The organism is Aeromonas sp. 19NY04SH05-1, assembly GCF_040581895.1.
Classification (GTDB): domain Bacteria; phylum Pseudomonadota; class Gammaproteobacteria; order Enterobacterales; family Aeromonadaceae; genus Aeromonas; species Aeromonas enteropelogenes.
In genome coordinates, this window is sequence record NZ_CP095328.1 from 3,765,001 (window position 1) to 3,877,531 (window position 112,531).

The 112,531-nt window shown below is 59.7% G+C and carries 105 protein-coding genes and 5 pseudogenes; 46 read left to right on the top strand and 64 right to left on the bottom strand.

What is annotated here, in order from left to right; translation table 11 throughout:
* Window positions 1-200 precede the first annotated feature (200 nt).
* The 3 genes from MRK42_RS17215 to MRK42_RS17225 all read right to left on the bottom strand — a co-directional run bounded on the left by MRK42_RS17215 (window position 201) and on the right by MRK42_RS17225 (window position 2,239).
* Window positions 201-1,247, bottom strand: coding sequence for a nitronate monooxygenase (locus MRK42_RS17215; protein ID WP_354688366.1), 1,047 nt, complete (start codon window positions 1,245-1,247; stop codon window positions 201-203).
* A complete protein-coding gene (locus MRK42_RS17220) occupies window positions 1,244-1,531 on the bottom strand; it encodes a hypothetical protein (protein WP_061476321.1) in 288 nt (95 codons plus the stop codon). Before MRK42_RS17220 ends, MRK42_RS17215 begins: the two co-directional genes overlap by 4 nt.
* Before the next feature lie 66 nt (window positions 1,532-1,597).
* Complete coding sequence (locus MRK42_RS17225; RefSeq protein WP_223378963.1) at window positions 1,598-2,239, bottom strand: ribonuclease; 642 nt, start codon at window positions 2,237-2,239, stop codon at window positions 1,598-1,600.
* A gap of 229 nt (window positions 2,240-2,468) precedes the next feature.
* Here MRK42_RS17225 and MRK42_RS17230 point away from each other — a divergent pair, with 229 nt between their 5' ends.
* A complete protein-coding gene (locus MRK42_RS17230; protein WP_026457421.1) occupies window positions 2,469-3,029 on the top strand; it encodes a carbonate dehydratase in 561 nt (186 codons plus the stop codon).
* A gap of 63 nt (window positions 3,030-3,092) precedes the next feature.
* Here MRK42_RS17230 and MRK42_RS17235 read toward each other — a convergent pair whose 3' ends face one another.
* Window positions 3,093-4,004, bottom strand: a complete 912-nt coding sequence (locus MRK42_RS17235; protein WP_225634135.1) for an S-adenosyl-l-methionine hydroxide adenosyltransferase family protein — start codon at window positions 4,002-4,004, stop codon at window positions 3,093-3,095.
* A gap of 198 nt (window positions 4,005-4,202) precedes the next feature.
* Here MRK42_RS17235 and MRK42_RS17240 point away from each other — a divergent pair, with 198 nt between their 5' ends.
* The 3 genes from MRK42_RS17240 (at window position 4,203) to MRK42_RS17250 (ending at window position 7,611) form a co-directional block, all read left to right on the top strand.
* Window positions 4,203-4,667 (top strand): hypothetical protein, encoded by a 465-nt coding sequence (locus MRK42_RS17240; protein WP_354688367.1) that lies wholly within the window; start codon window positions 4,203-4,205, stop codon window positions 4,665-4,667.
* Between the two features lie 141 nt (window positions 4,668-4,808).
* Window positions 4,809-6,314, top strand: a complete 1,506-nt coding sequence (locus MRK42_RS17245) for a GGDEF domain-containing protein (RefSeq protein ID WP_354688368.1) — start codon at window positions 4,809-4,811, stop codon at window positions 6,312-6,314.
* 49 nt (window positions 6,315-6,363) lie between these two features.
* Window positions 6,364-7,611 (top strand): DEAD/DEAH box helicase, encoded by a 1,248-nt coding sequence (locus MRK42_RS17250; RefSeq protein WP_354688369.1) that lies wholly within the window; start codon window positions 6,364-6,366, stop codon window positions 7,609-7,611.
* Between the two features lie 337 nt (window positions 7,612-7,948).
* Here MRK42_RS17250 and MRK42_RS17255 read toward each other — a convergent pair whose 3' ends face one another.
* Window positions 7,949-8,896, bottom strand: coding sequence for an alpha-amylase family glycosyl hydrolase (locus MRK42_RS17255; protein ID WP_354688370.1), 948 nt, complete (start codon window positions 8,894-8,896; stop codon window positions 7,949-7,951).
* A 313-nt stretch (window positions 8,897-9,209) separates the two neighbouring features.
* Between MRK42_RS17255 and MRK42_RS17260 the strand changes: the two genes are divergently transcribed.
* Window positions 9,210-9,764 carry a hypothetical protein gene (locus MRK42_RS17260; protein ID WP_354688371.1) on the top strand — a complete coding sequence of 185 codons (555 nt, stop codon included), beginning with the start codon at window positions 9,210-9,212 and terminating at the stop codon, window positions 9,762-9,764.
* Window positions 9,765-9,811: 47 nt separating this feature from the next.
* Here MRK42_RS17260 and MRK42_RS17265 read toward each other — a convergent pair whose 3' ends face one another.
* Window positions 9,812-10,792, bottom strand: a complete 981-nt coding sequence (locus MRK42_RS17265) for an IS5-like element IS5 family transposase (RefSeq protein WP_279458731.1) — start codon at window positions 10,790-10,792, stop codon at window positions 9,812-9,814.
* Between the two features lie 26 nt (window positions 10,793-10,818).
* Here MRK42_RS17265 and MRK42_RS17270 point away from each other — a divergent pair, with 26 nt between their 5' ends.
* The gene (locus tag MRK42_RS17270) at window positions 10,819-11,367 is read left to right on the top strand and encodes a hypothetical protein (RefSeq protein WP_354688372.1); all 549 of its coding nucleotides are present in this window, start codon (window positions 10,819-10,821) and stop codon (window positions 11,365-11,367) included.
* A gap of 47 nt (window positions 11,368-11,414) precedes the next feature.
* Here MRK42_RS17270 and MRK42_RS17275 read toward each other — a convergent pair whose 3' ends face one another.
* Window positions 11,415-12,395, bottom strand: a complete 981-nt coding sequence (locus MRK42_RS17275) for an IS5-like element IS5 family transposase (protein ID WP_279458731.1) — start codon at window positions 12,393-12,395, stop codon at window positions 11,415-11,417.
* 26 nt (window positions 12,396-12,421) lie between these two features.
* Between MRK42_RS17275 and MRK42_RS17280 the strand changes: the two genes are divergently transcribed.
* Window positions 12,422-13,312: an AIPR family protein gene (locus tag MRK42_RS17280; protein WP_354688373.1), complete on the top strand. Its 891-nt coding sequence runs from the start codon at window positions 12,422-12,424 to the stop codon at window positions 13,310-13,312.
* Between the two features lie 129 nt (window positions 13,313-13,441).
* Here MRK42_RS17280 and MRK42_RS17285 read toward each other — a convergent pair whose 3' ends face one another.
* Window positions 13,442-15,145: an amidase gene (locus MRK42_RS17285; protein ID WP_354688374.1), complete on the bottom strand. Its 1,704-nt coding sequence runs from the start codon at window positions 15,143-15,145 to the stop codon at window positions 13,442-13,444.
* A gap of 255 nt (window positions 15,146-15,400) precedes the next feature.
* Window positions 15,401-16,498, bottom strand: coding sequence for an agmatine deiminase (aguA, locus tag MRK42_RS17290; RefSeq protein WP_223378974.1), 1,098 nt, complete (start codon window positions 16,496-16,498; stop codon window positions 15,401-15,403).
* Window positions 16,499-16,641: 143 nt separating this feature from the next.
* On the opposite strand from aguA, the gene MRK42_RS17295 reads away from it, so the two are divergent.
* Window positions 16,642-17,595 carry a LysR family transcriptional regulator gene (locus MRK42_RS17295; protein WP_223380485.1) on the top strand — a complete coding sequence of 318 codons (954 nt, stop codon included), beginning with the start codon at window positions 16,642-16,644 and terminating at the stop codon, window positions 17,593-17,595.
* A gap of 56 nt (window positions 17,596-17,651) precedes the next feature.
* Here the strand turns inward: MRK42_RS17295 and MRK42_RS17300 are convergent, their stop codons facing one another.
* The gene (locus tag MRK42_RS17300; RefSeq protein WP_354688375.1) at window positions 17,652-18,218 is read right to left on the bottom strand and encodes a TetR/AcrR family transcriptional regulator; all 567 of its coding nucleotides are present in this window, start codon (window positions 18,216-18,218) and stop codon (window positions 17,652-17,654) included.
* A 199-nt stretch (window positions 18,219-18,417) separates the two neighbouring features.
* On the opposite strand from MRK42_RS17300, the gene MRK42_RS17305 reads away from it, so the two are divergent.
* Entirely contained in the window at window positions 18,418-19,455 is a 1,038-nt protein-coding gene (locus tag MRK42_RS17305; protein ID WP_354688376.1) for an alkene reductase, read from the top strand.
* Window positions 19,456-19,531: 76 nt separating this feature from the next.
* Here MRK42_RS17305 and rpoS read toward each other — a convergent pair whose 3' ends face one another.
* The 19 genes from rpoS to MRK42_RS17400 form a co-directional block, all read right to left on the bottom strand.
* Complete coding sequence (gene rpoS, locus MRK42_RS17310) at window positions 19,532-20,515, bottom strand: RNA polymerase sigma factor RpoS (protein ID WP_026456793.1); 984 nt, start codon at window positions 20,513-20,515, stop codon at window positions 19,532-19,534.
* Between the two features lie 45 nt (window positions 20,516-20,560).
* Window positions 20,561-21,595 (bottom strand): LysM peptidoglycan-binding domain-containing protein, encoded by a 1,035-nt coding sequence (locus MRK42_RS17315; RefSeq protein WP_354688377.1) that lies wholly within the window; start codon window positions 21,593-21,595, stop codon window positions 20,561-20,563.
* Window positions 21,596-21,604: 9 nt separating this feature from the next.
* Complete coding sequence (locus MRK42_RS17320; RefSeq protein ID WP_026456795.1) at window positions 21,605-22,186, bottom strand: YqaA family protein; 582 nt, start codon at window positions 22,184-22,186, stop codon at window positions 21,605-21,607.
* Window positions 22,183-22,800: a protein-L-isoaspartate(D-aspartate) O-methyltransferase gene (locus MRK42_RS17325; protein ID WP_026456796.1), complete on the bottom strand. Its 618-nt coding sequence runs from the start codon at window positions 22,798-22,800 to the stop codon at window positions 22,183-22,185. Before MRK42_RS17325 ends, MRK42_RS17320 begins: the two co-directional genes overlap by 4 nt.
* A gap of 4 nt (window positions 22,801-22,804) precedes the next feature.
* Window positions 22,805-23,551, bottom strand: coding sequence for a 5'/3'-nucleotidase SurE (gene surE / locus MRK42_RS17330; RefSeq protein ID WP_042026881.1), 747 nt, complete (start codon window positions 23,549-23,551; stop codon window positions 22,805-22,807).
* The gene (gene truD / locus MRK42_RS17335; protein WP_223378980.1) at window positions 23,532-24,590 is read right to left on the bottom strand and encodes a tRNA pseudouridine(13) synthase TruD; all 1,059 of its coding nucleotides are present in this window, start codon (window positions 24,588-24,590) and stop codon (window positions 23,532-23,534) included. Before truD ends, surE begins: the two co-directional genes overlap by 20 nt.
* Window positions 24,590-25,066: a 2-C-methyl-D-erythritol 2,4-cyclodiphosphate synthase gene (gene ispF / locus MRK42_RS17340; RefSeq protein WP_124239531.1), complete on the bottom strand. Its 477-nt coding sequence runs from the start codon at window positions 25,064-25,066 to the stop codon at window positions 24,590-24,592. The genes truD and ispF overlap by 1 nt, the downstream gene beginning before the upstream one ends.
* Before the next feature lie 40 nt (window positions 25,067-25,106).
* Window positions 25,107-25,799, bottom strand: coding sequence for a 2-C-methyl-D-erythritol 4-phosphate cytidylyltransferase (gene ispD, locus MRK42_RS17345; RefSeq protein WP_354688378.1), 693 nt, complete (start codon window positions 25,797-25,799; stop codon window positions 25,107-25,109).
* Window positions 25,792-26,109: a cell division protein FtsB gene (gene ftsB / locus MRK42_RS17350; protein WP_026458807.1), complete on the bottom strand. Its 318-nt coding sequence runs from the start codon at window positions 26,107-26,109 to the stop codon at window positions 25,792-25,794. Before ftsB ends, ispD begins: the two co-directional genes overlap by 8 nt.
* 204 nt (window positions 26,110-26,313) lie before the next feature.
* Window positions 26,314-27,831 (bottom strand): sodium/proline symporter PutP, encoded by a 1,518-nt coding sequence (putP, locus tag MRK42_RS17355; RefSeq protein WP_061476357.1) that lies wholly within the window; start codon window positions 27,829-27,831, stop codon window positions 26,314-26,316.
* Between the two features lie 357 nt (window positions 27,832-28,188).
* The gene (locus tag MRK42_RS17360; protein ID WP_354688379.1) at window positions 28,189-29,115 is read right to left on the bottom strand and encodes a L,D-transpeptidase family protein; all 927 of its coding nucleotides are present in this window, start codon (window positions 29,113-29,115) and stop codon (window positions 28,189-28,191) included.
* A gap of 149 nt (window positions 29,116-29,264) precedes the next feature.
* Window positions 29,265-30,542, bottom strand: coding sequence for a mechanosensitive ion channel domain-containing protein (locus MRK42_RS17365; protein WP_354688380.1), 1,278 nt, complete (start codon window positions 30,540-30,542; stop codon window positions 29,265-29,267).
* Between the two features lie 147 nt (window positions 30,543-30,689).
* The gene (locus tag MRK42_RS17370; protein ID WP_354688381.1) at window positions 30,690-31,889 is read right to left on the bottom strand and encodes an acetate kinase; all 1,200 of its coding nucleotides are present in this window, start codon (window positions 31,887-31,889) and stop codon (window positions 30,690-30,692) included.
* A 200-nt stretch (window positions 31,890-32,089) separates the two neighbouring features.
* Complete coding sequence (locus MRK42_RS17375) at window positions 32,090-32,560, bottom strand: YhcH/YjgK/YiaL family protein (protein ID WP_026456056.1); 471 nt, start codon at window positions 32,558-32,560, stop codon at window positions 32,090-32,092.
* A 304-nt stretch (window positions 32,561-32,864) separates the two neighbouring features.
* Window positions 32,865-33,971, bottom strand: coding sequence for a 1-acyl-sn-glycerol-3-phosphate acyltransferase (locus tag MRK42_RS17380; protein WP_026456055.1), 1,107 nt, complete (start codon window positions 33,969-33,971; stop codon window positions 32,865-32,867).
* A gap of 160 nt (window positions 33,972-34,131) precedes the next feature.
* The gene (gene cueO / locus MRK42_RS17385; protein WP_354688382.1) at window positions 34,132-35,739 is read right to left on the bottom strand and encodes a multicopper oxidase CueO; all 1,608 of its coding nucleotides are present in this window, start codon (window positions 35,737-35,739) and stop codon (window positions 34,132-34,134) included.
* 126 nt (window positions 35,740-35,865) lie between these two features.
* Window positions 35,866-36,558, bottom strand: a complete 693-nt coding sequence (locus MRK42_RS17390) for an aspartate/glutamate racemase family protein (protein ID WP_354688383.1) — start codon at window positions 36,556-36,558, stop codon at window positions 35,866-35,868.
* 103 nt (window positions 36,559-36,661) lie between these two features.
* Window positions 36,662-37,252 (bottom strand): LysE family translocator, encoded by a 591-nt coding sequence (locus tag MRK42_RS17395; protein WP_042026897.1) that lies wholly within the window; start codon window positions 37,250-37,252, stop codon window positions 36,662-36,664.
* 141 nt (window positions 37,253-37,393) lie between these two features.
* Window positions 37,394-37,990, bottom strand: a complete 597-nt coding sequence (locus tag MRK42_RS17400; RefSeq protein ID WP_354688384.1) for a LysE family translocator — start codon at window positions 37,988-37,990, stop codon at window positions 37,394-37,396.
* 118 nt (window positions 37,991-38,108) lie between these two features.
* Here MRK42_RS17400 and MRK42_RS17405 point away from each other — a divergent pair, with 118 nt between their 5' ends.
* Together MRK42_RS17405 and MRK42_RS17410 are read left to right on the top strand one after the other, a co-directional pair.
* The gene (locus MRK42_RS17405; RefSeq protein WP_354688385.1) at window positions 38,109-39,485 is read left to right on the top strand and encodes a PLP-dependent aminotransferase family protein; all 1,377 of its coding nucleotides are present in this window, start codon (window positions 38,109-38,111) and stop codon (window positions 39,483-39,485) included.
* Window positions 39,486-39,534: 49 nt separating this feature from the next.
* Window positions 39,535-39,999, top strand: coding sequence for a hypothetical protein (locus tag MRK42_RS17410; protein ID WP_354688386.1), 465 nt, complete (start codon window positions 39,535-39,537; stop codon window positions 39,997-39,999).
* 76 nt (window positions 40,000-40,075) lie between these two features.
* On the opposite strand, the gene MRK42_RS17415 is transcribed toward MRK42_RS17410, so the two are convergent.
* Complete coding sequence (locus MRK42_RS17415; protein WP_354688387.1) at window positions 40,076-40,492, bottom strand: CBS domain-containing protein; 417 nt, start codon at window positions 40,490-40,492, stop codon at window positions 40,076-40,078.
* A 154-nt stretch (window positions 40,493-40,646) separates the two neighbouring features.
* Here MRK42_RS17415 and MRK42_RS17420 point away from each other — a divergent pair, with 154 nt between their 5' ends.
* Genes MRK42_RS17420 through rlmJ form a run of 3 tightly spaced genes read left to right on the top strand, consistent with a single transcriptional unit; the run spans window position 40,647 to window position 43,859 of the window.
* Entirely contained in the window at window positions 40,647-42,557 is a 1,911-nt protein-coding gene (locus MRK42_RS17420; RefSeq protein ID WP_354688388.1) for an ABC transporter ATP-binding protein, read from the top strand.
* Complete coding sequence (locus MRK42_RS17425) at window positions 42,550-43,011, top strand: DUF2390 domain-containing protein (protein WP_216993757.1); 462 nt, start codon at window positions 42,550-42,552, stop codon at window positions 43,009-43,011. Before MRK42_RS17420 ends, MRK42_RS17425 begins: the two co-directional genes overlap by 8 nt.
* Window positions 43,005-43,859, top strand: a complete 855-nt coding sequence (gene rlmJ, locus MRK42_RS17430) for a 23S rRNA (adenine(2030)-N(6))-methyltransferase RlmJ (protein ID WP_201943126.1) — start codon at window positions 43,005-43,007, stop codon at window positions 43,857-43,859. The genes MRK42_RS17425 and rlmJ overlap by 7 nt, the downstream gene beginning before the upstream one ends.
* Window positions 43,860-43,953: 94 nt before the next feature.
* Here the strand turns inward: rlmJ and MRK42_RS17435 are convergent, their stop codons facing one another.
* Window positions 43,954-44,160: a hypothetical protein gene (locus tag MRK42_RS17435; protein ID WP_354689058.1), complete on the bottom strand. Its 207-nt coding sequence runs from the start codon at window positions 44,158-44,160 to the stop codon at window positions 43,954-43,956.
* Between the two features lie 182 nt (window positions 44,161-44,342).
* Between MRK42_RS17435 and MRK42_RS17440 the strand changes: the two genes are divergently transcribed.
* Window positions 44,343-44,705, top strand: coding sequence for a DUF2061 domain-containing protein (locus MRK42_RS17440; RefSeq protein WP_026456048.1), 363 nt, complete (start codon window positions 44,343-44,345; stop codon window positions 44,703-44,705).
* Window positions 44,706-44,822: 117 nt separating this feature from the next.
* A complete protein-coding gene (locus MRK42_RS17445; protein WP_354688389.1) occupies window positions 44,823-45,434 on the top strand; it encodes an MliC family protein in 612 nt (203 codons plus the stop codon).
* Between the two features lie 55 nt (window positions 45,435-45,489).
* Here the strand turns inward: MRK42_RS17445 and MRK42_RS17450 are convergent, their stop codons facing one another.
* The gene (locus tag MRK42_RS17450; protein WP_354688390.1) at window positions 45,490-46,668 is read right to left on the bottom strand and encodes an aspartyl protease family protein; all 1,179 of its coding nucleotides are present in this window, start codon (window positions 46,666-46,668) and stop codon (window positions 45,490-45,492) included.
* A 639-nt stretch (window positions 46,669-47,307) separates the two neighbouring features.
* Between MRK42_RS17450 and MRK42_RS17455 the strand changes: the two genes are divergently transcribed.
* From MRK42_RS17455 to MRK42_RS17465, 3 genes are all read left to right on the top strand, one after another.
* Window positions 47,308-48,306 (top strand): hypothetical protein, encoded by a 999-nt coding sequence (locus MRK42_RS17455; protein WP_354688391.1) that lies wholly within the window; start codon window positions 47,308-47,310, stop codon window positions 48,304-48,306.
* 118 nt (window positions 48,307-48,424) lie between these two features.
* Window positions 48,425-48,982, top strand: coding sequence for a cysteine hydrolase (locus MRK42_RS17460; RefSeq protein WP_354688392.1), 558 nt, complete (start codon window positions 48,425-48,427; stop codon window positions 48,980-48,982).
* A gap of 152 nt (window positions 48,983-49,134) precedes the next feature.
* A complete protein-coding gene (locus MRK42_RS17465; RefSeq protein ID WP_354688393.1) occupies window positions 49,135-49,779 on the top strand; it encodes an HAD hydrolase-like protein in 645 nt (214 codons plus the stop codon).
* A 121-nt stretch (window positions 49,780-49,900) separates the two neighbouring features.
* On the opposite strand, the pseudogene MRK42_RS17470 reads toward MRK42_RS17465, so the two are convergent.
* The 7 genes and pseudogenes from MRK42_RS17470 to aadB all read right to left on the bottom strand — a co-directional run.
* Window positions 49,901-50,665, bottom strand: a pseudogene (locus MRK42_RS17470) (IS5 family transposase); the annotation flags it as partial.
* A gap of 82 nt (window positions 50,666-50,747) precedes the next feature.
* Window positions 50,748-51,503 (bottom strand): IS21-like element ISAs29 family helper ATPase IstB, encoded by a 756-nt coding sequence (istB, locus tag MRK42_RS17475; RefSeq protein ID WP_000194037.1) that lies wholly within the window; start codon window positions 51,501-51,503, stop codon window positions 50,748-50,750.
* Window positions 51,504-51,517: 14 nt separating this feature from the next.
* Window positions 51,518-53,059 (bottom strand): IS21-like element ISAs29 family transposase, encoded by a 1,542-nt coding sequence (istA, locus tag MRK42_RS17480; RefSeq protein ID WP_111809685.1) that lies wholly within the window; start codon window positions 53,057-53,059, stop codon window positions 51,518-51,520.
* Between the two features lie 221 nt (window positions 53,060-53,280).
* A pseudogene (locus tag MRK42_RS17485) lies at window positions 53,281-53,961 on the bottom strand (IS91-like element ISCR1 family transposase); the annotation flags it as partial.
* 404 nt (window positions 53,962-54,365) lie between these two features.
* On the bottom strand, window positions 54,366-55,205 hold the full coding sequence (sul1, locus tag MRK42_RS17490) for a sulfonamide-resistant dihydropteroate synthase Sul1 (protein ID WP_000259031.1): 840 nt from the start codon (window positions 55,203-55,205) through the stop codon (window positions 54,366-54,368).
* Window positions 55,199-55,546: a quaternary ammonium compound efflux SMR transporter QacE delta 1 gene (locus MRK42_RS17495; RefSeq protein WP_000679427.1), complete on the bottom strand. Its 348-nt coding sequence runs from the start codon at window positions 55,544-55,546 to the stop codon at window positions 55,199-55,201. The genes sul1 (MRK42_RS17490) and MRK42_RS17495 overlap by 7 nt, the downstream gene beginning before the upstream one ends.
* 156 nt (window positions 55,547-55,702) lie before the next feature.
* Window positions 55,703-56,236, bottom strand: a complete 534-nt coding sequence (gene aadB, locus MRK42_RS17500; RefSeq protein ID WP_000381802.1) for an aminoglycoside nucleotidyltransferase ANT(2'')-Ia — start codon at window positions 56,234-56,236, stop codon at window positions 55,703-55,705.
* A 145-nt stretch (window positions 56,237-56,381) separates the two neighbouring features.
* On the opposite strand from aadB, the gene intI1 reads away from it, so the two are divergent.
* The 4 genes from intI1 (at window position 56,382) to MRK42_RS17520 (ending at window position 62,307) form a co-directional block, all read left to right on the top strand.
* Window positions 56,382-57,395: a class 1 integron integrase IntI1 gene (intI1, locus tag MRK42_RS17505; RefSeq protein ID WP_000845039.1), complete on the top strand. Its 1,014-nt coding sequence runs from the start codon at window positions 56,382-56,384 to the stop codon at window positions 57,393-57,395.
* Between the two features lie 296 nt (window positions 57,396-57,691).
* Window positions 57,692-58,249, top strand: coding sequence for a recombinase family protein (locus tag MRK42_RS17510; RefSeq protein ID WP_001162012.1), 558 nt, complete (start codon window positions 57,692-57,694; stop codon window positions 58,247-58,249).
* 2 nt (window positions 58,250-58,251) lie between these two features.
* Window positions 58,252-61,224 (top strand): Tn3 family transposase, encoded by a 2,973-nt coding sequence (locus tag MRK42_RS17515; RefSeq protein ID WP_001138073.1) that lies wholly within the window; start codon window positions 58,252-58,254, stop codon window positions 61,222-61,224.
* A 78-nt stretch (window positions 61,225-61,302) separates the two neighbouring features.
* On the top strand, window positions 61,303-62,307 hold the full coding sequence (locus MRK42_RS17520; protein ID WP_000427619.1) for an IS110-like element IS5075 family transposase: 1,005 nt from the start codon (window positions 61,303-61,305) through the stop codon (window positions 62,305-62,307).
* Between the two features lie 181 nt (window positions 62,308-62,488).
* Here the strand turns inward: MRK42_RS17520 and MRK42_RS17525 are convergent, their stop codons facing one another.
* The 3 genes and pseudogenes from MRK42_RS17525 to MRK42_RS17535 all read right to left on the bottom strand — a co-directional run.
* Window positions 62,489-62,761 carry a hypothetical protein gene (locus MRK42_RS17525; RefSeq protein WP_004883563.1) on the bottom strand — a complete coding sequence of 91 codons (273 nt, stop codon included), beginning with the start codon at window positions 62,759-62,761 and terminating at the stop codon, window positions 62,489-62,491.
* A gap of 127 nt (window positions 62,762-62,888) precedes the next feature.
* The gene (gene sul1, locus MRK42_RS17530; protein ID WP_000259031.1) at window positions 62,889-63,728 is read right to left on the bottom strand and encodes a sulfonamide-resistant dihydropteroate synthase Sul1; all 840 of its coding nucleotides are present in this window, start codon (window positions 63,726-63,728) and stop codon (window positions 62,889-62,891) included.
* Window positions 63,722-63,928, bottom strand: a pseudogene (locus tag MRK42_RS17535) (SMR family transporter); the annotation flags it as partial. The pseudogene MRK42_RS17535 and the gene sul1 (MRK42_RS17530), both read right to left, overlap by 7 nt.
* Before the next feature lie 298 nt (window positions 63,929-64,226).
* Between MRK42_RS17535 and MRK42_RS17540 the strand changes: the two are divergent.
* Genes MRK42_RS17540 through MRK42_RS17550 form a run of 3 tightly spaced genes read left to right on the top strand, consistent with a single transcriptional unit; the run spans window position 64,227 to window position 66,051 of the window.
* The gene (locus tag MRK42_RS17540) at window positions 64,227-65,039 is read left to right on the top strand and encodes a subclass B1 metallo-beta-lactamase NDM-1 (protein WP_004201164.1); all 813 of its coding nucleotides are present in this window, start codon (window positions 64,227-64,229) and stop codon (window positions 65,037-65,039) included.
* 3 nt (window positions 65,040-65,042) lie between these two features.
* Window positions 65,043-65,408 (top strand): bleomycin binding protein Ble-MBL, encoded by a 366-nt coding sequence (gene ble / locus MRK42_RS17545; protein WP_004201167.1) that lies wholly within the window; start codon window positions 65,043-65,045, stop codon window positions 65,406-65,408.
* Window positions 65,409-65,412: 4 nt separating this feature from the next.
* Window positions 65,413-66,051 carry a phosphoribosylanthranilate isomerase gene (locus tag MRK42_RS17550; protein ID WP_004201168.1) on the top strand — a complete coding sequence of 213 codons (639 nt, stop codon included), beginning with the start codon at window positions 65,413-65,415 and terminating at the stop codon, window positions 66,049-66,051.
* Window positions 66,052-66,061: 10 nt separating this feature from the next.
* Here the strand turns inward: MRK42_RS17550 and MRK42_RS17555 are convergent, their stop codons facing one another.
* Window positions 66,062-67,093, bottom strand: a complete 1,032-nt coding sequence (locus MRK42_RS17555; RefSeq protein WP_004201169.1) for a protein-disulfide reductase DsbD domain-containing protein — start codon at window positions 67,091-67,093, stop codon at window positions 66,062-66,064.
* 4 nt (window positions 67,094-67,097) lie between these two features.
* Complete coding sequence (cutA, locus tag MRK42_RS17560; protein ID WP_004201171.1) at window positions 67,098-67,427, bottom strand: divalent-cation tolerance protein CutA; 330 nt, start codon at window positions 67,425-67,427, stop codon at window positions 67,098-67,100.
* Between the two features lie 193 nt (window positions 67,428-67,620).
* Between cutA and groES the strand changes: the two genes are divergently transcribed.
* Both groES and groEL read left to right on the top strand, forming a co-directional pair.
* On the top strand, window positions 67,621-67,911 hold the full coding sequence (gene groES, locus MRK42_RS17565; RefSeq protein WP_004201172.1) for a co-chaperone GroES: 291 nt from the start codon (window positions 67,621-67,623) through the stop codon (window positions 67,909-67,911).
* Between the two features lie 55 nt (window positions 67,912-67,966).
* A pseudogene (gene groEL / locus MRK42_RS17570) lies at window positions 67,967-68,872 on the top strand (chaperonin GroEL); the annotation flags it as partial.
* Between the two features lie 232 nt (window positions 68,873-69,104).
* Here groEL and MRK42_RS17575 read toward each other — a convergent pair.
* From MRK42_RS17575 to rlmD, 9 genes and pseudogenes are all read right to left on the bottom strand, one after another.
* A pseudogene (locus MRK42_RS17575) lies at window positions 69,105-69,971 on the bottom strand (IS91-like element ISCR1 family transposase); the annotation flags it as partial.
* Between the two features lie 79 nt (window positions 69,972-70,050).
* The gene (istB, locus tag MRK42_RS17580) at window positions 70,051-70,806 is read right to left on the bottom strand and encodes an IS21-like element ISAs29 family helper ATPase IstB (protein ID WP_000194037.1); all 756 of its coding nucleotides are present in this window, start codon (window positions 70,804-70,806) and stop codon (window positions 70,051-70,053) included.
* Between the two features lie 14 nt (window positions 70,807-70,820).
* Window positions 70,821-72,362 (bottom strand): IS21-like element ISAs29 family transposase, encoded by a 1,542-nt coding sequence (gene istA / locus MRK42_RS17585; protein WP_111809685.1) that lies wholly within the window; start codon window positions 72,360-72,362, stop codon window positions 70,821-70,823.
* A gap of 418 nt (window positions 72,363-72,780) precedes the next feature.
* The gene (locus MRK42_RS17590) at window positions 72,781-74,454 is read right to left on the bottom strand and encodes a methyl-accepting chemotaxis protein (RefSeq protein WP_354688394.1); all 1,674 of its coding nucleotides are present in this window, start codon (window positions 74,452-74,454) and stop codon (window positions 72,781-72,783) included.
* 345 nt (window positions 74,455-74,799) lie between these two features.
* A complete protein-coding gene (gene eno / locus MRK42_RS17595) occupies window positions 74,800-76,101 on the bottom strand; it encodes a phosphopyruvate hydratase (protein WP_042026918.1) in 1,302 nt (433 codons plus the stop codon).
* Window positions 76,102-76,190: 89 nt separating this feature from the next.
* Window positions 76,191-77,828 (bottom strand): glutamine hydrolyzing CTP synthase, encoded by a 1,638-nt coding sequence (pyrG, locus tag MRK42_RS17600; RefSeq protein WP_026458419.1) that lies wholly within the window; start codon window positions 77,826-77,828, stop codon window positions 76,191-76,193.
* Between the two features lie 141 nt (window positions 77,829-77,969).
* Window positions 77,970-78,767 (bottom strand): nucleoside triphosphate pyrophosphohydrolase, encoded by a 798-nt coding sequence (gene mazG, locus MRK42_RS17605; protein WP_042071257.1) that lies wholly within the window; start codon window positions 78,765-78,767, stop codon window positions 77,970-77,972.
* A 177-nt stretch (window positions 78,768-78,944) separates the two neighbouring features.
* Window positions 78,945-81,158 (bottom strand): GTP diphosphokinase, encoded by a 2,214-nt coding sequence (gene relA / locus MRK42_RS17610; protein ID WP_042026921.1) that lies wholly within the window; start codon window positions 81,156-81,158, stop codon window positions 78,945-78,947.
* Between the two features lie 270 nt (window positions 81,159-81,428).
* Complete coding sequence (gene rlmD, locus MRK42_RS17615; protein WP_354688395.1) at window positions 81,429-82,751, bottom strand: 23S rRNA (uracil(1939)-C(5))-methyltransferase RlmD; 1,323 nt, start codon at window positions 82,749-82,751, stop codon at window positions 81,429-81,431.
* Between the two features lie 153 nt (window positions 82,752-82,904).
* Between rlmD and barA the strand changes: the two genes are divergently transcribed.
* From barA to galE, 7 genes are all read left to right on the top strand, one after another.
* The gene (gene barA / locus MRK42_RS17620) at window positions 82,905-85,613 is read left to right on the top strand and encodes a two-component sensor histidine kinase BarA (RefSeq protein ID WP_354688396.1); all 2,709 of its coding nucleotides are present in this window, start codon (window positions 82,905-82,907) and stop codon (window positions 85,611-85,613) included.
* An 87-nt stretch (window positions 85,614-85,700) separates the two neighbouring features.
* A complete protein-coding gene (locus MRK42_RS17625) occupies window positions 85,701-86,180 on the top strand; it encodes a DUF1456 family protein (protein ID WP_026456175.1) in 480 nt (159 codons plus the stop codon).
* Window positions 86,181-86,196: 16 nt separating this feature from the next.
* Entirely contained in the window at window positions 86,197-87,054 is an 858-nt protein-coding gene (locus MRK42_RS17630) for an N-acetylmuramoyl-L-alanine amidase (protein ID WP_354688397.1), read from the top strand.
* A 126-nt stretch (window positions 87,055-87,180) separates the two neighbouring features.
* Window positions 87,181-87,648, top strand: coding sequence for a Dps family protein (locus MRK42_RS17635; RefSeq protein WP_026456176.1), 468 nt, complete (start codon window positions 87,181-87,183; stop codon window positions 87,646-87,648).
* 207 nt (window positions 87,649-87,855) lie between these two features.
* The gene (gene hcp, locus MRK42_RS17640; RefSeq protein WP_354689059.1) at window positions 87,856-89,505 is read left to right on the top strand and encodes a hydroxylamine reductase; all 1,650 of its coding nucleotides are present in this window, start codon (window positions 87,856-87,858) and stop codon (window positions 89,503-89,505) included.
* A 101-nt stretch (window positions 89,506-89,606) separates the two neighbouring features.
* Window positions 89,607-90,602: a hybrid-cluster NAD(P)-dependent oxidoreductase gene (locus tag MRK42_RS17645; RefSeq protein ID WP_354688398.1), complete on the top strand. Its 996-nt coding sequence runs from the start codon at window positions 89,607-89,609 to the stop codon at window positions 90,600-90,602.
* Between the two features lie 83 nt (window positions 90,603-90,685).
* Window positions 90,686-91,699 carry a UDP-glucose 4-epimerase GalE gene (gene galE, locus MRK42_RS17650; protein WP_354688399.1) on the top strand — a complete coding sequence of 338 codons (1,014 nt, stop codon included), beginning with the start codon at window positions 90,686-90,688 and terminating at the stop codon, window positions 91,697-91,699.
* Window positions 91,700-91,766: 67 nt separating this feature from the next.
* Here the strand turns inward: galE and MRK42_RS17655 are convergent, their stop codons facing one another.
* Window positions 91,767-92,468, bottom strand: a complete 702-nt coding sequence (locus tag MRK42_RS17655; RefSeq protein WP_354688400.1) for a phosphatase PAP2 family protein — start codon at window positions 92,466-92,468, stop codon at window positions 91,767-91,769.
* 200 nt (window positions 92,469-92,668) lie between these two features.
* On the opposite strand from MRK42_RS17655, the gene mpl reads away from it, so the two are divergent.
* On the top strand, window positions 92,669-94,051 hold the full coding sequence (gene mpl / locus MRK42_RS17660; RefSeq protein WP_354688401.1) for a UDP-N-acetylmuramate:L-alanyl-gamma-D-glutamyl-meso-diaminopimelate ligase: 1,383 nt from the start codon (window positions 92,669-92,671) through the stop codon (window positions 94,049-94,051).
* Window positions 94,048-94,659, top strand: coding sequence for a flavin prenyltransferase UbiX (locus MRK42_RS17665; RefSeq protein WP_354688402.1), 612 nt, complete (start codon window positions 94,048-94,050; stop codon window positions 94,657-94,659). Before mpl ends, MRK42_RS17665 begins: the two co-directional genes overlap by 4 nt.
* 72 nt (window positions 94,660-94,731) lie before the next feature.
* On the opposite strand, the gene MRK42_RS17670 is transcribed toward MRK42_RS17665, so the two are convergent.
* Window positions 94,732-95,346, bottom strand: a complete 615-nt coding sequence (locus tag MRK42_RS17670) for a TetR/AcrR family transcriptional regulator (RefSeq protein WP_026456182.1) — start codon at window positions 95,344-95,346, stop codon at window positions 94,732-94,734.
* Window positions 95,347-95,547: 201 nt separating this feature from the next.
* Here MRK42_RS17670 and hpt point away from each other — a divergent pair, with 201 nt between their 5' ends.
* From hpt to MRK42_RS17695, 5 genes are all read left to right on the top strand, one after another.
* Complete coding sequence (hpt, locus tag MRK42_RS17675) at window positions 95,548-96,078, top strand: hypoxanthine phosphoribosyltransferase (protein WP_026456183.1); 531 nt, start codon at window positions 95,548-95,550, stop codon at window positions 96,076-96,078.
* Between the two features lie 113 nt (window positions 96,079-96,191).
* Window positions 96,192-97,109, top strand: a complete 918-nt coding sequence (locus MRK42_RS17680) for an ABC transporter ATP-binding protein (RefSeq protein ID WP_354688403.1) — start codon at window positions 96,192-96,194, stop codon at window positions 97,107-97,109.
* Window positions 97,106-97,879 carry an ABC transporter permease gene (locus tag MRK42_RS17685; RefSeq protein WP_026457884.1) on the top strand — a complete coding sequence of 258 codons (774 nt, stop codon included), beginning with the start codon at window positions 97,106-97,108 and terminating at the stop codon, window positions 97,877-97,879. The genes MRK42_RS17680 and MRK42_RS17685 overlap by 4 nt, the downstream gene beginning before the upstream one ends.
* A 178-nt stretch (window positions 97,880-98,057) precedes the next feature.
* Complete coding sequence (locus tag MRK42_RS17690; protein WP_354688404.1) at window positions 98,058-98,477, top strand: MauE/DoxX family redox-associated membrane protein; 420 nt, start codon at window positions 98,058-98,060, stop codon at window positions 98,475-98,477.
* Window positions 98,478-98,481: 4 nt separating this feature from the next.
* A complete protein-coding gene (locus tag MRK42_RS17695) occupies window positions 98,482-99,009 on the top strand; it encodes a rhodanese-like domain-containing protein (RefSeq protein ID WP_354688405.1) in 528 nt (175 codons plus the stop codon).
* A gap of 75 nt (window positions 99,010-99,084) precedes the next feature.
* Here the strand turns inward: MRK42_RS17695 and panC are convergent, their stop codons facing one another.
* The 8 genes from panC to thpR form a co-directional block, all read right to left on the bottom strand.
* Complete coding sequence (gene panC, locus MRK42_RS17700; protein ID WP_354688406.1) at window positions 99,085-99,939, bottom strand: pantoate--beta-alanine ligase; 855 nt, start codon at window positions 99,937-99,939, stop codon at window positions 99,085-99,087.
* 103 nt (window positions 99,940-100,042) lie between these two features.
* On the bottom strand, window positions 100,043-100,837 hold the full coding sequence (gene panB / locus MRK42_RS17705; protein ID WP_354688407.1) for a 3-methyl-2-oxobutanoate hydroxymethyltransferase: 795 nt from the start codon (window positions 100,835-100,837) through the stop codon (window positions 100,043-100,045).
* Window positions 100,834-101,343 carry a 2-amino-4-hydroxy-6-hydroxymethyldihydropteridine diphosphokinase gene (gene folK / locus MRK42_RS17710; RefSeq protein WP_354689060.1) on the bottom strand — a complete coding sequence of 170 codons (510 nt, stop codon included), beginning with the start codon at window positions 101,341-101,343 and terminating at the stop codon, window positions 100,834-100,836. The genes panB and folK overlap by 4 nt, the downstream gene beginning before the upstream one ends.
* 11 nt (window positions 101,344-101,354) lie before the next feature.
* On the bottom strand, window positions 101,355-102,824 hold the full coding sequence (pcnB, locus tag MRK42_RS17715) for a polynucleotide adenylyltransferase PcnB (protein ID WP_354688408.1): 1,470 nt from the start codon (window positions 102,822-102,824) through the stop codon (window positions 101,355-101,357).
* A gap of 81 nt (window positions 102,825-102,905) precedes the next feature.
* Complete coding sequence (gluQRS, locus tag MRK42_RS17720) at window positions 102,906-103,826, bottom strand: tRNA glutamyl-Q(34) synthetase GluQRS (protein ID WP_354688409.1); 921 nt, start codon at window positions 103,824-103,826, stop codon at window positions 102,906-102,908.
* A gap of 109 nt (window positions 103,827-103,935) precedes the next feature.
* Window positions 103,936-104,385: an RNA polymerase-binding protein DksA gene (gene dksA / locus MRK42_RS17725; RefSeq protein ID WP_005335644.1), complete on the bottom strand. Its 450-nt coding sequence runs from the start codon at window positions 104,383-104,385 to the stop codon at window positions 103,936-103,938.
* Window positions 104,386-104,504: 119 nt separating this feature from the next.
* Window positions 104,505-105,248 (bottom strand): DNA/RNA nuclease SfsA, encoded by a 744-nt coding sequence (gene sfsA, locus MRK42_RS17730; protein ID WP_354688410.1) that lies wholly within the window; start codon window positions 105,246-105,248, stop codon window positions 104,505-104,507.
* A 4-nt stretch (window positions 105,249-105,252) separates the two neighbouring features.
* Entirely contained in the window at window positions 105,253-105,786 is a 534-nt protein-coding gene (gene thpR, locus MRK42_RS17735) for an RNA 2',3'-cyclic phosphodiesterase (protein ID WP_354689061.1), read from the bottom strand.
* 178 nt (window positions 105,787-105,964) lie between these two features.
* Here thpR and hrpB point away from each other — a divergent pair, with 178 nt between their 5' ends.
* The 4 genes from hrpB to ppa all read left to right on the top strand — a co-directional run bounded on the left by hrpB (window position 105,965) and on the right by ppa (window position 112,096).
* On the top strand, window positions 105,965-108,418 hold the full coding sequence (gene hrpB / locus MRK42_RS17740) for an ATP-dependent helicase HrpB (RefSeq protein ID WP_338611200.1): 2,454 nt from the start codon (window positions 105,965-105,967) through the stop codon (window positions 108,416-108,418).
* 156 nt (window positions 108,419-108,574) lie between these two features.
* Window positions 108,575-110,896 carry a penicillin-binding protein 1B gene (gene mrcB, locus MRK42_RS17745; RefSeq protein WP_338611201.1) on the top strand — a complete coding sequence of 774 codons (2,322 nt, stop codon included), beginning with the start codon at window positions 108,575-108,577 and terminating at the stop codon, window positions 110,894-110,896.
* Window positions 110,897-110,959: 63 nt separating this feature from the next.
* A complete protein-coding gene (locus MRK42_RS17750) occupies window positions 110,960-111,361 on the top strand; it encodes a VOC family protein (protein WP_338611202.1) in 402 nt (133 codons plus the stop codon).
* Between the two features lie 204 nt (window positions 111,362-111,565).
* Complete coding sequence (ppa, locus tag MRK42_RS17755; protein WP_042071210.1) at window positions 111,566-112,096, top strand: inorganic diphosphatase; 531 nt, start codon at window positions 111,566-111,568, stop codon at window positions 112,094-112,096.
* A 25-nt stretch (window positions 112,097-112,121) separates the two neighbouring features.
* On the opposite strand, the gene MRK42_RS17760 is transcribed toward ppa, so the two are convergent.
* On the bottom strand, window positions 112,122-112,469 hold the full coding sequence (locus MRK42_RS17760) for a hypothetical protein (RefSeq protein WP_124240052.1): 348 nt from the start codon (window positions 112,467-112,469) through the stop codon (window positions 112,122-112,124).
* Between the last annotated feature and the right edge of the window lie 62 nt (window positions 112,470-112,531).

Here is a 112,531-nt window from a genome sequence, read left to right on the forward strand (position 1 = left end):
TAGAGAGATTGATCACATTGGCAAGGGTCTCAATGCAATAAAATTGCAAAAAAGCGCACTTTTTTAGTTATTCATATCAACACACAGGATTTATACAAATTTATCCACAGCCAACCTACTTTTAGATTAAATATGCAGCAGCGCAGCACTCCCCAGGCCCGTCCACCCAGCTCATCGGCAGAACTCCGAATATAGAAGGCTTATGTCAATCCGGCTTCCTGCACCCAACGGGCGATCAGTTCCCCGGCCGGTAGCTCACGACACCCCGACACATTCTGCCCAGCCCACAGTGGCGAGAAGCCGCGGTCTCCCGCTTTTTCTGCCGCCGCACGCAGCGGCGCCAGGGCGCCACCTGCATGAGGGAAATCGGGCGCCAAGTCTGACAGGGGCCCTAGTTCTTGCATCAGGCGATTGACGATGCCTCTGGCCGGACGGCCGCTGAACAGATTGGTCAGGGCGGTATGATGGCTGTCGGGAGAATGTAGCGCCGCCCGATGCAGCGCCGAGGTGGTGGCCTCCTGGCTGCACAAAAATGCCGTACCCATCTGCACCGCGCTCGCCCCCAGCGCCAGCGCCGCCTGAATGCCTCTACCATCCACGATCCCTCCTGCGGCAATCACCGGCAGATCGACAGCTTCTACTATCTGCGGCAACAGGGTGAAGGTGCCCTGCTGCAAGTCGAGATCGTCGGAGAGGAAATGGCCACGGTGGCCGCCAGCCTCCAGCCCCTGGGCGATGATGGCATCGGCGCCATGGCGGGCCAACCACTGCGCCTCGGCCACTGTGGTGGCGCTGGCCAGTACGCACGCCCCCATGGCTTTCACCTGGGCCAGCAGTTCGGGCTCGGGCAGACCGAAGTGAAAACTGACGACCGCCGGTTTGAACTCTGCAAGCAGGGCTGCATGTTCGGCATTGAAGGGAGCCCGGCTTGGAGCTGCGACTGCCTCCTCTGCACTGATGCCCAATTCGGCGTAGTAAGGTGCCAGAGCCTGCTGCCAGCGCAGCATCTGCTGCGGGTCAGGGTCAGCTTGCCGATGGCAGAAGAAATTGACGTTGAAGGGAGCGTCAGTTGCGGCGCGGATGGCCGTCAGTGCTTTATATAGCTGTTCGGCATTGAGCATGGCGGCTGGCAGAGAGCCCAGCGCGCCGGCATGGCAGGCGGCGATGACCAGGCGGTGATCCTGCACACCCGCCATGGGTGCCTGAATGATGGGGTAACGCAGCCCGAGTTCGACAAACCGGTTCATGGGCGAGCCTCCTCGTTGGCCTGGAGAGGAGTGTCGGCGCTCTGGCGACGAGCCAGCGCAATGGCGCCCTCAATGGCCGCGCGAGCTTGCGGGCTGTTCTGCCAACAGGTCGAGCCCAGCATGCCGGCCACCAGCGTGACGATATGGCCACTATCGGCCTTCGCGAGTTCACTCAAACTGTGATAGCCCAGCTGTTCGAGCCGGCCAATCACGGTAGGCCCGACTCCCTTTACGCTGAGCAGCAGGCCACGTTCCTGCGCCGAAAACTGTTTCATCTCGCCCATGGTTCAGATTCCTTTCCGAAGGTGGTGTGTGCACATCAGGCCCGCGAGGAGCCTGATGTGGGGGTATCAACGAACGCTGCGCAGCAGGAAGTCCGGCTGGCCACAGGAGCGGCGCTCCCGTGTTTGCATCTCGTCCGAGCAGGGAACCGCCTCCGTCCCTTCCTTATTGATGCAGACATAGATCTCCCGCAGGAAACGCCCCCCGTCGGCGCAGGCGATCGTGATGGTGTCCGGCGCCAGCCAGTCGTTGGCCGTGGCCAGATCCGCCTTGAGCTGGAAGCTGCTCTTGCGCAGCGGCACCTCGGGGGACTGATAGGCGGCCGGGATGTTCACCCGCTGGCGCAGATCGCTGGCCAGCTGATGGAACTGCTGCTGGGTGAGACCGGAGCAGGTGCCGTGCTTATCCCACTCATGGCGATAGAGAAAACGGCTGGGATAGATCCCGGGGAAGGCCTCCTCCATCCCGGGATAGAGCTGCTCGCTGGTGCAGTTGCTCGGGTAGCCCCGCTGATATTGCGGCCAGAGCCCGTGCAGCACGAATCCCAGCTGGCGGGAGCACTGCTCCCGATCGGCCGGTTTTACGACGCAATGCTGCGGCGACCAGGAGAGCGCCATGGCGTAATAGTCAAATTCCCCCGCCTCCCCTTTGGCCTGAACGGCAGCGGAAAACAGCAGGCCTCCCATCAGCAACCCAATCATCTTCTTCATTTTGGTGTTATTCCTCGCAGCCACTTGCGCTTGGGGATGCTCCAAATGTCACCCCTGTTGACCCATGCTCCCATATTAAAGCGGCAGGCAACAGCCACCCCGGGCCGGAACGTGACAAGGGTCAGACCAGTGAGGGGTTTCCCAAGGCGATATCGAGGCGTAAGCTGGCCAACCGGTAGACTCCCCGTCCACCAGCTGACAATCCTTCATGGCAACCACAGGATGTAACATGATCCGCAAGAATCCCTCCGGCCACCTGCCGGTCATCGACGAATCTGCCTATATCGACAAGACCGCCATCATCTGCGGCAAGGTGATCATCAAAGAGAATGTGTTCGTCGGCCCCTATGCGGTGATCCGTGCCGACGAGGTGGATGAGAGCGGCGACATGGAGCCCATCATCATCGGCGCCAACTCCAATATTCAGGACGGGGTGGTGATCCACTCCAAATCCGGTGCCGCCGTCACCATAGGCGAATACAGCTCCATCGCCCATCGCTCCATCGTGCATGGCCCCTGCGAGGTGGGTAACCGGGTCTTCATCGGTTTCAATACCGTGCTGTTCAACTGCCATATCGGTGACGGCGCCGTGGTACGTCACAACTCGGTCATTGATGGCTGCGATCTGCCGCCGGAGTTTTATGTCCCCTCCACCACCCGGATCAACCAGCAGAGCGATCTGACCCACATCCCCCGGGTGTCGGTCGATGCCGCCGAATTCTCGGAAGACGTGGCCCACACCAACATCGATCTGGTCAAAGGCTACAAGGCGCTCTCCAACGAGTTCTGAGGCAGGCCAATCCTGCGATGACAAACGGGCGCCGCAGCGCCCGTTGCTATTTATGGTTCGTGCTTATGGTGAACACTTCTTCAGACTGATATGCCAGTTGGACCCGGACTCCACCTGATATTTGGTGGCAAAGCTATCCATGTTGAGGGCCACAGAGACCTGCAACAGGCTGTTGAGGTAAACCAGCGGCTGTCCTTCCGGCACATCGCCAAAGCTGCTGACGTAAGGGGCCTTGCCATCATATTTGACGACATCCCCTTGGCTAATCGCGATGCAGGCGGTGTCTCCCTTGTCGATCCCGGCTTTGGTCAGCAGGGCGTCGTCGATATTGGTCCAGACGTTGCCATATTGCACATCCAGAATGGGGATGGTGCCCTTGAGCGTGCCATCCTTCTCGGCCACCGCCGCTTGATAGGGGATAGTCACTACCTCGGCGGGCAGTTTGGGCCCCACCTGCTCGTAACTGATGGTGCCGGAGGCAAGCCGGGCCCCGGTATAGGCGTAAACATCTCGGCCGTGGAAGGTGTAAGACTTTTCGGACCCCTTGAGACGATTGTGCTTCTCATCGATCTGGCGCACCTGATCGATGCCGAAGTGCTCGGCCACCAGAGTCAGGGTGCCGTTGTCCGGCGAGACGATATAGTGGCCACTCTTGGTCTTGAGCACGACTGACTTGCGATCCGTGCCCACGCCGGGATCCACCACGCTGACAAAAACGGTACCCTTCGGCCAATATTGCAGGGTCTGATAGAGGCGGTAGGAGGCTTCCCAGATGTTGTAAGCCGGGATCTCGTGGGTCAGGTCATAGAGCGGCAGGGTGCGATCCACCCCGAAGGCCACCCCCTTCATGGCCGACACGGCGCCATCCTTGAGACCGAAATCGGTCTGAAACACCAGCGCCTCGTTGGCGGCGGCGACACCGCTGGCCAACATAAAGGCGAGAGCAAGGGCGCGAGGTGCGGTACGAATGTCCATATTGAATCTCCTGAATCTGGTGGAAACGAAGAAAATGGCGACACCATTTGGCCAACCAGACTGTCACCATCGGGATCGTTTGCAAGGAAAAAGCCGTAAAGTGAGTCCTGGCTCGCAGAAAAATTGCTCATCAAACGGCCAGTCGATACCCTCAAGCGACTGACCCCCCCCACATTGTTCATTGCAGAAGGCGTTGCTATGCCCCTATCCACACCCCGCACTGACAGCCTGCTACTGGAGATCGGTGAAAAGAGCAGCCTGGTCCGGCTTGATCTGTGGGACGCCACCCTTGCCCCAATTTCGCTGGCCTTTGGCATTCGCGCCATCCAGCCCGGGCCCTTCAGACATGCCCCGCCCACCCCGCTCGAACTGGAGCGCGCCATCATGGTGGTGGAGGATGAGCTGATGCGCATCGCCCTCCGGATCCCGTCCGGGGTGCCGCTGGCGGTACGCAGCCAGCCTTCACTGACGCCAGTGCTGGGGGCGCACCAACTGAGCCGGGAGCACATCGAGCTGATCTTCGGCCAGTTGGCCGCCATGGCGGAAGGGGATCCCCTCGTTGCCAGCCAGCTGCCACAGGATAGCGATTTTGCTGCAACGCTGCTGATCATCCGGGAGTGGCTGCATCATCTGGCCAGCGACAGCGTCATCCTCATCGAATAACCGATCGCTTCAGCCTGGGGCAAGGATTGACAGTGGATTCTAGCGGGGTGCCGGTGGCATATACTCCAGCCACACGGACTTCATTTCCGATCAGTGCTGTACTTGACTCATCACACTCATTCCCGAGGAGAAGCCCCGGCCATGATCCGGAACCAGGTTCGCTTTCATCATCCCAAACCCGCACTGCTGGGAGTGATCCTGCTTATCCTGACCGGCCTTGGCTGCGTGTTCTACTACACCTATCTGAACATCCGCCACGACATGGACCTCATCACGGCCAAGCAAGACAACGTGTTCGAGGTTTTCTACCAGCGGGCCAAGATCCTCAAGGTGGAAAACATCACCCACTATCTCGAACAGCACCACGCTCTGGAGCAAGGGAACCCCAAGAGTGAAGAGGGCACCAACTACCTCTATGGCTACGATATCGAGAGCAAGGCCCGCTTTGCCGATATCCCGCTGCAATATCCGGCCGCCAATATTCTCAACACCTTCCGCTATGCCCTTTCCTATCCGGAGGTCATCAATATCTACACCATCTGGAATGACTACCGGCTGCTCGGCATGGTGGCCAATGATGATGTGCTGCCGACCAAACTGACGCCCATTGGGTCCAATATGAGGGCGTTTGCGCCCTGGCATCACTATTTTGGCTGCACCGACTTCATCACCAAGCACACGTTGTGCAGCAAGGACGAGGCGTTCGTCTCGGATATCGAGGTTGACAGTTTCACCCTGCGCAACACCATAGTGATGTTCTTCCCCTTCGTGCTGGAGCAGAAGAGAAGCGATGCCAAATATGGGTTGCTCGGGATCGACATCGCCATCGACAAAGCCTTCGAGGATGTGTTGCGCCCGTTCAACGAACTCAACCCGACACGCACCGCGATCTCCTTTGATGCTGCCAAGCCCTGCCCCGCCAGACATATCTGCCTGAGCCAGCCCTTTATGCGCACCAAGGCCGGGACCATTCTCTACCTCAAATGGGCATATTCCTGGCTCGACTTCATCAAGGTGACGCTGCACAGTGCCGCCTTCAAGGTCTATCTGATCCTGTTGCTGCTGATCATGGTCATCGGCAAGCAGCTCTACCAGCGCGTGCGTACCCTGGCCTATACCGATCAGCTGACCCGCTTGCCAAGGCGCGATGTGCTTAACCCGGCACGGTTGCACGAGCACGACTACCTGATGCTGCTGGATATCGATAACTTCAAGTCAATCAATGACATCTATGGCCACAACGCGGGCGATCAAGCGCTGGCCGCCTTCGCCCGCCATCTGAAGGACAATACCCGCAAGATAGATACCGCCATCCGCTGGGGAGGCGAAGAGTTTATCGTGCTGTTCAAGGGGATGGGGGATGACGACATGATGCGCCACTCGGCGGCCCGCTTGCTGGCCAAGCCACTGGCGATCCCTGCCTTGCCGACCTCCATCACCTTCTCGGCCGGCATCATCCGCATTCGCGACTATCTGACGGTCTCGGAGGCCGTACACCTGGCCGACGAGCTGCTCTATCACGTCAAACAGCACGGCAAGCACAATATCGCCTGGTATGAGGGACAGGAGATCCGCCTGATCCGTGAGCCCTCTGCCCAGCCAGCTTCTGCCGATGAGGCGGCTCTGCTACCATCGCGGCCATTGTAATTGGCTTGATCGTGGCCGCTGGCCGCGATAACCCCTATCTGGTGCCCTTATGTCTATTGCTTCTTTTGCCGAACTGGCTCTCTCCCCCCAACTGCTTCAGACCCTGAACGAGCTGGGCTATGCCGCCCCAACCCCTATTCAGGCTCGGGCGATCCCCGCCATTCTGGCGGGACGGGATCTGCTGGCCGGCGCCCAGACCGGTACCGGCAAAACCGCCGCCTTTGTGCTGCCGCTGATTGAACAGCTACAAAAGATGTCGACCGACAAGACGCGCCCGGTGCGTGCCCTGGTGCTGGTGCCGACCCGCGAGTTGGCGGTGCAGGTGCAAGAGAGCGTCGCGCGCTATGCCAAGGGCACAGAGCTCACCAGCACTCTCGTCTACGGCGGAGTCAGCATCGCCGCCCAGGTGGAGGCACTCAAATCGGGCGTGGATATCCTGATCGCCACCCCGGGGCGCTTGCTCGATCACCTGCGCCATAGGGCTGTGAGCCTGGAAGCGGTGGCCCATCTGGTGTTTGACGAGGCCGACAGGATGCTCGACATGGGCTTTATGGACGAAATCAAGGCGCTGTTGAAATTCCTGCCAAAGGATCGCCAGACCCTGCTCTTCTCGGCCACCTGCGATGACAACCTGTTTGCCTTGAGCAAGGTATTGCTGCGCGACCCCGAACTGATTGAAGTGGCATCGCGCAACACCACGGCGGCCGAGGTGGAGCAACGTGTCTATGCGGTGGACAGCGAGCGCAAGGTGGAACTGATCGAACACCTTATCAAGGTGAAGGAGTGGGCGCCGGCGCTGATCTTCAGTCGCACCCGCCAGGGGGCCGACAAGCTGGCCCAGCAGCTTGGCAAGGGGGGCATCAATGCGCTGGCCTTTCACGGGGACTTGTCGCAAAGCGCACGGGAGAAGGTATTGATCGAGTTTCGTGCCGGCACCCTGCAGGCCCTGGTGGCCACCGACGTGGCAGCGCGCGGGCTCGATATCAGCGATCTCAACTATGTGATTAACATGGAGTTTCCCTTTGTGGCCGAGGACTACGTGCACCGCATCGGTCGCACCGGTCGCGCCGGCAACAAGGGACTCGCCATCACACTGTTCAGCCCGGAGGACACGCCACTGCTGGAAAAAGTCGAGGCGGTGCTCGACACCCGTCTGCCCCAGCAGTGGTTCCCGGGCTTTGAGCCGGATCTCACCCGCGAGGCACCGAGCAAGGCGCGCAGCAGCAAAGGGGCCCAGAAGCAGAAGGCCAGACGCCAGGCTCTGGGGGACAATAAAGGCAGCAAAGGACGACGCTAACACCCCGCCTCCATAAAAAAGAACGCCCAATCGGGCGTTTTTGTTACTGGCGCTTTGGCCTCTTGTTCGGGACACCCACTTTTCCGACTATTTGGGACTATTTGGGGACACCCTCCTTTTTACCTCGTCGGCCCCCCCCCCTTTTTTGGGACACCCCTTTTCTACCTATCTCTGTAGTGAAGACCGAGCCAATCGGCTGGTGGTGTGGTTTCAGCAGGATACAGCCGGAATCGTCACCATTTCAGGGCTAGAAATGGAAGGTGCCGACAGAAGAGCCAGATAACGGCCAGCCAATGACGCAGGTGTCACGGGCATACCTAGTGGGTTTGGAGTGAAATCAGTGAGTGGGTTGATGACATCGTCGCTGCCCACAGTGGTGGGCGTAGCGTTCTCGGGCCACACCGTGGCCGATGGCCCGGATGCCGCTTCGTTTGAACAATGTCACCTGCTTGAGCCAGTCGTCACCGTCGAGTTGTAGCCGCTGCAAGATGGGGGAAAGCGCTTCGGGTATATTACCCCGCTTGTCACCCCGGATGGCACGACCGGTCCAGTCGACCAGGATCAGATAGTCGGTGAAGGTGTAGGGGAGTGACCTGGGTTCACCCTTCTGAGCAAACGGGAGCAGCAGGGGCGGCAATTCGGTGGTTTGAGCACGGCCGAGGCGCTGGCTGATGCTGGTGTAGTCACTCTTCTCCGGTGTCTCAGCCAACTTGGCGCGAATAGGATTGAGCTCCACATAGGTCATGCAGGCGAGCAGCGCCGACTCCGTCAGCAAGGCCTGACTCTTGAAGCGCCCCTCCCAGAAGTGCCCCTTGCAGCCATCTTCTTGATTGGCTTGGCGAGCCAACCCCTCGTTGAGCAGACGCACAAACCAGCTGATGGAATAGAGCCGCCCGCGCCACTCCTCTATTAGCCCTTGCACCACAGCCAGCTCCGGCTCAATCAGGACATCCCCCTGATACCAGCGGCGGACCAACAATGGCCACTGAAACAAACCGGCCCATCGCTCGGCCACCTCCCGCTCGCTCCAGCCCTGCGCCTGCTCTGCATCCACTTTCAGCACCAGATGATAGTGGTTGCTCATCACGGCATAGGCGCAGATGCCGATGGCAAAGAGCCGAGACAGCTGACCCAGCCTGTCGACCACCCACTGGCGACGATGCTCGTAGCTCTGGCCAGAGTGGGCATCTTCCCCACACAGGAAAGCCCGCCGCACGCAGCGGCTCACCACGTGGTAGTAGGGCGTATCCTGCAGACTGATTTGACGTGAACAGGCGATGGTCATGGCAAGTCCCCTCTGCGCTTTCGGTTAAGCCAAGCAGAGCCTCACGCGGCTGTCAAAGAGGTGGGTGTCCCAGAATCTTCGGCAGTGAGGCTTCAAGCCAAGCAGACCGCGACGCCCCTGTCAAAAAGATGGGTGTCCCAGAATCGCCCCGTCCCAGAATCGCCCCAGTGTCCCAGAATCACCCCTAATTGATCTGCGTCTAATTTATTGCCAATTAACCTTTCTCACAGCAGACAAATAAGTATGATATCCATTTGATTACTACGCGGCGATTATAATTTTACATTTATTTGCCAATAAATAAGGATTGAACATGAGCACGGCAAGCATTAATGATTTTAAACTTCTAAATATAAAATGCAGTAAGTATTATGAACTTTTTAAAAAATCAAATAATTTATTTTCCGAACCGCCTACTGATAAGTTGAAAGAAAGATTTGGTTTTTATCTCTATATGCTAGAGAACTTATGCAATGACAAAGATATAGATAAATTAAGTGACTATATAACAGATACTGAATATAACTATTTCCTAACTGGTGAACGAATTGATGATTATGGTGTAGATGCCATATACATAGATGAAGAAAATAAGGAAATCTTACTTCTAAACTTTAAGTTTAGAGAAAAATTCAATGCCGACAAAATGCAAAGTCAGAATGATGCATTTATATCCACAAAATTAGTGAATTGCATTCTTACTGAAAGTTCTGAAGGGCTAGAAGGAAAGACAAAAGACTTTGTTAAAACAATCATATCACATCTTAAGGAAAGTGCGAATAAGCAGGTCATTTCTTCCCAAGCTGGCTCGCTGATTAAAATTTCGCGGATCCGGGCCGATTGTTCTCCCGTAAACACCTCGAATTAGCCTATTTAGGCCGTTTTTTTCGCCATTCCTGGCGTTATTTCCGGTTTTTAGTGAGATCTCTCCCACTGACGTATCATCTGGTCCACCCGAAACAGGTTGGCCAGGGTGAATAACATCGCCAGTTGGTTATCGTTTTTCTGTAGCCCCTTGTATCTGGCTTTCACGAAGCCGAACTGCCGCTTGATGATGCGAAACGGGTGCTCCACTTTGGCCCGGATGCGGGCTTTCATGTATTCGATGTTGATGGCCGTTTTGTTCTTGCGTGGATGCTGTTTCAAGGTTCTTACCTTGCCGGGGCGCTCGGCGATCAGCCAGTCCACATCCACCTCGGCCAGCTCCTCGCGCTGTGGCGCCCCTTGGTAGCCGGCATCGGCTGAGACAAATTGCTCCTCTCCATGCAGCAGATTACCCAGCTGATTGAGGTCATGCTCGTTGGCCGCGGTGGTGACTAGGCTGTGGGTCAGGCCACTCTTGGCATCGACACCAATGTGGGCCTTCATGCCAAAGTGCCACTGATTGCCTTTCTTGGTCTGATGCATCTCCGGATCGCGTTGCTGCTCTTTGTTCTTGGTCGAGCTGGGTGCCTCAATGATGGTGGCATCGACCAAGGTGCCTTGAGTCATCATGACGCCTGCTTCGGCCAGCCAGCGATTGATGGTCTTGAACAATTGGCGGGCCAGTTGATGCTGCTCCAGCAGGTGGCGGAAATTCATGATGGTGGTGCGGTCCGGCAAGGCGCTATCCAGGGATAACCGGGCAAACAGACGCATGGAGGCGATTTCGTACAGAGCATCTTCCATCGCGCCATCGCTCAGGTTGTACCAATGCTGCATGCAGTGAATGCGTAGCATGGTTTCCAGCGGATAAGGTCGCCGGCCATTACCAGCCTTGGGGTAAAACGGCTCGATGACTTCCACCATGTTTTGCCATGGCAGAATCTGCTCCATGCGGGACAAGAAAATCTCTTTTCTGGTCTGACGGCGCTTACTGCTGAATTCACTGTCGGCGAAGGTGAGTTGATGACTCATGATGGCCCTCGGAAATGCGGCTCCGGATGAACATTATGATCTCATATCACAGACTTGTTCGCACCTTCCTTAATGGTAAAGAGGTGTGGAAGCTTTCATTGTATATGATAAGTAATGAAGCAGTGCCGATTGATGTAAATGAAATGTCGATAAAGCAGCTGATAGATTTCTATGACATGGAGGTGATTTCTTTATGCCTTCCAGATATCAAAAATATGATGTCTATAAGACCAGCACCTATTTCTGCAGAAATGATTATTGATCAGGATGCACTGATGTCATATTCAGAAAGTTCAATATCTACGTCTAAATCATACATCGTAAGAATGTGTGCCTCTGACATTATTAGAATTACATCAAAGAATTCGGATCTAAGACTTAACTACAATTTAGAAGATCTAAATCTACTCGCAAGAGAAAAATTGGAATACGGAGTTCTCTTTGATAACGTCCGAGGATTTGTCCAACGGTCTAAGGAAAGTGCGAATAAGCAGGTCATTTCTTCCCAAGCTGGCTCGCTGATTAAAATTTCGCGGATCCGGGCCGATTGTTCTCCCGTAAACACCTCGAATTAGCCTATTTAGGCCGTTTTTTTCGCCATTCCTGGCGTTATTTCCGGTTTTTAGTGAGATCTCTCCCACTGACGTATCATCTGGTCCACCCGAAACAGGTTGGCCAGGGTGAATAACATCGCCAGTTGGTTATCGTTTTTCTGTAGCCCCTTGTATCTGGCTTTCACGAAGCCGAACTGCCGCTTGATGATGCGAAACGGGTGCTCCACTTTGGCCCGGATGCGGGCTTTCATGTATTCGATGTTGATGGCCGTTTTGTTCTTGCGTGGATGCTGTTTCAAGGTTCTTACCTTGCCGGGGCGCTCGGCGATCAGCCAGTCCACATCCACCTCGGCCAGCTCCTCGCGCTGTGGCGCCCCTTGGTAGCCGGCATCGGCTGAGACAAATTGCTCCTCTCCATGCAGCAGATTACCCAGCTGATTGAGGTCATGCTCGTTGGCCGCGGTGGTGACTAGGCTGTGGGTCAGGCCACTCTTGGCATCGACACCAATGTGGGCCTTCATGCCAAAGTGCCACTGATTGCCTTTCTTGGTCTGATGCATCTCCGGATCGCGTTGCTGCTCTTTGTTCTTGGTCGAGCTGGGTGCCTCAATGATGGTGGCATCGACCAAGGTGCCTTGAGTCATCATGACGCCTGCTTCGGCCAGCCAGCGATTGATGGTCTTGAACAATTGGCGGGCCAGTTGATGCTGCTCCAGCAGGTGGCGGAAATTCATGATGGTGGTGCGGTCCGGCAAGGCGCTATCCAGGGATAACCGGGCAAACAGACGCATGGAGGCGATTTCGTACAGAGCATCTTCCATCGCGCCATCGCTCAGGTTGTACCAATGCTGCATGCAGTGAATGCGTAGCATGGTTTCCAGCGGATAAGGTCGCCGGCCATTACCAGCCTTGGGGTAAAACGGCTCGATGACTTCCACCATGTTTTGCCATGGCAGAATCTGCTCCATGCGGGACAAGAAAATCTCTTTTCTGGTCTGACGGCGCTTACTGCTGAATTCACTGTCGGCGAAGGTGAGTTGATGACTCATGATGGCCCTCGGAAATGCGGCTCCGGATGAACATTATGATCTCATATCACAGACTTGTTCGCACCTTCCCTAAATATAATGCAGCAATAGCAAAAACACTTAAAGATGAGCCTTCCAAGTTCTTTATGTACAACAATGGAATGACCATAGTTGCTAGAACCATAAAGGCAGAAGAAGTAAATGGTAGGAAAAAGGTTCGAATAAACATAGATGATTTCCAAGTATTGAATGGAGGGCAAACATTAAGAACCCTTCATAACTTTAATGCTTTGGATGAAAGAAATATTACTGATTACCTTTCTCGAAGTGAGGTTTTAGTCAGAATTTTCAATGCTTCAGATAGCGAAGCAGTCAATAAAATTGCAGAATACACAAATAGCCAAAACTCAATATCAAACATAGACCTTAAATCACTTAGTACGCTACAAATACAAATAGAGCAACTGCTTGAGGCTCATGACATAATTTATTCTAGAAAAAATGGCGATACTGGTATGGACAACAATAAAAACTACCAGTACAAAATCAGCATGGAGTTGTTTGGACAAATTCTATTTGCAATTCAAGGACACCCAGACAAATCGTCCAACCAAAAGCAACATATTTTCGGAAAGTATTATGATGATGTATTCTCCGAGGAGAAATTTAACATATCAGAAGCACCAAATATAATCAGAAACTATTTCGCTGTAAAAGCAGAGTATAATTCAGCCAATAACAGCATACAGAAAATTGAACAAAAAGTTTTTTATGTAATGTACATGAAGGCAAGTCGGCCAGATATGCAATATTCAGACTGTATCAGATTATTAGAAGATGCACTGCTTAGTTTTGAGACTGACAATACCATGACAGACTCAAGAAAATTGATTCATGCCAGATTTAAAGAGCATTTGAACTCTCAATTAGATATCTGATAATAATGCTCTGTAACGTTTACCTGAGCAGATGCTTTTGGTAAATCGTGGATGAAAAGACCACCCGCATAACGGGTGGTCTTTTCATTATCTTCGGATAAACCAGAGAGATTTAACTCACAACAGCAATCAAACCAGCGGCGGCGTGCGTGGCGGCACCATACGCTTGCTGCCGGTGGACTCGAAGGCCGAGGCGAAGCGCAGCAGGTTGTTGTCGTCATAGGCGCGACCGGCGAAGGTCAGGCCCACCGGCATACCGATATCGGCCATCACCCCCATGGGGACAGTGACGGTCGGCACGCCGAGATGGCGAATGGCGAGGTTGCCGTTGGCCACCCAGATGCCGTTGCTCCAGGCGATATCGGCGGAGGCCGGATTCACATCCGCATCAGCCGGGGCGACGTCGGCGACGGTGGGGAACAGCACGGCGTCGAGCTTGAGCCCGTCCATCCAGTCCTCCAAGTCCAGCTTGCGGGTCTTCTCCAGCCCACGCAGGCCGTCCGGCACCGAAGCAATCTCGTCAAAGCGCTTGATGCCGCGCTTGGCCATGTTGACGTACTCGTCCATGCCAGCGGCGAGATCCCCTTCGCGGTTCGGCAGGGTGCCCGGATCATGGGGGAAGATCTGGGGGCCATCGACATCCTCAAGCTTGTTCAACTTGGGGTCGCCGTTGGCGCGCAGGAAGTCGTCGAACGCCCAGCCGGAGAGCTCCCACAGTTCGTCGTTGAGGAACTCAGGGCTCACGATGCCGCGATTGAACACGGTCGGTGCGCCGGGTCTGTCCCCTTCGCAGTTGGAGACCAGCGGGAAGTCCACTTCGATGACTTCGGCGCCCGCGGCTTCCAGCGCCTTGCGCGCATCTTCCCAGAGGGCAATCACGGCCTCGCGGGTATGGATGCGCTGACCGGTCGGGCCGCCGATACCGGGGTTTTCGCTGGTGCCAGCCAGTTCATCCTTGTTGATAAACATACGCGGCACGCCGAGGCGCTTGCCCTTGAGGGCATCGGGCTGGGCGGCCAGCTCCAGATAGGAAGCCGGACGCACCTCGGACGCCTTGGGGATCTTAACCCAGGGCTGCAAACGCCACAGATCGCCGCGAGTATCACTATCGTCGGCGACCACTACGTCGAGCACTTCCAAGAGATCGGCCATGGTGCGGGCGTAGGGCACCACCACATCCATGGTCGGGGTCAGCGGCCAGTTGCCACGCACCGAGATAACGCCACGGGACGGGGTGTAGGCACACAGGCCGTTGTTGGAGGCGGGGCCACGGCCGCTCGACCAGGTCTCTTCAGCCAGCCCAAAGGCGGCGAAACTGGCTGCGGTGGCGGTGCCGGCCCCGTTGGAGGAGCCGGAGGCAAAAGGCGCTGTCAGGTAGTCGGCGTTGTAGGGGCTCTCGGCACGACCATAGACGCCGCGCTGCATGCCGCCATTGGCCATCGGCGGCATATTGGTTTTGCCAAGGCAGATGGCACCGGCGGCGCGCAGCCGCTCTATGGTAAAGGCATCGCGCTGGGCCACCAGATCCTTGAAGGCCGGGCTGCCGGAGGCGGCAGTGAGCCCCTTGACCAGATAGCTGTCTTTGGCGGTGTAGGGGATGCCGTCGAGCGGCCCCAGGGTTTCGCCACGGGCGCGGCGCTCATCAGACGCTTGCGCCTCTTTCAACGCATCGGGATTGGGCACCACGAGGGCGTTGAGTTTGGTTGCGGTCTCGGGGCCGTTGTAGGCCTCGATCCGGGCCAGATAGGCCTTGACCAGTTCGACCGCTGTGGTGCGGCCTGCTTCGAGCGCACCGCGCAGCTCGGCAATGGAAACCTCGGTCACTTCGATCATGGGGATCTCCTGTAAAGGGTGACGGTTTGTCATGATGATCGCCGCATCAGCACCTGCGACCATCACGTCATCAAGAGATAAAACCCCACGGCATGGGGTTTTGAATACTAACTAGAACCGGTTTACGACCCGTCGCGAGAGGCCGTCAGCAAGGTGAAGAGCAGCGCAGGAACCGGAGCGTATAAACATACGTGAGGCTTCCGAGCAGCACATGAGCCTTGATCACGGTCTCGCAGCAGGATCGTCATCCGGTTCTTATTTGCCGGAGGGGATCTGCTGGGTGATGCAGTGAATATTGCCACCGCCCAGCAGGATCTCGCGGGCCGGCACGCCAACCACTTTATGCTGCGGGAAAATTTCTTCCAGGATGCGCTGGGCCTCGCCGTCGGTGGCTGCGTCGAGCAGCGGGTAGACGATGCGATCGTTGGTGATAAGGAAGTTCACGTAGGAGCCGGCCAGACGGCCTTCGGCCTCGCGCGGTACACCGGTGCCGCTCTCGACACCGGCGGATTCTTCCTCAGTGCAGAACAGCGGGCCCGGCTGGGGCAGCTTCCATACTTTGAGCTTGCGCCCCTTGGCGTCGACGGCGGCCTCAAGCACCTTGAGGGCGGCCACGGAGCGGGCGTACTGGGGATCGGTCTGGTCGTCGGTCCAGTGCAAGGCCACTTCACCCGGGCGAACGAAGCAGCACATGTTGTCGATATGGCCGTCGGTCTCGTCCATGTAGACGCCCTCGTCCAGCCAGATAAAGCTGGTGACGCCGAGATAATCGCGAAGGTGTGCTTCGATCTGCTCCTTGGTGAGATCCGGATTGCGGTTTTCGTTGAGCAGGCACTCGGCGGTGGTCATGCAGGTGCCTTCGCCGTCGACGTGGATGGAGCCCCCTTCCAGAATGAGCGGCGCGTCGTAACGATCCATGCCGTGCTGTTCCAGCATCCGGGCCGCCACTTTTTCGTCCTGATCCCAGGGGTAGTAGAGACCGCCCTTGTGGCCGCCCCAGGCGTTGAAGCCCCAGTCCACGCCGCGGCACTCACCGGCCGCATTGGTGACTATGGTGGGACCTGTGTCGCGGGCCCAGCAGTCATCGCTGTTCATCTCGACCAAAGTGACGTGGGCGGGCATGACGACGCGCGCCTGCTCCATAAACTGGGCAGGGACACCCATAAAGACCGGGGTGGCTTGCCCGATGGCGTCGGCAACCTTGGCGAAGGTGGCTTGGGCGAAGCGGCCGGCGACGCGCCAGTTGTCCGGGCGAAACGGCCAAATCATCCAGACAGCTTGCTGATGCGCCCACTCGGCGGGCATGGTGAAGCCGTCGGCGGCCGGAGTGGAGTTGATGGTCTTGATGCTCATCGCAAGGCTCCTTGCATGGATTGAGGCCCCCTATTTGCACGGGAACCTGGGAAAAATAAGAGTGGGTCGCAGTGTAAAAAGTTGTACGCTCATCCATCAAATGAATAGGATGGATTGTCCCATAAACACTGCAAATAATCTTGATGAAACTGCACCAGCTCGACCTCAATCTGCTGCTCGCCTTTGACGCCCTGATGACACAGGGCAGCGTCACCCGCGCCGCCGAAACGCTCTTTATCAGCCAACCCGCCATGAGCCACGCCCTCGGTCGGCTGCGCACCTTTTTCGGCGATCCGTTACTGGTGCGAACCCCGCAGGGCATGCTGCCCACGCCGCGCGCCCAGCGGCTGCATCTGGGGGTACAGCAGGCGCTGCGGCTGCTGGAGCAACAGCTCAGTGAAGAAGAGGAGTTCGAGCCACTCCAATCCAAGCGGCGCTTTGTGCTTTGCACCACGGATTATGTGGAGTGCGTGCTGATCCCACCCCTTATCCAGCGCCTCAAGGTGCTGGCGCCCGGGGTTACCATCGAGATCCGCATCCTGCGCGACACCTTGCCCGAAGCCGAGTTGGCGAGCGGCGAGATAGACCTGGTGCTAGGGTTTGACGAATACATGCAGGTGCCAGGGTATCTCGGCAAGGAGACCTGGCTCACCGAGCCCCTGGCCGGTCTGGTGCGCGCCGATCTATCCATCCCCAAATCGGCCCCCGCAGGAACAGAGGATGACCCCTCCAGCTGGGAAGAGCGCATCACCCTGCAGCAGCTGATCGCAATGCCCCACGTATTCCACTCGCCGCTCGGCACCTCGGAGGCGAGCCTGGATCGCCACCTCAAGAGCTTGGGCTTTAGTCGCACCATCTCGGTCAACAGCCAGAGCTATATGTCCGCCGCCGCCATCGTCAGCCAGAGCGATCACCTGCTGGTGCTGCCGAGCATGGTGGCCGAACTGCTCGCCAGCCACTGGCCACTGAAAAGCCTGCCGCTGCCACAAGACGTGCCGGACTACCACCTCAACTGCGTCTGGCACCCCGTGCATGCGCAGCAACCAGCGCTGGTGTGGCTAAAAGAGTTGATGAAGGAGTTGGTGAGTCCGGAGTAACAGCCTCCTAAACAACAATGGCTCCCTGGGGAGCCATTGTTTTTTGCTGCGTCTCATCACGCTCGCAGGGCGTTGATCAGCTGGGTGACGACCCCGTCGAGCAGGGGGCGATCCGGGCGGCACTGGGCAAAGGTGACCAGGCCCTGAATATTGATCAGCAAGAAGGCGGTCAGGGTCGGGATATCCCGTTCGGCCGCCAGCTCGCCGAGAGCCTGGGCTTGTTTCAGCTGCGCCGCCAGATCCTGCTCCATTTCGCCATAGATGACCTTCACTCGCTGGATCAGCTCCTCGTCCTGCTCACTCAGCTCCATCATGGTACGGGTCACCAGGCAGGTACCGCAGAGGGCCTCGCTCACCACCCGCTCGAGATAGGCGGCCAGCCCCGCCAGGGGGCTGGGGTTGTCGAGCAGCGCACGGCGCTGGGCACGTTTGCCTTCCACGTAGTGATCCACCGCCGCCAGCAGCAGACCGCGTTTGTTGCCAAAGGCGCCGTAGATGCTGCCCGGGTGCAGACTGGTAGCGGCCACCAGCTCCTGCATGGTGGTCTTGGCATATCCCTTGGCACGAAATGCCTCCATGGCGTTTCGCAACACCTCGTCCCGATCAAACTCGGCAATACGCATGGATCCTCCCCTGGGAAATGGTTCACCGGCAAGGGTGCTGACACCTGCCGATTCAAGAGTGCTTGGCAAAGGGCGGCAAGTTTACCCCAGCAGCAGGGCAAGGCCAACCATGTTGAACAAGCATTCAAAAAAGCTTGCGCCCGCCCGCAAAAACGAATTGAATGCACATTCAAGAATAACTCGCTCAGGACAATCTATCATGAACACCCTGTTTCAGCCGTATCGTCTCAACGACACCCTCACCCTCGCCAATCGCTTCATGATGGCGCCCCTGACTCGCTGCATGGCGGGCCCCGGCCTGGTACCGACCGAACAGATGGCGGCCTACTACGCCCGGCGCGCCGATATCGGCCTCATCATCTCGGAAGCCGTCATCATTCGCCCGGACGGTCAGGGCTATCCCAACACCCCGGGTCTTTTCAGCGAGGCCCAGATCGAGGGCTGGAAGAAGGTGACCGGCGCCGTGCATGCCAAGGGTGGCAAGATCTTCGCCCAGCTGTGGCATGTGGGTCGCCTCTCCCATCCCTTCTTCCACCACGGCGAAGTGCTGGCTCCCTCTGCCGTAGCGCACGAGGGCACTGTGCCCCGCATGCGCGAGCTGACCTATCAGGTGCCACGCGCCCTGACCGAGGCCGAAATCGCCCAGCTGGTGCAGGATTACGCGACTGCCGGAGCCAACGCCATCGAGGCGGGCTTCGACGGGGTCGAGATCCACGGTGCCAACGGCTACCTCATCGACCAGTTCCTGCACCACTCCACCAACCTGCGCAGCGACAACTACGGTGGCAACCCGGCCAACATGAGCCGCTTCGCGCTGGAGGTAGTGGATGCCATCAGCGCGCGCATCGGTGGTGAGCGGGTTGGCCTGCGCCTCTCCCCGGGGGCCTATGTTCACCTGGCGGGCAGCCCGGAAAATCGCGCCGTGTTCGACCATCTGCTGGCCGAGCTGAACCAGCGCACGCTGGCTTATATCCACCTCGGGATCTTCGATGACAGCCTGACCTTCGACTATCTGGACGGCCGCGCTTCCGACTACCTGCGCAGCCACTATCAGGGCAATCTGGTGGGAGTTGGCAACTACAGCGCCGAGACGGCAGCTCAAGCCATCAAGGCCGAGCGCTTCGATCTGGTGGCCATCGGCCGACCGCTGATCGCCAACCCGGACTATCTCGACAAGGTGAAGAATGGCGAGGCGCTGGTGCCCTATGCCGAGACCATGCTGGCGGAACTGGTGTAACGGGCAAGCCACTGCAAAGTGCAGATAACAGCGAGGGGAGCCATGGCTCCCCTCGTGTCATTGCTATTGCCGACGGTTAGTTGGTGCGAAACAGCGCCTCGATGGAGAGCCCCTGACTCAGCAGGATCTCCCGCAGACGGCGCAACCCCTCCACCTGGATCTGGCGCACCCGCTCGCGGGTCAGGCCAATCTCGGCCCCCACGTCTTCCAGGGTGGCGGGCTCGTAACCGAGCAGGCCGAAACGGCGGGCCAGCACCTCGCGCTGCTTGGGATTCAGCTCCTCCAGCCAGTGCACTATGCTGGCGCGCATGTCGTCATCCTGGGATTCCAGCTCGGGCCCCATGCCTCTCTCATCGGAAAGCACATCCAGCAGCGCCTTGTCGCGATCGCCGCCGATGGGGGTATCCACCGAGGTGATCTTCTCGTTGAGCTTGAGCATGCGGTTTACGTCATCCACCGAACGATCCAGCGCCTGGGCGATGTCCTCGGCGGTCGGCTCGTGGTCGAGACGGTGGGAGAGCTCGCGCGCGGTACGCAGGTAGACGTTCAGCTCCTTGACCACATGGATAGGCAGACGGATGGTGCGGGTCTGGTTCATGATGGCCCGCTCTATGGTCTGGCGGATCCACCAGGTGGCATAGGTGGAGAAACGGAAGCCGCGCTCGGGATCGAACTTCTCGACGGCGCGGATGAGACCGAGGTTGCCCTCTTCGATGAGATCCAGCAGCACCAGGCCGCGGTTGTTGTAGCGACGGGCAATCTTGACGACCAGACGCAGGTTGGACTCGATCATGCGCTTGCGGGCGGCTTTGTCACCCCGCAAGGCACGACGGGCGTAATAGACTTCCTCTTCGGCGGTGAGGAGGGGGGAGAAGCCAATCTCCCCCAGATAGAGCTGGGTGGCGTCCATCACCTTGTTCAGTTCCGGTGCCAGCAACTCATCGGAGATAGTCTCTTCCGCCTCGGCGGCTACCTCCTGCAACTCCTCTACCTCTTGAGACTCGGATTCGGCGTCAAACTCTAATTCTGCATCCTGCATTACCAGTTGTTCTTGGCTCATGGTGTGTCTCCCTGACGTTACCAGAGTAAGACAGACTCTCTGGGATTAACGCTTTGGCAAATAGCTCATCGGATTGATCGACTTGCCTCTGTACCGGATCTCGAAATGCAATCGCACATCCGGCGCGTCCGTGCTGCCCATATTGGCAATCACTGTTCCTCCCTTGACGCTATCTCCTTCCCGTACCTTCAACTCGTCGTTGTGGGCATAGGCGGAAAGATAGTCATCATCATGCTTGAGGATGATCAGCTTGCCATAACCCCTCAGTGCACTACCGGCATACACCACCTTGCCGCCGCTGGCGGCGTAGACGGGTTGCCCCTTCTGGCCGGCGATGTCGATCCCCTTGTTGCCCTGTTCGGCAACGGAGAAGCCTTCAACAATCCGGCCTTTGGCGGGCCAGTGCCACGCCAGTCGTGACTGGGAGCTGGTTGTTTTTTGTTCTTTTTCCTGAGCGTATGCTTTCGGTGGCGCCTCGGCAACGGATTTCTGAGAAACGAACGGCGTGGTCTGACCAGCACTACCACTCGCCCCTGCCGGACGCTGGGTCACAGGTTTGGTGGCCGCCACCATCTGGGGAGCCGTATTGGCGGCTGATTGCACGGTGAGCACCTGGCCCGGTTGCAGCGCATAGGGGGCGCTCAGATTGTTGCGCTGGGCCAGCTCCTGGGGCGTGGTACCGAACTGGCGACCAATGCTGCTCAGGGTATCGCCACGGCGTACCTGATAGGTGCTGGTGCTGCGGCTGGCCATGGCGCCGGAGCTGGACGCATCGAGGCGCAGCTGCTGGCCCGGATAGATGTTGTAGGGAGGACTGATGCCGTTGAGGCTGGCCAGCGACGGCACATCATTGCCCGAATTGAAGGCGATGGAGTAGAGGGTATCTCCCCGCTTTACCACATAGCTGCTGCCCGTGATGGGCGTGCGGTTCGGAGTCCCCGCCTGGCGAACCGGGATGGTCGAGACAAAGGGGTCGCCCCCCACACCATCCACCGGAGCCGCATTTTTACTGGAGGAGCAGGCAAGCAGTAGCCATGAGAGCATGACCACACTGCTTCCTTGCCAAATACGCGAACGCATAATGGATCCTTAACGACTAAACCAGAAATAGGCCACGACGGCCAGACCGATACAGAGCCAACCGAGCACATCCACATAGTGCATCAGCTTGCGTTCCATCTTCTCCCCGCCCCAGCGCATCAGGCCCGCAACCAGGAAGAAGCGCATACCACGCCCGATCAGCGAGGTGATGATGAAGGGCACCAGAGCCATTTGCAACAGTCCGGCGGTCACGGTGAATACCTTGTAAGGGATGGGCGTGAAACTGGCAATAAAAATGACCCAGATGCCCCACTGTTCGAACCACTGGCGAGCGATGGCGATCTTGCCTTCGTAACCGACGGAGGCCACCAGCGGCTGGACCACGGGATCCCACAGGGCATAACCCAGGGCATAGCCAAACAGGGCGCCCAGTACGGAGAAGAGGGTCGCCAGGGTGGCGAAATGCCACGCCTTGTGCGGCTTGGCCAGCGCCATGGGGGCCAGCATCACATCCACCGGGATGGGCCAGAACACCGACTCGATAAAGGCGGTGACGGAGAGATACCAGGGGGCGTATTTGTGGCGCGCCCACTGCATCACCATCACGTACAAACGGGAAAACAGCTTCACTCAACATCTCCATCTATCAAGGGAACAAAGCGCACCGGCTCCAGGATCCGGCTGGTCAGCTGGGAACCGGCGCGCTCAATCAGTTGCAGGGTTTGCTGCTTGTCGCCCACCGGCAACACCAGACGCCCCCCTTCGGCCAGCTGGTCGGTGAGGGCCGCGGGGATCTCGCTCGCCGCGGCGGTGACCAGAATGGCATCAAACGGCCCTTTGCTGGGCCAACCCAGCCAGCCGTTGCCGTGCTTGGCCGAGACATTGTGCAGATCGAGCTGGCGCAGACGGCGCCTGGCCTGGAACTGCAGCGACTTGATCCGCTCGACCGTGTAAACATGCTCCACCAGATGGGCGAGGATCGCCGTCTGGTACCCTGAGCCAGTGCCAATCTCCAGCACGTGGGCCGGATTGTTCTGCATCAGCAGCTCGGTCATCCGCGCCACCATGTAAGGTTGCGAGATGGTCTGGCCGTGGCCGATGGGCAGGGCGGTATTATCCCAGGCCTTGTGCGCCATGGCCTCGTCCACGAACAGCTGGCGCGGCACTTTCGCGATCGCCGCCAACACGCGAAAATCGCGAATATCCTGTGCAATGAGTTGATTTAAAAGGCGCTGAACTATCACACCCTCATCCCTGCATATCTAGCCATGCACCCAGCCCAGCCAGACTGTCGTAGGCAGTCATGTCGATGGTCAAGGGAGTAATCGAGACATAACCCTGTTCGATGGCGGCAAAGTCGGTGCCATCGCCCGCATCCTGCTGGCTGCCGGGGGGGCCAATCCAGTAGATGGGCTGGCCACGGGGATCCTCGGTGCAAATCACCGACTCCGCCCGGTGGCGATTGCCAAGGCGGGTCACCCTGATCCCCTTGATCTGGTCGAGGGGCAGATCCGGCACATTGACATTGAGGATCTGATCGGCAGGCAACGGATACTTCATCAACCCCTTCACCAGCAGGGCCGCATAGTGGGCTGCCGTGGCGAAATGGGTCTTGCCCACCAGAGAGATGGCGATGGAGGGATACCCCAGGTGGCGCCCCTCGGTGGCGGCCGCCACCGTCCCCGAGTAGATGACATCATCCCCCAGGTTGGCACCGTGGTTGATCCCCGCCACCACCATGTCGGGCTCCGGGCGGACCAGCTCGTTGACAGCCAGATGGACGCAGTCGGTCGGCGTCCCCTTCACCGCATGAAACCCGGTCTCGCCGATGCGGGTGACCCGCAGTGGCACTTCCAGGGTCAGGGAGTGGCTGGCGCCACTGCGGTTGCGATCCGGCGCCACCACAATGACCTCGCCACAGGCGCCCAGCGCCTCGCTGAGGACACGAATGCCCTCGGCATGCACACCATCGTCATTACTGACCAGAATTCGCATCGGTCTGCTTCCTGAAACCATGATCGGCCTCTTCGGCCTGCATTAATTCCCGCACCACGCTGGTGGCAAAGGCGCCCGCCGGCAGGAAGAACGACAAGGTCAGCGCATCGCCTTCCAGCTGCCAGCTCATCTGTTCCGGCTTGAGCAGCAGCGGGCGCCTGTCCTGATCCAGCCCGGCCTTCTCCAGCCCCTCGCACCAGTCGCTGTAAGGCGCCAGCACTCCCTGCTCGAACTCGGCTGCCGCTCCCTGGCTCGCCAGCCGGCCACGACCCCACATGGGGGCGGTCAGCTGCACGTCACCGGCGGCGAGGCGCGCTGCCAGCTCGGGGGTCACGCTCTCTTCGCTGAAGATGGAATGGCTGCCCCTTAGCATCACGCAGTCACCGGCCAGCAGCTGATGTGCCAGCCCCTGCTCAATGCGGGCGCTGACGATGGCGTTGAACAGCATGCTGCGGGCGGCGGAGAGGTAGAGGGAGCGCTTGTTGCGATCCTTGATCCGCTTGCCGGCAAACATCGCCTTGGCCGCTTCCAGGTTGTTGCCTTCCCGGCCAAAACGCTGCTCGCCGTAATAGTTCGGCACCCCCTGGGCGGCAATGGCCTGCAGGCGGGACTCCAGCCCGTCGGCCTGGGTCAGACCGGTCAGGCGCAGGGTGAAGTGGTTGCCCTTGAGGTAGCCCACCCGCAGTTTGCGGTTGTGGCGTTTGGCCTCCAGGATCTGGATGCTGTCGCTCTCGATGACCGACAAGTCCGGCTCGGCCTTGCCCGGCAGGTGGATGCCGAACCACTGCTCGGTCACCGCGTGGCGATCCTTCAGACCTGCCCAGGTCACCGCATTGCGCGCGACCCCGGCGGCATCGGCCAGCAGCCCCGCCACCCAGGCGGTGTTCTCGCCGGTTTTGCGCACCCGCACGAAGATGTGCTCCCCTTCCCCGCAAGGCTCGAACCCGAGATCCTCGATCACCACGAAATCGCTGGCCTCGGCCTTGAGGATGCCGTGGGCGGTGGGAGTTCCGTGCAGATAGTTAAGCTGTTCCAACATTATTGTTTCACCAGTAAGACGACGGCTTCGGTGGCGATCCCTTCCTTGCGCCCCGTGAATCCCAGTTGTTCGGTGGTGGTCGCCTTGACGTTCACCCGGTTCAAATCACATTGCAGATCGGCAGCCAGCACGGCGCACATGGCATCGATGTGGGGAGCCATCTTGGGGGCCTGGGCGATGATGGTCACGTCCAGGTTGCCGATGGCATAACCCGCCCGCTGCACCCGGGCAAAGACGTCCCGCAGCAGGATGCGGCTGTCGATCCCCTTGAATTGCGCGGCGGTATCGGGGAAATGGCGACCGATGTCACCGGCGCCGATGGCGCCGAGCAGGGCATCGCTCACCGCGTGCAGCACCACATCCCCATCGGAGTGGGCCAGCAGACCCTGTTCATACGGCACCGCGACCCCGCCCAGCATGCAGGGGCCTTCCCCGCCAAATTTGTGTACATCAAAACCATGTCCAATCCGGATCATATGCGCTCCTTGTTTGGGCCTATTTATTCGAATTCGCGGGCTATGCCTGCTGGCTTAAAAACAGCCCGGCCAGGGAGAGATCCTCCGGCCGGGTCACCTTGATATTGTCGGCGCGCCCTTCCACCATGCGCACCGGGAAACCGGCCCGCTCCATGGCGGAGGCCTCGTCGGTAATGGTGGCCCCCAGCATCAGCCCCTCTTCCAGCGCCCGCTTGAGGGTGCGGGTGGGGAACATCTGCGGAGTGAGGGCGTGCCACAGCTGTTCACGCTCGACGGTGGCGATGATGTTGCCCGCGGCATCCGAGCGCTTCATGGTATCGCGCACCCGGCTGCCGAGGATGGCCCCGCCGCAGCCCATGGCGGTGGCGATCAGGGCATCGAGATCCCCGTGGGTCAGGCAGGGACGGGCGGCATCGTGCACCAGCACCCACTCACCGTCTGCCACCTGGAGGGCATTGAGAACAGAAAAGGCGCGTTCGGCGCCTCCTTCGACCCGAATGACACGGGGATCGGCGGCGACGGGCAGGCTCTCGAACCAGGGGTCATGGGGCGCCAGCGCCACTATCACCCGCTCGATGGCAGGATGTGAGAGCAGGCGCGCCAGGGTGTGTTCCAGAATAGTCTGCCCCGCCAGCTGCAGGTACTGCTTCGGGCAGTCGGCCCCCATCCGGCTGCCAATCCCGGCGGCTGGCACGATCGCCGTCAGACCGAAGGCGCGGCTTGCATCAGTCATGGTAGGGCTCATCGTCCGGTACTGTCTCTTTGTCTTTCTCTTTGGGGATGATCCGGTAGAAGGTCTCCCCCTGTTTGATATAACCCAGATCGTTGCGCGACAGCTCCTCGATGGCCTCAAGGCCCGAGGTGAGATCATCTATTTCGCGGTAAATGAGGTCGTTACGATCCTTGAGGGCCTGGTTGTCCCGCTCTTGTTGCGAGATCGCATCCGACAGGTTCTGGTAATCGGACAGCCCGTTCTTCCCCAGCCAGAGGTCATATTGCAGGCCCCCCAGCAGGAGGAGCAGGATCAGGGTGAATAGGCGCATGCTCTAGGTCTCCTTCAGGGGGCCTAGTGTCCCATATTCGGTGGCAAGACAAAAGAAAGCCAGCACCCGGGAACCCGGGTTAGCGCATAAAAAAAGTCCGAAGATGAACCAGATAACAACAAGCCCCGCCAAACCGGGACAAGGGTACCGAAGCGGTACTCCCTGACCGGGGCGGGGCCGAGGGGCGTCAGACTGCCTCGAAGATTAGTTGACCGCGACCGGGGCTCCTTCGCTGGCAGCCGGGGTGTTGAACTCCTCTTCCGCCTCGTTGAAGCGCTCCAGCATGGCCTTGGAGGGTGCTTCGCCAAGCAGGCTGCCAATCACGATGGCAATGCTGGCGAAGACGAAGCCCGGGATGATCTCATACAGACCCAGCCAACCGTACTGCTTCCAGACGATGACGGTAACCGCACCGACCAGCATGCCGGCCAGGGCGCCGTTGCGGGTCATGCGCGGCCACAGCACGGAGAAGAGTACCACGGGGCCGAAGGCGGCACCGAAGCCTGCCCAGGCGTAGCTCACCAGCCCCAGCACCCGGTTCTCCGGGTTCATGGCAACCGCAATGGCCACCAGGGCAATAGCCAGCACCATCAGGCGGCCGACCCACACCAGTTCGCGCTGGGAGGCGTTCTTGCGCAAGAACGGCTTGTAGAGATCCTCGGTGATGGCGCTGGAGCAGACCAGCAGCTGGCAGCTCAAGGTACTCATCACCGCCGCCAGGATGGCGGAGAGCAGCACACCGGCGATCCAGGGGTTGAACAGGATCTTGGAGAGTTCGATGAAGACCCGCTCCGGGTTGCCGGTAACGCCGGCGGCCACTTCCGGGAAGCGGCCGAAGTAGGCCAGACCGAAGAAGCCGATGGCCACGGCGCCGGCCAGGCAGAAGATCATCCAGGTCATGCTGATGCGACGGGCGCTGGCCATGGAGTGGTGGGAGTCCGCCGCCATGAAGCGCGCCAGGATGTGCGGCTGACCGAAGTAGCCCAGACCCCAGGCCATCAGGGAGACGATGGCGATCACGTCCAGGTTCTTGAACATGTCGAGGTTGCTGGCGCTCTTGGCCGCCACTTCCACCATGGCGCTGTCGATGCCGCCCACGGCGATGATGACGAACACAGGGGTGAGGATCAGGGCGAAGATCATCAGGGTCGCCTGCACCGTATCGGTCCAGCTCACCGCGAGGAAACCGCCGAAGAAGGTATAGGTGATGGTGGCTGCGGCACCGACCCAGAGGGCGGTGTTGTAATCCATGCCGAAGGTGCTCTCGAACAGGCGGGCACCGGCCACTACGCCGGAGGCGCAGTAGATGGTGAAGAACAGCAGGATCACCAGGGCCGAGAGGATGCGCAGCACCTTGCTGTGATCCTCGAAGCGGTAGGTGAAGTAATCCGGCAGGGTCAGGGCGTTGCGGTTCTTCTCGGTGTGGACCCGCAGGCGGCCGGCCACCCAGCGCCAGTTGAGATAAGCGCCGATGACCAGACCGATGGCGATCCAGCTCTCTGAGATGCCGCTGATGAAGACTGCGCCTGGCAGGCCCATCAGGAGCCAGCCGCTCATGTCGGAAGCACCGGCGGAGAGGGCGGTGACCCAGCTCCCCATGCGGCGGCCGCCGAGGATGTAGTCGTCGAAATTGCGGGTGGCGCGATAGGCGATAAAACCGATCAGCACCATCCCGAGGATGTACACCAGGAAGGTGATTAACATGGGTGTGCTAGCTGTCATTCAAAACTCCGTTTCATGTAGCGTGACGGCCCGCTCTACCGACGGGCTCTTTCCTTAAAAACCGCCATAGCTTAATCAGCAGATCCCGTGAGCTCAATCATTTTTAACAAACACAAAACACAATAAAAACCTTTGTGCATCAACATATCCTCCAGGACAAGGGGATAAGTCACTATTTTATATTGCGGCAGTGGCCTCGCAGCCCCCACTCCAGACACGCCTCCATCTGGCTGGCATATCGGTGCACCGACCGGACTCACGACGCCGTATGTCACAGGGCATGAGGCAACAAAAAGGGCGAACAGCATGCTGCTCGCCCTTTTCATCATCTTATCGCCCGTTGGCGCTCGGCTACCTTCAGCGATTGATGGCAATCGGCATGCCGCTGCGCTGCTCCAGCGCCTGCTTGACCCGCTGGGAGTCGCTGTCGGCGTGGGCGATGAAGCGGGTCACCGCCGGGGTGATCGGCAGCGGCGCCGGCAGGCTGGAGTTGAACTCGGCTTCGCTACGGGAGAGCGGCTGGTGCACCTCGAGATAGCGGCGACCATCCGGCTCTTTGGCGGCCTTGATCGGCTGGTTAACGAACTGCACCCGGGTACCGACCGGTACCTGTTTGAACAGGTATTCGATGTCATCATTGCGCAGGCGCACGCAGCCGTGGCTCACCCGCAGGCCGATGCCAAACTGGGCGTTGGTGCCGTGGATGGCGTACATCTTGCCGATGTAGAGGGCATAGAGGCCCATGGGGTTGTCGGGACCGGCCGGCCAGACTGCAGGCAGGGTCTCGCCACGGGCGGCATATTCGGCGTGCATCTTGGCCGTTGGGGTCCAGGTCGGGCGCTCCTTCTTGCGCTGCACGCTGGTCACCCAGTCCTCCGGAGTATCGGTGCCCAGCTGGCCGATGCCGATGGGCAGCACCTCCACCACCTTCTTGCCCTTGGGATAGTAATAGAGGCGCATCTCGGCCACGTTGATGACCACCCCTTCGCGCGGTGCATCCGGCAGGATCAACTGCTGCGGGATCACCAGCTTCTCGCCGGTCTGCACCAGCAGGGGATCCGCCTTGGGGTTGGCCTCAAGCATGTTGGTCAGCCCGAGCTGGAATTTGGCGGCGACCGCCTCCAGCGGCTGGCCGTTTTCCTCAGCCGGCACCACGTATTCCAAATTTTCCCCCACCAGGCGGCTGTTGGCGGCAGGCAGGGCATATTCAACGGCAAACACAGGCGCGGCGGTCAGCAGCAGGCCGTAGTAGAGGGTTGCCACACGATTGCGAAAGAACTTCATAACTTTCCCATGATGATGACTTGATGGAGGTCTTCGGGCTGGCCCCAAGGCGCAATATGCCTGGGGGCCGAAGAGAAGGCCGCCATTCTTCTCCTCTGCCCGGCAAATTTCAACCGACAAGTCGTGACGGGTCAGTGATTAATATTCGCTCAGGCCGCTTGCCCGGTTTTCTGGCCGGCCGGCACAACCCCGCTTTGCCAGGCGCGCATATCGTAACCTGTGGGAGACTGGTGCAACCGCAGATGAAACTGCTCGATGATGGCAAAGATGTGGTCGAAAATATCGGCCTGGATCCCTTCGTATTCACCCCAGGCCGTGGTCGCGGTGAAGCAGTAGATCTCCAGTGGCAAGCCATCTGACGTAGGGGCCAGTTGGCGCACCATCAGGGTCATATCATTGCGAATGCCGGGATGGGCCTTGAGATAGGCATCCAGGTAGGCGCGCAGGGTACCCAGGTTGGTGAGATGGCGGCCGTTGATGGGGCAGTTGATCGCCTCCCTGAGCTGCTGGTTGTAGCTGCTCAGCTCCTGCTCCTTGCGGCTCAGATAGGGGGCCAGCAGTTGGGCCTGCTTGAGCTGCAGTTGCTCGTCTGCAGTCAGGAAACGCACGCTGGTCATGTCGATGTTGACGCTGCGCTTGATGCGGCGACCACCGGATTCGGTCATCCCCTGCCAGTTCTTGAACGAGTCGGAGATGAGGGCATAGGTGGGAATGGTGGTGATGGTCTTGTCCCAGTTCGACACCTTGACCGTGGTGAGGCCGATGTCGGTCACCTCGCCATCGGCACCGTATTTATCCATCTGCAACCAGTCCCCCACGCTCAGCATGCGGTTGGCCGAGAGCTGGATCCCCGCCACCAGGCCGAGGATGGGGTCCTTGAACACCAGCATCAGCACCGCTGTCATGGCACCCAGGCCGCTGAACAGGAAGAGGGGGGATTTGCCGAGCAGCAGGGCGATCATCAGGATGCCAACCAGCACGCTCCCCACCAGCTTGGTGCCCTGGAAGATGCCGCGCAGGGGCAGATCCCGTCCCAGGCTGGTGTTGCGACTCACCGCCAGCACGCAGTCGAGCAGGGCGAAGAAGGCGAGTAGCAGGAACAGCAAGATCCAGAGCTGGGCCACCACTTCGATCAGCGCCAGGCTGTCGGAGCCGCCGGGCAGCCAGATCTCCGCCTGGGCGAGCAGCACGCCCCCTTGCAGCACAAAGGCGAGCCGGTTGAAGAGCCGCTGCTGCAGCTGGGGCGGCAGCCACACCTGTTTGGCCTTGCCGAGGACCCCGACCAGCCGCACCAGCAGGAAGCGGTGCAGCATCATGTGCAGCAACAACGAGGTGATCAGGATGAAGCCGAGCGCGATCACCAGCGCCATCATGCTGGTCACCTCCACGCCAAGACCGGACAGCCAGCTAAAAAACGCTTCTTTCATTCTTCTCTCCCAAACCTTGCAGCGGTTCGCTGCAACTGCAACCACCATGGCGGTCAGGGTACCTATCCCCTCCCCCATGTCAAATCGGCCACCACCAGAAACAACAACGCCCGGCACAGGCCGGGCGTTGAGACAACACGAAAAGCGTTAGCCAACCAGGCCGAGGGCATCGCGGGCGATGACCAGCTCTTCGTTGGTGGGGATCACCATGGCCAGACGGCTCTCTTTGGTGGTGATGCGACCCTCGCCACCCAGCACGGCGGCGTTGTTGGCTTCCTGGTCCACCTTGAAGCCGAACAGGGCCAGGCGATCCAGCACCATCTCGCGCACCATGGCGGCGTTCTCACCGATACCGCCGGTGAACACCAGGGCGTCCAGACGACCATCCATGGCGGCGGCATAGGCGCCGACATACTTGGCCACGCGATAGGTGAAGACATCCAGCGCACGCTTGGCACCGGCGTCGGTCGCATAGTTGGAGGTCACATAGCGGCAGTCGCTGCTCGCCTCGGTCAGACCCAGCAGGCCGGACTCGCGGGTCAGCACCTTGTTGATCTCGTCCACGCTGTAACCGAGCTGATCGTGCATGAAGAAGACGACCGCCGGGTCGATGTCACCGCTGCGGGTACCCATCGCCAACCCTTCCAGCGGGGTCAGCCCCATGGAGGTATCGACGGATTCGCCGTTCTTGATGGCGCAGATGGAAGCACCATTGCCCAGATGGCAGTTGATGATGTTCAGCTCTTCGAGCGGCTTGCCCAGCTCCTTGGCAGCTTCTTCCGCAATGAAGCGGTGGGAGGTGCCGTGGGCACCGTAGCGACGGATGCCGTGCTCGCGATAGAGCTTGTGGGGCAGCGCATAGAGGTAGGCCTCTTGCGGCAGTGTCTGGTGGAAGGCGGTGTCGAACACGGCCACGTTCTTCTCGGCCAGAGCCGGGAATACCTTCAGCGCGGCACGGATGCCGATGAGGTGCGCCGGGTTGTGCAGCGGCGCGAACGGGATGGCCGCCTCGATGCCGGCAATCACGCTGTCATCGATGCGCACGGAGCGGGAGAACTGCTCGCCGCCATGTACGATGCGATGGCCAATGGCAACCAGTTGCCCGGCAAGAGTGGGATCCTGCGGCAGGATGTGGCCCACGATGTGGTCGAGGGCCTCCTGGTGAGCGGCACCCGCTCCCAGCATGGCTTCGCCCTTGACCCCGTGGAGTTTCCATTTGATACGTGCATCATCCAGATTGAAGCATTCGGCCAGGCCGGACAGCATGTCCTCACCTGTTTCGGCGTCCATTACGGCAAATTTCAGGGAAGAGCTACCGCAGTTAAGGATCAGTACCAACTTGCTCATTTTCTACATCTTCCTGTGCTTCGGCTTTATGCCGACAGTGTCGTGTCATCCAAAAGAGGATGGGATTCCCCTGCCGGGGGCTTATGGTCGCAGGAGGGTGCGTCCAATTTTTCAATTCGGGTCGTGCATGGCACTGATTGCAAACGGTGCGCAGCACTCAAGTTCAGGCAGCGTGCAACGCACGCCTTGATTCGAGAACGTCAGATGTTGACCAGCAGATCCCTGTGTACCTTGACCACCAGCTTCTTCACCCGGGCGGGTTGCTTGAAGGTACAGAGCGGGCGATGCAGCTCGCCCGGCCAGAAGATGGCGAAATCCCCCGGTTGCAGCGCCAGATAGCTGGTCTGCTCGTCGTCGACGAACCAGAGGTCGGGATGGGGATGGTCGGCGCCCTCGCTCACATAGTCGTGGGGGCCCACACCGATCCACTCTTCACCGCGCAGCAGCAGCTGGATATCGAGGTACTGCTCATGAAATTCGCCGCGGCGATCCGGGGCCGGCTCGGTCAGATCCTCGCTCACCAGACAGAACAGCGTGAGGCCGTCTATCTCCTGCTTGCCGACGGGAGCATCGCGCCAGTGGGCGACGCTTTTCACCACGTCAGCCATGATGCGGGCGAGCGGTGCTGGCAGCGGGGTGCGGTGCAGAGTGTTCAGGCTACCGGTGATCATGGCGCGTCTTTCCTGTTAGGTGTATCTGCGCGGCATCTTTGCCCGCCAATGAAAAAGGACCTGTGTCAGGTCCTTCGATAATGCCGTCTGCGATCCGTGCAAACTGGTTTAGAGCTTTTGCTCGTTGTCTCTCTATGGGTGCACTGTTACACACTCGTCCTGTGCTTGCCAAGGCCATGGCACCCAATTGCGCAGTGATCGTACCAGCTGAAACCATATTATTCACCACCCTTTTACCATCGGCTTTGACCAGACGCAAAAACGGGAGCATCAGCTCCCGTTTTTTTCAGGTAATCGGTTTCGTTCAAACCTTGCCGGCGTTTTCCACCGGTTTGGCATACATGGCTCGCCAGATAGCCTTGTGCTCTTCGGGCACCTCGGATTGGCGACTCAGGAAGGCAGCCTGTTCGATGGTGTTGGCGTGGCCGGCCACATCTGCCGCCAGATAGTTGCTGGGGAAGAGCTGATAGTTGCCCCAGATCGCCTTGTCGATCAGCGCGGCCAACTCGTCCGGATCGCTGAACCCCTCGGTGATGGGAGCGCCGAAGGAGACATGTACCCGCCCCTTCATGCCGACGATGCCGGCAACGATACTCTCGATATCCTCGAATTCGCCCTTCTCGTAGCTGCCGTTGACCGACTTCTCGTAAAGCTCGCGCGCCTTGGCCTTGTCGGTAGGATCCAGCTCGTAGCTGATGCTCACCGGCACGATATTGAGGCTGCGCATGTAGTCGGCGAATTCGATTTTCTGCTTCTTGCCATCCACGTAGAACATCTTGAGGATGGCCGGATCCGTCTTGTCATCCCCATCCTTGGCACGCCCTTCCTTCTGGGCGATCCAGATGGAGTGCCCCTCGTGCACCGACTGGCCGATGTAGGCCGACAGCTCGCCGAGGGCCTTCATCATCTCCCGCGGCCCCTTGGCAGAGCGCTTGACGATAAAGCTCTTGTTGAGCTTCATCAGCTCGGTGGCGCAGGGTTTGCGCAGCAGGTTGTCACCGATGGCGATGCGCACCGTATCGAAACCATGGGTATAGAGACCCCAGTTGACGAACGCCGGATCCATGGCGATGTCCCTGTGGTTGGAGACAAACAGATAGCCCTGCTCTTTCTTCAGATGCTCGAGCCCGGAGAAGGTCACCCCCTTGGTGGAGGTGGCGATCATGCGGGACATGTACTGGGTCACCCCCATCTGCACCTGATGTACCGTGGTCACCTTGGACCACTTGTAGCGCAATACCTGGCGGATCAGCGGGCGAATGGCCCAGCCCAGCCAGCTCATCAGGGAGCCAAAACGATACTTGGCGATGGCACCGACGAACTCATCATCCTGGATCAGCCGTTCGATGGCGGCGGGCACTTCCTCATCACGGTAAGGGCGAATGTCCGCGAATCTATCTACTTCAGTCACAATGTCAGCCTTGCATGCTAGAGGGGCACGGCCAACCCGAGTTGGCCGGGAAAAAATCAGGGCGCAATTTTACACACTTTTATGGCGAGGGGTATGAGGTGGACGTAGATAGTGAGATCTGACCAGTAAAATGAACGGATGGCCCGCAGGCCATCCGGGATCAGGCCTCCACGGTGAAGGAGAGCATCATGCCGGTGTCCTCGTGCTCCAGCAGATGGCAGTGCGCCATATAGGCACGCTCCTTCGGGGCCGGATGGTCGAAGCGCACCAGCACCTCGCTGCGATTTCCCTCTACTCGCACCATGTCCTTCCAGCCGGCACGATGGGGCGCCACCGCCTGGCCGTTCTCCCGCAGGATCCGGAAACGGGTGCCGTGAATGTGGAAGGGGTGCAGCATCATGTCCCCCTCTCCCGAGATGCTCCAGCGCTCGGTCCGGCCCTGCTTGACCGCAAACATCGGCTGGTCCATGACAAATGCCTGACCGTTGATCCGGTTGCCCGTATGCAGATCCAGCGGCTTGGGCGCCTCTTTCATATCGGCCATACCGTCGTGCTGCATCTTGACCATCTCGCCGTGATCCATGCCCTCCATCTTCATGGCGCTCTGTTTGCCGGCATCGCCGTGCGCCATGCTCATGCCCGCCATGGCGCCGTGACCATAGCGCTCCATCAGCGCCTGCATCCCCAGGCGATCCAGTTCGGGATCCATCGACAGGGTCAGGGTGCGGCTCGTCATCCCCTCCAATGCGGGCAAGGCGGGCAGATGGGCCAGACTGTCCGGCAGCCGCCCCTTGCCCTCGATGAGGGAGGGCTGGATCCGCAGCAGCGGCAGCGCGGCATCGAACGGGGCGAGCGTCATCCCCATCTGGCGTACCGGCAGGCTGACCAGATCGAACGCCTTGCCATTGCGGGCATCCACCATCACCTCGAAGCGCTCCCCCGGCAGCAGCTCGAGCTTCTCAAGCACGACCGGCTCCGCCAACAGGCCGCCATCGCTGCCAATCACATAGAGGGATCGCCCGTCGCTGGTCGCCACCTTGAGGGAGCGGGCGTTACATCCGTTGAGCAGCCGCAGTCGCAACCAGCCCCTGGGGGCGGCATGGCTCGGGAACTCGGCGCCATTGGTCAGCATCAGATCGCCAAACCAGCCGACCGCCGCACTCATCACATCCAGCCGGTAATCCACCTGATCCTGACCATCGAGCCGCTTGTCCTGCAGCACGACCGGAATGTCATCCAGGCCCCAGCGGCTGGGCAGAGGCAAGCGCTGGCTCTCCTCATCGTCGAGGATGAAGAGTCCGGCCAGCCCCATCGCCACCTGATGGCCAGTCCGGCCGTGGGTATGGGGGTGATACCAGCAGGTGGCCGCCGGCTGTTCGATGCGAAATGCCGCCTGCCACTGCTTGCCGGCGGCAATGGTGGCCTGGGGGCCGCCATCGGCGCTGCCCGGCACCTCCAAGCCATGCCAGTGGATTGTGGTGGTCTCGGAGAGCTGGTTGTTGACCTGCATCGTCAGCGACTGCCCCTGCCGCGCCCGCAGCGTTGGCCCCAGCAGATTGCCGTTGTAGCCCCAGGTGCGGGTCGCCTGGCGCCGCCACTGCATCTGGCCCGGCTGGGCATTGAGCCGGATCACCCCCTGCTTGTCCGGCGCAAGCAGGGCAGGGATCGGCAGGGCGGGACGTTCGGACGCCAATACCTGGTTCCACCAGGGCAAGGCACTGGCCACACCGAGTGCGGTAGAGAGTTTCAGAAAATCGCGACGCTGCATGGATCAATCCTCCTGGTCTGAGACAGACTCTCAGCCTAGATGAGCGCCCAATGGCAAGGTCAAGGGCTGATACACAGACGTGTCTTATTATCCCGGCTCGCCAGCTTGCCACCCGGACGCTTTGCTTTAGCCCAGTGCCAGCGTAACCGCCGCCTCGGCATGGATGGCTGTGGTGTCGTAGAGCGGCACCGCGGCTTTCGTCTCCCCCACCAGCAGGGCAATCTCGGTACAGCCGAGAATAACGGCCTCGGCCCCGGCAGCCGCCAGCCCCTCGATGATGGCCAGATACTCGGCCCGCGACGGCTCGAGGATCTGGCCCTGGCAGAGCTCGTCATAGATGATCCGGTGCACCCGCTCCCGCTGCACCTCTGGAGGAACCAGCACCTCCAGCCCGAAACGCGTCTGCAGCCGCCCCTTGTAGAAATCCTGCTCCATAGTGAAACGGGTACCGAGCAGCCCGACCTTTTTCACCCCATCCGCCAGCAGCCGGTGGGCGGTAGCATCGGCGATATGGAGCAGCGGAATGTCGATGGCCGCCTCAATCTCGGGAGCCACCTTGTGCATGGTGTTGGTGCCGATCAGCAGAAAATCGGCGCCCCCGGCCTGCACGTTGCGAGCAGCTTCCGCCAGCAGACGGGCGGTGGCGGGCCAGTCACCGGCGTGTTGCAGCCGCTCTATCTCGGCAAAATCGACGCTGCTTAGCAGCACTCTCGCCGAGTGCAGACCACCGAGGCGCGCCTTTACCCCCCGGTTGAGCGCCTGATAGTAGCTGACGGTGGACTCCCAGCTCATGCCCCCCAGCAGACCGATACATTTCATGGGAACTCCTTATGCAACTCGTTCACAGCGCAGCACGGCGGCCGCCATCGCGATAAAAAAGGCCCCGAAGGGCCAACAAGACAGACGGTAAAGGCCAGCAGGCCTAGATCCAGATCATCAGCACGCAGGCCGCCGTGGCGAGCCCCATGCCGAGGTTGAAACGACGCCAGCCATGGGCGGTGCGGATAAGGCGGCGCACCTGGGCACCGAACAGCACCCAAAAAGCCCCGGTGTAGAGGCCGGTAATAAAGAAGATGGCCAGCACCCAGAGGGCGGACGGCCAGTAGCCCTCCCCCGCCAGGGTGAAGCCGCTGATGGCGGAGAGCGCCATCATCCACGCCTTGGGATTGAGCAACTGCAGCATGGCCCCCTGATGGGCCGGGATCAGCGGCCGGTTGCCCTCCGCCGGGCCACTGGCGGTCGCCACCTTCCAGGCCAGCCAGAGCAGGTAGGCCGAGCCGATGAGCTTGAGGCCGTCGTGCAGCAGCGGCACCTTTTCAAACATGACCCCAAGGCCGAGCGCCGTGGCCAGGATCATCAGATTGATCCCCCCCACCACCCCCACCAGCAGGGGCAGGGTGCGGCGAAACCCCTGGGCGGCGCCGGCGCTGGTGAGCAGCATATTGTTGGGGCCCGGCGTGCCGCAGGTAACCAGGGCAAATCCCGCCAGGGGCAGTAACCAGTTCAGATCCATCTCAACCTCTTGGTGGTACAACACATCCGTTATGGAGCAAGCCTCCTAATATGCAGAGCCGGCCCAGCGGCGACAAGGGCATCAACGCACTTATTTGCATTTTTATGCGTGCCTGGCACAGAGCTCCAAGGCGCCAGAGAGTCAATACCAGAGCATCACCACGCAGAGCGCCGTCAGCAGGCCGAGGGAGCCATTGAGGCGATGCCAGCCCCGTTCCGTGCTGATCCAGTTGCTCAGCTGATGGCCGAACAGCACCCAGACAAAGCAGACTGGAAACCCCACCAGCGGGAAGATCAGCATGATCCCCCACAGACTCGGCCAGTAGCTGGCGTCGGGCAGGCTGAACAGGCTGATAGCAGAGATCCCCATCATCCACGCCTTGGGATTGAGAAACTGAAAGCCCAGCCCCTCCAGCAGGGTCAGGGGGCGGGAGCGCCTGGCCGGATCACCGGGAGCGCCGGCCACCGCGATGCGCCAGGCCAGCCACAGCAGATAGAGGCTGCCGAAGATCTGCAGCCCCACCCGCAGCGGCGGCCAGCTCTCGAACAGGGGATAGAGCCCCAGCGCCAGCACCAGTTGCAGCACGGGTTGCCCCACCGCGACCCCGGTAAGGTGTGGCAGGGTGCGACGCACCCCGAAATTGGCGCCGGACGCCGTCAGCATCAGGTTGTTGGGGCCCGGTGTGCCGCAGGTGAGCAGGGCAAACCCGAACAGGGTGACATACCATTCCATTGTCATCTTTGTACTCCTGAATTGCGGCATATTGTATCGATACAATATGCCATTCCTGATTGTTTATAGGTTGAATTTCACGCTATATTGCCGATACATTTCGATCAATGGATTTATTGTCACCATGACAATCTGGACCCCGGACATCACAACCTTCGACGGCCCCCTCTACCTCAAGCTGGTCAAGGCCATCGAGCGCGACATAGCCAACGGCACCTTGCCGGCGCAGACCCGCCTGCCCACCCACAGGGCGTTGGCGGACAGACTGGGGGTGACGGTTGGCACCATCACCCGCGCCTATGGCGAGGCGGAGCGGCGCGGCCTGCTGGCCGCCCGGGTGGGGCACGGGACCTGGGTCAAGGGGGACAATGAGGATCCGGCCAACGCCTGGGTGATCCGCAAGGAGGAGGGGCATCGCATCGAGCTGTGGCAGAACCTGCCGGTGCAACTGGATCGGGCCGCCATCATCCGCCCCATGCTGGAAGAGCTGGCCGGCGGGGAGCTCAACGCCCTGCTCGGCTACGACAAGGAGGCGGGCCAGCCCGGCCAACGCCAGTTGTTTATCGACTGGCTGGCGGAACAGGGCGTAGCGGGGAGCGAGGATCGCCTGCTGTTCAGCCACGGCGCCCAGCACGGTATCACGCTGGCGCTGCTGGCCACCGGCTGCGTGGGGGAGACCCTGTTCTGTGAAGGGCTCAGCTATCCCGGCATGCTGGGCAACGCCCGCCAGCTGAAGAACCAGGTGGTGGGGCTGGCGATGGACGAGGAGGGGCTGATCCCCGCCGCGCTGGAGGCGGCCTGCCGTACCCGCCATGCCAAGCTGCTCTACCTCACCCCGACCCTGCAGAATCCCACCACCGCCACCATGAGCCTGGCCCGGCGCGAGGCCATCGTCGCCATCGCCCGCCGCCACGATCTGCTGATCGTCGAGGATGACGTCAATGGCCTGCTGCCCCAGACACCGGTGACGCCGCTGGTCAACCTGGCGCCGGAGCGGGTCATCTACCTCGGCAGCCTGGCCAAGATCGCCTGTGGCGGCCTGCGAGTCGGCTTCGCGCTGGTGCCAAGTGCCCTGCGCAGCGCCTTCGCCCAGACGATGCGATTGTCGAGCTGGATGGTAAGCCCGCTGCTCATCGAGCTGGCCTGCAAGCTGGTGAGCCAGCGCCAGATCATGCCATTGGTCGAACAGCAGCGGCAGATCCTGGCACGGCGCGGCGAGCTGCTGCGTCACCTGTTGCCGGGCGCCTGCTGGCAGGCGGGATCCATGCACGCCTGGTTGCCGCTGCCCGAGCCCTGGCGCAGCCATGAGTTCGCCGAGGCTGCCAACGCCCTGGATGTCGGGGTGGCGAGCGGGGAGCACTTCGCCGCCGGCCAGTTTGCCGCCCCGCAAGGGGTGCGCCTGAGCCTCAGCCAACCGGCCACCGACGCTCGCGTCGCCGAGGGGCTGGATCGGCTGGCGCAATTGCTGCGGGGCACACCGCCCACCAATCCCCTGCTATAGTGGGCCAGCGTCCATCACCCGGCCCATCCATGCGCTCAAAGGAGAGTCCATGCACCCGTTTCGCACCCCGCTCTTGCTTATCACCCTGCTGCTGGGAGGCTGCGCCTCACCCGCCCATCAACAACTGGGGGCGGCGCTGGACGGGCTGGAGGGGGAGCTGAACCGGCTGGAAGAGGAGCTGGCGGCCATGAACGGCCTCCATTACCAGAAGGCGATCGATGCCCCCCTGAGCCTGCGCCGCTACCTGAACGCCCCCCGCCCCACGGCCGAGGGGTTGATCCCGATCCGCAGCCAGTTACAGGATGGCCCCCTCCTTCACTACGACTACCGCTTGCCTGTGGGCATGACGAGCCTGCCGCTGGACAACCCCTGCCTGCGCTACGAATTCGAGCTGCGCCATTTGGGCAGACTGGGCAAGCTGGCGCTGCACTGGCAGGATGCCCAGGGTCAGCAGAGCAGCCTCATTCGCCAGGATGAGTGCCCCTTCTCTCCCAAGGGGCCCGGTCTGCTCTGAGGCCCACCGGCCAGTCCACCAAACCCAAAAACAAAAAGAGCTGCCGAGGCAGCTCTTTGTGGATCATGGCCCAAATTTAGCCGAGGCCATCATGGTCGAGGACGGTTTTCAAGAAATCCTTCCAGCTGATGATGCCCACCAGAGCGCCGTTTTCCAGCACCGGCAGGCAGGAGACGTTCTTCTCCAGCATCAGCTTGATGCCGTCCCGCAGCGGCAGGTTGGGGGCGACGGTGACCAGCTGGCGGCTCATGATCTGGTGAGCACGGCGGTTGAGGGTCTCGGTGTCGCGGCTCATCTCGGCCTCGGAGTCGAGATAGGGGCTGATGGCGCGAAACAGATCCCGGTCCGAGATGACGCCGACCAGCTCCTCCTCCTCCAGCACCAGCAGATGGCGAAAGTGAGCCTGCTCGAAGATATCCTTGATGACCCCGAGCCTGTCATCCATGGAGACGGTGGCGACCCGGGTCGTCATGATGTCCCTGATATGCAGCATGCTAGCCTCCACCATCCTGATTGATAGTTCTGTTATGACATGTTTTTGCGGCGCCAGCCAGTAGCAGGCCTGCTCCCAAAGTGCAAACCGGCGCCATTTCACGTAAGATCCGCGCCAGTTTTCTCCTCCATTTTTGAGCAAGCAGATCCCACCCATGATAGTTGCCAGTCAAATCGAACTGATCCGCGGCGGCCGCAAGCTGCTGGACAACGCGTCCGCCACCATACACCCGGGCCACAAGGTGGGCCTGGTGGGCAAGAACGGCTGTGGCAAGTCCACCTTTTTTGCACTGGTACGGGGGGAGCTGGCCATCGACAGCGGCACTTTCAGCCTGCCCGCCGGCTGGCAAATTGCCGGGGTCGCCCAAGAGACCCCGGCGCTGGAGTGCTCGGCCCTCGATTATGTGATCGACGGTGACAGGGAGTTTCGCGCACTGGAAGCCGAGCTCGCCCAGGCCGAGCAGGATGACAACGGCCTGCTGGTGGCCGAGCTGCACAGCAAGCTCGACACCATAGGCGCCTACAGCATCCGCGCTCGCGCAGCCGAATTGCTGCACGGTCTCGGCTTTGGCGACGAGCAGCTTGCCTCGCCGGTACGCAGTTTCTCCGGTGGTTGGCGCATGCGTCTCAACCTCGCCCAGGCATTGCTGTGCCGCTCCGATCTGTTGCTGCTGGATGAACCGACCAACCACCTGGATTTGGACGCCGTCATCTGGCTGGAGAAGTGGCTCAAGGGTTATCAGGGCACGCTCGTCTTGATTTCTCACGACCGCGACTTCCTCGACTCGGTGGTGGGCCGCATCATCCATATCGAGAACGGCAAGCTCAACGAATACACAGGCGGCTACTCCGACTTCGAACTGCAGCGCGCCGAACACCTGGCCCAGCAGCAGTCCATGTACGAGAAGCAGCAGCGGGAGATGGCCCACATGCAATCCTATGTGGACCGCTTCCGCTACAAGGCCTCCAAGGCCCGTCAGGCTCAGAGCCGCCTCAAGGCCATGGAGCGGATGGAGAAGATCCTGCCCGCCCACGCCGACTCCGAATTCAGCTTCGAGTTTCGCGAACCCTCGGCTCTGCCGACCCCGCTGATTGCCATGGAAAACCTCAGCGCCGGCTACGGCGACAAGGTGATCCTGGAGAAGATCAAGCTCAACCTGGTACCGGGTTCGCGTATTGGCCTCTTGGGTCGCAACGGCGCCGGCAAGTCCACCTTTATCAAGATGCTGGCCGGCTCCAACCCGCCGCTTTCGGGCAAGCTGGAAGTGAGCGCCGGGGTGAGCATCGGCTACTTCGCCCAGCATCAGCTGGAGACCCTGCGCCTGGACGACAGCCCCCTCGATCACCTGGTGCGCCTCGCCCCGGACAAGACCGAGCAGGAGCTTCGCAACTATCTGGGCAGCTTCGGCTTTCACGGCGACAAGGCGCTCGACAAGGTAGCCCCCTTCTCCGGTGGCGAGAAGGCGCGGCTGGTGCTGGCCCTCATCACCTGGCAAAAGCCCAACCTCTTGCTGCTGGATGAACCGACCAACCACCTGGATCTGGAGATGCGCCACGCCCTGACCATGGCGCTGCAAGGATTCGAGGGGGCCATGGTAGTGGTCTCTCACGACCGTCACCTGCTGCGCACCACCACGGATGACTTCTATCTGGTGCACGGTGGCCGGGTCGAGCCGTTCGACGGCGATCTCGACGACTACCACAAGTGGCTCGGCGAGCAGGAGAAAGAGGCCAACGCCAAGCCGACTGATGCCCCCGCAGCCGCCAACTCGGCGGTGGCGCGCAAGGATCAGAAGCGCCGCGAGGCGGAGTTCCGCCAGCAGACCAGGCCGCTGCGCCAGAAGCTGGAGAAGCTCGAAACCAGCATGGAGAAGCTGCAGGGGAAACTCGCCGAGATCGAGACCCAGCTGGCCGATCCGGCCATCTATGAAGAGAGCGCCAAGGGCAAGCTTTCCGAGCTGCTCAAGTCCCAGGGCCCCATCAAGGAGGAGCTGGAAAACGTCGAGCTGGAGTGGATGAGCCTCTCCGAGGAGCTGGAAACCATGGAGCAAGCCTTCCTTGCGTAATCTGTCACTGGTGGCGACCGACGCGGTCGCCGAACACGAACTGCCGAGCCCGCTCGATTTCTGGCACTGGAGCGGCGAGGTCTATGGTGCACGCAGCCAGGACTGGCTCCAGGTGCAGGAGCTGGGGGGCTGCGTCAATCTGGCGCTCTTGCTGCATCGGCTCGATCAATGCGGGATCCCGGTCGATCTCACCGATCTGCAACCTGCCCTGGTGCAGACCGAGGCGGTGCTGACCCCCTGGCGCGCCCTGCGCAAAAGCGCCAAAGCGCGAGTCGGCGAGCAGGAGTATCAGGCCATGCTGGCCCACGAGCTGGAGCTGGAGCGGCTGCAGCAGGGGGTGCTGCTGCAGACCCTGCGCGAGCTGTCCCTCTACCGGGGCAAGAGCCACAATCTGTTGAACTATCTATCGTTACTGGGTGCCCAGCAGGGCCCCCTCAGAGATCTAATATGCTGAGCTATCGCCACGCCTTTCACGCCGGCAACCATGCCGACGTGCTGAAACACGCCGTCCAGGCCCTGATCATCGAGTCCCTCAAGAAGAAGGAAAAACCCTTCATCGTGCTGGATACCCATGCCGGCGGCGGTCTCTACGACCTGCGCGGCGACTGGTCCCAGAAGAAGGCGGAATATGCCGATGGCATCGGTCGGTTGTGGAACGAGCGGGCCCAGTGGCCGGCCATGGCCCCCTATCTGGACGTCATCGCCGACATGAATATCGATGGCCAGTTGCACTACTACCCGGGCTCCCCCGAGCTGTCGCGCCGCCTCACCCGCGAGCAGGACAAGCTGGCGCTGATGGAGCTGCACAACAACGAGGTAGAAGATCTGCGCGCCAACATGGGGTACGACCCGCGCGTTGCCGTCCACCACCGCGACGGCTTCGAGGGGCTGGTCGCCCTGCTGCCCCCTACCCCGCGCCGCGGCCTGGTGCTGATCGACCCGCCCTATGAGCTCAAAGAAGACTACTTCGCCGTGGTCGATACCCTGAAAAAGGCGCACAAACGCTGGGCCACCGGCATCTACGCCCTCTGGTATCCCATCCTGGGGCAGGAGGCGGACAAGTCCCGCGACATGCTGCGCGCCATCAAGCGGGAGAACTTCGGTAACGTCCTGGTGGCCGAGCTGGAAGTGGCCGGCCAAACCAGCGATTGGGGCATGAATGGATCAGGGATGCTGATCATCAGCCCTCCCTGGATGCTGGACGAGCAGATTGAAGCCTTCTTGAAACCCTTGTGCGCCAAGCTGGCCCAGGGCGCCGGCGCCCAGTACAAGGTGGAGTGGCTCAACAAGGTGGAAGAGTAACCGCCTGAAAAACAGGAAAACCGACAAGGGCCTGCCATTGCAGGCCCTTTTTATTGGCAGGATCGGCGGGCAGCTCGGGTGCCATGGCTGGCAATCAGGGGCCGGTGAGTCTGTCCAGATGCAAGACCAGCAATAGCAGGGCCAGCAGACCCAAGGGAGGAAACAGGGAGAGCAGGGCACAGAGAGTGGCGATCAGGGCGGGACGCTCGCTTCTGCGACGGGCCAGCCAATAGGCCAGCACACCCACGACGATCATCAGCAACAGTATGCCCTGTCCCAGCAGGGTGGCGTTGATATTCATATGCATGAAAGCTCCTTTTTCATGGCAAAACATCACTTTAGCGCGGCAACAGTTCAAGGCAAGCCCCAGTCTGGCAACAAGACATTTGATAGGCATTCCCTATCCAACCATTAGATGAGAATAGTTTTCATTTAATGGCATTCCGGGTGATACTGCCAATATCACCAGAGGGAGCCGCCATCATGAAAAAGACCATCAGCTTTGCCGCCCTGCACTTCACCGTTGCCTTTACCCTGGCCTATCTGCTGACCGGCGAGCTGCTGACCGCCAGCCTGATCGCCCTCATCGAACCCGCCGTCAACACGGTCGCCTTCTACTTTCACGATGTCGCCTGGCACAAATTCAAGCCCAGTCACAGCCTGCAGGCCAAGACCAGCAGCTTCGCCCTGGTGCACTTCTCCGTGGCCTTCGGCGTCGCCTTCCTGCTGAGCGGCGAACTGCTCACCGGCGGCGTGATGGCGATGATCGAACCCACCATCAACACAGTCGTCTTCTTCTTCCACGAGCGGCTATGGCGCGCCCGCCAGCAGCTGGTGCTGGCCTGATCCCTGACTCCGGGCTTTACGCGCCAACCCGTGCCGCCAGCGCCCAAAAAGCGCTCGGCGGCATGAGTGCTTTTGTGTTTTAGTGAAGCAATATCTCTCTTTTCAGGAACCGCTTCGATGACCCCGCTCAAGACTCTGCTGCTTGCCCCCCTGGTACTCTTTCCCCTGCTGGCCAGTGCCGCAACCCCCTCGTTCGATTGTCACAAGGCCTCGGGGGCGGTCGAGACGCTTATCTGCAAGGATGCGAAACTGACGGCGCTGGACAATGAACTGGCCGACCTCTATCACAAGGCAATAGCCCAACTCTCCCCCGAGCAGCGCAAGACGGAGCAGGCGACGCAGCGTGGCTGGATCAAGGGGCGCAACGAGTGCTGGAAGGGGCAGGATCTGCGCCAGTGCGTCGAGGATAACTACAAGCTGCGGATCGCCGAGCTGCAGGTCACCGGTGGCCAGCTGATGGTCACGGCTCCCGTCTTCTACCGCTGCGGCGACCAGCTCATGCTGGAGACTTACTTCTATCAGGATGCCAAGGTGCCGGTGGCCGTCCTCAACCTGAGTGAAGGCAATCGCCCGCCACTGCAGACCATCGCCTATCAGGAACCCAGCGCCAGCGGCGCCCGTTATGAAGGGCAGAACATCAGCCTGTTTACCAAGGGGGACGAGGCCAGGCTGGAGCGTTTCGGCCAGCCGGCGCTCGCCTGCAAAGTGAGCACAGCGCAAGGCAAATAACGCGATCTGGGGGCCGGCCACTGTTTCGCCCTGACGGTGCCGGCCTCGTCATATGCTAGATGGCGATATCCAGCGCCTTGCCTTCCCGCACCACCCGCACCTTGAGCGAACCCGCCTTACTCTGGTTCAGCAGATCCCGCACCCTGTCTATCTGTATCGGGTGATAGGGCACGCCGTTGATCTGCTCGATGACGTCGCCATTTTTCAGGCCAAACGGCGCCAGATCCCGCTCGTCGTTGTAGTAGACCTGCAGATGCTGGCCATCGAAGCGCACCGCAATCTGGCGCAGGTTTGGCTGCACCTGCTGCGCCAGCGTCTCTGCGTCATAGCAGAACATCATGCGCCCCGGGATGATGGCAAAGCGCTTGAAGCGGCTCACAAAGTCCATGCCGAGGGCATACTTGTCGTTGTCATTCTCCGACACCCGCAGCTGATCGAGGGGGCGGCCGTCAAAGTGCAGGCCGGTGATAACATGATCGCCCAGGTCCTGTATGCCGCTCGCATCAACCCCCTTCATTGGCGTCGAACCATCCTTCAACAGCGCCTGCTGCTCGGCCATATGGCCGATAAAGCTGCGATCGACATAGCTCTGATCGGCCCCGGTATCGAGGAGCATTCGCAGGCTGCCCTCGCCCTGGCTCAGGTAGAGCGCCGGTGAACGGTTATAGCTGTCGTCATAACCGATGCAGCGCTCGAACCCGGCCGCCGAGGGGGCCGACGACCAGGCACTGATCTGGTGCTGCTCCTGATCAAACACCCAGTTGAAGCGACGTATGACCTCTATCCCGAGTACCCCGTCGATGCGCGTGCCAAGGGATTGGGAGATGAGCGAAAAATCCATGGTGCCCCACAGATCACTGTCATCGATCGTGACCGAGCCAACCGAAAAGGGCACCGGCTGTACAAACCCGAAATGTTCACTCTCAATCTGGCCCGAGACGCTGACCATATTGGCAAAATCGGCCTGGTAGGCGCGAGGCAACTGACTCAGGGAGAGTGCCTTGAAGCGGCTGGCAATACGGCGATCGAGCACAGTGATGCTGGCGCCGGTATCGAGCAGAAACTGGTACTGCCCACCGGCGATGGTGACAGGTACTATGGGGCTACGCTCGTAAGAGACGGCCAACACGGGCTGGGGCTTGCTTGCTGCATGGGCGGTATCCGGGGCGCTGCAACCCTGGGCGCCAAACAGGGTCAAGATGGCGAGCGCCACTGCTTTTCGCTGCAATGTCATAAGACTCCTTTGCGATAGACAATGTGTCTGCGCCTCCCCAGCTACAGCACCAAACACAAACTATCCTGTTGATTTATAGATAAATAAACCAGATATCACGGGGCAGTCGACAATAACAAAGTGTTTTATGCCGACTCAAGCTGATTATGACCCCTCACAATTCATGGATCTGGCAAGATCATCCCCCGAGTCCCCACCCCGCCACCGCTCAACTCACCCTATCGATTAATTTATTGATCCTGCTCAGGAATACCCGATCTGCTTCTTTTCCTCTGCACGGCGTCCGTTAATATACCCGATTGGCAACGACCTCAGCGGAGTCACCCCATGAGCCACGCCATTCCTCACACAGGTAAAAAGCAGCAGACTGGGGGCTGGAACTCAGGGGCGGTAGCCTTGCCGGCGATAATCATGGTCAACACCCTCACTGTTTTCTAGACAGTCGTAATGTTGCACAAAAAGAAGAGGTCAAGCGAATACGTTCTGCTTCAGAAAAAAGTGGGTAAGCAATTGATTTTAAATGCCATTTAAAATCTCCTTTATCAGAGCAAAGCGGAGTTAGATGGAAGGCGGTATTAATGTGTTAGTACCGCCTTCTATCTAATCACTGTTAGTTGTACAGTTAGTTTTGGAGAAAAAATGAACGGTATATTTTATAACAACACAATTACTACATTGCCGGGATGGGCTGAGCCTTTACATTTATCTCAGCCAATTGGATACGCATATGAAACTGCAACTCACTTTGTGCATTTATATGGTAAAGACCATGGATTGAACGTAATTTCTGTTGGCTTAACTGTAATTGAGCAAAAAAATGGTACCCTAGTTGATTGGGTACAACGAATATTTGGTGCTCAAAATATTCAACCTTTATCGTTACCTATTGGTGATACTGTTGAAAGTCTTTGGCGTCCGTCACTCTATTACTCTAACGACATTGAAGTAGCCTTAAATATTGACCCATATGAGCAACGTTCAGCAGAGCAGGCTTTACGTGTGCTTGTCGAAAAACTTGATGATATTCTCCTCTATGTAGAGCCTAGTCAAAGTGGTTTAGCTTCCTACGGGCATAAAAGTAGAGAGTTACTAATACTTGCTTGTACAGAGGTTGAAAATCTATGGACTTCAATTTTCCAAAAAGCAGGAATTCCACCTTCAAACAATCGAATGTTTACAACTCAAGACTATGTAAAACTATTGCCTAAAGCTGGATTGAACGAATTTGAAATAACATTTAAGAACTACAATGGTTTACGTGCTTTTCAACCGTATGCAAACTGGAATGCTCAGCAACCTACTCAATCTTTAAGCTGGTATCATGCATATAATAAAACTAAACATGACCGAAATGCATCATTTAACGAAGCAACTTTAGAAAATGTAATGGATGCAATTTCAGGGGTTATAGCTATGTTTTGTGCGAAATTTGGTCCTTTTTCACTGATACATGATAATAACGCGCTATCTTCTCTCATGAATCAGCACTTTCACATCAATCTTAAAGATAGTGACCATTCAACGTACTATGTTCCTAAAATAACGTTACCAGCAAATACAAGGAATGACTTGTTCTTATACGACTGTTATCGAGAAGGGCACAATGAACAGTGGAATGTCCAACCACTGGTGTTATAAGTACAACTAACAAAGCATTTAAGAGTGATTCGCAACGCTTGCCGTTTTCGCTTCGCTCAAAGTATAGGCAAGCGCCGCTCACACCTTAATGCAGCGTTAGCTTTCCAGAGAGATAATCATGACTAAATTACTATTGATTATTGATATGCAAGAAGACTTTTTTCAGCAAGGTAGGCTTGCTGAAAAAAGAACTGAAATTACTGGCTCATTAAACGAGTTGATACATGCATTTCGTAAAGAAAATCAGAAGATTATTTGGGTTCGTCAAGTCTTCAAAGGTGACTTATCAGATACGTATTTAGCGCTGCGACAATCTAGTCAAAGATGGACTATTGAAGGCACTAGTGGTTGTGATCTACTAAGTGAGTTGGTTCGCCATTCGGATGAGCCAGAGATTATCAAAAAGCGTTATAGTGCTTTCTTTAGAACGGCTCTTGATGAAATTTTAAATAAAATAGTGCCTAGTGAAATCGTGATTGCTGGCGTAAATACTCATGCATGCGTGAGAGTTACTGCTATCGATGCATATCAACGTGATTACCAGTTATTATTAGCAAAAGAGTGTATCGACTCATACGACCAAGGTTGCCATGATGAATCATTTGAGTACTTGGTAAATAGTGGTATTGGTGTTTCATTATCGAATGCTGAGATCATCGATAGATTGAAAAGCTAACAAATGCCTCAAGAGGGACTGTCAACGCGCGGCGTTTCCAGTCCCAATGAGCCGTTGTGGTTACGGTTGTTGTGGTTGAGCTTTGTGTTAATGCGTTGCCAGCCCCATGAAGGGCGTTATGTGGTAATTGAATCCGCACACAAGGAGATAAAGTGTCTAAGGATTTCATAGTATTTGACCTCGATGGAACAATTAGTGACCCGAAAGATGGCATTGTTCGGTCGATAAACTACGCACTTGTAGAACATGACTTAGCTCCTAAAAGTGAACAAGAATTGCAGCGCTATATTGGTCCACCTTTGAATGTTGCTTTTAAGGAATTATCAAACTCCACTGATACTAATCTAATACTCTCGCTAGTAGCTAAATATCGCGAACGCTATTCAGACGTTGGCTTTTCGGAAAATAAACTCTATGAAGGTATTATTTCCAGTCTAGAGGCTTTAAATAATAACTACCCACTAGAAGTCTGTACTTCAAAAAGAGTAGATTTCGCTGAACGAATATTAACTTTATTCAAACTTGAGCATTTATTTGAGTTTGTTAGTGGCGGAGATGTTGAAATAACCAAAGTGTCTCAGTTATCCGGTTTGCTATCAGGTGGGACCATCGGCTCGGGCTCAGTTATGGTTGGCGACAGAAATACAGATTTAATAGGGGCCCACAGAAATAAGCTTAAGTCTGTGGGTGTTTTGTGGGGCTATGGTGACTATGCAGAACTGTCATCTGAAAACCCTTCTATGATTTTGTGTAGTCCTAATGAATTAATCAAAATTACCACAAAACAAAGGAGTTAGGACACCCACCATTATAAGCGAGCGCCGCGTAGTGAATCTTCCCTATCAGACGAGGGCGGGCACGGGGCGTTGTTGCCCAAATCAGCCAGCAAGTCATGACTTCCCCAGCTCTGGGTAACCGCTACACTCGAGGCTTTCTGACAAGTAGGCCCAGAGTATTCAGCTTGTTTATGGCGCTTACATACGCCATGACTTCTCCCACTTGGCCGTTGTAGTTACGCAGACTGATTTTCCCCGCCAGCAACTGCTTGAACCGATACATCGCCGTCTCTGCCAGCGAGCGACGGTGATACCCCGATATCTTCTTCCAGTGCGCCAGCCCTTCCTTGCGCATCACCAGCACAGCGTCATTTCTTGGGTGTCCCTTTTTCCATAACCCCGCGCTCTTGCGAGGCGGGATACAAGCTGTCGCCCCTTTGCGCGAGATAAGCTGATGGCTGGCTTTGCTGTCATAGGCGCCATCTGCATAAACTCGTCCCAGCTTGCGCCGCAGTGGATTGAGCAAGGTCGGCAACACCTCGGCATCATGGACATTTTCCAATGACACCTCCGCCGCCACGATATCGTGGGTTACCGGGTCTACTGCCAGATGCAACTTGCGCCAGACTCGCCGCTTCTCAGCGCCGTGTTTTCTGACCTTCCACTCGCCTTCACCAAACACCTTCAGCCCGGTTGAGTCGATAACCAAGTCGGTAATGCGTCCCTTTGGGGGCTGTCGATAGGCCACTGTCACCGTACGTGCTCGCTTGCTGACACAGCTATAGTCCGGTGCGCACAACGGCACATTCATCAGCTCGAACAGGGAGTCGAGTAGTCCCTGAGTGGCCCGCAGAGTGAGGTTGAAAATCCCCTTGAGCATCAGGAAGGTACAGATGGTCTGGTCAGTGTTGCGTATTCCGGCGAAGTTGAACAGCCATTCCGGCCAACGTGAACACCCTGATCCTTAACGCGCTCACGTCACCCCGTTTCTAACTCGAGTGTTCAGATTGGGTCAACTCACTTCTCCTCTTTCTCATCGATTCTCCCTTCAGTGACAGCCGGTGAGCGTTGTGCATCAGCCGGTCCAGGATCGCATCTGCCAGAGTGTTGTCCCCCAAGCTCGCGTACCACTCTTCCGTTGGCAGCTGACTGACCACGACCGTCGAGTATTTCCCGTACCGATCATCCATGATCTCCAGCAGGGCGTTGCGCTGCTCGGCATTCACCGCTTCCAGTCCCCAGTCATCCAGGATCAGCAGCTCTATCCTTGCCAGTTGACCCAGCAGTCTGGCGTAACTGCCATCTACCTTGGCCTGGCTCAGCTCAAGTAGCAGACGCGGCAGCCGGTAGTAACGAGTGCTGTGCCCCTGCTGACAGGCTTGGTAGCCCAGCGCACAGGCTAGGTAGGTTTTTCCGCAGCCACAGGGGCCGGTAATGAGCAGGTTCTGGCCCCGGCGCAGCCACTCTCCTTGGGCCAGGTTTGCCACCTGTGACCGCTCCAGGTTGCGTGCAGACTGGTAGTCCACCTCTTGCACCGTGGCCTGGAGTTTGAGCCTCGCCTGCTTGACCAGCCGAGCTTGTTTACGCTGCTCCCGGCTCAGTTGTTCGTGTTCGACCAGCAGGCTTAGCCGCTCGATGAAGGGCAGCCCTTCGTAGGTACTTGCCTGTTCCAGTTGTTGTTGCACGGCATCCGCCATGCCAGTCAGTTTCAGGTGTCTCAAGCGGGTCAGCGTTTGTTGGGTCATGGGTTTTTTCCTCGTTAGTGGAAGCTCTGGGGGCCGCGGATGTTCTCGTGCTCTTGCGGCAGTTCTGGATAACTGAGCGGACTTGCGGGCAGTTGGTCGCGGCCACTGGTCAGCACCGACTTGAGCTGCTTGAGCCGCACCAGTCCTTCCCGGTTGGCCAGCTGGCAACAGCCTTCGACTCGTGATGGCGGATACTCCCGGCTAAGACTCAGCAGTCCCAGGCAGAGTCGGTATGCCTGCTCGGCATGGGCTTTCTCTGCCAGCCGTTCGCTAACCCAGCACAAGGTGCCCGGTCCGATGTCGGCAGCCCACTGCTTAAGACGCCCTGGCGTCCAGCGTTGCTGCTTGCTGTGACGTTCCGGCATGTGCTCAGGGAGTGTGCTCATCCCCGGGATGGTTTTACGCGGATGGCTCGCGACCAGCTGTTGCTGGTGATAGACCTGAAGCAGGGTATCGCCCGCATGGAGCTCCAGTTGCTGACCCACATACTGGTGCGGCACCGAGTAATGGTGCTGCTCATAACTGACGTGATAGTCGATGTTGACCTTGACCGTTTTGATGGCGACATAGCGATAGGGATGCACCGGTAGTGACCCCAGTGCCGGGCGGTCCAACTGCTCAAACGCCTCGCGTCGGTTACCGGGCAGCTGCTTGAACGGGCGCTCGTTGAGCTCATTCAACAAAGCCCGGATGCACTGGTTTAGCTCGGCAAGCGAGAAGAAGGTCTGATGGCGTAGACGAGCCAGGATCCAGCGCTCGACGATCTGCACACCCACCTCGGCCTTGGCTTTGTCCTTAGGCTTGTAAGGGCGAGCTGGCATCACCGCCACCTGATAGTGCTCGGCCAACTGCTGGTAGCTGGGGTTGAGCTCGGGATCGTATCGGCAAGCCTTGCTGACACCGCTCTTGAGGTTGTCGGGGATCAGCAGTACCGGTGTCCCGCCGAAAAACTCAAAGGCACGGACATGGCTTTGCAGCCAGTCCGGCAGTGACTGGGACCAGGTGGCCTCGGCAAAGGTGTAGTTGGACGCACCGAGCACGGCGACAAAGACTTGTGCCTGACGGACCTCACCCGTAGTCGGCGACACGATGGGCACCGTGGGCCCGCAGTAGTCGATAAAGAGCTTTTCCCCCGCCTTGTGGATCTGGCGCATGGAGCGCTTTTGCAACTGACACCAGGACTTGTAACGGTCACAGAACTGGGAGTAGCTGTAACAGCTATTGGGATAGCGCTGGGTGTACTCCTCCCAGAGCAGCTGTTTGGAGACCCCCTTGCGCTTGAGCTCCTGATGGACAGAGGGCCAATCCGGCACAACATGGCGGGCCGAGATGGTGGTATCGGCCTGCGGATAGAACAGGGCAGCCAGTCGGCCATCATCAAGCTCGGTAGGTAAGGGCCAGGTAAGGCCGAGCGCCTGGGCACTTTTGAGGAGTTTCTGGATGGAGCCGACACTGACCTTGGTACAGATACTGATTTGGCGAACAGAGAGGTCAGCTTCCAGCCGCAGTCGCAGCACTTCACGAATTTTACGCATTGCAATCCTCTTGGCAGACATAGGCTCTTCCCTGGCAAAAGGGAGAGCGTATCAAAGGTTTTTAAATCAATGCGTTAAGGATGATTCCGGTGAATGTGAACAGTGATTCCGGGATGTTGAACACTGTTTCCGGAAAGGAGGGGCGAAGTGTTCAGGTTGAACCGGAATGAGCGTTCACATTGGTCCGGAAATGGTGTTCACGTTGAATCGGAATTGGTGTTCATGATCGGCCGGAATATGCAGAGGGTGTGAGCGAGCGTATTCAGCTCATCGTAAGTGGGTGCCTTGACACGATGGAAGCGTTGCTTGCCATAGTCATCTTCGGCATAGACACCATCGAGAAACAGCATGTGGTAGTGGACATTGAGATTTAGCGCGGAGCCAAAGCGTTGGATAAGAGTCACTGAGCCAGTTTGTGCAGAGGCTTTGGTGTAACCGGCTTTTTTGATCAGATGAGTTGAGAGTGTACGATAGACGATACTCAAGACCTGGCCCATCAGCTGGGGATGGCGAGCCAGCAAAAAGCGTAGCTGGAAAGGAAAGCTGAGCACCCACTGGCGAATGGGCTCCTTGGGGAAGACTTCGTCTATCAGCAGCGCCGCACTCTCGGCCATCCGGCGGGCACCGCAGCTAGGGCAAAAGCCGCGTCGTTTACAGCTGAAGGCGACCAGACGCTCGTGATGACAATCCTCGCAGCGAACCCGCATGAAACCATACTCCAGACGGCCACATTGGAGGAGGTCGTTGAATTCTTGTTGGATGTAGCGAGGCAGGTGTTGACCTTGGGCTTCGAGTGAGGCTTTGAAGGCTGGGTAGTGCTGCTCAACCAGCTGGTAGAGCAGCGTCTGGTCGGGTTGGTGGCGTTCGTAACCGTTTGTTTGAGTGGGCGATTGACTCGCCGTGGCGTTCCTTGCCAGCGACATGGGTATCCTCCGCTGATACTGTGGTTATGTACAGTATCAGCGGCTTGCGTTCAGACGTCCAGTCTGGCCCTAGACATCGCTAAATGCTTAACCCGCAATAGCCCTCACGAGTTGTTATCAGCCACTACCGGTTGAGCGAGAAGGTTTTGGGTTCAGGGTGCTATTGCTCCACCAATCACAATACTGAAGCCCCAACTGTTATCAGTTGGGGCTTTTTCTTGTCTGTTTGCGGCGGTTGCGTTTTATCGGTAGTCGTCGAGCTCTGCACCATCCCACATAAGAGCTTAACGGTGCGATCTTCAACGCCATCACACAAAACTTTCTTTTTCACGCACAGTCAACTTATTGGATGTTTTATTAACAACCCAAAAGGAGATATTTAGCGGGCGGCCGGAAGGTGAATGCTAGGCATGATCTAACCCTCGGTCTCTGGCGTCGCGACTGCGAAATTTCGCGAGGGTTTCCGAGAAGGTGATTGCGCTTCGCAGATCTCCAGGCGCGTGGGTGCGGACGTAGTCAGCGCCATTGCCGATCGCGTGAAGTTCCGCCGCAAGGCTCGCTGGACCCAGATCCTTTACAGGAAGGCCAACGGTGGCGCCCAAGAAGGATTTCCGCGACACCGAGACCAATAGCGGAAGCCCCAACGCCGACTTCAGCTTTTGAAGGTTCGACAGCACGTGCAGCGATGTTTCCGGTGCGGGGCTCAAGAAAAATCCCATCCCCGGATCGAGGATGAGCCGGTCGGCAGCGACCCCGCTCCGTCGCAAGGCGGAAACCCGCGCCTCGAAGAACCGCACAATCTCGTCGAGCGCGTCTTCGGGTCGAAGGTGACCGGTGCGGGTGGCGATGCCATCCCGCTGCGCTGAGTGCATAACCACCAGCCTGCAGTCCGCCTCAGCAATATCGGGATAGAGCGCAGGGTCAGGAAATCCTTGGATATCGTTCAGGTAGCCCACGCCGCGCTTGAGCGCATAGCGCTGGGTTTCCGGTTGGAAGCTGTCGATTGAAACACGGTGCATCTGATCGGACAGGGCGTCTAAGAGCGGCGCAATACGTCTGATCTCATCGGCCGGCGATACAGGCCTCGCGTCCGGATGGCTGGCGGCCGGTCCGACATCCACGACGTCTGATCCGACTCGCAGCATTTCGATCGCCGCGGTGACAGCGCCGGCGGGGTCTAGCCGCCGGCTCTCATCGAAGAAGGAGTCCTCGGTGAGATTCAGAATGCCGAACACCGTCACCATGGCGTCGGCCTCCGCAGCGACTTCCACGATGGGGATCGGGCGAGCAAAAAGGCAGCAATTATGAGCCCCATACCTACAAAGCCCCACGCATCAAGCTTTTGCCCATGAAGCAACCAGGCAATGGCTGTAATTATGACGACGCCGAGTCCCGACCAGACTGCATAAGCAACACCGACAGGGATGGATTTCAGAACCAGAGAAAGAAAATAAAATGCGATGCCATAACCGATTATGACAACGGCGGAAGGGGCAAGCTTAGTAAAGCCCTCGCTAGATTTTAATGCGGATGTTGCGATTACTTCGCCAACTATTGCGATAACAAGAAAAAGCCAGCCTTTCATGATATATCTCCCAATTTGTGTAGGGCTTATTATGCACGCTTAAAAATAATAAAAGCAGACTTGACCTGATAGTTTGGCTGTGAGCAATTATGTGCTTAGTGCATCTAACACCTGAGTTAAGCCGCGCCGCGAAGCGGCGTCGGCTTGGACGAATTGTTAGGCCGCATATCGCGACCTGAAAGCGGCACGCAAGACCTCAACCTTTTCCGCCCCGAGTGAGGTGCATGCGAGCCTGTAGGACTCTATGTGCTTTGTAGGCCAGTCCACTGGTGGTACTTCATCGGCATAGTAAAAGTAATCCCAGATGATCGCCTCCCAGCTGTTACAACGGACTGGCCGCCCGGCGATGACGCCCTCAGCCGCCTCTGGGCACGAGCCCTGCGGAGCCTCCGCGATTTCATACGCTTCGTCTGCCCACCAAGCAGGTTCGCAGTCAAGTAACTCATCCCCGATCTCCGCTAAGAATCCATAGTCCAACTCCTCCATGACGCGCCCGCCGAGCATTTCAACTATTGCCTCGAGCTCGCCGCGCCTCTCGCCGGGAAACGTCAGATCAATATCATCGTGCTTGCGTGTTACACGCCCTAGCCGTGCATCGATCGCCCAGCCCCCACCGATCCAGAGCGGCAGATTTCGCTCATCTGCCGCAGCTAGAATTTTGTGTATCAATGTGACCTGCGTTGTGTCCATGCGGCCTAACTTTGTTTTAGGGCGACTGCCCTGCTGCGTAACATCGTTGCTGCTCCATAACATCAAACATCGACCCACGGCGTAACGCGCTTGCTGCTTGGATGCCCGAGGCATAGACTGTACAAAAAAACAGTCATAACAAGCCATGAAAACCGCCACTGCGCCGTTACCACCGCTGCGTTCGGTCAAGGTTCTGGACCAGTTGCGTGAGCGCATACGCTACTTGCATTACAGCTTACCAACCGAACAGGCTTATGTCCACTGGGTTCGTGCCTTCATCCGTTTCCACGGTGTGCGTCACCCGGCAACCTTGGGCAGCAGCGAAGTCGAGGCATTTCTGTCCTGGCTGGCGAACGAGCGCAAGGTTTCGGTCTCCACGCATCGTCAGGCATTGGCGGCCTTGCTGTTCTTCTACGGCAAGGTGCTGTGCACGGATCTGCCCTGGCTTCAGGAGATCGGAAGACCTCGGCCGTCGCGGCGCTTGCCGGTGGTGCTGACCCCGGATGAAGTGGTTCGCATCCTCGGTTTTCTGGAAGGCGAGCATCGTTTGTTCGCCCAGCTTCTGTATGGAACGGGCATGCGGATCAGTGAGGGTTTGCAACTGCGGGTCAAGGATCTGGATTTCGATCACGGCACGATCATCGTGCGGGAGGGCAAGGGCTCCAAGGATCGGGCCTTGATGTTACCCGAGAGCTTGGCACCCAGCCTGCGCGAGCAGCTGTCGCGTGCACGGGCATGGTGGCTGAAGGACCAGGCCGAGGGCCGCAGCGGCGTTGCGCTTCCCGACGCCCTTGAGCGGAAGTATCCGCGCGCCGGGCATTCCTGGCCGTGGTTCTGGGTTTTTGCGCAGCACACGCATTCGACCGATCCACGGAGCGGTGTCGTGCGTCGCCATCACATGTATGACCAGACCTTTCAGCGCGCCTTCAAACGTGCCGTAGAACAAGCAGGCATCACGAAGCCCGCCACACCGCACACCCTCCGCCACTCGTTCGCGACGGCCTTGCTCCGCAGCGGTTACGACATTCGAACCGTGCAGGATCTGCTCGGCCATTCCGACGTCTCTACGACGATGATTTACACGCATGTGCTGAAAGTTGGCGGTGCCGGAGTGCGCTCACCGCTTGATGCGCTGCCGCCCCTCACTAGTGAGAGGTAGGGCAGCGCAAGTCAATCCTGGCGGATTCACTACCCCTGCGCGAAGGCCATCGGTGCCGCATCGAACGGCCGGTTGCGGAAAGTCCTCCCTGCGTCCGCTGATGGCCGGCAGCAGCCCGTCGTTGCCTGATGGATCCAACCCCTCCGCTGCTATAGTGCAGTCGGCTTCTGACGTTCAGTGCAGCCGTCTTCTGAAAACGACAAACGATGTCAGAATAGAGTTAAATTTCCTATTGATTGACATATTCCGTCAAAGGTAATAGATTTCATCCTGACACTTTTGCCTTTGGAGGCATCTTGCAAGGTCAACGCATCGGCTATGTCCGCGTCAGCAGCTTCGACCAGAACCCGGAACGGCAATTGGAGGGTGTTCAGGTGGCGCGGGTGTTCACCGACAAGGCTTCTGGCAAGGACACCCAGCGTCCCGAGCTGGAAAGGCTGCTGGCCTTCGTCCGCGAGGGCGACACCGTGGTGGTGCATAGCATGGACAGGCTGGCACGCAACCTTGATGACCTGCGCCGCATCGTCCAAGGGCTGACACAACGGGGCGTGCGCATGGAGTTCGTCAAAGAAGGGCTGAAGTTCACCGGCGAGGACTCACCGATGGCCAATCTGATGCTGTCGGTCATGGGAGCCTTCGCTGAGTTCGAGCGCGCCCTGATCCGCGAACGTCAGCGCGAGGGAATCGTGCTGGCCAAGCAGCGCGGTGCCTACCGGGGACGAAAGAAATCGCTGAACAGCGAACAAATTGCCGAGTTGAAACGGCGAGTTGCGGCAGGCGACCAAAAAACCTTGGTGGCCCGTGACTTCGGCATCAGCCGCGAAACCTTGTACCAGTACCTGCGGGAAGACTGACCATGCCACGCCGCTCAATCCTGTCCGCCACCGAGCGCGAAAGCCTGCTGGCACTGCCAGATGCCAAAGACGAACTGATACGGCACTACACGTTCAACGAAACCGACCTGTCGGTGATCCGTCAGCGTCGCGGCGCCGCGAATCGATTGGGCTTCGCTGTGCAGCTTTGCTACTTGCGATTCCCTGGCACCTTTTTGGGCGTCGATGAGCCTCCGTTTCCGCCCCTGTTGCGCATGGTGGCCGCGCAACTCAAGATGCCAGTGGAAAGTTGGAGCGAGTACGGCCAGCGCGAACAGACACGGCGGGAGCACTTGGTCGAGCTGCAAACGGTTTTTGGGTTCAAGCCCTTCACCATGAGCCACTATCGGCAAGCCGTGCATACATTGACCGAGCTGGCCTTGCAGACCGACAAAGGCATCGTGCTGGCGAGCGCACTTGTCGAGAATCTGCGGCGGCAGAGCATTATCCTGCCCGCCATGAATGCCATCGAGCGCGCAAGCGCCGAGGCCATCACCCGTGCCAACCGACGCATTTACGCGGCGCTGACCGATTCTTTGTTATCACCCCACCGTCAGCGCCTGGACGAACTTCTCAAGCGCAAGGACGGCAGTAAAGTGACGTGGCTGGCATGGCTGCGCCAGTCGCCTGCCAAACCGAACTCTCGCCACATGCTCGAACATATTGAGCGCCTGAAATCCTGGCAAGCACTTGATCTGCCCGCAGGCATCGAGCGGCAGGTTCACCAGAACCGCCTGCTCAAAATCGCTCGTGAAGGTGGCCAGATGACGCCTGCTGATCTGGCAAAGTTCGAGGTGCAACGACGCTATGCCACGCTGGTAGCGCTGGCCATCGAAGGCATGGCCACCGTCACCGATGAAATCATCGACCTTCACGATCGCATCATCGGCAAGCTGTTCAACGCGGCCAAGAACAAGCATCAGCAGCAGTTCCAGGCTTCCGGCAAGGCGATCAACGACAAGGTGCGGATGTATGGGCGCATCGGTCAAGCGTTGATTGAGGCCAAGCAAAGCGGCAGCGATCCGTTCGCCGCCATCGAGGCCGTTATGCCCTGGGACACCTTCGCCGCCAGCGTCACCGAAGCGCAAACATTGGCGCGGCCTGCCGACTTTGATTTCCTGCACCACATCGGTGAAAGCTATGCCACGCTACGCCGCTACGCGCCGCAGTTCCTGGGCGTGCTCAAATTGCGGGCTGCGCCCGCCGCCAAGGGTGTGCTCGATGCCATCGACATGCTGCGCGGCATGAACAGCGACAGCGCGCGCAAGGTGCCCGCCGATGCGCCAACCGCATTCATCAAGCCGCGCTGGGCAAAGCTGGTTCTGACCGACGACGGCATCGACCGGCGTTACTACGAGTTATGCGCCCTGTCGGAGCTGAAGAACGCGCTGCGCTCCGGTGATGTCTGGGTGCAGGGTTCTCGCCAGTTCAAGGACTTCGACGAATACCTGGTGCCGGTCGAGAAGTTCGCCACTTTGAAGCTGGCCAGCGAATTGCCGCTGGCAGTGGCCACCGACTGCGACCAATACCTGCATGACCGGTTGGAATTGTTGGAGGCGCAACTCGCCACAGTCAACCGCATGGCTGCGGCCAACGACTTACCGGATGCCATCATCACCACCGCGTCAGGCCTGAAGATCACGCCGCTGGACGCGGCAGTACCAGACGCCGCGCAAGCCATGATCGACCAGACAGCTATGCTGCTGCCGCACCTCAAAATCACCGAGTTGCTGATGGAGGTCGATGAATGGACGGGCTTCACCCGCCACTTCACACACCTGAAGACCAGCGACACGGCCAAGGACAAAACCTTGCTGTTGACGACGATCCTGGCCGACGCGATCAACCTGGGTCTGACCAAAATGGCCGAGTCCTGCCCTGGCACCACCTACGCCAAGCTGTCTTGGCTGCAAGCCTGGCACATCCGCGATGAAACCTATTCGACGGCGCTGGCCGAGCTGGTGAATGCGCAGTTTCGGCAACCCTTCGCCGGCAACTGGGGTGACGGCACCACGTCATCGTCGGACGGCCAGAACTTCAGAACCGGCAGCAAAGCAGAAAGCACTGGTCATATCAACCCGAAGTATGGAAGCAGTCCAGGACGGACTTTCTACACCCATATCTCCGACCAGTACGCGCCCTTCAGTGCCAAGGTGGTCAACGTGGGCATTCGTGATTCAACTTACGTGCTTGATGGCCTGCTGTACCACGAGTCGGACTTGCGCATCGAGGAACACTACACCGACACGGCAGGCTTCACCGATCACGTGTTTGGCTTGATGCATTTGCTGGGATTTCGCTTCGCGCCGCGTATCCGTGACTTGGGCGAAACCAAGCTATTCATCCCCAAGGGCGATGCCGCCTATGACGCGCTCAAGCCGATGATTAGCAGCGACAGGCTGAACATCAAGCAAATACGCGCCCATTGGGATGAAATTCTGCGGCTGGCCACCTCCATCAAGCAAGGCACGGTAACGGCTTCGCTGATGCTGCGCAAACTCGGCAGCTACCCGCGCCAGAACGGCTTGGCCGTGGCGTTGCGCGAGCTGGGGCGCATCGAGCGCACGCTGTTCATTTTGGATTGGCTGCAAAGCGTGGAGCTGCGCCGCCGCGTCCATGCGGGGCTGAATAAGGGCGAGGCGCGCAACGCGCTGGCCAGGGCGGTCTTCTTCTACCGATTGGGTGAAATCCGCGACCGCAGTTTTGAGCAGCAGCGCTACCGGGCCAGCGGCCTCAATCTGGTGACGGCGGCCATCGTGTTGTGGAACACGGTATATCTGGAGCGTGCCACCAGTGCTTTGCGTGGCAACGGCACGGCGCTGGACGACACATTGTTGCAATATCTGTCGCCGCTGGGGTGGGAGCACATCAACCTGACCGGCGATTACCTATGGCGCAGCAGCGCCAAGGTCGGTGCGGGGAAGTTTAGGCCATTGCGACCGCTGCCACCGGCTTAGCGTGCTTTATTTAATGAGATGGTCACTCCCTCCTTCCCAGTACTATGCTGAGGACAGGCTTTCATTCGGAGAACCATCATGGAAAACATTGCGCTTATTGGTATCGATCTGGGTAAGAACTCTTTCCATATTCATTGTCAGGATCATCGTGGGAAGGCCGTTTACCGTAAAAAATTCACCCGACCAAAGCTAATCGAATTTCTGGCGACATGCCCGGCAACAACCATCGCGATGGAAGCCTGTGGCGGTTCTCACTTTATGGCACGCAAGCTGGAAGAGTTAGGGCATTTTCCAAAGCTGATATCACCGCAATTTGTCCGCCCATTCGTTAAAAGCAACAAAAATGACTTCGTTGATGCTGAAGCTATCTGTGAAGCAGCATCACGTCCATCTATGCGTTTCGTGCAGCCCAGAACCGAATCTCAGCAGGCAATGCGAGCTCTGCATCGTGTCCGTGAATCCCTGGTTCAGGATAAGGTGAAAACAACTAATCAGATGCATGCTTTTCTGCTGGAATTTGGTATCAGCGTTCCGCGAGGTGCTGCCGTTATTAGTCGACTGAGTACCCTTCTTGAGGACAGTAGTTTGCCTCTTTATCTCAGCCAGTTACTGCTGAAATTACAACAGCATTATCACTATCTTGTTGAGCAGATTAAAGATCTGGAATCTCAGTTGAAACGAAAGTTGGACGAAGATGAGGTTGGACAGCGCTTGCTGAGTATTCCCTGCGTTGGAACGCTGACTGCCAGTACTATTTCAACTGAGATTGGCGACGGGAAGCAGTACGCCAGCAGCCGTGACTTTGCGGCGGCAACAGGGCTGGTACCCCGACAGTACAGCACGGGAGGTCGGACGACATTGTTAGGGATTAGCAAGCGGGGCAACAAAAAGATCCGAACTTTGTTGGTTCAGTGTGCCAGGGTATTCATACAAAAACTGGAACACCAGTCTGGCAAGTTGGCCGACTGGGTCAGGGAGTTGTTGTGTCGGAAAAGCAACTTTGTCGTCACCTGTGCTCTGGCAAACAAGCTGGCCAGAATAGCCTGGGCACTGACGGCGCGACAGCAAACTTACGAAGCATAAAGGCAGAAATACACCAGTTTAAACAATCATTCATCTGGTTTTGCGAATACTGATATTGATGATACTAACGGCCCACCGGCCTGTTGAGGAACCTGTAAAACGGAAAGGCTCATTGAAGCCGTATATTTTCTGGAGGTTCATCAGGCGCGGAACTCATCGAGGCGCGGGAATAAAATCCCATTCAGACGCCGGATAGATTCAAGCAAGCCAACTTGTCGTCAAAATCGGTGTTGCAAAAACGGGAGTGACCATAGATTCCGTTTTCTGAGGCGATCCCTAGGAGCTCGGATCTCAGGACGAAGGTCTCCGCGAATGTCCGGTCGATCCGCGCGACGTCCCAGGCGGGCGTTCCCTTGGCGGACATCCACGCCGCAGCGTCGTGCATCAGCCGCACAACCTCGTCGATATCACCCGAGCAGGCGACCCGAACGTTCGGAGGCTCCTCGCTGTCCATTCGCTCCCCTGGCGCGGTATGAACCGCCGCCTCATAGTGCAGTTTGATCCTGACGAGCCCAGCATGTCTGCGCCCACCTTCGCGGAACCTGACCAGGGTCCGCTAGCGGGCGGCCGGAAGGTGAATGCTAGGCATGATCTAACCCTCGGTCTCTGGCGTCGCGACTGCGAAATTTCGCGAGGGTTTCCGAGAAGGTGATTGCGCTTCGCAGATCTCCAGGCGCGTGGGTGCGGACGTAGTCAGCGCCATTGCCGATCGCGTGAAGTTCCGCCGCAAGGCTCGCTGGACCCAGATCCTTTACAGGAAGGCCAACGGTGGCGCCCAAGAAGGATTTCCGCGACACCGAGACCAATAGCGGAAGCCCCAACGCCGACTTCAGCTTTTGAAGGTTCGACAGCACGTGCAGCGATGTTTCCGGTGCGGGGCTCAAGAAAAATCCCATCCCCGGATCGAGGATGAGCCGGTCGGCAGCGACCCCGCTCCGTCGCAAGGCGGAAACCCGCGCCTCGAAGAACCGCACAATCTCGTCGAGCGCGTCTTCGGGTCGAAGGTGACCGGTGCGGGTGGCGATGCCATCCCGCTGCGCTGAGTGCATAACCACCAGCCTGCAGTCCGCCTCAGCAATATCGGGATAGAGCGCAGGGTCAGGAAATCCTTGGATATCGTTCAGGTAGCCCACGCCGCGCTTGAGCGCATAGCGCTGGGTTTCCGGTTGGAAGCTGTCGATTGAAACACGGTGCATCTGATCGGACAGGGCGTCTAAGAGCGGCGCAATACGTCTGATCTCATCGGCCGGCGATACAGGCCTCGCGTCCGGATGGCTGGCGGCCGGTCCGACATCCACGACGTCTGATCCGACTCGCAGCATTTCGATCGCCGCGGTGACAGCGCCGGCGGGGTCTAGCCGCCGGCTCTCATCGAAGAAGGAGTCCTCGGTGAGATTCAGAATGCCGAACACCGTCACCATGGCGTCGGCCTCCGCAGCGACTTCCACGATGGGGATCGGGCGAGCAAAAAGGCAGCAATTATGAGCCCCATACCTACAAAGCCCCACGCATCAAGCTTTTGCCCATGAAGCAACCAGGCAATGGCTGTAATTATGACGACGCCGAGTCCCGACCAGACTGCATAAGCAACACCGACAGGGATGGATTTCAGAACCAGAGCGTTAGGGAAGGTGCGAATAAGTCACCAAGTACAAAAATACGCCTTTGTAAGCATTTGAATTAAATCGACTAAAATTTTCAGTTTTGTTGTGGAGGGTACTTGTTCTCACCTTCCTTAGATTGGCTTACACCATTAGAGAAATTTGCTCAGCTTGTTGATTATCATATGGCTTTTGAAACTGTCGCACCTCATGTTTGAATTCGCCCCATATTTTTGCTACAGTGAACCAAATTAAGATCATCTATTTACTAGGCCTCGCATTTGCGGGGTTTTTAATGCTGAATAAAAGGAAAACTTGATGGAATTGCCCAATATTATGCACCCGGTCGCGAAGCTGAGCACCGCATTAGCCGCTGCATTGATGCTGAGCGGGTGCATGCCCGGTGAAATCCGCCCGACGATTGGCCAGCAAATGGAAACTGGCGACCAACGGTTTGGCGATCTGGTTTTCCGCCAGCTCGCACCGAATGTCTGGCAGCACACTTCCTATCTCGACATGCCGGGTTTCGGGGCAGTCGCTTCCAACGGTTTGATCGTCAGGGATGGCGGCCGCGTGCTGGTGGTCGATACCGCCTGGACCGATGACCAGACCGCCCAGATCCTCAACTGGATCAAGCAGGAGATCAACCTGCCGGTCGCGCTGGCGGTGGTGACTCACGCGCATCAGGACAAGATGGGCGGTATGGACGCGCTGCATGCGGCGGGGATTGCGACTTATGCCAATGCGTTGTCGAACCAGCTTGCCCCGCAAGAGGGGATGGTTGCGGCGCAACACAGCCTGACTTTCGCCGCCAATGGCTGGGTCGAACCAGCAACCGCGCCCAACTTTGGCCCGCTCAAGGTATTTTACCCCGGCCCCGGCCACACCAGTGACAATATCACCGTTGGGATCGACGGCACCGACATCGCTTTTGGTGGCTGCCTGATCAAGGACAGCAAGGCCAAGTCGCTCGGCAATCTCGGTGATGCCGACACTGAGCACTACGCCGCGTCAGCGCGCGCGTTTGGTGCGGCGTTCCCCAAGGCCAGCATGATCGTGATGAGCCATTCCGCCCCCGATAGCCGCGCCGCAATCACTCATACGGCCCGCATGGCCGACAAGCTGCGCTGAGCCATGGCTGACCACGTCACCCCCAATCTGCCATCGCGCGATTTCGATGTGACAGAGGCGTTTTATGCGAAGCTGGGCTTTGCGACGAGTTGGAAGGATCGCGGCTGGATGATCCTGCAGCGCGGCGGTTTGCAGCTCGAATTCTTCCCCTATCCTGACCTCGACCCAGCTACGAGCTCGTTCGGCTGTTGCCTGCGGTTGGATGATCTCGATGCCATGGTGGCATTGGTGAACGCGGCGGGAGCCGAGGAAAAAAGCACCGGCTGGCCGCGCTTCAAAGCTCCGCAACTGGAGGCGAGCGGCCTGAGGATCGGCTACCTGATCGATCCCGACTGCACGCTGGTGCGGCTGATCCAGAACCCCGACTGACCGCATGCCCGCGAAAATCAAGATTTGCGGGATCAGCACACCCGAGGCGCTCGATGCGACCATCGCGGCGCGGGCGGACTATGCCGGGTTGGTGTTCTATCCAGCGTCGCCCCGTGCGGTTACGTCGAATGTCGCGGGCGCTTTGACATCGCGCGCAGCTGGCCAGATCGCCATGGTCGGTTTGTTCGTCGATGCGGATGATGCTGTCATCGCCGACGCACTGGTGGCAGCCAAGCTGAACGCGCTGCAGCTGCACGGTTCGGAATCGCCCGAACGCGTGGCCCAGTTGCGCGCGCGGTTTGGCAAGCCGGTGTGGAAGGCGCTGCCCGTCGCCAGCGCCAGCGATGTCGCACGCGCCGCAGCCTATGCCGGGGCGGCGGACTTGATCTTGTTCGACGCCAAGACCCCCAAAGGCGCGCTGCCCGGCGGCATGGGGTTGGCGTTCGACTGGTCGCTGCTGGCCGGATATCGCGGTGCCTTGCCGTGGGGGCTGGCAGGCGGGCTAAATCCGACGAATGTTGCCGAGGCGATTGCGCGCACCGGAGCGCCGCTGGTCGATACCTCCAGCGGCGTCGAAAGCGCGCCGGGCGTCAAGGATACCGACAAGATTACCAATTTCGCCTTTGCGGTGCGCTTGGCCTAAATCGCGTCGATCAATAGGCGTCGTTCAGCGCAAAGATCGGCTTGCGGGTGCGCCACTGCCCTCGGGTGAAGTCGGGAAAATCTAACGTGCGATTGCCCTCAGCAATCGATTGTTCCGACAGAGGCGTGATCGCGCTCCAGGCCAGCGCGTCGTAAATGTCGATTGGCATCGGGGCCTTGGCCTTCAGCGCCTCGACAAAAGCGTGGATCACGAACCAGTCCATCCCGCCATGCCCGGCCCCTGCCGCCAGATCGGCGTAGCGTTTCCATAGCGGGTGATCGTATTTCGCAAACCAGCCCTCGGCAGGCTCCCAGCGGTGCGGCTGTGGGCTCTTGCCCTCCAGATAGATCGACTTGTTGACGTCCATCCACAGCCCCTCGGTGCCTTGCACCCGAAAGCCGAGAGAATAGGGGCGCGGCAGCGAGGTGTCGTGGCACAGCATGATCGTTTCACCATTAGTGCAGCCGATCATGGTGTTGACCACATCACCCAGTGCGAATTTCACCTCGGCGTTGGGATGATCGGCAGAGCCGTTCTTGACGACATAATCATGCAGCCCGCGCGCCTTACAGCCGAAGCCGCCAGCGCCCGCTTCGCCCGGCAACGCGACCTTCAGGGTGCGGGTCTGCGGCGGGTAGCACACGCCGGCATCGGCGCAGCCCTGGTACTTCACGGTCAGGGTGGTCGCGCTCGCGCCGGCCGCGGGCGTGCCGGTGAGGGTGCCGAGCAATTCCTTGCGGTAGGTTTCGACGTCGCCGAAGAATTCGTCGCGGTAGGCCTTGCCCTTCGGCAGCGCCATGGTCGCGCCGGTGAAGGCGGCATCGGCCTTGACCGAGGTGCGGTGCCGGTACAGGTAATAGCCGTCGGCGATCCGCCAGCGCACCTCGATGCGGTCCGGCGCGGTGGCCTGCGCGGACAGGACGAAGACCTCGTCGACCGGCGGCAGTTCGAAGTCCTGGGCGACGGCCGAGGTCGCGGGCAGCGCAAGCAGCAGGGCGAGCCCGGCCAGCCAGCGGCGCAGGCGGATCGTGGATGCGGTCATTGGCTCAGTTTACCGGTCGGCTCTCGGCGGCCAGCCATTGCAGGTATTCGGGCAGGCCGGACGCGGCTTCGACCGCGAGCAGCTCCGGGAGTTCGTAGGGATGCAGTTGGCGCAGGCGTTCCTGCAGGGCGGGGTAGGCCTCGGCACTGGTCTTGACCAGCAGCAGGACCTCGGCCGCGGCCTCGACCTTGCGTTGCCAGCGATAGACCGAACGCAGGCCGGGCAGGAGGTTGACGCAGGCGGCCAGGCGCTCGGCCACCAGCGCGGTGGCGATGCGCTCGGCGCTGTCGGCGTCGGGACAGGTGCAGAAGCAGATCAGGGCGCTCACCGGCATAGGGTAGCGGCTGCCCCGATCCGGCGGGCCTGGCGGACATCCGCGTGCGGCCCTTGAAAGTCGGCGGGCCCGCCCCATCTCGGTGGCATGCCGGGTTCGCCCGGTTCTGTTGTCCGCGGTTTGGCACTCGCTTCGCGCGACTGCTAAAATCGCCGGGTTTTTCCACGTCAATCAACCATTTACCGAGGTTGCCATGTCCAATATCAAGCCGCTGCACGACCGCGTGGTCATCAAGCGCATGGAAGAAGAGAAGCTGTCCGCCGGCGGGATCGTGATCCCGGATTCGGCCACCGAGAAGCCGATCAAGGGCGAAGTCGTCGCCGTCGGCACCGGCAAGGTGCTGGACAACGGCCAGGTCCGCGCGCCGCAGGTCAAGGTCGGCGACAAGGTGCTGTTCGGCAAGTACAGCGGCACCGAAGTGAAGCTGGACGGCGTCGAGCTGCTGGTGGTGAAGGAAGACGACCTGTTCGCGATCCTCGGCTGATCGCGCGTCGCTCCCACACATTTCTCATCCGAATAATTTTTCGAGGTAATTCGCAATGGCTGCCAAGGACATTCGTTTCGGCGAAGACGCGCGCTCCAAGATGGTGCGCGGCGTCAACGTGCTCGCCAACGCCGTGAAGGCGACCCTCGGCCCGAAGGGCCGCAACGTCGTGCTGCAGAAGAGCTACGGCGCGCCGACCATCACCAAGGACGGCGTCTCCGTCGCCAAGGAAATCGAACTGGCTGACGCGTTCGAGAACATGGGCGCGCAGATGGTGAAGGAAGTCGCTTCCAAGACCTCCGACAACGCCGGCGACGGCACCACCACCGCCACCGTGCTGGCGCAGGCGTTCATCCGCGAGGGCATGAAGGCGGTCGCCGCCGGCATGAACCCGATGGACCTGAAGCGCGGCATCGACCAGGCGGTGAAGGCCGCGGTCGGCGAACTGAAGTCGCTGTCCAAGCCGTCGTCGACCAGCAAGGAAATCGCCCAGGTCGGCGCGATCTCCGCGAACTCGGATGCCAACATCGGCGACCTGATCGCGCAGGCGATGGACAAGGTCGGCAAGGAAGGCGTGATCACGGTCGAGGAAGGCAGCGGCCTGGACAACGAACTCGACGTGGTCGAGGGCATGCAGTTCGACCGCGGCTACCTGAGCCCGTACTTCGTCAACAACCAGCAGTCGATGTCGGCCGACCTGGATGATCCCTTCATCCTGCTGTACGACAAGAAGATCTCCAACGTGCGCGACCTGCTGCCCGTCCTCGAGGGCGTGGCCAAGGCCGGCAAGCCGCTGCTGATCGTGGCGGAGGAAGTCGAAGGCGAAGCGCTGGCGACCCTGGTGGTCAACACCATCCGCGGCATCGTCAAGGTCTGCGCGGTGAAGGCCCCGGGCTTCGGCGACCGTCGCAAGGCGATGCTGGAAGACATGGCGATCCTGACCGGCGGCGTGGTGATTTCCGGGTATAGGAAGTATAAACCACCTTTTTGCTCCTCATCCGAAGTATCTTACCTGAAATTCCCTCACTCGTTTACCGCTCAAGCCCCAATTTTAACTGCCGGTCCAGCCTAAACCGCTCTAATAAGGTTCGATTTGGCGGTAAAATCTCTAGCCTGATAGCTCGAGAGATACAAACTGCCCCACCGCCCCGTTTAAAAGTTGGCAGTGTTGAGCAGTGTTGGATTTGGGGTCGTCAGTCAAAGAGACGACTCTGTGATGGATCGAACAGGCTGGGAGTCAGTGGCGGCGCTCGTTCTGGTGGCAGCTCACGCTGCTTGGCGGCATTCGCCTTGGCTGTTTTCTGTTTCAGATGCTTGAGAATCTGCTCAATGACCTTCGGATCTTCGATGCTGGCAATCACTTTGACGTGACCGCCGCAGTGTTCGCAGACTTCAATATCAATATTGAAGACTCGCTTGAGGCGTTGCATCCAGGTCATGGCGCGGTGGCGCTCTGCAGGACTCTTGTCACGCCAGTTAGTATCGAGACCTTCCGATTTGTCGGGCTTCTTGCCCCGCTTGGCGGGTGTTACTTGAACTCGGTGTTTGCTGTTCGGTGCAAAGACGCCGTGGAAGCGTGTGAGGTTGACTCGCGGCTTAGGTACCAACGCAGCGAGTTTGGCGATGAAGTCCAGCGGCTCGAAGATCACATGGGTGGTGCCATTGCGGTACGGAGTTTTGAGCTCGTAACGCACCTGCCCATTGGCGGTTAATGCCAGACGTTTTTCTGAAACCGCTGGCCGACTAATGTAGCGACACAAGCGCTCAAGCTTATCCCGCTGATGCGCTTCGGCCATCACACCGGCGTGTAGCGAGAAACCAGCATGGTTGGCTACTCGACTGCTTGAGTCGGCTTTATCCTCACGCCCTGGCAAGGTTTGCAGGGTGAAGACTTTGCGCCCTTGCTGGGGGCCGACGGCAATGCGATACGTAACCGAAGCACCATGTAATTGAGTCAGCGTATCGTCTTCGCCCTCTTCCAGTGTCAACCACGTATTCTCGGCATCACGCTCCAAAATCCCACGCTTTTCCATGCAGCGAGCGATGCGATGGCTGAGGGTGCGTATTCCGGCGAAGTTGAACAGCCATTCCGGCCAACGTGAACACCCTGATCCTTAACGCGCTCACGTCACCCCGTTTCTAACTCGAGTGTTCAGATTGGGTCAACTCACTTCTCCTCTTTCTCATCGATTCTCCCTTCAGTGACAGCCGGTGAGCGTTGTGCATCAGCCGGTCCAGGATCGCATCTGCCAGAGTGTTGTCCCCCAAGCTCGCGTACCACTCTTCCGTTGGCAGCTGACTGACCACGACCGTCGAGTATTTCCCGTACCGATCATCCATGATCTCCAGCAGGGCGTTGCGCTGCTCGGCATTCACCGCTTCCAGTCCCCAGTCATCCAGGATCAGCAGCTCTATCCTTGCCAGTTGACCCAGCAGTCTGGCGTAACTGCCATCTACCTTGGCCTGGCTCAGCTCAAGTAGCAGACGCGGCAGCCGGTAGTAACGAGTGCTGTGCCCCTGCTGACAGGCTTGGTAGCCCAGCGCACAGGCTAGGTAGGTTTTTCCGCAGCCACAGGGGCCGGTAATGAGCAGGTTCTGGCCCCGGCGCAGCCACTCTCCTTGGGCCAGGTTTGCCACCTGTGACCGCTCCAGGTTGCGTGCAGACTGGTAGTCCACCTCTTGCACCGTGGCCTGGAGTTTGAGCCTCGCCTGCTTGACCAGCCGAGCTTGTTTACGCTGCTCCCGGCTCAGTTGTTCGTGTTCGACCAGCAGGCTTAGCCGCTCGATGAAGGGCAGCCCTTCGTAGGTACTTGCCTGTTCCAGTTGTTGTTGCACGGCATCCGCCATGCCAGTCAGTTTCAGGTGTCTCAAGCGGGTCAGCGTTTGTTGGGTCATGGGTTTTTTCCTCGTTAGTGGAAGCTCTGGGGGCCGCGGATGTTCTCGTGCTCTTGCGGCAGTTCTGGATAACTGAGCGGACTTGCGGGCAGTTGGTCGCGGCCACTGGTCAGCACCGACTTGAGCTGCTTGAGCCGCACCAGTCCTTCCCGGTTGGCCAGCTGGCAACAGCCTTCGACTCGTGATGGCGGATACTCCCGGCTAAGACTCAGCAGTCCCAGGCAGAGTCGGTATGCCTGCTCGGCATGGGCTTTCTCTGCCAGCCGTTCGCTAACCCAGCACAAGGTGCCCGGTCCGATGTCGGCAGCCCACTGCTTAAGACGCCCTGGCGTCCAGCGTTGCTGCTTGCTGTGACGTTCCGGCATGTGCTCAGGGAGTGTGCTCATCCCCGGGATGGTTTTACGCGGATGGCTCGCGACCAGCTGTTGCTGGTGATAGACCTGAAGCAGGGTATCGCCCGCATGGAGCTCCAGTTGCTGACCCACATACTGGTGCGGCACCGAGTAATGGTGCTGCTCATAACTGACGTGATAGTCGATGTTGACCTTGACCGTTTTGATGGCGACATAGCGATAGGGATGCACCGGTAGTGACCCCAGTGCCGGGCGGTCCAACTGCTCAAACGCCTCGCGTCGGTTACCGGGCAGCTGCTTGAACGGGCGCTCGTTGAGCTCATTCAACAAAGCCCGGATGCACTGGTTTAGCTCGGCAAGCGAGAAGAAGGTCTGATGGCGTAGACGAGCCAGGATCCAGCGCTCGACGATCTGCACACCCACCTCGGCCTTGGCTTTGTCCTTAGGCTTGTAAGGGCGAGCTGGCATCACCGCCACCTGATAGTGCTCGGCCAACTGCTGGTAGCTGGGGTTGAGCTCGGGATCGTATCGGCAAGCCTTGCTGACACCGCTCTTGAGGTTGTCGGGGATCAGCAGTACCGGTGTCCCGCCGAAAAACTCAAAGGCACGGACATGGCTTTGCAGCCAGTCCGGCAGTGACTGGGACCAGGTGGCCTCGGCAAAGGTGTAGTTGGACGCACCGAGCACGGCGACAAAGACTTGTGCCTGACGGACCTCACCCGTAGTCGGCGACACGATGGGCACCGTGGGCCCGCAGTAGTCGATAAAGAGCTTTTCCCCCGCCTTGTGGATCTGGCGCATGGAGCGCTTTTGCAACTGACACCAGGACTTGTAACGGTCACAGAACTGGGAGTAGCTGTAACAGCTATTGGGATAGCGCTGGGTGTACTCCTCCCAGAGCAGCTGTTTGGAGACCCCCTTGCGCTTGAGCTCCTGATGGACAGAGGGCCAATCCGGCACAACATGGCGGGCCGAGATGGTGGTATCGGCCTGCGGATAGAACAGGGCAGCCAGTCGGCCATCATCAAGCTCGGTAGGTAAGGGCCAGGTAAGGCCGAGCGCCTGGGCACTTTTGAGGAGTTTCTGGATGGAGCCGACACTGACCTTGGTACAGATACTGATTTGGCGAACAGAGAGGTCAGCTTCCAGCCGCAGTCGCAGCACTTCACGAATTTTACGCATTGCAATCCTCTTGGCAGACATAGGCTCTTCCCTGGCAAAAGGGAGAGCGTATCAAAGGTTTTTAAATCAATGCGTTAAGGATGATTCCGGTGAATGTGAACAGTGATTCCGGGATGTTGAACACTGTTTCCGGAAAGGAGGGGCGAAGTGTTCAGGTTGAACCGGAATGAGCGTTCACATTGGTCCGGAAATGGTGTTCACGTTGAATCGGAATTGGTGTTCATGATCGGCCGGAATATGCACAGGGGAGGGAGTCACTCTGCGACAACGCAGCCTCCAACTCCCCGGTGCAATGCGCTGCGCTTATTGCCCCCTACCCCACAATACCCCTTACCCACCACCCCACTCCCGCAGGGCGGGCGAAATCCCGGTAGCACCAAGCCGCCAGGCTTGCTCTCTTGGCCACAGCAAAGGAGCCTGACCGGGCTCCTTGTTCGTTCTATATCTGGAATCGCTCCACCAACCGATGCAGGGTACGGCCCGAGTCGGCCAGCTCCTCGCAGGTATGGCGGGTGGCATCGGCCCCCTCGCTCAGCTCGGCCACGATCTGCTGGATCGCCACCAGGTTGCGGTTGATCTCCTCGGTCACCGCATGCTGCTGCTCGGCGGCGCTGGCGATCTGCAGGTTCATGTCGTTGATGGTGGTGATGGCGCTGCTCATCTCGTCAAGGTTGGTCACCAGGGCGCCGGTCTCCGCCAGGGTATTGCTGTGGCGGGCCTGGCTCTCGCTCATCAGGGAGCCGGCTGTGGTCACCATCTGTTGCAGCCGCTGCAGCATGGTGCCGATCTCGACCGTGCTCTGCTGGGTGCGGGAGGCAAGCTGGCGCACCTCGTCGGCCACCACGGCAAAGCCGCGTCCCTGCTCGCCGGCCCGGGCCGCCTCGATGGCAGCATTGAGCGCCAGCAGGTTGGTCTGATCGGCAATCCCCGAGATAACCCCCACCACGTTCTGGATCTGATCCGTCTCGCGGGTCAGGGTGCTTATCTGTTCGTGAATGGCATTAAGGTCGGTGATCAGGGTGTCGATGCCATCCATGGCGCGGGTGATCACCACCCGGGTCTGGCGCGACAGGTTGTCGGCACTGCCGGTGGCGGCGGCCGCATCGCCGGCGTTGCCCGCCACGCTGTGGGCGGTGGAGCTCATCTCTGTCATGGCGGCCACCACCTGTTCTGTCTCCCTATGATGGGAGCTCATGCGGGAGAGGTAGTCGCCGGACTGGCGCTGCAGGGTCTCAACCGACTGGTAGACCCGATCCGAGGCCGACGTCACCTGCTCCACCAGATGGTGGATCTTCTCGATAAAGCCGTTGAAGCTGCGGGCGAGATCGCCCAGCTCATCCCCCTGCTCCAGCTTGAGGCGGCGGGTGAGATCCCCCTCGCCGTGGGCGAGATCGTGAAAACTCTCCACCAGGGTCTGGATCGGCCGGGTGATGGAGCGCGACACCCAGAGGCCGCCAACGATGGCAAGCAGGGTCAGCAACAGCGAGGTGAGCAGGGTATCACGCATGGTGATGGCCAGTTCGGCCTCCCCTTCCTCACGGACCCTGGCCACCGCATCGTCGATGTCGTCGATATAGAAACCGGTGCCCAGCACCCAGCCCCACTGGGGCAGCAGCACGGCATAGCCGAGCTTGGGTTGCTCGCTCCCCTTGGAGGGCTTGTCCCAGATAAAGCGCGAATAGCCGTCACCGCTCTCGGCCGCCTTGATGATATCGAGGATCACCTTGTTGCCTTCGCTGTCGGTCATGCCGGAGAGATCCTTGCCCTCCAGCGCCTGCTTGATGCCATGGGCGATGTTGATCCCCCTGGTGTCGTAGACGTAGAAGTAACCGTCCTCGGCATAGCGCAGGGTGCGCAGTATGCCCTTGGCCTGCTCGCGGGCCTCGGGGCTGTCCTGGCTGAGCAGATGGGCGATGGCGGTTCTGGCCATCAGCACGTGTTCGGCCAGTGCCACCTTCTTCTGCTCGAGGGCACTGGCGCGGTAACGATCGAGTTGATCCGTCAGGGACTGCTGTGCGCGCCACCAGATCCCGACATTGAGCAGCAGGGCCATCATCAGAATGGGGACTATGGCCAGGGTCAGGGTCTTGCCCCTGATGGAGAGATGTTTCATCTGCGTAGACATCCTTTGTGCAAGCGTTTGCCGGATATCATAAAAGACTTATTTATCAGTGACTGTTAACAAGATCATGGCTTTGGCCGCTGGCCCCTTTTCAAACCCGCAGCAAGCTCGAAACGCACTATCCCCCGGCACCCCATACGCCTTTTGGCAGGGACAGCCCGTTATCGCCACACTTCAATGTGCCCTGCTCTACTCTTGCCTTGCCTGCATAAGGGCTAGGCAGACGTTCCGCAATCGACACAGTTGGCAGGCTCAGCGCAATCTGCAGACGAAAAAAAACCGGAACCCAAGGGTTCCGGTTTTTCTCACACCAGCCGAGGCTGGTTAACCAGCAAATCAAGCCTGGTTTTTAACTTCTTTCAGACCGCGGAACGGAGCCTTCTCACCCAGCGCTTCTTCGATACGGATCAGCTGGTTGTACTTGGCAACACGGTCAGAACGGCTCATGGAACCGGTCTTGATCTGGCCAGCAGCGGTACCAACAGCCAGGTCGGCGATGGTCGCGTCTTCGGTCTCACCGGAGCGGTGGGAGATGACGGCGGTGTAGCCAGCGTCTTTGGCCATCTTGATGGCAGCCAGAGTTTCGGTCAGGGAACCAATCTGGTTGAACTTGATCAGGATGGAGTTGGCGATGCCGTTGTCGATACCGCGCTTCAGGATCTTGGTGTTGGTTACGAACAGGTCGTCACCCACGATCTGGATTTTCTTGCCCAGTTTCTGGGTCTGGTAGGCGAAGCCTTCCCAGTCAGATTCGTCCAGGCCATCTTCGATGGAGACGATCGGGAACTTGGCAGTCAGCTCTTCCAGGAAGTCGGAGAAACCGTTGGAGGTGAAGACACGGCCTTCGCCTTTCAGGTTGTACTCTTTCTTCTCTGCGTCGTAGAACTCGGAAGCAGCGCAGTCCATAGCCAGGGTCACGTCGGTGCCCAGCTTGTAACCGGCAGCAGCAACGGCTTCAGCGATCACTTCCAGCGCTTCGGCGTTGGATTTCAGGTTAGGAGCGAAACCACCTTCGTCACCAACGGCAGTGTTGTAACCCTTGGCCTTCAGTACTTTGGCCAGGTTGTGGAACACTTCGGCGCCCATACGAACGGCTTCTTTCAGGGTCTTGGCGCCAACCGGCTGGATCATGAACTCCTGGATGTCGACGTTGTTGTCGGCGTGCTCACCACCGTTGATGATGTTCATCATGGGCAGCGGCATGGAGTAAACACCCGGGGTGCCGTTCAGCTCGGCGATGTGGGCGTACAGCGGCAGGCCTTTGGCAGCAGCAGCAGCCTTGGCGTTGGCCAGGGAAACAGCCAGGATGGCGTTGGCGCCGAACTTGGATTTGTTCTCGGTACCGTCGAGGTCGATCATGATCTGGTCGACAGTGGCCTGGTCCTTGGCATCTTTACCCAGCAGAGCTTGAGCGATCGGGCCGTTTACGGCTTCGATGGCTTTCAGCACGCCTTTACCCAGGAAACGGCTCTTGTCGCCGTCACGCAGTTCCAGCGCTTCGCGGGAACCGGTGGACGCGCCAGACGGAGCGGCTGCCATACCAACAAAACCACCTTCCAGGTGAACTTCGGCCTCAACGGTCGGGTTACCACGGGAGTCGATGATTTCACGACCGATCACTTTAACGATCTTGGACATGTGTATTTCCTCAGGTTTCGTAAAAAAACAACAAAAATATGCCAAAAAAAGCGGCTGTGGCACAGTGCCCCAACCGCATTTATTTTCAATTACTTCAAATTACGCTTCTGGTACTCACCTGCCGCCTTCACGAAACCGGCGAACAGGGCGTGGCCATCACGAGGAGTAGAGGTGAACTCCGGGTGGAACTGGGCCGCGACAAACCAAGGATGATCCGGGATCTCGATAATTTCCACCAGCTTCTTGTCGGCGGAGAGACCGGTCACCTTCAGGCCTGCTGCCTCGATCTGCGGCAGCAGCTTGTTGTTAACTTCATAACGGTGGCGGTGACGCTCGTAAATGGTCGGGCTGCCGTACATCTGACGTACCTTGGAACCTTCGACCAGGTGGCAGAGCTGGGAACCCAGACGCATGGTGCCACCCAGATCGGACTTCTCGGTACGAGTCTCGACGTTGCCCTCTTCATCCACCCATTCGGTGATGAGGCCAACCACCGGATAGGGGCACTCTTTCTTGAACTCGGAGGAGTGAGCCCCTTCCATGCCCGCCACGTTGCGGGCGTATTCGATCAGCGCGACCTGCATGCCGAGGCAGATGCCCAGATACGGGATCTTGTTCTCACGGGCATACTTGGCGGCCAGGATCTTGCCTTCCACGCCGCGCTCGCCGAAGCCGCCCGGCACCAGGATCGCATCCAGACCTTCCAGTAGCTCGGCGCCACGGGTCTCGATGTCCTGGGAATCGATGTACTTGATGTTGACGGAGAGACGGGTCTTCAGACCGCCGTGCTTGAGCGCCTCGTTGACGGACTTGTAGGCGTCCGGCAGGGAGACGTACTTGCCCACCATGCCGATGGTTACTTCGGCGGTCGGGTTGGCCTCTTCGTAGATAACCTGTTCCCACTCGGCCAGGTCGGCCTCTTTGCACTCGATGCCGAAGCGCTCGGTGATGTAGGAGTCCAGGCTCTGGGATTTCAGCAGTGCCGGGATCTTGTAGATGGAGTCGACGTCCTTCATGGAGATGACGGCGCGCTCCGGTACGTTACAGAACAGGGCGATCTTGGCGCGCTCGTTGGCCGGAATGGCGCGGTCGGAGCGGCAGATCAGCACATCCGGCTGGATACCGATGGAGAGCAGCTCTTTGACGGAGTGCTGGGTCGGCTTGGTCTTCACCTCGCCGGCGGCGGCCAGGTAAGGAACCAGAGTCAGGTGCATGAACATGGCGTTGTTGCGGCCCACTTCGGCAGCCAGCTGACGAATGGCCTCGAGGAACGGCAGGGACTCGATATCGCCCACGGTACCGCCCACCTCGACGATGGCAACCTGATGACCTTCGGCACCGGCAATCACCCGCTCCTTGATGGCGTTGGTGATGTGCGGGATCACCTGGATGGTGGCGCCCAGGTAGTCACCACGACGTTCTTTGCGCAGCACGTCTGCGTAGATGCGGCCGGTGGTGAAGTTGTTGCGACGGGTCATCTTGGTGCGGATGAAACGCTCGTAGTGGCCCAAATCCAGATCGGTTTCGGCCCCGTCCTCGGTTACGAACACTTCACCATGCTGGGTCGGGCTCATGGTGCCCGGATCCACGTTGATATAGGGGTCCAGTTTCATGATGGTCACATCCAGACCACGGGCTTCCAGAATGGCTGCCAGAGAAGCTGCGGCAATGCCTTTGCCGAGGGATGAAACAACGCCACCAGTTACAAAAATATATTTTGTCGTCATGCTGAACCTGAAAGAAGTTTAGGGAATTTTAAGGGGTGCTTCGGGGATGAAGCAGGACGGGGAAACAGTATACCAAAAACCCCTCTCCCAAACAATGAGCAAAAATCTATCAGGCTCCTTGCCGCCCCGTCTTGCGCCAAATCAACTTTGCTCGGTTTCCTTGGCTCTATCCCAGGCTGCATCGAGCTTCTCCAGTGAGCAGTCGGTCATTTTCAGCCCTTCCGCGGCGATAAACTGCTCAACCTGACGAAACCGTCGCTCGAACTTGGCGTTGGCGGCTCGCAGCACCTGTTCCGGATCCTTGCCCAGATGACGCACCAGGTTGACGGTGGCAAACAGCAGGTCGCCAAGCTCGTCGCTCACCCGCGCCTCATCCACATCGGCCATCAGCGCCTCTTCCATCACCTCGTCAATCTCCTCGTGGATTTTGTCCACCACGGGGCCCAAGGTCTTCCAGTCAAAACCAACGGTGGCGCAGCGCTTCTGGATCTTGGCGGCTCGAGTCAGGGCCGGCAGCGAGAGGGGGATGTCATCGAGCACGCTCTCTTTGTCTAGCGCCGCCCGCTCTTTGGCCTTTTCCGCCTCCCAGTTTGCCTTGACCGCCTGCTCATCGCCGAGATCGGCATTCGAGAAGACATGGGGGTGACGGCGAATGAGCTTCTCGCTCACCGTATCGACGATGTCGGCAAAGTCGAACAATCCCTGCTCCTTGCCAAGCTGGGCATAGAAGACTACCTGAAACAGCAGATCCCCCAGTTCCCCTTTCAGCCCCTGCCAATCTTCGGTCTCGATGGCGTCGGCCACCTCGTAGGCCTCCTCCAGGGTGTGGGGCACTATGGTCTTGAAGCTCTGCTTGAGATCCCAGGGGCAGCCATTTTGCGGGTCGCGCAGGCGGGACATGATATCGAGCAGTTGAGGCAGGTCGTAACGTTGAGACATGGGTTATTCACTTTCGATTCGTTAAATGGGGATGAACCAACGTCAGGCCACGCAGCCGGTCAATATCATGTCGAGCAGTTGGGGCAGGCCATCACGTTGAGACATGGGTTATTCGCTTTTTCTTCGTGCAACAGGGGGATAAAACAGTGACCGGCCACAGGGGCCGGTCAGTCGGTATCAGAGGCGCTTGGCGCTGATCACATCGTTGAGCTGGCTCAGCTTGGCCAACGCCCGGTTGAAAGCGTTGATGTTGTAAATTTCCAGCTCCATGTCGATCTCGGCGGTCTGCTCGCGCACGTTGGAGCGTGAGCGCACCCCCATCACGTTGATCTTCTCGTTGGCGAGCACGGTGGTGATGTCGCGCAGCAGGCCGGATCTGTCGTTGGAGAGGATGCGGATGGTGAGGCCGTAACCGCCGGAGTAGTTCTCCCCCCATACCGCATCGATCAGCCGCTCCGGGTTGCGGCGCGACAGCTCTTTGAGCTGCTCGCAATCCTCCCGGTGGATGGAAACGCCACGGCCCATGGTGATGAAGCCCTGGATGGCATCCCCGGGGATCGGCTGGCAGCAGCGGGCGATATGGGTCATCAGGTTGCCGACCCCTTCCACCACTATGTGATCCTTGGGCTTGTGGCGGAACGGTGCGTTGGCCTTCTGCTCCAGCTTCTCCAGCAGGCGGCGATCTTCCTCCTCCGCCGTCGGCTTGTTGTAGCAGGTGTCCAGGTAGTTGATCACCTGGTTGATGCGGATGTCGCCGCTACCGATGCCGGCCAGCAGATCGTCGGTGCTCTCCAGATTGAAGCGGCGCAGCATGCTGCCCTTGTCGATCTTGGCCATGCTGAGGTTGTGGCGATCCAGCTCCTTGTCGAACAGCTCGCGCCCGGCGACGATGTTCTTGTCCCGATCCAGCTTTCTGAACCAGGTGGCCACCTTGGCCCGCGCCCGGCTGGAACGCAGGAAGCCGGAGTTGGGGTTCATCCAATCGCGGCTCGGGTTCGGCTCCTTCTGGGTGATCACTTCCACCTGATCGCCGGTCTGCAGGGCATAGGTGAACGGCACGATACGGCCGTCGATCTTGGCGCCGATGCAGCGGTGGCCGATCATGCTGTGGACGTGATAGGCAAAGTCGAGTGGCGTGGCCCCCGCCGGCAGGTCGATGACATCCCCTTTCGGAGTGAAGACGTAGACCCTGTCCTCGAACACCTGACTGCGCAGATCCTCGAGCAGTGAGCCACTCTCGGAGAGATCCTCCTGCCAGGCGAGCAGCTTGCGCAGCCACTCGATCTTGTCTTCGAAGTTGCCCCCCTTGCCGCCGGCCTGGGCCCCTTCCTTGTAGCGCCAGTGGGCCGCAACTCCGAGCTCGGCATCCTGATGCATCTGATCGGTGCGGATCTGGATCTCCACCGTCTTGCCCTCGGGCCCCACCACCACGGTATGGATGGACTGGTAGCCGTTGGGTTTGGGGTTGGCGACATAGTCGTCAAACTCGCGGGGAATATGGTGGAAGTGGGTGTGAACGATGCCGAGCGCCGCATAGCAATCCTGCAGCCGCTTGGTCACCACCCGCACCGCGCGCACGTCGAACAGCTCGTTGAATTCGAGGTGCTTCTTCTGCATCTTGCGCCAGATGCTGTAGATGTGTTTCGGGCGGCCATAAACCTCGGCCTCGACCCCCGCCTCTTTCAGGGCATCGCGCAGGGACTGCACGAACTCGCGGATGTAGCGCTCCCGATCGAGGCGCTTCTCGTCGAGCTGTTTGGCGATCTGCTTGTAGGTATCAGGGTGCAGGTAGCGGAAGGCGAGATCCTCGAGCTCCCACTTGAGCTGACCGATGCCGAGGCGGTTGGCAAGCGGAGCATAGATGTTGGTGATCTCCTGGGCCATCAGCACCCGGGTCTCTTCATCCGCCTTCTTCGCCTCCCGCAGGCAGGCGATCCGTTCCGCCAGCTTGATGACCACGGCGCGCACATCCTCGACCATGGCAAGCAGCATGCGCCGCACATTGTCGACCTGCTCAGGCGAAGTCTCGCTCCGATGCAGGGTCTGCAAGGAGCGGATGGCCTCCATCTCCAGCACCCCTTCCACCAGCTTGGCGATCTTGGGCCCGAAGTCCTCATCCATCCGCTCCTGGCTGATGAGACCGGCTTCGACAAAGGGATAGATGATGGCGGCCTTGAGGGTCGCGATATCCATGCTGAGCATCAGCAGGATGCCCACCATCTCGATGCCGCGCACCAGCAGCTTGCTGGTCAGCGCCTCGTCACCGAGCGTCAGACAATACTGGTAGACGGTTCGCAGCTGATCCTTGTCACTGTCACTTAAGGAGAGCGAGCCGACCCACTCCTCCAGGGTGAAGTTGTCTTTCAAATGAATATCGCGAACCGCAACCATGGTATCAATCCTTTAAATTGTTGGGCCGAAAGCTGACGCTTCCTCCCCTCTCATCTGATGATGACTGCTTCAAATGGGGATATCCGGAGAACTATTCAAGGCGCACCGCCCAAAGGCAGATGTGTTCTCCAGCAGGCCCTGCCTACGTACCGAGGGGTTAGATTACCCCATTCACTCCTGCTCAGACAGCGCCATGGGGGCGAAAGAACAAGAGAAAAGCGGGCGTCATGGGCCCTCTCCCGATCCCGTGACAGGGAGCCCATGCAAGGGTCACTCCCGCACAAACAGCGCCATGGACTCCAGGTGACCAGTGTGAGGGAACATGTCGAGCATCCCCAATCTGGCCAGCCGGTAGCCGCCCTTCACCAGCACCTGGCTGTCACGGGCCAGGGTCACCGGATTACAGGAGACGTAGACCACCCGCTTGGGAGAAAGTTTCGCCACGTGTCCCATCACTTCCAGGGCACCGGGGCGCGCCGGATCCAGCAGCACCAGGTCGAACCCTTCCCGTGCCCAGGACATGCCGACGATATCGCCACTCAAGTCCGCCTTGTAGAAACGGGCGTTGTCGATGCCATTGCGACGGGCGTTCTCCTCGGCGCGGGCCACCATGGCCAGCTCCCCTTCCACCCCCACCACTTCGCGGGCCTGCCGGGCCAGCGGCAGGGTGAAGTTGCCGATGCCGCAGAAGAGATCGAGCACCTTGTCATCCTTGCCAGCCTCGAGCCAGTTCAGTGCCTGCTCTACCATGCGCAGGTTGACCGGGCCGTTGACCTGGATGAAGTCACCGGGAGCGAATGCAAGAGACAGGCCATCGAGCGAGTAGGAGGGTTCGAATTGTTGATGCAGCGGCTCTATCTGCTCGTCGTTCGCCTGCAGATAGAGGTCGATCCCCTGTTCTGCGGCAAACGCCACCAGCAGGGCGCGGTCGGTCTCGTTGGGGCGCCCGGTGTGACGCAGCAGCAGCATGATCCCCTGCTCTGACTGGATCAGCTCCGCATGGCCCAGTTCACGCTGACTCTTGAGGCGATTGAGGCAGGCACGCAACGGGGTGATCAGAGCCGAGAGCGGTGCGGCCAGCACGGGGCACCCCTCAATCTCGACCAGATCATTGGTATTGCGACGACGAAAACCGACCCGGGTGCAGCGACCGTTTTTGTCAAACTTGATGGCGAGGCGACAGACCCGGCGATAGGCCCTATCTTCACCGCTCAGCACAGGCTCAAGGGTGGGGGCCTTGATGTTGCCAAGACGTTCGAACAGGCTGATCAGCCCGGCCGCCTTGGCGGCCTGTTGATCATCCACCGACATATGCTGGGCACTGCAACCGCCGCACTCGCGATAGTGGCTGCAAAACGGAGCGATGCGATTGGCCGCCGGCGTCACCACCTGTTGCAGCGCCGCATGGCCATAGTGCTTCTTCTCTTCGGTGATGCGGGCCTTGACCGTCTCGCCGGGCAGCGCCCCTTCAACGAAGATCGCCTTGCCCTGGTGGCGACCGATGCCGACACAGTGGTGGTCCAGAGTGTCTATCGTAAATTCAATACGTTGGGGCTGGGTGGACTTCTTTTGGGGCTTGAAAAACTGGGCCATAAAACTTGGTGCCTATAGGTGGCTATGTCATGATTGTGGAATCTGCAGCCGGGTATTGTCCCACAAGAATAATAGTATGACCAAATACGGCCACAGAGCCCGTGCATTGCCGTTCACCCTATCGCCAACCCCGTTTACTGGTGGCCTGTTCGTATGACCAAATATGGCCTGAGAGCACGCGTTCTCGCCTTTACCATACTGCCTACCCTGTTGATCGGCGGCCTGATGGCCGGTTACTTCACCTTCCACCGCTATCAGCAGCTGGAAAACAACCTGATCGATCAGGGCATCAACATCATCGAACCCCTCGCCATCGCCAGCGAATATGGCATGACCCAGCACAGCCGGGAGTCGCTCAAACGGCTGATAGGGCTGACCCATCGCAAGAATTCGCCGCTCATCAAGTCCATCGCCGTCTTCACCCAGGACAACCAGCTGTTCGTCACCTCCAACTACCACAGGGACTTTACCCGGCTGCGGCTGCCCGACGGCCAGTCCATCCCGGAGCTGACCAGTGTCACCTTCCAGGGGGATGACATCATATTGCGCACCCCTATCCAGGCCGAAACCAGCCTGGAGGGCTTCCCGCTGCCAAGCGATGTAGAGCCACCGATGATCGGTTATATCTCCATGCAGATAACGACCGATCGCGCCATGTTACTTCACTATCGCGACACCTTCTTCGCCGTCATTATGGTGATTATCGGGGTGGCATTCAGCACCCTGTTTGGCTTCCGCCTGGTCAAGAGCGTGACCCAGCCCATCACCGACATGGTGCAGGCGGTGCACAAGATCAGGGAGGGTCGCCTCGACACCCGGGTCAACGGCCAGCTCACCGGCGAGCTGGACATGCTGAAAAACGGCATCAACGCCATGGCCAAGGCGCTCTCCGAATACCATGAGGAGATGCAACAGAATATCGATCAGGCCACCTCGGACCTTCGTGAAACCCTGGAGCAGATCGAGATCCAGAACGTCGAGCTCGACATGGCCAAGAAGCGCGCCCAGGAGGCGGCCCGGGTCAAGTCCGAGTTTCTCGCCAACATGTCCCACGAGCTGCGCACCCCGCTCAACGGCGTTATAGGCTTTACCCGCCAGCTGCTGAAAACCAGCCTGACCCCGAGCCAGACCGACTACATGCAGACCATCGAAAAGTCGGCCCGTAATCTCCTTGGCATCATCAACGACATCCTCGATTTCTCGAAACTCGAGGCGGGCAAGCTGCAGCTGGAACATATTCCCTTCAGCCTGCGCGACACCCTCAACGAGACCATGCATCTGCTTGGCCCCAGCGCCCACGACAAGCAGCTGGAGCTCTCCCTGCGAGTGGATGCCGAGGTGCCGGACTACCTCACCGGTGACCCCATGCGCCTGCAGCAAGTACTGACCAATCTCGCCGGCAACGCCATCAAGTTTACCGAGCAGGGCAACGTGGATGTACACATCCAGCAGATCGGCAGCAGCCATCACAAGGTGAGGCTCAATGTCCAGATCCGCGATACCGGCATCGGCATCTCGGAAGAGCAGCAGCGCCAGCTGTTCCAGGCCTTCAACCAGGCCGACTCCTCCATCTCCCGCCGTTATGGCGGCACAGGCCTCGGTCTCGTCATCACCCAGAAGCTGGTGCAACAGATGGGCGGCCAGATCCGGTTCGAATCGGAACTCGGCAAAGGCTCGGTCTTCTCGTTCAGCCTGGATGTGGAGGTCTCCCCCCTGCCCCAGGCCGACTCTCTGCCGCTGGATCGCATCCGCGGCAAACGACTCTGGCTGCTGGAGCCGGATCCCTTTGCCCAGGCCTCCCTGCGCGCCCTGCTGGCCGAGTGGCAGCTGGATGTCCAGCTGCTGGCACATGACGCCCCCTGGCCCGAGATGAGCAGCCAGGAGATGGTGATCATCGGCAGCAGCACCCTGCACACGCCGCAGCAGGTACTGACTCGTCTCGATGCCCTCGATGGGCGCCAGAACACCATAGTGCTGCTCAGCAGCCACGATCCGGCACTCTATGAGGCGATGCAGGCCCACGGAGCCCAGCACTGTCTCTCCAAACCGGTCAACCATCGCAAGCTGCTGCACGCCCTGCTCACCCCGGAGGCGAACCACCAGCTATTGCCGGCCCAGCCCAGTCCGCGTCAGTTGCAGCCGATCAAGGTGCTGGCGGTGGATGACAATGCCGCCAACCTCAAACTGATCGCAGCCATGCTCAAGGAGATGGTGAGCCAGGTGGTGGTGTGCAAGAACGGCAAGGAAGCGGTCAAACAGGCCCAGAGCCAGCCGTTTGACATCATCTTCATGGATATCCAGATGCCCATCATGGATGGCATCAGCGCAACCCAGGCGATCCGCAGCCAGTCCCTCAACACCAGCACGCCGATCGTCGCGGTCACCGCCCACGCCATTCCAGGCGAGCGGGAGCGCCTGATCCGCCAGGGGATGGATGACTATCTGGCCAAGCCCATCGACGAGAGCATGCTGGCCCAGCTCATCGCCGACTTTGCCCATCGCCGCCACCAGAACTACGGTGATCAGCAGATAGACTGGTCGCTGGCGGTGCGCCAGGCCGCCGGCAAGGAGGCGCTGGCCAGGGAGATGCTGACCATGTTGCTGGCCAACTTCGACGAGGTGGAACCTGTACTGGAATCTGCCCTGAACGGCGCCATCGAAGATAGCGAGGTGCTGGCCCAGATCCACCGCCTCAACGGTGGCTGTGCCTACTCCGGAGTGCCCGGTCTACAGCGATTGCTCTCACAACTCGAACAACAGCTGCGCGACGGCGTACCGGTCAGCGAGCTGGAACCCGAGCTGCTGGAGTTGCAGGATGCGCTGGCGCTGGTGCGCCAGGAGGCCCCCCGCTATCTGGCGTGAGCCCCGGGGTTTTGGCTGTAGATCCCCGCTTTTTCTGACGCGGGGCACGCCAGATGGTACAGTTGCGCCGTTTTCACAGGAGTCAGCATGACCAATAACGATATTCTGCGCCGCCTGCGCTACGCCCTCAGCATCAGCAACGATCAGATGGTCGACATGTTTGCCAAGGGCAACCTGACCGTCACCCATGCCCAGTTGCACGGCTGGCTGCTGAAAGAAGCCGAAGAGGGAGAAGTGCAGGACCCGGCTTTTGCCGCCTGCCCCGATTCGGCCCTGAGCCAGTTCCTCGACGGTTTCATCGCCACCCGCCGCGGCGTGCGGGAAGATGCGCCGCCCCAGGTGATCCCGAACCGGATCAACAACAACCTGATCCTGCGCAAGCTGCGCATCGGCCTCAACTTCAAAGAGGAAGACATGCTTGGCACCCTCAAGCTGGCCAACTTCAACCTCTCCAAGTCCGAGCTGAGCGCCCTGTTCCGTGCCAGGGATCACAAGCACTACCAGGATTGCGGGGATCAGATCCTGCGCAACTTCCTCATCGGTCTGACCGCCAAGTATCGCGGCTAGGACCAGGCTCTTTCCCATGCCAGTGCGCCTCTCCTCCCTCCTACGGACCTCCCGGAGATGGCGCCCGCTTCTGCTGCTCCCGCTGCTCCTGCTGGGCAGCTGCACCCCGGCCGACTACCAGCTCTCCACCCGTTATCAGAGCGCCAGCCAGAATGAGCGCATCGCCTTTCTGATCCTGCACTACACGGACGAGGACGATGACAACTCTCTGCGCCTGCTGACCGAACCCGAGCACAAGGTGAGCGCCCACTATCTGATCCCCCGCGACAGCGATGAGACACCGCAGCCCGTCTATCAGCTGGTGCCGGACAGCCAGCGCGCTTGGCATGCGGGGCTCAGCCGCTGGCGGCAATATGCGGGGCTCAATGCCAGCTCCCTCGGCATCGAGATCGTCAACCTGGGCTATCCCCGGGAAGAGGAGTCCCTGTTCCCCCATGAGCGGCGCTGGCAACCGTTCACCCGAGCCCAGATCGCCGCCGTCGGCGCCCTGACCCGGGATCTTGTTGAACGCTACCAGATCCCGCCGACCCAGGTACTGGCTCACAGCGACGTGGCCCCGGAGCGCAAGCAGGATCCCGGTCCCCGCTTTCCCTGGCGCCAGCTCTATCTGGAATACGGGGTGGGAGCCTGGCCCGATGAAGAGCGGGTCACCGAGCTGCTTGCCGCCCCCTTGCCGCACTGGAACATCGCCACCTGGCAGCAACAACTGGCTCGTTACGGTTATGGCCTCCCAATCACCGGAGAGTGGGATGCCCAGAGCCGAGCCGTCATGCGCGCCTTTCAACTCCACTTTCGCCCGGCCCGGGTCGATAGCGAACCCGATCCCGAGAGCCAGGCCATCCTGATGGCCCTGCTGGAAAAGTACGGCAGCTAATCCCGCGAGCCGCCATTCGATAGCCATTCGCTATCAATCAGTTAGACACTAGCGATTATCCCTTCACTTTGTATGGCGGTACTCTGGCTCCGTTCCGAAATACGTTTCCAAATCTGGAGGTGAAAGATGAAAAGCCCGATTGGTCTTGATAGCGTTCAATCACAAGCCCTGGCTGCAGAACTGAACAAGTTGCTGGCCAGCTACCAGATCCTTTACATGAACGTCCGTGGTTTCCACTGGAATATCCGCGGCAACCAGTTCTTCGAACTGCACCTGAAGTTCGAAGAGATCTACAACGACCTGTTGCTCAAAGTCGATGCCCTGGCCGAACGCATCCTCACCCTGGATGGCGTGCCCATGCACAGCTTCAGCGACTATCTGAAGGTGTCGGCCATTGCCGAGCAAAAAGACATGCACGACGGCCGCGCCTGTGTCGAATCCCTGCTGGAGAGCTTCCGCGAATTGCTGATCGCCCAGCGCCGCATTCTGGGACAGGCCGCTGACGCCGGTGACGAGGGTACAGCCTCCATCCTCTCTGACTATGTGCAGCAGCAGGAAAAACTGGTCTGGATGTTGCGCGCCTACCTGGCCTGATCCGTTTTGTAACCCGTTGAGTTGTGAACCCTGAATAGTCTCTCCTGTTTATCCCCCCGCTTGCCGCCCCCCGATGGGCGGCTTTTTTGTTTTTGATCTGCATCAATGAAAAATGAATTGGCAAATTGAATGCCTATTAAGTTTTTCCCGAGAGGCATAGAATCGGCACAAAACAGACAACTGAAATGTCCAATTAGGAGAGACATGATGTTTTGTGTGCAATGTGAACAAACAATTCGTACCCCCGCCGGCAACGGTTGCGCCTATGCCCAGGGCATGTGCGGCAAGACGGCCGAGACCTCGGATCTGCAGGATGTACTGATCTATGCGCTGCAGGGGCTGAGCGCCTGGGCGCTGGCCGCCCGCGAGCACGGCATCATCGACAGCGAGATCGATGCCTTCGTCCCCAAGGCCTTCTTCGCCACCCTCACCAACGTCAACTTCGACTCCGCCCGTATCGTTAACTACGTCAACCAGACCCTGGACTATCGCCACCAGCTGGCCAACCGTCTGGCCGAACGCGCGGTGCAGGTTGCCGGACTGCCTGCCGCAGCCAGCTTCGAGCCGGGTGCCGAGCTGCTGGAACAGCTGGCCCACGCACCGCAAACCGCGGTCAACCGTGGCAAGAGCGAAGTGAACGAAGACATCATGGGGCTGCGCCTGCTCTGCCTCTACGGCCTCAAGGGTGCCGCGGCCTACATGGAGCACGCCCGGGTGCTGGATCAGCAAGACAGCGAGGTGGCAGCCGAATTCCACCGCATCATGAGCTGGCTCAGCACGGATCCCAGCGATCTGGATCCCCTGTTCAAGTGCGCCATGGATATCGGCCTGCTCAACTTCAAAATCATGGAGATGCTGGATCGCGGCGAGACGACAGCATTTGGTCATCCGGAGCCGACCCAGGTGCGCGTCACCCCGGTGCCGGGCAAGTGCATTCTGGTCTCCGGCCATGACATGGTGGATCTCAAGCTCATTCTGGAGCAGACCAAGGGGACCGGCATCCATGTCTACACCCATGGCGAGATGCTGCCGGCGCTGGCCTACCCCTTCTTCAAGCAGTACCCGCACCTGGTGGGCAACTACGGCTCCGCCTGGCAGAACCAGCAAAAAGAGTTCGCCAACTTCCCGGGCGCCGTGGTGATGACCTCCAACTGCATCATCGACCCGAATGTGGGCAACTATGCGGATCGCATCTTCACCCGCTCCATTGTCGGCTGGCCGGGCGTGACCCATCTGGAAGGGGAGGATTTCTCCGCCGTCATCGCGAAGGCGCAGGCGCTGGATGGCTTCAAGCATGAAGAGCTCGAGCACTTCATCACCATCGGCTTTGCCCGCAACGCCCTGATGCAGGCGGCACCGGCTGTCATCGACAAGGTCAAGGCAGGGGAAATCAGCCACTTCTTCCTGGTCGGCGGTTGCGATGGCGATCGCGCCGAGCGCGCCTACTACACCGAGTTTGCCAAGGCGGTGCCGCAAGACAGCCTGTTGCTCACCCTGGGCTGCGGCAAGTACAAGTTCAACAAACTCGATTTCGGTGACATCGGCGGCATTCCGCGTCTGCTGGACGTGGGTCAGTGCAACGATGCCTACTCCGCCATCCAGCTCGCCCTGGCGCTGGCCGATGCCTTCGAGTGCGGCGTCAACGATCTGCCGCTGACCCTGGTGCTTTCCTGGTTCGAGCAGAAAGCCATCGTCATCCTGCTCACTCTGCTGGCACTCGGCGTGAAGGACATCCGCACCGGCCCGACGGCACCGGCCTTCCTCACCCCGGCCCTGCTCAAGGTGCTGGAGGAACAGTTCGGTCTCAAGGGCACCACCAGTGCCGAAGCGGATCTGGCCGAGATCCTGGCGGCCTGACAACCCGTCATGTTGTAAGCGTTTGGCGAGCCGCCCGGCTCGCCTTTTTTGCTCATGCCTTTTGCTCATGCCTTTTACTAATAGAACCGAGGAGCCTTGCGATGACCTCCACCTCTCTCATCCTCACCTGCACCGCCCGCCACGCGGATACCCATGATGTGGTCAGCTGGCAGTTCGTGCCCTTCGAAGGCAATCTGCCCCCCGTGCTGGCCGGCCAGTGTGTGACCCTGCACACCCTCATCGACGGCCAGCCTCACTGCCGTGCCTACACCCTCTCCTCCAGCCCGCAGGATCCTTTCTGGCAAGTCACCATCAAGGATGTGGGGCTGGTCTCCCACCATCTGCACCAGACGCTGCAAGTGGGGGACGAGATCCGGGTCGACGGCCCGTTTGGGGATTTCAACCTGAGCGCACTGCCGTGCGAGCGGCCGCTGCTTTTGAGCGCCGGCTCTGGCATCACCCCCATGTGGGCCATGCTGCGGGACGAGCTGACCAAGCGACCGGACGCCGATATCCGCTTTATTCACAGTGCCCGTTCACCGGAAGATGTCATCTTCGGTCGTGAACTGAACGCCCTGGCCGAGGCTCACGAAGGCCTGCGTCATGCGCTGGTGCTGGAACAGGCCACGGCCGATCACCCCTGGGCTGGGCGCCTCACCCCCGCCATGCTCAAAGAGCTGGCGCCGGACTTGCTCGGCCGCCACGTCTACCTGTGCGGGCCAGCCCCCTATATGGAGGCGGTCAGCACCATGCTGGCAGAGCTCGGGCTGCCCGCCGAGCAACTGCATCAGGAGTCTTTCGGATTGCCGCCCGCCGAGTCTGCCCCCGCCACCAGCGACCACTTCTGGCTGACCCTGAAAAAGAGTGGCAAGAAGGTGAAGATACTGCCGGGTCAGACCCTGCTCGCCGCGCTGGAAGGGGCGGGTGAAACCATGATGGCCGCCTGCCGCGCCGGCGTGTGCGGGGCTTGTCGCTGCACCACCACGGGGGAGATCGAACGCCAGAGCATCATGACCCTGAGCCCCCAGGATCTCGAAAGCGGGGTCGCCCTGGCCTGCTCCTGCACCGCCAAGGGGGATGTCAGCGTCGATTATTGATGGAGTCATTGGTACCTCATACTTTTCCCGCTGAGGCTGGGCGGGTAAACTCCCCCCAGTTTCATCAGAACACGGGATAGACAATGACAATTCTGGTCACAGGGGGCGCCGGCTATATCGGCTCCCATACCCTGGTCGAGCTGCTTAGCGCCAGACAGCAGGTCGTGGTGCTCGACAACCTCTCCAACTCTTCCCCCGAGTCCCTCAAGCGGGTCGAGCGGATCACCGGCAAGACGGTCACTTTCGTCGAGGGGGATATCCTCGACCGAACCTGCCTGCAGCGCCTGTTCGCCGACTACGAGATCGAGTCAGTCATTCACTTCGCCGGCCTCAAGGCGGTGGGGGAATCGAGCCAGATCCCGCTCACCTACTATCAAAACAACGTGACCGGCACTCTGGTACTGTGCGAAGAGATGGCCAGGGCAGGAGTATTCCGCCTGGTGTTCAGCTCGTCGGCTACCGTCTATGGCGACCCGGCGTCTGTGCCGCTGCGGGAAGATTTCCCCACCAGCGCCACCAACCCCTATGGCCGCTCCAAGCTGATGGTGGAGGAGATACTGCGCGATCTCGCCAAGTCCGATCCTCGCTGGGCCATCGTGCTGCTGCGCTACTTCAACCCTGTCGGCGCCCACGAGAGCGGCCTCATCGGTGAAGATCCCAACGGTATCCCCAACAACCTGCTGCCCTATATCAGCCAGGTGGGTGTCGGCAAGCTCAAGGAGCTGGGGGTGTTTGGCAACGACTACCCCACCCCGGATGGCACAGGGGTGCGCGACTACATTCATGTGGTGGACCTTGCCATCGGCCACCTCAAGGCACTGGCACGCATCACCAGCGACACCGGCGTCTTCACCTATAACCTCGGCACCGGCCAGGGTTATTCGGTGCTGGAGATGGTCAAGGCGTTCGAGGCGGCCAGCGGCCGCACTATTCCCTACCAGCTCAAACCGCGCCGCCCGGGCGACATCGCCGAGTGCTGGGCCGAGCCGCACAAGGCGCGCGAGGAGCTGGGCTGGCAGGCCGAGCGGGGGCTGGAGCAGATGATGGTCGATACCTGGCGCTGGCAAAGCAACAACCCGAACGGCTACCAGGCCTGATGGCATTAAGGCCCGGATAAAAAAACGCCCTGACATCTGTGTCGGGGCATTTTTTTGCCTGGTGCCATCAGCAGGCCTGGCTGCGCAGCAGCGGCAGGCGCGCCATATAAGGAACCATTCGCGCAATCAGGCGATCCGAAAGCGGCGTCAGCAGCAGCCAGGGCAGACAGAGGGTAGCCAGCCCCAGAGCGCCGACATAGACATCGGTAAACCAGTGGGCCCCGGAGAAGATCCGTGGCGCCGAGAAGAGCGGCACCATCAACACGGCGCAGACCCCCGCCCAGCGGGGCAGGTAGCGCAGGGCAAAGCCAGCGAAGATCATCAGGAAGAGGGCGTGATCCCCCGGGAAGCTGTCACCGGAAGAGTCCTTGGTGGGGATGGCACTGATGTGGGTGACGCGCAGCGCATCGCTGACCATCAGGGTCGGGCTGGGACGCGCTACCGGCAACTGGTGGCCAATCTGGTTGACGATCAGCGCAGTAAGCAGCATCAAGAGCCCCATCGCCACCAGCTGGCGACGACCTTCCAGATCGCGAGAGACGAAACAACGCGTCAGGATCAGTCCCATGCAGGCCAGCACCACCAGATCGAACAGCCGGTTGTTGATGATCGCCACCAGATCGGCCCAGCGTGCCGATTCCCCCAGCCAGCCATTCACCCCATGGAAAATCGCGAGATCCCAGCCATCCCAGGGACCGTGTGCGGGCAAGACGGCCCAACTGATGGCCACCAGGCCACCGACCAGATAACAAAGCAGGAACTTGCCCATGAAGAGTCTCCTTCGGAAAAGGGCGATATCCTAGATCTGTTATCGCCATCACAAAACCCGGGAATTGTAAGAAAGTACGTCATGAAAGCAAGCCTCAAATAAAGCCACATGACTTATTCCGGTCCGGCCACCCCTTGGGTCTGCCAAATTGCTGCCATCTTGCTAGAATGCGCACTCCCTTTAATGGAAAAGGAAGCGGTATGCACATTCACATCCTCGGGATCTGCGGCACCTTCATGGGTGGTCTGGCGGTGTTGGCAAAACAGCTTGGTTACCGGGTGACCGGCTCCGATGCCAACGTCTATCCCCCCATGAGCACCCAGCTCGAGCAGCAGGGCATCGAGCTGACCGAAGGTTATGATCCCTCCCAGCTCGATCCGGCGCCGGATCTGGTGGTGATCGGCAACGCCATGAGCCGTGGCAACCCCTGCGTGGAGTATGTGCTGGATCGCAATCTGCCCTATATCTCCGGCCCCCAGTGGCTGCTGGAGCATGTGCTGCAGGATCGCTGGGTACTGGCGGTAGCGGGTACCCATGGCAAGACCACCACCGCCAGCATGCTGGCCTGGGTACTGGAGTACGCCAAGCTCGAACCCGGTTTTCTCATCGGTGGCGTACCGGGCAACTTCCCGGTGTCGGCCCGCCTGGGCTCTGCGCCCTTCTTCGTTATCGAAGCGGACGAGTACGACTGCGCCTTCTTCGACAAGCGCTCCAAGTTTGTTCACTACCATCCACGCACCCTGGTGATGAACAACCTGGAGTTCGATCATGCAGACATCTTCCCGGATCTCGCCGCCATCCAACGCCAGTTCCATCACCTGATGCGTACCGTGCCGAGCAATGGCCGGGTACTGTTCCCGCAGGCAGATGACAACCTCACCGCCGTGCGCAAGATGGGCTGCTGGAGCGAAGTGGAGCTGGTGGGTCAGGACGATGCCAAGTGGAAGGCGGTCAAGCTGGCCGACGACGGCTCCGCCTTCGAGGTGTGGCTGGATGGCGAGAAGCAGGGCGAGGTGCGCTGGGAGTGCATCGGCGAGCACAACGTCAACAACGGCCTGATGGCCATCGCCGCCGCCCGCCATGCCGGTGTCATGGTGGAACACGGCATCGCGGCCCTGTGCCAGTTCAAATCCCCCAAGCGACGGATGGAGCTCAAGGGTGAAGTGGCGGGCATCAGCGTCTACGACGACTTCGCCCATCACCCCACCGCCATCGAGACCACCCTCGGCGGCCTTCGCGCCAAGGTTGATCACATCGGAGGCCAGGCCCGCATCCTGGCCGTGCTGGAGCCGCGCTCCAACACCATGAAGCTGGGAGTGCACAAGGAGGAGCTGGCTGGCTGCTTCGACGGCGCCGACGAGGTGTTCTTCTTCCAGCCTCCCAACATCGGCTGGGATCTGGGTGAGGTGACCGCCCACATGACCCGCCCGGCCAAGGTGTTCAACGATCTGGAGACTCTGGTCAATCGGCTGGTGGCCGAGTGCCGCGACGGCGACCATATTCTGATCATGAGCAACGGCGGCTTCGGCGGCATCCATGACAAGCTGCTTGCTCGCCTCAAGGACTACCACGGTCAACTATGAACAAAGCGATCACCCTGGCGCTGACCGGCGCCTCCGGTGCCCCCTACGCCCTGCGCCTGCTCCAGTGTCTGGTGCAGGTGGACTATCGGGTCTACCTGCTCGCCTCCTCGGCAGCTCGGGTAGTGCTCAAGACCGAGCAGCAACAGGATTGGCCAGGCTCGCCCAGGGAGCTCTCCGCCTACCTCTGCCGTCAGTATGGTGCCAAGGAGGGGCAGATCGTCGCCTGTGGCAAGGAGGAGTGGTTCTCCCCAGTGGCCTCCGGCTCGGCGGCGCCCAAACAGATGGTGGTCTGCCCCTGCTCCATGGGTACAGTCTCCGCCATTGCCAACGGCGCCTCCGACAACCTGCTGGAGCGCGCGGCGGATGTGGTGATCAAGGAGCGCGGCCAGCTCATCCTGGTGCCTCGCGAGAGCCCCTTCTCCGCCATCCATCTGGAGAACATGCTCAAGCTCGCCCGTCTTGGCGTGACCATCATGCCGGCGGCGCCCGGCTTCTATCACGAGCCCAAAAGCATCGAGGATCTGGTGGACTTCATGGTGGCGCGGATCCTTGACCATCTGGGCATAGAGCACGAGCTGACCCGTCGCTGGGGTTATGGCCAAGCCTGATCCGTCAGGACAAAAGTACGGCATAAAAAACGGCGCCACTCATCGAGTGGCGCCGTTTTTGTCAAAACCGTATCAGCTGGCCTGGATAGGGGCAGTCACGTACTTGAACAGGAAGTCCGTCACCTCTTCACGGGCGGGGCGCTGGGGCTGGTTGATCATCTGCATCATCACGTAGCCACAACCACTCAGGGAACGGGCCAGATCCTGCGCCGACAGCACGCTGGTGATCTCCCCTGCATCCATGGCGGACTGCAGCTCGCTGGCGATCAGGTCGAGACACTGATCGAGCAGACGGGTATAGCGGGGCCATACCTCTTCCCGTACCGATGAACTCCACTCCAGCCAGATGCTGGCGTAATCCGGCTTATCAAAAGCAGCATCGACACACAGGGTCACATGGCGTTTGATCTTGTCCAGGATTGCGTCATTGCCCGAGTATGCCTGTGACAGCATCTGGGTCATGAAGCGTTCGATCTCGGCCAGCACCTCATCAACCAACTCCTCGCGGGTGTTGAAATAGTTGAATACGGTAGCAACCGATACCTTGGCTTCTTCGGCAATTTCGGCGTGGCCAGCACGACCGATGCCTCGGCGGGAGAATACTTCGATGGCACATTCCATCAATTGAGTTCGACGGGCTTCCGGCGACAGCCGGGTACGACGTCTTATTTCTGCGCGTGGTTCCATAGTTTTTATCATCTAATAGTTATTGATTATGGTGTTTATAGTATTTTAACTGATCATGCCTGAGTGCCTGCTAACTCTATCAATTAAAATAAGCTGATAAAAGCACCATCTATCGCTAGCGCCTCCCGAAACGAGTGGTAGAATCATCGGTTTTGACGTTAATGAACGGCCAAATTCCCCTTGGCCATATTGGAGTAAGTGATGAAACACACTGTCGAGGTGATGATCTCCGAGGCTGAAGTCGCCGCCCGGATCGCCAAATTGGGTGAAGAGATCACCGCCCGTTATCAGGGCTCTGATGAAGTGGTGATGATCGGCCTGCTGCGCGGCTCCTGCGTATTCCTGGCAGACCTCAGCCGTCAGTGCCAACTGCCCATCACCCTGGATTTTATGACCGCCTCCAGCTATGGCTCCGGTATGCACAGCACCCGTGACGTTCGCATCCTCAAAGATCTGGATGACGACATCAAGGGCAAGGATGTGGTGATCGTCGAAGACATCATCGACACCGGTTACACCCTCAACAAGGTGCGGGAGATCCTCTCCCTGCGCGAGCCAAAATCCCTGGCCATCTGCACCCTGCTGGACAAGCCGTCCCGCCGCGAAGTGCAGGTACCGGTTGACTGGATTGGCTTCGCCATCCCGGATGAATTCGTGGTGGGCTGTGGCATCGACTACGCCCAGAAGTACCGCAATCTGCCGTTCATCGGCAAAGTGGTACCCCAGGAGTAAGCCAGGCTCAGTCATATCTGGATGAAGTGGCCCCGCGCCGCTTCATCATCTGCACAGGCGGCCTCGGCCGCCTTTTCTGTATCGAGATGGCATCTGTCATCACAGAGGTTGCAATGAACGCACTGGAAATAAGCGGCCTGAAAAAGACCTATCAGGGGGGCGTCGAAGCCCTGAAAGGCATTGATCTCACTGTCCAGCAGGGGGATTTCTTCGCCCTGCTCGGACCCAACGGCGCGGGCAAGTCCACCACCATAGGGGTCATCAGCTCGCTGGTGAACAAGACCCAGGGCAAGGTGAAGGTGTTCGGCTACGACATCGACACCGAACTGGAGCAGGCCAAGGCCCAGCTCGGCCTGGTGCCCCAGGAGTTCAACTTCAGCCAGTTCGAGAAGGTGATCCAGATTGTCACCCATCAGGCCGGCTTCTATGGTGTGCCCAAGGCCGAGGCCAAAATCCGCGCCGAGAAGTATCTGCGCCAGCTCGATCTGTGGGACAAGCGCGACATGCCGGCTCGCACCCTCTCCGGTGGCATGAAGCGCCGCCTGATGATCGCTCGCGCCCTGATGCACGAGCCCAAGCTGCTGATCCTCGACGAACCGACCGCCGGGGTGGACATCGAGATCCGCCGCTCCATGTGGACCTTCCTCAAGGCGCTCAACGCGCAGGGCGTCACCATCATACTCACCACCCACTATCTGGAAGAAGCGGAGATGCTGTGTCGCAACATCGGCATCATCGACAAGGGTCGCCTCATCGAGCACACCAGCATGAAGAAGCTGCTGGGCAAGCTGGGCCGCGAGACCTTCATGCTGGATCTGGCGCCGGGCTCCGCCGTGCCGAACCTGCCCGAGTTCAATGGCCGGATGCAGGACGAGCGCACCCTGGAAGTGGATCTGGACAAGAGCCAGTCTCTCAACAGCCTGTTCGATCAGCTGTCGAGCCAGCAGGTGCAGGTGCTGAGTATGCGCAACAAGGCCAACCGGCTGGAAGAGCTGTTCGTCAGCCTGGTCGAAGAGGGGAGAAAAGCATGAATCTGACAACTTATTACATCGCCTTCAAGAGCATTCTGGCCAAGGAGATCAGCCGCTTCACCCGGATCTGGATCCAGACCCTGGTGCCGCCCGCCATCACCATGAGCCTCTACTTCGTCATCTTCGGCAACCTCATAGGGTCGCGCATCGGTGACATGGGAGGCTTCAGCTACATGGAATTCATCGTGCCCGGCCTCATCATGATGTCGGTCATCACCAACTCCTACTCCAACGTTGCTTCTTCCTTCTTCAGCGCCAAGTTCCAGCGCAACGTGGAGGAGCTGCTGGTGGCCCCCGTGCCCAACTACGTCATCATCGCCGGCTACGTGGGCGGCGGTGTGGCACGCGGCCTCTGTGTCGGCCTCATTGTCACCCTGGTGTCGCTGTTCTTCGTACCGCTGCAGATCCATCACCTGTTCAGCGTCTGCATCACGGTACTGCTGACCTCAATCCTGTTTTCCCTCGGCGGGCTCATCAACGCCGTGTTTGCCAAGACCTTCGACGACATCAGCATCATCCCCACCTTCGTGCTGACGCCGCTCACCTATCTGGGTGGAGTCTTCTACTCCATCACCCTGCTGCCGCCCTTCTGGCAGGGCGTCTCCCAGGTGAACCCCATCATCTACATGGTGAACGCGTTCCGTTACGGCTTCCTCGGCATCTCCGACGTGCCGCTCGGCACCGCCTATCTCATCATCATCGGCTTTATCGTGGCGCTCTACGGTCTGGCCTGGTGGCTCATCTCCCGCGGTACCGGGCTGCGCCACTGAGTGGCTGGCTCGCACCGTTCAAGGGGCGCCCACATGGGCGCCCTTTTTATTGCGATCACACCGGGCAATTGCGGCCCCGTCCGACAAAAACGGAAATTGGTCGCCCGGATACCGTCAAACTCATTGCGGCTCAATCGGGAATTGTTACAATTCCAGCCTCTCTATAAAGAGGTACCCTATGCCTGCCTATGTGCGCATGCTGGCCAACCTGGCCCTGGGGGGATTCTTCATCGCCTCGGCGGGTTTCAAGCTTGCGTCCCCTGCCCTGTTCGCCGAACAGATCGCGGCCTTCGGGTTGATCTGGTCGCCGCTCATTCTGCCCGCCGCCTGGGGCCTGATCGCCCTGGAGCTGTGCGCCGGGCTCGCGGTGATAGCCAATCGCCGCTGGGGACTCTGGCTGGTGATCGCCCTGCTAGCCCTGTTTATCCCCGTGCTGGGTTATGGCATCGCCATCGGGCTCGATATCTCTTGCGGCTGTCTTGGCAAGGCGGATCTCAGTTCGCTGCCGGAAGCCATCCTGCGGGATCTGCTGCTGCTGACGCTTGCGGGCGTCCTGTTGCGTACCTCCCGCCCCGTTTATCCTGCTATCAAGGAGTAGTCACATGATGACATTGCGATCCCGTACCCTGCTGGCTTCCGTTATTGCCGCCAGCTTCGCCCTCGCCGGCTGCGGCGACAACCAGTTCGAGCAGGAGGTCAAGCTGGAGCAAGCCGCAGTGCAGCTCTCCCAGGAGACCCAGCAAGGAGGCTACCAGCTGCTGACCGTGGCCGAGCTGAAGACCCGGATGGATAAGGGTGAAGAGCTGGTAATCATCGATACCATGCCCTATGAAGAGTCCTTCAAGAAGGAGCACATCCCGGGTGCCAAGAACTTCGTCTTCGTGAAGGAAGCCAAGGCCGGCGACAACTGGAGCGAAATCGTGGAAGGCAACGGCACTCCCGAACAGTTCCAGGCCCTGCTGGGTGAAGACAAGTCCCGCCCTGTGGTGATCTACTGCGGCTTCGTCAAATGTGGCCGTAGCCACAACGCCGCCGCCTGGGCGGTGACCCAAGGCTATCAGCAAGTCTACCGGGTACCCGGCGGCATCTTCGCCTGGAAAGGGGCCGGCTACCCCGTCTCCGCCGAATAAGCTCCTCGCTCTCGAATGAAAGAAGCCCGCTATTGCGGGCTTCTTACTATATCCGGAGCACCCAGTGTCAGGGCGTCAGGATTTGACGGTGACGACGCGGTTGTCGATGAGGCGGGCCTTGCCGAGATAGGCCGCCATCAGGATCACCAGCTGGCGGCTCTGATCGGTGGCGGACTCCAGAGTGTCGGCATCGACGATATCGATGGCATCGGTGCGAAAACCGGCGTTGTCGAGTCGCTGGCTGGCCTGGGCCACCAGGGAGGGCAGATAGCTATCTCCCGCCTCTATCTGCTCGGCAATCCAGTTCATGGTGCGCGCCAGCTCGGGGGCGATGGCGCGCTCGGCGGCGGTCAGATAACCGTTGCGCGAAGAGAGCGCCAGCCCGTCTTCGGCCCGTACCGTGGGCACGCCGACGATCTCGATGGGCATCGCCATGTCGGCCACCATCTTGCGAATGAGCGCCAGCTGCTGGTAATCCTTCTGGCCAAAGCAGGCCACGTCCGGCTGTACCAGGTTGAACAGCTTGGTGACCACAGTGCTGACGCCGCGGAAGTGGCCCGGGCGCAGCGCCCCTTCCAGCAGGCTCGAGAGGCCGGGCACCTCGACGAAGGTCTGGCTCGCCAGCCCCTGCGGGTACATGCTCTCCGGGGTCGGCGTGAACACCATGTCGACACCGGCGGCCTCCAGGGCGGCGCAATCCTGCTCCAGGGTGCGCGGGTAGTTGGCGAGATCCTCGGCCTTGTCGAACTGCATCGGGTTGACGAAGATGCTGACCACCACCTTCTCGGCGTGGCCGTGCGCCTCCTTCACCAGGGTTAGATGGCCCTGGTGTAGGTTGCCCATGGTGGGCACGAATGCAATGGCACGCCCTTCACGACGCCATTGGCTAATCTGTTCACGCAAAACGACGGGATTGTTAACGACCAACATCAGCAGTTCACCTTCCAAATCAAAAGAGAGACGGGTTACATCAGCCAAAGAGAGATGGCGAAGCGGGGGCACAGGCCCCCGCTCATGGCAATACGACATCCGGTCAGTTGAAGCAGTGCTCCGGACCGGGGAAACTCCCCTCGCTCACCTGCTGCACATAGAGACGGACGGCGGCACGCACATCCCCGGTCTCGGCCAGGAAGTTCTTGGTGAACTTGGGCACATAGCCGGAGGTGATGCCAAAGGCGTCGTGCATCACCAGGATCTGGCCGTCGGTAGCCGGACCTGCACCTATGCCGATCACCGGGATGCGCAGCGCCTTGGTAATGCGCTCGGCGAGCGCAGTGGGCACGCACTCAAGCACCAACAGCTGGATGCCGGCCGCCTGCAACTCGAGGGCCTGACGGTAGATCTCCTGGGCCTGGAACTCGTCACGCCCCTGCACCTTGAAGCCACCGAACACATGAACGGATTGCGGGGTAAGGCCGAGGTGGCCACACACCGGCACTCCGTTGCGGGTCAGGTGGCGAATGGTGTCACACAGCCAGTCCCCCCCTTCCATCTTCACCATGCGTGCACCGGCCGCCATCAGGCGGGCGGCGTTCTGGTAGGTCTGCTCCGGGGTGGCATAGCTCATGAACGGCATGTCGGCCACCACCAGTGCCTGGCTGGCACCACGGGCGACACAGCGGGTGTGATAGACCATCTCGTCCATGTTGACCGCCAGGGTATCCTGCCCCCCTTGCAGCACCATGCCCAGTGAATCGCCGATGAGCAGGACGTGCGCCCCTTCGTCATCGAACAGCCTGGCGAAGGTGGCATCATAGGCGGTAATGGCGGTGAACTTCTGGCCATCCTGCTTCATCTTCAGCAGGCTGGTGGTGGTGATCTTGCTCATAAAGGCTCCTGTTCGTCTGCGCCGGAGGCAATGATGACGAGACCATTGCGCGGGCAGCGGGCAACCAGTTGGGCGAGCGGGGTGCCGCAGGGCAGCACCAGAGCGGGCGCGATCTCGGCCAGGGGCAAGAGCACGAACTCCCGCTCCTGCATGCCGTAATGGGGAACGATGAGGCGCTCGTGCTTGATCACCCGATCGCCGTAGAGCAGCAGATCGAGATCCAGGGTTCTTGGCCCCCACCGCTCATCTTTGCGCACACGTCCTTGTTCCAGCTCGATTTTTTGTAGTTGGTCCAGCAGTGCCAGCGGCGCCAGCCGGGTAGTGAGCCGGGCCACGGCATTGACATAGTCCGGCTGATCAGCCGGCCCCATGGGGCGGCTGCTGTAAAACGACGAGGCCTGCTGCAACTCAGTCTCCGGCAATGCCGCCAGAGCTGAGACGGCGCGGCGAGCCTGGCCGAGCGGGTCAGCCAGGTTGGAGCCGATGGCGACGAAGACCTCGCTCATCATGACCGTGGTCACTCGGCGGCGGCTTTCGGCTTGCGACGGCGGGGACGGCGGCGGTTGCGGCTGTTGCTGCTGCGTTTCTCGCCATCGTTGCTGCGGGCCGCACCGCGCTCACCGCTGGCCGGGCGGCGAGTCGCCTCCCGTTGCAGCTGCGGGCGTACGTCCGGGTTGGACTCCACGTAGCGTTCCCACCAGCTGGAGAGCTCGCCGAGGCCGCGTTCGACCCGGTTGCGCAGCAACAGGAAGTCAAACGCCGCACGGAACTTGGGGTGCTCCATGGTGCGCTCGGGGTGGCGACCCTGACGGCGGGTCAGCCGCTGCTGCAGTGCCCAGATGTCGCGCACGTCCGTGGTGAAACGACGGGGCACGGCAATGATCCGCACCTGGGTGTCCAGCACCTCGTTGACCGCCAGCATGAAGGCGTCATACCAGGGCAGGCCGCTCTCGTTCTCCAGCACCCGACCACGGGCCTCGACACAGCCCCACAGCAGGGTGGCATACAGGAAGGCGGGTGTAACCCGCTTCTCTTCACGCACCCGGGTATCGGTATCGATCAGCGCCTGCTCGATAAACTGCTCATAAGGGGAGTTGCCGTGCGGGGTAAAGAGCGCGGCCACCTGAGGGAACAGTTGCTGGAACAGGCCGTACTCGCGCAGCAGCTTGTAGGTAGCCAGCGCATCGCCGGCCAGGAACAGCTTGAGGGTCTCCTCGAACAGACGCGCGGCCGGAATATCCTGCAGCAGCGGCGCCAGCTCCTTGATGGGGGCGGCGGTGCGCGGGCTGATGGTCATATCCAGCTTGGCGGCAAAACGCACGGCGCGCAGCATCCGCACCGGATCTTCGCGGTAGCGGGTCTCGGGATCGCCGATCAGCTCCAGCTTGCGCTCCGCCAGATCTTCCAGCCCGCCCTCGAAATCGTGCAGGGTGAAATCCTTGACGCTGTAGTAGAGGGCGTTGACGGTGAAGTCGCGGCGCTCGGCATCCTCTTCGATGGTGCCGTAGACGTTGTCGCGCAGCAGCATGCCTTCATCAGATTGGGCCGACACATGTTTGCTGGTATTGACCTGATGGTGGTGACCCCGGAAGGTGGCCACTTCGATCACGTCACGACCAAAGACGATGTGGGCCAGGCGGAAGCGACGGCCAATCAGGCGGCAGTTGCTGAACAGTGCCTTGATCTGCTCCGGCGTCGCATTGGTGGCGATGTCGAAATCCTTTGGCGTCTTCCCGAGCAGCAGATCCCGGACTCCGCCGCCGACCAGGTAGGCGTCATAGCCTCCCTTGTTCAGGCGATAGAGCACCTTGAGTGCATTTTCGCTGATCTCTTTGCGCGAAATCGGGTGCTGATCACGGCTCAAGGTACGACGTTGACCGGCGACACGGGCCGGAATGGGGGACTCCACCGACTGCTCGCCGTCTTCCTTGCCGAGCACCTTGCGGCAAAAGTTTGCGATCTGGGAAAAAATGGTACACCTCTTCATGACTTCTAAATTGACGGGAGGCCAAAAAATAGCGGCCTATCATAGCTCAGCACTTATCAAATGAAAAACCGAATGGCCCGCTCAGCCAGCCTCCAGCGGGATCTTCTGGCAGGAGGGGACGCGTGCGAGCCGCCAGTTGGCCACGGCCCAGCGGATCATCTCCGCCACCGGACTCGCCATCAGCTCGGGCGGCGGGCACTGGCCGAGAAAGTGCAGGGCCCGCCACAGGGCCGGACGCACCTCATCTTGTGCCAGCGCCGGGGCATGGTTCTGCTTGGAAAGCTTGTTGCCATCCGCCAGCACCGCCAGCGGCAGGTGTACCCAGTCGGGCACGGTGGCCCCCAGGGTCTGGTAGAGGGCAATCTGGCGCACCGTCGGCTCCAGCAGATCGGCGCCGCGCACTATCTCGGTAATGCCGCTGTCCATGTCATCCACCACCACCGCCAGGTTGTAGGCATAAAGCCCGTCCCGGCGCCGGACGATGAAATCCTCCTCCGCCAGAGCCGCAGGCACCTCTATGTGTCCCTGCAACCCATCCTCGAAGTGATAGACGGGGTGACGCTGGCGCAGGCGGGCGGCGACGCCTTGCGCGCCCCCTGTCACCGAGAGGCCAAGCTCGCGGCAGTGGCCGTTGTAAAAACCGCCGCTGGCCATGATCTCGCGCCGGGTACAGCGGCACCAGTAGAGATCGCCGGCCCGATAGAGCTGGTCGATGATCTCGTCATAGCGTGCATGGCGCCGGCTCTGGTACATCACTTCCCCATCCCACTCGAGGCCATACGCTTCAAGGGTCTGCAGGATAAGGTCGGCAGCTCCCGCCATCTCTCGCGGCGGATCTATGTCTTCAATGCGCACCAGCCAGCGCCCGCCCCGGGCCCTGGCCTGCAAAAAGCTGCCGAGGGCCGCAATCAGGGAGCCAAAATGGAGCGGCCCCGATGGAGAGGGGGCGAAGCGGCCGACATAGGGGCGCGTTTGGGATGACAAAGGGGTATTCACTGGCATGGCGATTCGGGTAAACAACTCATTGAGGCTGCATTCTGGATGGCGCCACCCAAAAGCTCAATAAAAAAGGGAGCCTGCAAGCTCCCTTTCATCGTTCAGACGGACACCATCAACCGGCCATCTGCTTTTCCTTGATCTCGGCCAGCGTCTTGCAGTCGACACAGAGGTCGGCGGTCGGACGGGCTTCCAGACGACGGATGCCGATCTCGATGCCGCAGTGCTCGCAGTAACCGAAATCATCGTCTTCAAGCAGCTGCAAGGTCTTCTCGATCTTCTTGATCAGCTTGCGTTCACGATCGCGAGTACGCAATTCGAGAGCGAACTCTTCCTCTTGCGCGGCACGATCCACGGGATCCGGGAAGTTGGCAGCCTCGTCCTTCATATGATCAACGGTGCGGTCAACTTCCTGCATCAGTTGGTTGCGCCAGGCACCCAGGATCTTGCGAAAATGCGCCTTCTGTTGGTCATTCATGTACTCCTCACCCGGTTTTTCCTGGTAAGGGGCGACACCCGCAATGGCCAGGGGGCCCAGAGATTTCCTGTTTTCGCCTGTTGGCATGCCCTGTCTCCTAATTCAGCACGCTACCCGTGCCATCCATAAATTGAGGGCGACATCTATAGCAGAAGGGTAACGGGTAAGCAAACGAGCCGTACCAATTATGTTACCCACTCCAATATTTATGAACTCCCCTCGGGTAGCAGGTGGCTGGCTTCAAACGGGATAAATCCTTGAGCCACCATGCCTTGCACCCCAACATGGGGCCGATAGCATAAAATTTCAACCCCTGCCGCAATTGACTGCTCAATTAGCAGACTATAGTGCGGATCTATATGGGCTGCAGGCCTCATTCTGGTTATTCCCGAGTGCAACACCATAAACAGCAGCACGGCCCTGTGCCCCGCCGCCTTCATGGCCATCAATTCACGCAAGTGCTTGGCGCCGCGGGCGGTCACCGCATCGGGGAAGTACCCCATGCCGGCCTCTTCCCGCTCGTCCAGCAGGGTCACTGACTTCACCTCGATGTAACAACTGGGTCTCTCATCATCTTCCAGCAGCAGATCGATGCGGCTGTTCTCCTCGCCATATTTCACCTCGGTGCGCAGGCGGGCATAGCCGGCCAGCGGCGCTATGGCCCCCTGCTCGATAAGCTCGCGGGCGATCTGGTTGGCGCGGGCCGTGTTGACGCAGATGAAGTGTCCCGCCGGGCTCTCGGCAATTTCCCAGCTGTGGGGCAACTTGCGCTTGGGGTTATCGGAAGTGGAGTACCAGACCCGGGTGCCCGGTTCGGCGCAGCCGGTCATGGCACCGGTGTTGGCGCAGTGGATGGTGATCTGCTCGCCGTTATCCAGCGCGACATCGGTGAGGAAACGCTTGTAGCGGGTGACCAGCTGGCCCGATTGCAGCGGCGGTTCAAATATCATGGGGTCATCCTCTCTCTTCTTCTTTAACCCGGGCGCGCAGCGGCCAGCAGGCGAGCGGCTCGTAACGCACGCCATCCGGGGTGGAAACCGACTGGTAGAGGCAGAAGCGATCGGCCAGCAGCACGAAATCCGGCGCCGGCAGAGTGGCCGGCGCCTCGCTCGCCTTGCGCGACAGGGTGACATGGGGCCGATAACCCTGCTCGCCATTGCCAAGGCGCAGCTTCTCGCCGTGACGGCGCAGTGCCCGGGCCAGCACGTTGAGATCGTTGGGCCACTCTTTGGGGCCGATCCAGGCCGCCCTGGCCCGGCCAAACCAGCCGGTCTCGTTCAGGTGAATGGCAAGCGGCGGACAGTGCTGGCGATCCACGGCGGCGATGAGGCGACGGGTGGTCACCTCGTCCGCCTCCCCCAGAAACGCCAGGGTCAGGTGAAGGTTCTCCCCGGGAACCGGTTGGCCTGGCCAGGGCAGCCGGTCACGCCAGGCGATGAGTTCGGAAGCAAGTCCCTCGACGGGCAGGGCAAAGAAGAGTTTGGCCATTGCGCGGATAGATGCATTTTTCTCGTTCATGGAGGGGCCATTCTATGGCAGCGGGGCGGCGCCTGTCTCGGCGTCCGGCCGAGCTATGTCCGTCCCGGCGACAGGCGCTCACGGTAGTGGCCGGGGTTGTGGCAGAATAGGCGCCGTTTTGAAGGTGCTACAGAAGGTTTTCATCGCTTTGTCCCAGCTTCCCATCGAGTCGGTGCTGCCCGCACTGTTTGCCGCCATCGACCAGCATGCCTCCGTGATCCTGCAGGCGCCCCCGGGCGCGGGCAAATCGACCCTGCTGCCGCTGGAGCTGGTACGCCAGCACCGGCTGCCAGGTCGCATCATCATGCTGGAACCCAGACGCCTTGCAGCGCGCAATATCGCCAGCTTTCTCGCCCGCCAGCTCGGCGAGAAGGTGGGCGAGCGCATCGGCCTGCGGGTGCGTGGCGAGAGCCGCACCAGTGCCGCCACCCGGCTCGAAATCGTGACCGAGGGGGTACTGACCCGGATGCTGCAGCAGGATCCCGAGCTCAGTGGCGTCTCCCTGGTCATCTTCGACGAGTTTCACGAGCGCAGCCTCCATGCCGATACCGCCCTGGCCTTTGCCATCGAGAGCCAGCAGGGGTTGCGCGGCGATCTCAAGCTGCTGGTGATGTCCGCCACCCTGGATGGCATGGCCCTCGAGACCCTGCTGCCGGATGCCCCCGTCGTTCGTTCCGAGGGGCGCGGCTTTCCCATCGACTACCACTACCGCCCCGCCAATCGCCAGCAGTGGCTGGAACCCCAGGTGGGCGCCGTGGTGCTGGAGGCACTGGCGGCTCACGATGGCAGCCTGCTGGTGTTCCTGCCCGGGCAGGGTGAAATCGAGCGACTGGCGCAATGGCTGGCCGAACGCCTGCCGGAAGAGGTGCTGCTCGCCCCCCTCTACGGTCGCCTCGACATGGCGGCGCAGCAGGCGGCCATCGCACCGGCACCGGCGGGTCGCCGCAAGCTGGTGCTCACCACCAACGTGGCGGAGACCTCCCTCACCATCGAGGGGATCTCGGTGGTCATCGACAGCGGGCTGGAGCGACGGGCCTCGTTCGATCTGAAAAGCGGCATCACCCGGCTGGAGACCCGGCCGATCGCCAGATCCTCCGCCACCCAGCGGGCCGGCCGGGCCGGGCGTCTTGGCCCGGGCGTCTGCTACCGGCTCTGGAGCAGCGAGGTGCAGGAGCGGCTCGCCGAACAGAGTCCGCCCGACATCCTCACCCAGGAGCTGACCGGTCTGTTGTTGGATGCCGCCCAGTGGGGCGCCAAGGTTGACGATCTGCCGCTGCTGGACAAGCCCCCGGCCGCCGCCGTGGCCAGCGCCCAGCGGCTGCTGGTATCCCTCGGCGCCATGAAGGCGGAAGGCGAGCAGCAACTCACCCCGGCCGGCCGCGCCATGGCTGCATTCGGTACGCACCCGCGCCTCGCCCGCATGTTGCTGCGGGCCCGCGAGCTGGAGCGCGAGGGTCTGACAGGGATTGTCGCCGATGCCGCTTTCCTGGTGGCGCTGCTGGAAGAGGATCTGCGAGGATCGGAGCGCCTCTCCGTGCTGTTCCATCGCCGTCAGGGGGCCCTGCGACAAGGCGCTGCTCGCTGGTTCGAGCGGCTTGGCGCGAGGCCCTCACAGGCGCAAGGCCAGTGGTTGGGGCTGCTCTGCGCCCTCGCCTGGCCGGATCGCATCGGCAAGCTGCGCAGCGCCAGTCGTTATCAACTCAGTGGTGGGGTGAGCTGCGATCTGGTAGAAGGTCATCCATGCCAGGGGCAAGGGGCACTCATCGCCATCGAGATGGGGCAGAACGAGCGCGGCAGCCGCATTTTCATCGCCGAACCCGTCGAGCTGGAGGAGTTGGTGCGCCAGTTGCCGGAACTGGTGAGCGAGCGCCAGTGGTTTGACTGGGACGAGCGGGAAGAGCGGGTGCGGGCCGAACGCCAGCAGGTGATCGGCGAACTGGTGCTTAGCCAGCGGCCGCTCACCGAGCTCTCCGATGAGCAGAAGGGGCGCTGCCTGCTGCAGGGGATCCGGCGCAAGGGGCTGCACGTGCTGCCCTGGGACGAGGGGAGCGAAGGGCTGCTGGCTCGTCTGCGCTGCGCCCGCGACTGGCTGCCGGATGAAGCCTGGCCCGCCATGGACGAGGAGAGTCTGCTGGCGACCCTTGAGCAGTGGCTGCTGCCGGCGGTAAGCGGCATGACCCGGCTGGAGCAGCTCAAAAAGCTCAATCTGACCGAGATCCTGCGCCAATCCCTGCCCTGGCCGCTGCCCAGACGGCTGGACGAGGCGCTACCGAGCCACTTCACGGCGCCGACCGGCAGCCGGGTTAGGATCCGTTATCAACCGGGTCAGGCCCCGGTGATCCCGGTGCGCATTCAGGAGATGTTCGGTCAAGCGGCCACCCCCTGCGTGGCCGATGGCCGGGTGCCTCTGGTGGTGGAGCTGCTCTCCCCCGCCCAGCGACCGCTGCAGATCACCGCCGATCTTGCCGCCTTCTGGGCCGGCTCCTACGAGCAGGTGAAAAAAGAGATGAAGGGACGCTACCCCCGCCACTACTGGCCGGACAATCCGCTGGAAGCGATGCCGACCAGGGTCACCAAAAAAAAGATGGGGCTGCAGGAATAGCCCGCAAATGTCGGCCTGATGACAGGCCACGCGCCGGGGTGGCCTGTGTTGCCCCGGCGAGCAGGATCAGTTCATGGCAGGGAGCACGCCCGCTTGGCCACAGAGGCAGGCGAGGCATGACCCCGCAATGGCGACATAACAAGTAAAAGAGGATTCATGGCAACCCAACGACGCAAACGCACGCCCAAGAAGGCGGCGGCTCCCAAGCGCACCATCTGGCGCAAGCTGTTCTGGCTTGGCTTCAAGCTCTCCCTGGTGGGGGCCGCCTTTATGGTGGTCTTCGGTATCTATCTCGATACCAAGGTGCGCGAGCGGTTTGACGGCGAGAAGTGGCAGCTGCCGGTAATGGTCTACAGCCGACCGCTGGAGCTCTACCCGGGGCAGCGCCTGTCGCGGGATCAGATGGTGCGCGAACTCAACATGCTGAGCTACAAGCGGGTGCGCCAGCCCCATACCCCAGGCGAGTACACCATCAACGGCAATCGCATCGAGCTGGTGCGTCGCCCGTTCGAGTTTTATGACGGCGCCGACGGTGCCCGCGGCCTGCGCCTCTCCTTCAACGGCCCCCGTCTGGAGCAGATCCAGTCGCTGGAGAACCAGCGCCAGCTCGGCTACGCCCAGATGGACCCGGTGTTGCTCGATCGCCTCAACACCGAGGATCGGGAGGATCGCCTGCTGGTACGCCTTTCCGAGGTGCCTGACAGCCTGCTGGTGACCCTGCTCACCACGGAAGACCGTGAGTTTTACCAGCATGGCGGCGTCTCGCCGGTGGCCATCATGCGCGCCATGTTTGCCAACCTGGTCGCGGGCCGCACCGTGCAGGGGGGCAGTACCCTGACCCAGCAGCTGGCCAAGAACTTCTTCCTGACCCGCGAGCGCAGCCTGTGGCGCAAGCTGCAGGAAGCCTACATGGCTGTGCTGATCGACTATCGCTACAGCAAGGACGAGATCCTGGAGTCCTACCTCAACGAGGTCTATCTGGGGCAGAACTTCTCGCAAGGGGTCTACGGCTTCGGGCTCGCCTCCTACTTCTACTTCGGCATTCCGGTCAACGAGCTGGATATCGATCAGGTCGCCCTGCTGGTGGGCCTGGTGAAGGGCCCCTCCTATTACGATCCCTGGCGTTTCCCGGAGCGGGCCAAGGCGCGCCGCGACCTGGTGCTGAAGCTGCTGATGGATCACGGCAGCCTGACCCAGGCCGAGTATGAGCTGGCCAGCAAGCAGCCCCTTGGCATCATCGCCCGGGGCCAGATGAGCTATGGCCGCACCCCGGCCTTCATGGGCCTGCTCAAGCGGGAGATCCAGAGCCGTTTCGGCTCAGATCTGCTCAAGCAGTCCGGCCTCAAGATCTTCACCAGCCTGGACCCCATCGCCCAGCACGCCGCCGAGCGGGCGGTCGAATCGGGCCTGGCCCAGATCGAGAAACAGCGGGGCAAGAAGAAGCTGGAGGCGGCCATGGTGGTCTCCGACTGGCATAAAGGCGAGGTAGTCGCACTGGTGGGTGGCCGGGATCCCCGCTACGCCGGCTTCAACCGGGCGCTGGATGCCCGCCGCCAGATAGGCTCTCTGGTCAAGCCGGCGGTCTACCTGACCGGTCTCTCCAACGGCCTGACCCTGGCGACCCCGCTCAAGGATCAGCCGATCCGCATTCGCGGCCAGGATGGCCAGCTGTGGACACCGCAGAACTACGATCGCAAGTTCCGCCAAAGCGTGCCGCTGATGGATGCGCTGGCCAGCTCCCTCAACGTGCCGACCGTCAATCTCGGTCTGCAGGTGGGGCTGGAGAAGGTGGTGGACACCCTGCACAAGATGGGGGTCGAGCAGGAGATCCAGCCCTATCCGTCCCTGGTGCTGGGGGCGGTCGCCCTGTCACCGCTGGAGGTGAACCAGATGTACCTGCCCATCGCCAACCGTGGGCTGACCCAGCCGCTGTCGGCCATCCGCGCCGTGGTGAAGGGGGATGGCACCCTGATTTATCGCCATGACGAGGGGGCCAAGCAGGTGACGGATCCCCAGGCAAGCTGGCTGACCCTGTTTGCCATGACCAAGACGGTGAGCCAGGGTACGGCACGGGCCCTCAGCGCCCGGTTCCCCGGTGCCACCATGGCGGGCAAGACGGGCACCACCAACGAGCTGCGCGACTCCTGGTTTGCCGGGCTGGACAACAACGAGCTGGTGAGCGTCTGGGTCGGTCGCGACGACAACACTCCGGCGGGACTGACCGGCTCCAGCGGCGCCTTGCAGCTGTTCAGTGGCTATATGAGCCAGCGCGGCGTCAACAGCCTGGGGCTGAAGACTCCGGAAGGGGTAAGCTGGGCCAACTTCTCCCGTGCCAGCGGTGCCCATGTTGCCAGCGGCTGCCCGGGTAGCCTGCAGGTGCCGGCCAAGACCGCCACCCTGGGCACTCCGATCAGCTGCGCCAGCAGTCCCTCACCGCGCAGCACGCTGGACGAGTGGTTCGGTGGCTTCTTCAACTAACAGGACGAGACGGGCAGCCCAGGCTGCCCGTTGACTATTTATTACTGCAGACAGGGAGTCATCATGACCTTGCCACTGTTTGAGGCCATCCACCATGTGGCCATCATCGCCAGCGATTACGAGCGTTCACGCCACTTTTATCACCAGGTGCTGGGGCTGCCCATCATCAGGGAAACCCTGCGCGAAGCCCGCCAATCCTGGAAGCTGGATCTGGCCCTGCCGGATGGCAGCCAGCTGGAGCTGTTCAGTTTCCCGAATCCCCCCGCTCGCCCTTCTCAACCTGAAGCCTGCGGCCTGCGCCATCTCGCTTTTCGGGTCGGCGATATCAATAGGGTCATTGCCCATCTGCAACGCCACGGCATCGAGGTGGAGGCAGTGCGGGTGGACGAGCTGACCGGCAAGCGTTTCACCTTCTTTGCCGATCCCGATGGGTTGCCGCTGGAGCTTTATGAGACAGGTTGCTGAATGCCGGAGGTGGTCGCCACCTCTGCAAACCCACGGCAGGCGAGGAAAAACTCGCCACTTTGTTGTATCAAGGGGGTATCAAAGCCGCACGACGAACGAGTCCATCAATGGCATGCGGCCAATGACCGTTGAAAGATGGTCATTTAACATCACATCGCTATAATATCCGCCTGCAAACCTGATACTAACAATCAAGGAATTATCATGAGCCTGAACCTGGTACCGGCTGGCAAGAGCCTGCCCGACGATATCTACGTCATCATCGAAATCCCGCAGAATGCCGACCCGATCAAATACGAAGTCGACAAGGACAGCGGCGCAATTTTCGTGGATCGCTTCATGTCTACCCCCATGTTCTATCCGTGCAACTACGGCTATGTGAACGCGACCCTCTCTCTGGATGGTGACCCCGTCGACGTACTGGTTCCGACCCCCTATCCGCTGCTGGCCGGCTCCGTCATCCGCTGCCGCCCGGTTGGTGTACTGAAGATGACCGACGAATCTGGCGAAGATGCCAAGATCGTTGCCGTGCCGCACTCCAAGCTGACCAAGCAGTACGACCACATCCAGGATGTGAACGATCTGCCGGAGCTGCTGCGCGCCCAGATCCAGCACTTCTTCGAGCGCTACAAAGAGCTGGAAGCAGGCAAGTGGGTCAAGGTAGAAGGCTGGGGCGACAAGGCCGAAGCCGAAGCCGAGATCAAAACCTCTGCCGAACGTTACGCTGCCAAGTAAGCGTACCGGTCGATAAAAAGGCGCCTTATGGCGCCTTTTTTATGGATGGTGACGATGGCTGGCCGGACATTTCTCCGCCAGGATTCCCCTGAATATATATTTCCCGCCCATCTTGCTGGTAGGGGCGATAGTAGTTTCCCCCGCAGCGATACCCTCCTCCCTGCTGACTCATCAGCTCGCAATTAACCGGCAATACTTCCAGCCACTTGATGGCCTGCTGGAAGCGCAACCACTCCTGCCACTCATGCTCGCGCGCCAGCTGATCCCGCAGGGCAAAGGCATCTATTTTCTCTCCACCCTTGCTGACAATCACCGGCCCGGCCAGCGCCGGCAGGCTCAGCAAGCCCAATAGCCATACCATCAAAAGCTTCATATCCCCTCCAGAGAGACTTAATTTCACAATTAAATTTAAAGCTGCATCAATCTGTTATCCCG

Excerpts from the sequence above, each read along its gene's own strand:
- truD (WP_223378980.1), bottom strand. The coding sequence starts at position 24,590 with ATGTTGGAACAGCTTAACTATCTGCACGGAACTCCCACCGCCCACGGC.
- rlmJ (WP_201943126.1), top strand. The coding sequence starts at position 43,005 with ATGCTGAGCTATCGCCACGCCTTTCACGCCGGCAACCATGCCGACGTG.
- MRK42_RS17445 (WP_354688389.1), top strand. The coding sequence starts at position 44,823 with ATGACCCCGCTCAAGACTCTGCTGCTTGCCCCCCTGGTACTCTTTCCC.
- eno (WP_042026918.1), bottom strand. The coding sequence starts at position 76,101 with ATGTCCAAGATCGTTAAAGTGATCGGTCGTGAAATCATCGACTCCCGT.
- MRK42_RS17365 (WP_354688380.1), bottom strand. The coding sequence starts at position 30,542 with ATGAAAGAAGCGTTTTTTAGCTGGCTGTCCGGTCTTGGCGTGGAGGTG.
- istA (WP_111809685.1), bottom strand. The coding sequence starts at position 53,059 with ATGTCTGCCAAGAGGATTGCAATGCGTAAAATTCGTGAAGTGCTGCGA.
- hcp (WP_354689059.1), top strand. The coding sequence starts at position 87,856 with ATGTTTTGTGTGCAATGTGAACAAACAATTCGTACCCCCGCCGGCAAC.
- MRK42_RS17250 (WP_354688369.1), top strand. The coding sequence starts at position 6,364 with ATGTCTATTGCTTCTTTTGCCGAACTGGCTCTCTCCCCCCAACTGCTT.
- hpt (WP_026456183.1), top strand. The coding sequence starts at position 95,548 with ATGAAACACACTGTCGAGGTGATGATCTCCGAGGCTGAAGTCGCCGCC.
- MRK42_RS17240 (WP_354688367.1), top strand. The coding sequence starts at position 4,203 with ATGCCCCTATCCACACCCCGCACTGACAGCCTGCTACTGGAGATCGGT.
- MRK42_RS17630 (WP_354688397.1), top strand. The coding sequence starts at position 86,197 with ATGCCAGTGCGCCTCTCCTCCCTCCTACGGACCTCCCGGAGATGGCGC.
- MRK42_RS17760 (WP_124240052.1), bottom strand. The coding sequence starts at position 112,469 with ATGAAGCTTTTGATGGTATGGCTATTGGGCTTGCTGAGCCTGCCGGCG.
- MRK42_RS17645 (WP_354688398.1), top strand. The coding sequence starts at position 89,607 with ATGACCTCCACCTCTCTCATCCTCACCTGCACCGCCCGCCACGCGGAT.
- MRK42_RS17495 (WP_000679427.1), bottom strand. The coding sequence starts at position 55,546 with ATGAAAGGCTGGCTTTTTCTTGTTATCGCAATAGTTGGCGAAGTAATC.
- barA (WP_354688396.1), top strand. The coding sequence starts at position 82,905 with ATGACCAAATATGGCCTGAGAGCACGCGTTCTCGCCTTTACCATACTG.
- MRK42_RS17235 (WP_225634135.1), bottom strand. The coding sequence starts at position 4,004 with ATGGACATTCGTACCGCACCTCGCGCCCTTGCTCTCGCCTTTATGTTG.
- MRK42_RS17550 (WP_004201168.1), top strand. The coding sequence starts at position 65,413 with ATGCCCGCGAAAATCAAGATTTGCGGGATCAGCACACCCGAGGCGCTC.
- folK (WP_354689060.1), bottom strand. The coding sequence starts at position 101,343 with ATGAGCGAGGTCTTCGTCGCCATCGGCTCCAACCTGGCTGACCCGCTC.
- MRK42_RS17305 (WP_354688376.1), top strand. The coding sequence starts at position 18,418 with ATGAACACCCTGTTTCAGCCGTATCGTCTCAACGACACCCTCACCCTC.
- MRK42_RS17685 (WP_026457884.1), top strand. The coding sequence starts at position 97,106 with ATGAATCTGACAACTTATTACATCGCCTTCAAGAGCATTCTGGCCAAG.
- MRK42_RS17400 (WP_354688384.1), bottom strand. The coding sequence starts at position 37,990 with ATGACAATGGAATGGTATGTCACCCTGTTCGGGTTTGCCCTGCTCACC.
- ble (WP_004201167.1), top strand. The coding sequence starts at position 65,043 with ATGGCTGACCACGTCACCCCCAATCTGCCATCGCGCGATTTCGATGTG.
- MRK42_RS17665 (WP_354688402.1), top strand. The coding sequence starts at position 94,048 with ATGAACAAAGCGATCACCCTGGCGCTGACCGGCGCCTCCGGTGCCCCC.
- pcnB (WP_354688408.1), bottom strand. The coding sequence starts at position 102,824 with ATGAAGAGGTGTACCATTTTTTCCCAGATCGCAAACTTTTGCCGCAAG.
- MRK42_RS17245 (WP_354688368.1), top strand. The coding sequence starts at position 4,809 with ATGATCCGGAACCAGGTTCGCTTTCATCATCCCAAACCCGCACTGCTG.
- MRK42_RS17375 (WP_026456056.1), bottom strand. The coding sequence starts at position 32,560 with ATGATCACCGGTAGCCTGAACACTCTGCACCGCACCCCGCTGCCAGCA.
- MRK42_RS17215 (WP_354688366.1), bottom strand. The coding sequence starts at position 1,247 with ATGAACCGGTTTGTCGAACTCGGGCTGCGTTACCCCATCATTCAGGCA.
- sfsA (WP_354688410.1), bottom strand. The coding sequence starts at position 105,248 with ATGATATTTGAACCGCCGCTGCAATCGGGCCAGCTGGTCACCCGCTAC.
- MRK42_RS17360 (WP_354688379.1), bottom strand. The coding sequence starts at position 29,115 with ATGAAGTTCTTTCGCAATCGTGTGGCAACCCTCTACTACGGCCTGCTG.
- istB (WP_000194037.1), bottom strand. The coding sequence starts at position 70,806 with ATGACCCAACAAACGCTGACCCGCTTGAGACACCTGAAACTGACTGGC.
- mpl (WP_354688401.1), top strand. The coding sequence starts at position 92,669 with ATGCACATTCACATCCTCGGGATCTGCGGCACCTTCATGGGTGGTCTG.
- ispF (WP_124239531.1), bottom strand. The coding sequence starts at position 25,066 with ATGATCCGGATTGGACATGGTTTTGATGTACACAAATTTGGCGGGGAA.
- sul1 (WP_000259031.1), bottom strand. The coding sequence starts at position 63,728 with ATGGTGACGGTGTTCGGCATTCTGAATCTCACCGAGGACTCCTTCTTC.
- MRK42_RS17285 (WP_354688374.1), bottom strand. The coding sequence starts at position 15,145 with ATGATCGAAGTGACCGAGGTTTCCATTGCCGAGCTGCGCGGTGCGCTC.
- MRK42_RS17520 (WP_000427619.1), top strand. The coding sequence starts at position 61,303 with ATGGAAAACATTGCGCTTATTGGTATCGATCTGGGTAAGAACTCTTTC.
- rlmD (WP_354688395.1), bottom strand. The coding sequence starts at position 82,751 with ATGGCCCAGTTTTTCAAGCCCCAAAAGAAGTCCACCCAGCCCCAACGT.
- MRK42_RS17515 (WP_001138073.1), top strand. The coding sequence starts at position 58,252 with ATGCCACGCCGCTCAATCCTGTCCGCCACCGAGCGCGAAAGCCTGCTG.
- MRK42_RS17220 (WP_061476321.1), bottom strand. The coding sequence starts at position 1,531 with ATGGGCGAGATGAAACAGTTTTCGGCGCAGGAACGTGGCCTGCTGCTC.
- MRK42_RS17265 (WP_279458731.1), bottom strand. The coding sequence starts at position 10,792 with ATGAGTCATCAACTCACCTTCGCCGACAGTGAATTCAGCAGTAAGCGC.
- groES (WP_004201172.1), top strand. The coding sequence starts at position 67,621 with ATGTCCAATATCAAGCCGCTGCACGACCGCGTGGTCATCAAGCGCATG.
- MRK42_RS17690 (WP_354688404.1), top strand. The coding sequence starts at position 98,058 with ATGCCTGCCTATGTGCGCATGCTGGCCAACCTGGCCCTGGGGGGATTC.
- galE (WP_354688399.1), top strand. The coding sequence starts at position 90,686 with ATGACAATTCTGGTCACAGGGGGCGCCGGCTATATCGGCTCCCATACC.
- MRK42_RS17555 (WP_004201169.1), bottom strand. The coding sequence starts at position 67,093 with ATGACCGCATCCACGATCCGCCTGCGCCGCTGGCTGGCCGGGCTCGCC.
- sul1 (WP_000259031.1), bottom strand. The coding sequence starts at position 55,205 with ATGGTGACGGTGTTCGGCATTCTGAATCTCACCGAGGACTCCTTCTTC.
- surE (WP_042026881.1), bottom strand. The coding sequence starts at position 23,551 with ATGCGAATTCTGGTCAGTAATGACGATGGTGTGCATGCCGAGGGCATT.
- relA (WP_042026921.1), bottom strand. The coding sequence starts at position 81,158 with ATGGTTGCGGTTCGCGATATTCATTTGAAAGACAACTTCACCCTGGAG.
- MRK42_RS17655 (WP_354688400.1), bottom strand. The coding sequence starts at position 92,468 with ATGGGCAAGTTCCTGCTTTGTTATCTGGTCGGTGGCCTGGTGGCCATC.
- MRK42_RS17625 (WP_026456175.1), top strand. The coding sequence starts at position 85,701 with ATGACCAATAACGATATTCTGCGCCGCCTGCGCTACGCCCTCAGCATC.
- MRK42_RS17275 (WP_279458731.1), bottom strand. The coding sequence starts at position 12,395 with ATGAGTCATCAACTCACCTTCGCCGACAGTGAATTCAGCAGTAAGCGC.
- gluQRS (WP_354688409.1), bottom strand. The coding sequence starts at position 103,826 with ATGCCAGTGAATACCCCTTTGTCATCCCAAACGCGCCCCTATGTCGGC.
- MRK42_RS17415 (WP_354688387.1), bottom strand. The coding sequence starts at position 40,492 with ATGCTGCATATCAGGGACATCATGACGACCCGGGTCGCCACCGTCTCC.
- istA (WP_111809685.1), bottom strand. The coding sequence starts at position 72,362 with ATGTCTGCCAAGAGGATTGCAATGCGTAAAATTCGTGAAGTGCTGCGA.
- mazG (WP_042071257.1), bottom strand. The coding sequence starts at position 78,767 with ATGTCTCAACGTTACGACCTGCCTCAACTGCTCGATATCATGTCCCGC.
- MRK42_RS17410 (WP_354688386.1), top strand. The coding sequence starts at position 39,535 with ATGCACCCGTTTCGCACCCCGCTCTTGCTTATCACCCTGCTGCTGGGA.
- MRK42_RS17590 (WP_354688394.1), bottom strand. The coding sequence starts at position 74,454 with ATGAAACATCTCTCCATCAGGGGCAAGACCCTGACCCTGGCCATAGTC.
- MRK42_RS17435 (WP_354689058.1), bottom strand. The coding sequence starts at position 44,160 with ATGAATATCAACGCCACCCTGCTGGGACAGGGCATACTGTTGCTGATG.
- MRK42_RS17450 (WP_354688390.1), bottom strand. The coding sequence starts at position 46,668 with ATGACATTGCAGCGAAAAGCAGTGGCGCTCGCCATCTTGACCCTGTTT.
- ftsB (WP_026458807.1), bottom strand. The coding sequence starts at position 26,109 with ATGCGCCTATTCACCCTGATCCTGCTCCTCCTGCTGGGGGGCCTGCAA.
- pyrG (WP_026458419.1), bottom strand. The coding sequence starts at position 77,828 with ATGACGACAAAATATATTTTTGTAACTGGTGGCGTTGTTTCATCCCTC.
- MRK42_RS17680 (WP_354688403.1), top strand. The coding sequence starts at position 96,192 with ATGAACGCACTGGAAATAAGCGGCCTGAAAAAGACCTATCAGGGGGGC.
- intI1 (WP_000845039.1), top strand. The coding sequence starts at position 56,382 with ATGAAAACCGCCACTGCGCCGTTACCACCGCTGCGTTCGGTCAAGGTT.
- MRK42_RS17405 (WP_354688385.1), top strand. The coding sequence starts at position 38,109 with ATGACAATCTGGACCCCGGACATCACAACCTTCGACGGCCCCCTCTAC.
- MRK42_RS17255 (WP_354688370.1), bottom strand. The coding sequence starts at position 8,896 with ATGACCATCGCCTGTTCACGTCAAATCAGTCTGCAGGATACGCCCTAC.
- MRK42_RS17635 (WP_026456176.1), top strand. The coding sequence starts at position 87,181 with ATGAAAAGCCCGATTGGTCTTGATAGCGTTCAATCACAAGCCCTGGCT.
- cueO (WP_354688382.1), bottom strand. The coding sequence starts at position 35,739 with ATGCAGCGTCGCGATTTTCTGAAACTCTCTACCGCACTCGGTGTGGCC.
- rpoS (WP_026456793.1), bottom strand. The coding sequence starts at position 20,515 with ATGAGCCAAGAACAACTGGTAATGCAGGATGCAGAATTAGAGTTTGAC.
- MRK42_RS17395 (WP_042026897.1), bottom strand. The coding sequence starts at position 37,252 with ATGGATCTGAACTGGTTACTGCCCCTGGCGGGATTTGCCCTGGTTACC.
- ispD (WP_354688378.1), bottom strand. The coding sequence starts at position 25,799 with ATGACTGATGCAAGCCGCGCCTTCGGTCTGACGGCGATCGTGCCAGCC.
- dksA (WP_005335644.1), bottom strand. The coding sequence starts at position 104,385 with ATGCCAACAGGCGAAAACAGGAAATCTCTGGGCCCCCTGGCCATTGCG.
- aguA (WP_223378974.1), bottom strand. The coding sequence starts at position 16,498 with ATGAGCATCAAGACCATCAACTCCACTCCGGCCGCCGACGGCTTCACC.
- MRK42_RS17390 (WP_354688383.1), bottom strand. The coding sequence starts at position 36,558 with ATGAAATGTATCGGTCTGCTGGGGGGCATGAGCTGGGAGTCCACCGTC.
- panC (WP_354688406.1), bottom strand. The coding sequence starts at position 99,939 with ATGTTGGTCGTTAACAATCCCGTCGTTTTGCGTGAACAGATTAGCCAA.
- MRK42_RS17225 (WP_223378963.1), bottom strand. The coding sequence starts at position 2,239 with ATGAAGAAGATGATTGGGTTGCTGATGGGAGGCCTGCTGTTTTCCGCT.
- MRK42_RS17260 (WP_354688371.1), top strand. The coding sequence starts at position 9,210 with ATGAGCACGGCAAGCATTAATGATTTTAAACTTCTAAATATAAAATGC.
- MRK42_RS17295 (WP_223380485.1), top strand. The coding sequence starts at position 16,642 with ATGAAACTGCACCAGCTCGACCTCAATCTGCTGCTCGCCTTTGACGCC.
- MRK42_RS17750 (WP_338611202.1), top strand. The coding sequence starts at position 110,960 with ATGACCTTGCCACTGTTTGAGGCCATCCACCATGTGGCCATCATCGCC.
- MRK42_RS17540 (WP_004201164.1), top strand. The coding sequence starts at position 64,227 with ATGGAATTGCCCAATATTATGCACCCGGTCGCGAAGCTGAGCACCGCA.
- thpR (WP_354689061.1), bottom strand. The coding sequence starts at position 105,786 with ATGGCCAAACTCTTCTTTGCCCTGCCCGTCGAGGGACTTGCTTCCGAA.
- MRK42_RS17440 (WP_026456048.1), top strand. The coding sequence starts at position 44,343 with ATGAAAAAGACCATCAGCTTTGCCGCCCTGCACTTCACCGTTGCCTTT.
- mrcB (WP_338611201.1), top strand. The coding sequence starts at position 108,575 with ATGGCAACCCAACGACGCAAACGCACGCCCAAGAAGGCGGCGGCTCCC.
- aadB (WP_000381802.1), bottom strand. The coding sequence starts at position 56,236 with ATGGACACAACGCAGGTCACATTGATACACAAAATTCTAGCTGCGGCA.
- MRK42_RS17280 (WP_354688373.1), top strand. The coding sequence starts at position 12,422 with ATGAACATTATGATCTCATATCACAGACTTGTTCGCACCTTCCCTAAA.
- MRK42_RS17300 (WP_354688375.1), bottom strand. The coding sequence starts at position 18,218 with ATGCGTATTGCCGAGTTTGATCGGGACGAGGTGTTGCGAAACGCCATG.
- MRK42_RS17370 (WP_354688381.1), bottom strand. The coding sequence starts at position 31,889 with ATGAGCAAGTTGGTACTGATCCTTAACTGCGGTAGCTCTTCCCTGAAA.
- MRK42_RS17695 (WP_354688405.1), top strand. The coding sequence starts at position 98,482 with ATGATGACATTGCGATCCCGTACCCTGCTGGCTTCCGTTATTGCCGCC.
- MRK42_RS17455 (WP_354688391.1), top strand. The coding sequence starts at position 47,308 with ATGAACGGTATATTTTATAACAACACAATTACTACATTGCCGGGATGG.
- MRK42_RS17670 (WP_026456182.1), bottom strand. The coding sequence starts at position 95,346 with ATGGAACCACGCGCAGAAATAAGACGTCGTACCCGGCTGTCGCCGGAA.
- putP (WP_061476357.1), bottom strand. The coding sequence starts at position 27,831 with ATGACAGCTAGCACACCCATGTTAATCACCTTCCTGGTGTACATCCTC.
- istB (WP_000194037.1), bottom strand. The coding sequence starts at position 51,503 with ATGACCCAACAAACGCTGACCCGCTTGAGACACCTGAAACTGACTGGC.
- cutA (WP_004201171.1), bottom strand. The coding sequence starts at position 67,427 with ATGCCGGTGAGCGCCCTGATCTGCTTCTGCACCTGTCCCGACGCCGAC.
- MRK42_RS17525 (WP_004883563.1), bottom strand. The coding sequence starts at position 62,761 with ATGGACAGCGAGGAGCCTCCGAACGTTCGGGTCGCCTGCTCGGGTGAT.
- panB (WP_354688407.1), bottom strand. The coding sequence starts at position 100,837 with ATGAGCAAGATCACCACCACCAGCCTGCTGAAGATGAAGCAGGATGGC.
- MRK42_RS17420 (WP_354688388.1), top strand. The coding sequence starts at position 40,647 with ATGATAGTTGCCAGTCAAATCGAACTGATCCGCGGCGGCCGCAAGCTG.
- MRK42_RS17270 (WP_354688372.1), top strand. The coding sequence starts at position 10,819 with ATGAACATTATGATCTCATATCACAGACTTGTTCGCACCTTCCTTAAT.
- MRK42_RS17315 (WP_354688377.1), bottom strand. The coding sequence starts at position 21,595 with ATGCGTTCGCGTATTTGGCAAGGAAGCAGTGTGGTCATGCTCTCATGG.
- MRK42_RS17460 (WP_354688392.1), top strand. The coding sequence starts at position 48,425 with ATGACTAAATTACTATTGATTATTGATATGCAAGAAGACTTTTTTCAG.
- MRK42_RS17230 (WP_026457421.1), top strand. The coding sequence starts at position 2,469 with ATGATCCGCAAGAATCCCTCCGGCCACCTGCCGGTCATCGACGAATCT.
- ppa (WP_042071210.1), top strand. The coding sequence starts at position 111,566 with ATGAGCCTGAACCTGGTACCGGCTGGCAAGAGCCTGCCCGACGATATC.